We start from the raw sequence: 115,343 nt of genomic DNA, 5'->3' as shown, positions 1-115,343 counted from the left end.
CGACCTCCCAACGCTTCCCTACCTCCCAGGTTGTTTCCCTCAACAACCAGCCCTATTTGATCGACTGCGGCGAAGGCACTCAAATTCAACTCCGGAAATACAAAGCCAGAATCGGAAAGCTTAACCACATTTTCATTTCACACCTTCATGGCGATCACATTTTCGGGTTACCCGGTTTACTTTCCACCCTGTCGTTGCTCGGCCGGAAAAACGACTTGCACATCTATGCGCATTCACCTCTACAAGATATTCTCGATTGTCATACCGCTTTCTTCCGCAGCGAAATGGATTTCCGCGTTGTCTTTCATCCGCTCAACTTCAAGCGCCCGCAGGTAATTTTCGAGAACAAGAAAATAAAAGTCGAATCGTTCCCGCTGAAACACCGGGTTCCCTGTTGCGGATTCCGCTTTAGCGAACAACCGAAACTTCCGCATCTCCGGAAGGATAAGCTGGAGGAATTTGATATTCCGCTGAGAGAGCGGGTAAAGATTAAAGAAGGCAGCGATTTTATGCTTCCCGATGGACGGGTGATTCCGAATGCCGAGTTGACCCTGCCGGCCGAAAAACCGCGTTCCTACGCCTTTTGCACCGACACTATCTACCACGAACCAGCCCTGAAATCGATCAGCGGAGTCGATTTGCTTTACCACGAGGCCACCTTCGCCAACGATCTCGAAGATTGGGCTCACAAAACGTATCACTCCACGGCCGGCGAAGCAGCTACCATGGCCCAACAAGCCAACGCCAGGAAACTGATTCTTGGACACTTTTCCGCCCGCTACAACGACATTCAGCCTCTCCTAGATGACGCCCGAAGCATTTTCCCGGAGAGTTATCCCGCTGAAGACGGGGCAACATTTGAAATACTCTGAGCATTTTCTTTCGTCAGAAATCTCTATTTTTAGAACCTTTAAAAATAAAGCTCTGTCGAACAAGTCATAATGTTTCGCTCTTAGCGGCTCATTCTGACCTGTTGCAGAAAAACGATAATCAAATACAAACTTGCATGAAAAGAATTATTCTTTTGGCAGCTGTTTTGCTGGCCTCGGCTAATTTGTTCGCCCAGGACCGCGACAAAGGCAAAATGGTTGAAATCCCGCAAGGGAAAGGGTACTACTACCAAACCATCATGAAAGATGTAAACGCGGTAAACGACTCACTCGCTAAGGAACCGTCTTACTATCGTTTCCAGATGGACCAATCGGGAATGAAGCTTCCCAACAAAGTAGACCTTTACAAACGTTATTGGGCCAATCCGCCTATTTCGCAAGGGAACACCGGTACCTGCTGGGATTTCTCTACGCTTTCGTTTTACGAATCGGAAATTTACCGCATGACCGGCAAAAAAGTGAAGTTGTCGGAAATGTACATGGTTTATTGGGAATATGTTGCAAAAGCCCGCCGCTATGTCGAGAAACGGGGCAACTCTCTGTTCGACGAAGGTTCGGAAGGAAACGCCGATGCCCGTTTGGCCAAACAGTACGGTTTGATGCCTGAAGCAGCTTACACCGGCCTGATTGACGGTCACAAATTTCATTCGCACGCCAAAATGTTTGCCGAGATGAAAAACTACCTCGAATCGGTGAAAAAGAACAATGCCTGGAATGAGAAACAGGTGCTGGCAACCATCAAAGACATCATGAACCACTATATGGGCGTTCCTCCCACACATTTCATGGTCGATGGAAAAGATATGACCCCAATGGCATACATGAAGGACTACCTGAAATTCGATCCGAATGATTTCGTGGAAATTCTTTCATACAAGCAAAAGCCTTACTGGCAGAAAGTAGAATACGAAGTACCGGACAACTGGTGGCACAACAAAGATTACTACAATGTTCCGCTCGATGTCTTCATGAAAATCATCCACGACGCGATTCGCGAAGGTTATACCATGAGTATTGGCGGCGATGTTTCGGAGGCAGGATTCTCACGTGAAACACAATGTGCGATTGTACCCGATTTCGATATTCCGTCGGCATACATTAACGACGATGCCCGTGAATTCCGTTTTGCTAATGAAAGCACCACCGACGATCACGGTATGCACCTGGTAGGTTATCTCGCTAATTTTAATGGTGATGGCAAAGACTGGTACCTGATTAAAGATTCCAGCTCGGGCTCACGCAACAACGATCCGAATGCACCGGAATTTGGCTACTACTTCTTCAGCCAGGATTATGTGAAGCTGAAAATGATGGGCTTCACCATCAACCGTGCTGCGGTAAAAGATATTCTGAAGAAATTCGACGACAAAAAATAAAACAAGGAACGGGAGCTTTTTTAAGTTCCCGTTTTTCTTTTCCTGGAAAACAACTCCGGTTGGAACCTCCTCTGCTACCGGAAATCCCCAAACCAATTTGTAAAGCCCCGGATTTGTCCCGATTATGGCTAAACATTTTTGTTTGGCATTCAATTTAACTCAAAATAACCCTAAACACGTTTGCTCACCGCCCTCCTAAATAGAATAAAGCCGAAACACATTTGCTCAGTCTCATTCTGTTTAGAAATACTCCCAAACATTTTTGCTCAGCTTTCTCCTAAATAAAACGAAGTCGAAACACGTTTGCTCAGCAATATTCTATTTTGAAAGACGCCCAAACATTTTTGCTCAGCAATATTCTATTTAGAAAAACCCCAAAACATATTCGTTCAGGGTTAAATTCCACACGAAAAATCCTTAAACAGGAATACAAGGAAGAAAATCCGCTGTTTTATTCTCCAAAAAATTCTTTCCGGAAGTTTACCAGGTAAAGTCGTTCGGTTGGGCGTGTAAAAGCGGTATACATCCAACGCAGGTATTCACGGTCAATCATCTCCTCGGTCAGGTAGCCATGATCGACAAAAACAGCCTTCCACTGACCGCCCTGTGCTTTATGACAGGTCACCGCATAAGCAAACTTTACCTGCAGTGCATTGAAATACTCATTCTCCCGAATCTTTTCCCAGCGTTGCCGTTTATTCCGGATATCAAGATAATCTTCCGAAACCGCTTCAAACAAGCGCTTATTTTCGGCCGATGTGAAGGAGGCGCCATCGTGCATCAGCGTATCCAAAAAGATTTTACAATCGATCTCCACGTCTTTATAATCGATAAACCGTAAAGAGACATTCGCAAAGCGGAAACCGTACATTTCTTCATATTTTCGTATCCGGATGACTTCCGCAATGTCGCCATTGGCAATAAAATCCAGTTCTTCTATTTCCTTAGGCCAGTAATAATTATTCTTCACCACCATCAACAAGTCGCCGGTGGAGAGTTCTTCTTCGCGATAGAGAACGGTTCGGCGAATACCTTCATTAAACTTGTTAGCCCGTTTATTGGAGCGCGTAACAATCATGGTCTCCTCCATCCCGTATTTACTGTAACAGGAAGAAATTTCCTCGATCAACTCTTCTCCGCTCAAGCGGATAATATCATCAAACTCTTCTGTTTCAATCGGCCAGTAGCCAAACGAAGCTTCCTCTTCCAACATCGTTCTGATTTGCGTAGCGTTGTGCAGGATGCCGGAATTAGCCTCCTGTCTCACCACATCGGAAAGTTCGCTCATCAGCACTTCGAGGTTGTAATATTCGAGCTCTTGTGGATAGAGCGCCGGACTGATATCCAGTCCAACAGGAGGCAACTGAGCCACGTCGCCGACCAGGATTAGCCGGCAGTTTTTCCCGGTATAAACGTATTCGATCAAATCGTCGAGCAAATGCCCGGAACCAAAGATGGAACTCTCCTGCCCCAGGTTCGAAATCATGGATGCTTCGTCGACAATAAAAACGGTGTCCTTGTGCAGATTTCGATCCAGTGAAAACCGGCCGGTACCATCGGCTGTGGATTTTTGCCGATAAATTTTCTTGTGAATCGTTAATGCAGTTGTTTGAGCGTAATGCGACAGTACTTTGGCAGCCCTTCCGGTAGGGGCAAGCAAAACTGTCCGGATCTTCATTCCGGCCAAAACCTTCACCAAAGAACTCACTACGGAAGTCTTTCCAGTACCCGCATATCCCTTCAACAGGAAAACCAAATCGGCGTGGGGCGAGGTGATGTAACCAGCGAGTAAGTCAATCATTTCTTTCTGACTTTCAGTTGGTTCAAAACCCAATACTTCGTATATTGAATTCTTAACGTGGTTTTTTAACATATCACAGAAATTAAGCGAGTTCCGCAGCCCAAGATTTATTTTTTTTTTTAAATTTGCAGGCAAACCAACAAATTCATTCAGAAAAAAAATGAAGAAAATATTACTACAAGTTGTTCTTATCATCGCAGCAGTCGTGCTGACATATGAGATATACGACACTGTTCGGAGGCCGATCGATTTTCAGAAAGAGAAAAAAGTACGCTACGACGCGGTCGTGAATAAACTGAAAGATATTCGTAAGGCAGAGCTGGCTTACAAGGATGTGAATGGAAAATTCACTGGTAGTTGGGATACACTGCTCACCTTTGTAAAGACTGACTCGTTACCGTTGGTGCGTAAAATTGGTTCAGTGACTGACTCGATGATTGACGCTGGCTGGACAGAAGAGAAAGCGCTGAGAGAAGGTAAGATCATCCGTGACACGATCAAGGTTGCTGTATTGGACTCGGTTTTCGGCAAGAATTATCCGATCAACAAATTGCCGATCATCCCTTACTCCGGTGGCAAGAAATTTTTCCTGGGTGCTGCCCGTGTGAAGACTGGTTCAGGTGTTGACGTTGCTGTATTCGAAGCACGTGCACACAATAACATTATTCTAAGTCAGTTGGAAGATGAGTACGGACAGGAAATTATTAATCTGAATGAAAAAAGCAGGGTTGACGGAAAATATCCCGGCTTGAAAGTTGGTTCACTTACCGAAGCAAATAACAATGCAGGAAACTGGGAATAATGTTTAGCTAATGCGAGATATTCGTTTTATTGACAAAACATTTGATAGTACCCAATCTTTACTATATCATTTATCCATCCAGATTAGTCTGGATGGATTTTCTTTTTGTATACTCGATATTCCCAAGGGAAAATACGTCCTGCTGCGGAACCACCCTGTTTTTCTGAAAAGGCCCCGCCTGTTGCTCAACCGGCTGAGAGATGTAATTGATGAAGAGGAGCTTTTCAACCTCGAATACAAAAGCGTCGACATTATCTACTCCACACGGAAATCGACGCTGGTACCGGAAGCCATGTACTCTAGAGGAACAGCCGAAAAGTTTTTCGCTTTCAACCATCCGCTGGAAAAGAATTTCACCATCGAAAAAACGCACCTAACCAAAGCTGAAGCCTGGTCGCTTTATGAAATTCCGGTCAATTTCCGCGAGTTTCTTCTCGCCAAATTTCCAAAAGCAACGCTACGGCACCATATATACCCGATTGTTGAAAGCTCATTGAAACGCAACAAATCGCAGACGGAACGGGTAGAGGTACATTTAAATTTCTTCCGGCACAATTTTGATTTGATTGCCATCGAAGGCCCAAAACTCAAATTATACAACAACTTTACCTACCGGGACGAAAATGATGTGCTGTATTATGTGATGTACATTTTCGAGCAACTAAAACTCAATCCTGAAAAAGTAAATGTGATTATTTCAGGATCGATTTCCCGGATGGCACCACACTATTACCTCCTGAAAAAATACATCCGGAAAGTTTCGTTTGCCAAACTCGATAAAACGTACCAATACAGCTACACCTTTAACGAAATTCCCGAACACTACTACGCACCCCTGTTAAGTTTATATCGATGCGAATAATCGGCGGAGAATTCAAAGGAAGGCATTTTAGTCCGGGCAACAGCTTCAAAGCAAGACCCACGACCGACTTTGCCAGGGAAAATCTTTTCAATATTCTGATTCACCGGATTGATTTGGACGAAATATCCGTGCTCGACCTATTCGGGGGAACCGGAAGCATTACGCTGGAATTTGTTTCACGCGGATGCGAAAAGGTCACTTGTGTGGAAAAAAACTACCGCCACTTTTCGTTTATTCAGGAAACGATAAAAAAGCTCGGAGTTGAGAAAGCAGTTCACCTGATTAAAGGTGATGTTTTCCGATTTATCGAAAAAAGTGCAGGAAAATACGACTTGGTATTCGCCGATCCGCCGTATGACCTCCCCAATCTGGAAACCTTGCCAGAGCTTATCTTTCAACACAACTTGTTAAATCCGGGCGGCATTTTCATCCTCGAGCACGGAAAAACAAACAATTTTAGCTCGCACCCCCGTTTCAGCGAATTGCGCAAATACGGAAGTGTTCATTTTTCCATCTTCTCACAAGAAAAAGATTAAGTATATTCACGAAAGCGTTTCCGGTTTCGTTTACTGAAAAATTGGTAAAAAAATTGGGGTATAGATTTGCAGTTAAAGAAACAAGCTATATATTTGCATCGCCTTTAAAAATAAGGCAGGGCGCAAGGCCCGGTTCTTTCATATTTTGTGAACGTTTTCCTGAAAAACACATGGTCTGGTAGTTCAGTTGATTAGAATACATGCCTGTCACGCATGGGGTCGCGGGTTCGAGTCCCGTCCAGACCGCCAATAAAATATTAAGGAAAACGATTTTGGTCCGGTAGTTCAGTTGGTTAGAATACATGCCTGTCACGCATGGGGTCGCGGGTTCGAGTCCCGTCCGGACCGCCAATAAAATATTGAAGAACCATTTTGGTCTGGTAGTTCAGTTGGTTAGAATACATGCCTGTCACGCATGGGGTCGCGGGTTCGAGTCCCGTCCAGACCGCGAAAGCCTCGGAGTTATTCCGGGGCTTTTGTGTTTTAACAGGTCGATATATAAAATCAAAAATCTTTTGAGGGGAATAACGGAAAGCAGCTTACGCGAAGCATCAATCCTTTACGGAAATCAGATGTTCCTCGGTTAATATTTTCTCCCCTTTCCAGCGATAGGCCATCAATTTTCCGGTCGTTGCCACGCAACTATCCACGCAGCACAAATTCGACTGCGGTATAGCACAACATCCAGAGAGGCAGTAGTGCCCGAAAAATACAGGCGGTTGGTCTTCGGAATACGGTTCGAATCGCGGAACGATTTCCTGCGGAACGGAATAATCGGGTAACACAAACTTGTTTCCGAACGAAAGGCTTCGGAATGTTTTCCCGGAAGGTGATTCCCACCAGTTCATCCGGAAGGTTCTCCGCGTCATTCCCCTGGTGTCTTTTACAATCAAATCGGCCGGTGTGCGGTATTCCAGCCCTTTTAACAGGTGATATACCACTTCAGAAGCAGGATGTCCGTTCTCATGTATTTCGCGAAGAAAACGCTTCTTCAGTTTATCAGCAGGAAGGATTTCCTTCAGATAATCAATCTCTGCATCGTTCCAATAGGCGTGAGCCACGCGTATTTCGCCCAAATCGAGAAAAAGCGGCAGCGTTCGTAACCACCGGAGATAATCTTTCCAAAGCTCTTTTTCGTTTTTAAACTGGCTCAAGGTCTTGCTGATTTGGTTCCGGTTACCTGAAATGTGTCTGCCGAGGTAGGTTCCTCCCGAATCTTTGATGTGATATAAAATGGCAGCGTACTCATGGTTTCCCAGAATAGCATACGCGGTTCCGGCTTCCACCATTCCCCTCACAATTTCCAGGGTTTCCCTGATTTGGGGCCCCCGGTTAATGAAGTCACCTACAAAAACAGCTTTCCGCTTCTTATGCTGCCAAACCCCGTCTTTCAGTTCATAGTTGAGCTTTTTGAGCAGTTTCTTCAGCAATTCCGCGTGGCCATGCACATCGCCAATGATATCGTAGAATAGAGTATTTTCCTTCATGGGCAGTAAATTTAAAAATTATTGAAGTCGGAAATAAAAAAAGCAGCCCCGAAATACGAGGCTGCTTACATTTATTCTGTCATTTGATTTACTACCACCAAACGGTGTAAAAGACTATCAGAATGAGACTAATAATGATTGCCCCAATATTAAATCCTTTCGATGTTCTGAAATAATCTTTCTTCATGATCAAGCCATTCGGATCGTCTGCTTTTGATTCCAGCAGACTCACCACAATTAAAATAGTTGCCAGGATCAGGAAGACAATTCCCATCCGGTTCATGAAAGGCAGATTCGGCATCAAAGCCTTGAAGGCAAACCCCAGCGGGATGGTCAGGATGGCGGTAAGCAAAGCGCCGTTAGCATGCGCTTTCTTCCAGAACATTCCCAGTCCGAAAATGGCCAGAACTCCCGGCGTAATCATTCCGGTAAAATCCTGAATAAACTGGAATGCCTGGTCGAGTCCACCCAACAGTGGACGTGCAACGAAAACAGCAATCACCAACGCCGTGAACGAAGTCAGACGACCAATGGTTACCAGGTGCGTTTGCGAAGCTTCAGGCCGGATATGTTTTTTGTAAATATCCATCGTAAAAATCGTGGAAGTGGAATTCAGCATGGAAGCCAGCGACGAAACTATCGCAGCCGCCAATGCAGCGAAGGTCAATCCCTTCACCCCGGTGGGAATAAACGTATGCAACAACCACGGATAAGCTTTGTCAGATGGATCGATAACCACATCGGTATTGCGCGTGAGCACAAAAGCGGCAATACCCGGAAGAACCACGATAAGCGGTGTTAAAATCTTGAGGAAACCAGCGAAGATCATTCCTTTCTGAGCTTCATCGACACTCTTGGCTGCCAAACCACGCTGAATGATGTATTGGTTAAAACCGAAGTAAGCCAGGTTCGCTACCCACAATCCACCAACTAACACAGAAATTCCGGGTAGATCCTGAAATGCATCACGCGTACCACCGTTCGTTCCATTGGGAACCAGCAACTCACCTTTATGAATAATCATATTAAACTTTTCCGGTGCCTGCTTCATCAATTCAACAAAGCCATTGAGCGGTCCATTCACGCCAAACTTATCAGCCACAGCATCCAGTGCCAGCCAGGTAGTAATCAGACCACCGGCGACCAGGAAAACCACCTGAATAACATCCGTCCAGGCAACTGCTTTCAATCCACCATATATTGAATAAAGGGCAGCAAAGAGCGCCAGTGCAATAATACCGTAGAGTAACGGCACTCCCATAATCGTCTCCAAAGCCAACGCTCCAAGGTACATCACAGAAGTAAGGTTAACGAACACATACACCAGCAACCAGAAAATGGCCAACGCCAGTCGCACGCGTCCGTCGTAACGAACTTCGAGGAACTGCGGCATGGTGTAAATGCCCTTGTCGAGGAAGATAGGCAGGAAGTATTTACCGACGATGATCAGCGTAGCGGCGCCCATCCACTCGTAGGAGGCAATTCCCAGACCAATGGCAAAACCGGAACCGGACATACCGATGAATTGCTCAGCTGAAATATTGGCTGCAATCACCGATGCACCAATGGCCCACCAGGGTAATCCTTTACTTGCCAGGAAGTAGTCCTCAGCATTCTTTTTATGGCCTTTCTTTTCTCTCGAAACCCATAGCCCTACGCCCAAAATCACGACAGCATAGAGTATGAAAGCCATATAATCCCAAAATGTAAACATATGAATTGGATTTAGTATCGATTTATGATTTCTTATCTCTGTTTATAGTGAACGGTTGACAACGCCCGTAAACGCTCTGCACTTGTTTCCGCCGTAATATCGCGCTGCGGAGTCGCCAGCATTTCATAACCCACCATGAATTTCTTCACGGTAGCTGAGCGTAATAGCGGCGGGTAAAAATGCATATGGAAATGCCATTCCGGATGCGGTTCATCATCGGTCGGACTTTGATGAATACCTGCCGAATAAGGAAAGGAAACCTCAAACAGGTTATCGTACATCACCGTCAAACGTTTGTATATATCGGCCAAAGCCAGTTTCTCTTCGCCGGTAAACTGTCCCAGATGTTGGATAGCCCGTCTGCTGATAATCATACTTTCGAACGGCCACACTGCCCAATAGGGTACCAACGCAACGAAATGTTCATTCTCAACCAGAATGCGCTCTTTCTTCTCCAGTTCACTTTCCAGGTAATCGCCCAGCAATGTCCGCCGGTGATTATTGTAATACTGAAGCTGCGCCATCTGTTCTTTAGCGGGTTCATTCGGAATGGAACTTGACGACCAGATTTGTCCATGCGGATGCGGATTGGAACATCCCATCACACTTCCCTTGTTCTCAAAAATCTGCACATAGTTAACAAAATCCTTTGCCCCCAGCTCTTTATATTCACTTTGCCAAACATCGACCACTTTGGCAATTTCTTCTACCTCCATCTCGGGAATCGTCAAATCGTGCCGCGGGCTAAAACAGATTACTTTGCAGACTCCACGCTCACTTTCGGCCCGGAAGAGTTCTCCCTCTTCCACGAGTCCTTCCGACGTATCTTCCAGCAGTGCACTGAAATCGTTTCGGAATACATAAGTGGATTGATAATCCGGATTTTTTTCACCGCCGGCACGCTCGTTACCCGCACACAAATAACAGGTTGGATCATATGGCGGGCGGGTCTCTTCCTGAATCTTCTCAACCTGTCCCTGCCATGGCCTTTTCGCTCGATGCGGTGAAACCAAAACCCACTCACCCGTCAGCGCATTATATCGCCGGTGCGGGTGATCGGTCAAATTAAAATCAGACATAATTTGGTCTTTTACGATTAGCAAACCTTGTGACTTCCCTCTCCAACTTCGGCTACGTAGAATTCCGGCTTCAGCCCGGTGCGAGCTTCATAATTCCGGCCCACCTGTTCGATGAACATATCAACTGCTTCATCTTTCACCAGCGAAACGGTGCTACCACCAAATCCGCCGCCAGTCATGCGGGAACCAATCACACCATCAATTTTCCGGGCTTCTTCCACCATAGTATCCAACTCGTTGCCGGTTACTTCATAGTCATCCCGGAGCGAGTCGTGCGAGCCGTTCATCAACTGTCCGAACTTTTCCAGCTCTCCGGCTTTAAGTGCATCCACCGCATCGCGGGTACGCTTGATTTCGGAAACTACGTGGCGGGCACGTTTACGAACCGTTTTGTCTTCGATTTTATCCTGAAGTCCGAGAAAATCTTCCCAGGACAATTCTCCGAGTTGTTTAATGGATTTGAAAGGTTGAATCGCTTCTACGGCAGCCTTGCATTCTGCCACGCGCTGGTTGTACATACCTGAATCGAGCTTGTGCGGGCTATTGGTGTTGCCGATGACAATCTTTACTCCATCCAGTTTAACCGGAACCTGCTCGTAGTCCAGCGTATCGCAATTCAGAAAAAGAGCATGATCTTTATGAGCCATTCCGGAAGCAAACTGATCCATAATTCCACAATGAACACCGGCAAACTCGTGCTCGGCCATCTGTCCCATTTTCACCAGCTCAACCCGCTCCTCAGCGTATCCGTATATATCATTAATCGCCACTCCGGTTACCATTTCCAGGGCCGCAGACGACGAAAGTCCGGCACCATTAGGCACATTTCCCCAAAAAAGAAGGTCAGCTCCGATATCGGGAGTCTTTCCTTTTTTCACAAACTGGGCAATCACGCCCAACGGATAATTGAACCACTCGTTTCCAACTGGTTCAGTTAATTGATCAAAAGTAATATCCGCTTCGTTTTCCACATTCAACGAAGCAAAGTGAAAGTTTTTTTTGTCGTTTTTCCTGATAAGGCAATAGGTACCAAACGTAAGTGCACAGGGAAACACGAATCCGCCATTATAGTCGGTATGCTCTCCAATCAGGTTAACACGCCCCGGCGAGAAATACACAGATACTTCACCTTCACCGTATTTATTGACAAACTGCTGCTTTAATTCTTCAATATTCATTCGAGTTCGATTTCTTTAATTCATACTGGTAGGTACTGGTTGGTAAAAATATCCAATATTCCTCAATTGGCAAAATGTTTTCACCTGAGATTCCCTTCTGAAATATTTTACAAAGAATTCCGCCGAATGAGAGCCGACGGATTGCGCAGTTTTCCTGATGTCTTTCGTTCAACGAGTTCAGCCAACGTTTCCCCCATCAGTTTAAAATCGGTTGAAATGGTAGTAATTCCTCCGGCTACGACTTCTTTCAAAACCGTATCGTTAAACGAAACCAGTCCCAAGTCTTTTCCCAACGTAAGATTTTCCTCTGCAGCTTTTTTCACCATTCTTACCAGGTTCCGGTCCGACATGACGAAGTAAGCTTCACCTTTTTTCACTTTCCGGCTGCTGAGCGAGTAAATGACCTCGTGCTCAATCCCATTTTCTTCACAGAAACGTTTGAAGCCTTCGACTCGTCCTTCCGGCTCTTTTCCTCCCGGGAAATGCATCACCAGCTTGTCGTACTTCTCCAGCAAGTCTCTTCCGTCAGTCAGCGCATCGATAACATCCTGCTCAAAATCCTGGAAAATGACCGGATAGTCTTCTAAATCGGCTTTTTCACGGTCGAGAATATAAACCTTATCGTTTGGGAGATGACGGATCACCTGGCTGGTATTGTCGAAAGTAGCAGGCATAATTACATAGGCGCTGTATTTTCCAACGGCTTCGGTAACCAACTTTTCAAACAAATTGAAATTGAAGTGGTGAAAGTAAATATCAACACTGGTTTTATTGTCCAACTGGCTCGTAAACGCGTTGTACAAGTCTTCTTTGAACACATTCAGCTCATCGAACAGAACAAATATCCGCTTCTCATAATCAAGCACGGTGCTATCGATGTAGTAACCTTTTCCGGGTACGGAAGAAACCACTCCCCTCGCTTTCAACTCATTCAATGCCACCATCACGGTATCACGCGATAAGTCGAATGACTGACAAATCTCATTCAGTGATGGAATCTTGTCGCCTTTTTTCAGGTTCCCTTGCTCAATCGCTTTATAAACCGAACTGATGATTTGTCTGTATTTGGGAATTCCAGCTGTTTCGTCAATCTGAAATATGTGGTTCAATTTCACTTGATTCATGGAGTAAACTGATAAATTTATAAATTACAAAGTTGAAAAAAATCACCAAAAATACTACCAGTCCCTACTGGTATGTTTATTTTTATATAGAATTTCAAAAAATCCGGAATATCTATGGAACTAAGAAGAGAAGTATTTGGAACAACTCCCAAAGGAGAAAAAGTCTTTCTATACAAGTTAAGAAATGACAATGGTGTCACCGTTAAAATCACCAATTACGGCGGCATTATTACCTCAATTGAAACGCCCGACAAAACCGGCAAAACCGATAACATAGCGCTGGGCTTTTCGGAGTTGGAAGATTACGTCAGCGAGGAATACCTGGCCGGATGTCCATATTTTGGTTGCATTGCTGGTCGTTACGCCAACCGCATCGCCAACGGAAAATTCACCCTTGACGGACAGGAATACAAACTCGCGGTCAATAATGGCCCCAATCACCTGCACGGAGGATTAACCGGCTTCGATAAAGTACTGTGGGCTCCCCACAAAATCGAAAAACCAGACATGGTTGGCGTTGAATTGAAATACCGGAGCATTCACATGGAAGAAGGTTATCCGGGCAACCTGGATGTGACCGTTACCTATACGCTCAACCACAAAAACGAGCTCGGAATTGAGTACAAAGCTGAAACCGACCACACAACGGTCGTTAACCTCACCAATCATACCTACTTCAACCTAACGGGAAACCGTGAAAACATTCTGCACCACAGTCTGAAACTTTACTCGGACCGGTATACCGAAACTGATGCAACGCTTATTCCTACCGGGAAAATCAATAAAGTAGCAGGAACACCATTCGACTTTACCGAAGAACATGAATTGGGAGCGAAAATCAACGAGTTGAAAGACGGATACGATTTGAATTTTGTTTTGGGTGATGATATAGACAAGTTGAAAAAGGCAGCGGTCCTTTCAGAAGATTCATCAGGCAGAACAATTGAAGTTCTGACCACCGAACCTGGAATTCAGTTGTACACGGGGTACTACATTCCGGAGATGACAGGGAGTAACGGCAAACAATTGGGGCGTTACGCTGGTGTCGCGCTCGAAACGCAGCACTATCCCGACTCTCCCAATCACCCCGATTTTCCTTCGACGAGATTGCAACCCGGAGATCAGTTCCACTCAAAAACGGTTTACCGCTTCGGATTAAAATAGATAACACACTCATCAATAAATACCTGAACAGATTCTGTTCGGGTATTTTTATGCCTTTTTCAGGCTTTAAAACATTTTTCTGATTAACGGAAATTTCCATAGTTTTGAATCTTGCTTAACAAAAATCCTAAACTACGGTATTCGCCGACGGAAAAAGAGACATCTATGAAGACACTTATTGAGCTTTTTGAACAAAGCGTCGCTAAATTTCCTGACAATCCTCTTCTTTGGGAAAAAACAAAAGACCAATACGAACCATCCACTTATCGTGAAATTCACGAACAAGTCCATCAGTTTGGCGCTGGTTTGTTATCAGCCGGGCTGGAAATGGGAGACCGTGTTGGTTTGCTATCCGAAGGCCGCAACGCATGGTTAATTAGCGAATTGGGAATTTTATACTGCGAGGCTATTAATGTTCCTCTGTCGGTGAAACTTGAACCCTACGAACTTAAATTCAGGTTGGAACATTCCGGGGCAAAAATGCTCATCGTATCCGGACAGCAAGCCGAAAAGATTGAAAGTATCCGCAAGGAACTGCCCGAGCTCAAAAAAGTGATTTATATCGACAGAAAGGAAAATCCGGGAACGAATGACCTCAATTTCTCGGACCTGATTGAGCAAGGCAAGACCTTCCTGGCAGATCCCGAAAAGAAAGCCACTTTCGATGCCATCTGGCAAGGCATTCAACCCGACGATTTGGCTAACATCTCCTATACATCAGGAACCACAGCCGATCCGAAGGGAATTATGCTCTCGCACTTGAACTATGCCGCCAACGTGGCTCAGTCCAACTCTCTCATGGAGATCGACGAAAGCTTCCGGACGCTGGCAATTCTACCCTGGGATCACTCATTTGCCCATACTGCCTGCTTATACAGCTTCATGGTCAATGGTGCCAGCATTGGTTCGGTGCAAATTGGTCGTTCACCGATGGAAACATTGCGCAATGTCCCGAACAACATCAAAGAGCTGAAGCCAAACATTTTGATGAGTGTGCCGGCTCTTTCGAAGAACTTCCGGAAAAACATCGAGAAAAATATCCAGGCCAAAGGAAAAACCGCGGAGAGACTTTTCAAACAAGGACTAAAAGTCGGCTACGCCTATAACGGCAATGGTTGGAACAAGGGCAAAGGCTGGCGTGCGTTGATGAGGCCCGCGGTTGCTTTCTACGATAAAATTCTGTTCTCCAAAATCAGGGAAGCGTTTGGTGGCGAACTGAAATTCTTCGTGGGCGGAGGTGCCCTGCTCGACATCGAGCTGCAGCGCTTTTTTGCAGCCATCGGAGTTCCGGTTTGCCAGGGATATGGACTTTCCGAAGCATCGCCCGTCATTTCTTCCAACGCACTCCACGCCATCAAATTCGGTTCATCGGGACGTTTAGTGAAAGACCTTGATTTGAGAATTTGCGACGAGGACGGAAAAGATTTGCCAGTTGGCGAAAAAGGTGAAATCGTCATCAAAGGCGACAACGTGATGGTCGGTTACTGGAAAAACCCGAAAGCCACCGCCGAAACACTGAAAGATGGCTGGCTGCACACCGGCGATATGGGCTACATGGGCCCCGACGGATTTTTGTACGTTCTGGGTCGCTTCAAGAGCCTGCTGATTGGAAACGATGGCGAAAAATTCAGTCCGGAAGGCATCGAGGAAGCGTTGGTCGACCAGTCAGAGTTCATTGATCAGGCCATGCTCTACAATAACCAGAATCCTTATACTTCCGGAATGCTGGTTCCCAATATTGGAGCCATTAACCGGAAATTGCAGAAGATGGGCGTCGATCCGGGAACCGAAGAAGGCAACGAAAAATCGCTGGAAATTCTCAAACAAGAAGTCGATGCTTACCGCAAAGGCGGAAAATACGAGGGTATGTTTCCCGAGCGCTGGCTGCCTACGACCATTGTCGTACTTCCCGAAGCCTTTACGGAACAAAACCACCTGATGAACAGTACCATGAAAATGGTTCGTGGAAAAATTACCGAATACTTTGCCAAAGAACTGGAGTTTCTCTATACAGCCGAAGCCCGTAACATCACCAATCCGATGAACATGGAGGCTATCGCCAAATGGAACGAAACGCTCTAAACAGCTAATTTGTATCCGGAATATGTCAACGTATGAGTGAACTATTTCGGATATTTTTTGTAAAATGAACCGGAAACTGCGATTAGAATCATGATACGAAAAGCCGTTATACCTGCAGCCGGATTTGGAACACGCTTCCTCCCCATCACCAAAGCGCAGCCTAAAGAGATGATTCCCATAGTCGACACGCCGGTCATTCAATATGTGGTGGAAGAAGCCGTTGCCTCCGGAATAACCGACATTCTGATGATTATCGGTCGTGGGAAACGAGCTGTGGAGGAATATTTCGATCGCTCTTTTGAGCTGGAATACCTGCTGAAACAAAAGAGAAAATTCAGGGAACTGGACACCATTCGTCGCGTTACCGACATGGCCAATATTCATTTCGTGTGGCAGAAAGAAATGAACGGTTTGGGTGACGCCATTTTACATGCTCGTGATCATGTTGGTAACGAACCGTTTGCCGTATTGTTGGGCGACACCATTTTCAGAAGTGAAATTCCGGTTACCCGACAACTTGTTGAAGTGGCCGAAAAATACAACAGTTCGGTGGTTGGACTCGAGGAAGTCCCGAAAGACATGGTAAATCGCTACGGCATTTTCGACGGCACTCTTTTGTACGATAACATTCTTCAAGCCAAAAGACTGGTTGAAAAGCCGACTATTCACGAAGCTCCGTCGAACCTGTCCATTGCCAGCCGGTATGTCTTCACGCCGGAAATTTTCAGTTACCTGGAAAAAACGCCTCCCGGGAAAAACAACGAGATTCAAATCACCGATGCGATGCAGGCCCTTCTGCAAAACGAAAAAATATACGGTGTAAAGTTGAAAGGAAAACTCTTCGACATTGGTGACAAGCTGGAGTTTATAAAAACCAATATCCTGTTTGGAATGGAACGGGAAGACATCGGCGAAAGCCTGAAAAACTGGTTAAAAGAATTAGCCCAGAAACTCTAAAGACGCTTCCATTTTCCTGTAAAGAAAAAAGAGGACTCCATTTCTGAACTCCTCTCACTACTTCTATGAATCAATCTGTCATCTGTTTGCTAGTATCCAAAAACGTGAGGTAACCACAAGCTCAGTTCCGGAACATAAGTAACAAGTAATAACGTGATAATCATCACCACGAACATAGGTAACAGTGGTTTGATTACGTGTTGTATTTTCGTGTTCGCCACACTACAGCCGATAAACAGAACCGAGCCCACAGGCGGCGTACAAAGTCCTACCGAAAGGTTCATTACCATGATGATACCAAAATGAATCGGGTCCATTCCCAACTGCGAGGTAACCACCGGAAGGAAAATTGGCGTGAAAATCAGCACAGCCGGCGTCATATCCATGAACACACCCACGAACAACAGTATAAAGTTGATGATTAGCAAAACAATAACCGGATTGCCGGATACGCTCAACAATGCGTCACTCACTCCCTGAGGGATGTTCTGATACGACATTACCCACGAAAGTCCCATCGACGTTGCCACCAGCAAAAGCACAATGGCGGTAGTTCCAACCGATTTCAGAAGAATTCCGGGCAAATCGCTCAGCTTAATTTCCTTGTAAGCCATCGCCAGAACAAAACAGTACAAAACAGCCACAGCCGAAGCTTCCGTTGCGGTAAAAATTCCGGCGATAATTCCGCCAATCACTACTAACAGCAATAATAAACTGGGAATAGCCTGGATAAAAATCTTCACGCTCTGTCGAAGTGTATATTTCTCACAAAGCGGATATTTCTTCCTTACGGCGAAAACAGCACCAACAATCATCAGTGATAAGCCGGTAAGAATTCCGGGGATATATCCGGCAAGGAAAAGCGCCGCAATAGAGGCACCTCCCGAGGCCAGTGAGTATACAATCAATATATTGCTTGGCGGGATGCTCAATCCGGTCGTTGCACTGGTAATGTTAATGGCCGCGCTAAAATTTTTGTTATAGCCCGATTTCTCCATTTCAGGTCCCATGATACTGCCAATAGCCGAAGCCGAAGCAGCCGCAGAACCGGAAATGGCACCAAAAAGCATGTTGGCAAGTACGTTCACAAATGCCAGTCCGCCGGGAAGTCGTCCGACCAATACTTTCGCAAACGAGATCAACCGGATGGCGATTCCGCCCCGGTTCATGAGTTGCCCCGCTAATATGAAAAAGGGTATGGCGAGTAGCGCAAAACTATCAAGTCCGGTAGCCATCTGCTGAGCCAGCGTAGTAAATGCCGGCAACATTCCTACACTTAAAAGAAGCGTAAGCAAGGCTGCCAATCCAATGCTGAAGGCAATGGGCACACCAATGGCCAGAAAAATGATGAACGAAATAACCAGAACAAATATTCCTAATGTTTCCATGAATCAAATCTTTTCAGCGTTTGGATTTTTAGTCAACCGGGCAATCTCGTCGATACTATAATACATGATGAGAAAGCCGCTTAGCGGAACAACAAGGTATACATAGCCGAGAGGAATCTGCATGGCGGCAGATATTTGTCCGAGATAAAAACGGGTGTATACCAGCCATATTCCTCCAATTACCATCACCGCAAGAGCGAACAACATCACTAAAATATTGACCAGAATATCGAGGTATTTCCGACGCTCAGGTGACAATTTCTGCGATAGCAAATCGATAGCGAGGTGCTGTTTCATTCCTGCTGCCCAGGCTGCTCCCAGCAATCCTACCCAAATCAGGAGGAATCCGGCCAACTCATCAGTAAAAGAGCTTGGGTCCTGGAAGATATAGCGGCTGGCTACCTGCCAGAGCACATCAAGAACCAGCGCGCCCATCAGAATGACCACTGCCCGCTCCAGTATTTTATCTACAATGTTTCGGAGTTTCATTTAAAACACGTTTAGTCATGAATTATCGGTTGCCCGGAGAAATCAATTTTCCCCCTTGTCTCCTGGAAGAGCGAGTGTATCGACCGCCTGAATTCGTTTGATCAGCGAATACATGGTCGAATCGTCTTTATACTGCTCATACATTCCTTTCACCTTCTCTCTGAAAGGCTCCTTGTCAGGATGGATAATTTTCACTCCGGCTTTCTTCACAGCTGCCAGACTTTCTTTTTCCGATTCCGCCCATAGCTTACGCTGAACGGGAACCGATTCGTTAGCTGCTTCCTGAAGCCATTTCTGCTGCTGCGGGGTCAGCTTATTCCATACAATGGTACTGATGAGCAACACATCGGGAACCATCGTATGCTCATCCAACGAATAGTATTTACAAACTTCGTAGTGATGAGACAGATAGAAACTAGGCGGATTATTTTCCGCACCGTCAACTACACCGCCTTGCAAAGCTGTGTACAATTCTCCAAATGAAATTGGTGTAGGAGAACCTCCCAGCAGTTTCACCATTTCCACCGCCGTATTACTCTTCATCACCCTGATTTTTAATCCCTTCAAATCATCAGGAGTATAAATCGGAGTATCTTTTGTGTAGAAGGAGCGGCTTCCGGCATCGTAGTAACAGAGTCCGCGCAACCAGAATTTCTGAGCTTGCTTTAGCATTCCCTGTCCGATAGGGCCGTCAAGCACTTTGAAGGCGTGTGCTTTATCTTTAAAAATATAAGGAAGACTAAGTACCTGAAATTCCGGTGCAAAACCTTCGAGTGCGGCAGCCGAAACTTTTGTCATCGCCAGCGAACCGATTTGGAGCAGCTCCAGGCATTGACTCTCACCGCCCAGCTGACTGGAAGGATAAATTTCGAGTTTCATGGTACCACCGGACAACTTCTCCAGCCGCTTACCCATGTAAACCATGGCTTTATGCACCGAATTCGTCGGCGCCAGGCTGTGGCCCAGTTTCAGTACCGTCACTTTCTGATGTTGCTGGCAGGACGAAAAAATGAAAAATCCCATCAGCAGCAGAAAGGACATCATCGGTTTGGATTTTATCATGTTTTTTGGCTTTCAAAAAGAAAAAAGCTGGTTCCTCACCCTCTGATTTCTTCCAGTATTTCAAATACCTGCTTTACCTTATTCGTTAAATCCGAATAATTTCCTTTATGAATAATCTCTTTTGTTATCAACTGCGAGCCCATTCCCACGCAAGTGACACCGGCACCAAACCAGGCTTTCAGGCTTTCTTCTGTCGGCTCAACTCCACCTGTCGGCATTAGACTAGTCCACGGGCACGGGCCTTTTATCGCCTTCACAAACGATGGTCCGCCCACCTGTGCACCCGGGAAGATCTTACAGATTTCAGCTCCGTACTCTTCGGCCTGATTAATTTCGGTTAACGAACCGCAACCCGGCGACCAAAGAATTTTCCGGCGGTTACAAACCTTCGCCATATCCGGGTTCAGAATCGGAGAAACAATAAAGTTAGCTCCCAGTTGGATGTATAACGAAGCCGTACCCGCATCCACTACAGAGCCTACCCCAAGCATCATATCGGGCATCTCGGCAGCAGCCCAGTGATTCAGTTCTGCAAAAACTTCGTGTGCAAAATCACCGCGGTTGGTAAATTCAAAAACCCGTACGCCACCGTCATAACAAGCCTTCAATACATGTTTACACACGCCTGCATCCGAATGGAAGAAAACCGGAATAATTCCAGTTTCCTTCATCTTCAGTGCCACTTCAATCCTTGAAAATCTAGCCATTTCTATTTTTTAGTTTCCTTGTATTTCGAATTCCTACCGGGATACACGACCTGAAGCATCACCCGACATCAGCTTCATCACTTCCTCGACGGTCACCTGGTTGTAATCGCCATAAATCGTATGCTTCAGGCAAGAAGCAGCTACTGCGAAGTTCAATGCTTTTTGCTCGTCTTCCGGCCACGTCAGCAGACCATAAATCAATCCGCCCATGAACGAATCACCGCCGCCAACACGGTCGACAATGTGCGTAATCTGATAGGTAGGCGCTTCAAAAAGCTCTTTTCCGTTCCACAGTACGCCCGACCAACTATTGTGGTTAGCACTGACAGAGCCCCGAAGCGTTGTAATCACTTTCTTCACGCGCGGGAATTGTGCCATGATTTGCTTGGATACCGATTCGTAAGCAGCTCCGGAAACATGGCCTCCGGTTACGTCTACTCCTTCGGGTTTGATACCCAAAACCATTTCGGCATCCTCTTCATTTCCGAGAACAACATCGGTACCTGCCACTAAGTCCGGCATCACTTCTCCAGCTGTTTTTCCGTATTTCCAGAGATTTTTCCGGTAGTTCAAATCGCACGAAACGGTTACACCCATTTCGTTGGCTTTCGCAATTCCTTCGGCCAACACATCGGCAGCTCCCTGCGAAATAGCCGGTGTAATTCCGGTCCAGTGAAACCATTGCGCATCTTTCAGTACTTCCTTCCAGTCGATCATTCCCGGTTGAATTTCGGAAATGGCCGAATGTGCCCGGTCATAAACCACCTTCGACGCACGGCTGACGGCACCTGTTTCCAGGAAGTAAATTCCCAGACGCTCTCCGCCCCAAATCATCTTATCGACACCGACACCATATTTCTGCAAATCCATCAGGCACGATTTCCCGATATCATTTTTGGGCAACCGGCTGACAAAATCAACCGAGATGCCATAGTTTGCCAGCGAAACAGCTACGTTTGCCTCGCCCCCTCCAAAGGTGGCCGTAAACTCCTTCGCCTGGCTAAACCGCTGATATCCGGGAGTAGCCAATCTCAACATGATCTCACCAAAAGTGACCACTTTTTTATCCATCGTTAAGCAACTTTTATTCTTGTATTGGTTAATATTCTTTGGTTTGTTTCTTCTTTCTAAAAGCGGAAATAATTCTCCGCGTTGTTGAAACTGATGTTCTCAACCATCTGTCCCAGCAGTTCCATGTCAGCCGGCATTTCACCGTTTTCGACGTCATTCCCGAGGAGGTTGCACAAGATGCGACGGAAATATTCGTGACGGCTATACGACAAAAAGCTTCTGGAATCGGTCAGCATACCAACGAAACGGCTTAGCAATCCGAGATTCGACAGGGCATTCATTTGTTTGGTCATGCCGTCTTTTTGGTCAAGAAACCACCAGCCCGAACCAAACTGGAATTTTCCGGGTACGGAACCGTCCTGAAAGTTTCCGAGCATGGTAGCTATCACCTCGTTGTCGCTCGGGTTCAGGTTATACAGAATGGTTTGTGTCAGTTTTTCTTCATAATCGAGACGGTCGAAGAAACGCGACATAGCAGTAGCCTGCGAATAATCGCCAATGGAATCGAAGCCGGTATCCGGTCCCAACGTTTCGAACAAACGACGGTTATTGTTTCGCATGGCTCCCAGGTGGTACTGCTGCGTCCAGCCCCGCTTGTGATCCATAACGGAGAACTCATATAACATGGCCGAACGGAATTTCAGCAACTCTTCCTGATTAATCTTTCCACCTCCACGTACTTTGCTGAAAATTGCAGCAATTTCTGCGTTCGTGTACGGTTCAGCGTAGAGCGTTTCCAGTCCATGGTCAGACAAACGACATCCATTTTCATGAAAGAAAGCATGACGCTTATCCAGCGCTTCCATCAGCTGGTCGAAGGTTGAAATGTCCATTCCAGCAACAGCCGAAAGTTGATCGATATAAGCATTAAAAGCTTCTGTATTTTCGATTGCCATGGCCTTGTCAGGGCGCCATGCCGGCAACACATTCACTTCGAAACCATCTTCTTTAATTTGCCGGTGATATTCCAGCGAATCAACCGGATCGTCCGTTGTACAAATGGTATGCACATTGGCTTTCCTGATAATACCGCGACAGGAGAAGTCGGGCGTATTCAGTTTTTCATTCGCCTCTTCCCAAATTTCCTTCGCCGTTTTTTCATTCAGAATCTTATTGATTCCAAAAGGCTTTTTCAGTTCCAGATGAGTCCAGTGATACAACGGGTTCCGCAATGTATAGGGCACGGTTTCCGCCCACTTCATGAACTTTTCCTCATCCGTGGCATCACCGGTACAATAGCGTTCGTCCACGCCATTGGTGCGCATCGCTCTCCATTTGTAGTGATCGCCGTAAAGCCAAATCTCCGTCAGGTTACGGAATGATTTGTTCTCGGCAATTTCTTTCGGAGAGATGTGACAGTGATAGTCAAAGATGGGCATTTTAGCCGCATGTTCGTGGTATAATTGACGCGCCGTATCGGTTTCCAACAAAAAATCTTCTCCCAAAAAAGGTTTCATCTATCTATCCTTTTACAAATTAAACAGTCTCTTCAGGTGGCGGTCAAACAGGTTTTCCTCCACACAACTTCCAACCAGCTCTTTATTCCTTTCAATCAGCGAAGTATACGTTTCGCCATATTCAGCGGCAATCTTGTACCCAACATGAATTAACTGACGGAAACCAGGATTGTATTCCGGATGACCGGGAATATGACGTAACGCATTCGCATACTGCTCGCTCGTCCAGCTATCCACATCGGAAACCGATGGCAGCAGTTGATCGTCAATATCAATTACATCGGCATATGGCGCACACAGTTCGTCTTTCCGCTTCAGCGCCTTTTTATAAATATTCCTGGCCAGTTCCAGTGCTTCACCGCCAGCCAGCGCCAGGCCAATCACTTCCTCAAGCCAGGTAGTACCAGCCGTTTTTACGTGAAGACCTTTATCATATTTACGAATAATTTCGGCCATCACCGGATAAATGGAAAACTTATCCGATCCGGAATGCACGCTCAATTTCAACGTTTCCGGAAGACCGAACTCCTTCACGGAAAAGTCGATAACCAGAATGTCTTCTTCAAACTCGCGGGCAAACTGCTTCACATCGCCGACATAATCGACACCTTTATTAAAACGCCCGGTGAACTTCGGGGCAATCGTTTGCACGGGGATACCCTCGTCAGCAATCATTTTCAGGATGAAAAACATCTCGATAGGTGTCTGCGGAGCTTCCACCTCATCCATCGAAACTTCGGTAATGAAGTCGTGATCCTTTTTCCGTGCTTTGATGAACCGATAAATATTTCCTGCTTCAGCTATAGCTGCCAGGAAACGGTCGGCCATTTCCCTCAAAAACTCTTCGTCCACTTTGAACGGAGAATCAATGCCGGGAATTTGCCATTCACCTTTATACTTTTCGCAGGCATCCAGAAAATCATCCACATCATCAGCGGAAGAGGCCTTGCCAATAAAAGCAGCCACATCCAGTGTGAAAAAGTTGGACGATTCAAGAAATCCCTCAACGTTTCCCAGGCCAATATGGTCGGCATCGACAAAATAGGCTCCCTGATACCCCAAAGCTGCCACAGCTGCATCAGCTTCGTTCCGGGTATCTTCCGGTTTCGAATGAACGATGGTATGTTCGCGGTTGGACTTGTTCCAAACCGGACTGATATCGATGCCTGCTTTTTGAGCTTTCATGATGGCCCGAAGCTGTGCCTCACCTTCTCTGGCGAACCGATCACCGATACCAAAGCTATATTTTCCAAGTTTCATAATCAGCTTATTTTCAACAGAATTTACTCACACATGTTTTCCGTGTTCGTTCACGAAAGTAGTAACTTTTTCCTGAACACAAAACTTAAAAACCCAATAGATCGCTCTTTTATGTTTTAAAATAGTTTTTTGCCGTTATCGTACACGACAAATCTTTTTTTTCATAGATTTGTTTGTTGAACTGAACATTGAACCTTAAAAATTTTGCCTTATCAAACAGGAACGAAAAATAATCCGTATAAAAGACATCGCGGAAAAAGCAGGTGTATCGATCGGTACAGTTGACCGGGTGTTACACAACCGTGGTGAAGTTTCGGCCGCGACCAAAGAAAAAATACTGTCCATCATTAATGATCTGGACTACCGCCCCAATTTTTTGGCCAGTTCATTAGCTTCCAAAAAAGAAACCTCATTCGCCGTGCTGCTCCCCAAAGCACCAACCAAAGAATCCTATTGGACCCGTCCGCTTTCCGGAATTGACCGGGCAGCAGAAGAGCTGGCCCAATTTGGTGTAAAATTGGATTTATACCTGTTTGATACCGATGGTTCCGCTTCATTTAATGAAAAGACGGTCGATATTTTGGAGAATCCGCCGGCCGGTGTTTTACTGGCTCCTTGGATCAGCCGGGAGGCAAAATTATTCACCTCAACATTGGATGCATTAGACATTCCTTATGTTTATATCGATTCCAATCTGAAAGAGACGCATCCGATAAGTTACATCGGACAGAACTCTTTCCAGAGCGGATACCTGGCGGCTAAGCTATTAAATTACGGTTTGCCGGAAGGACGCGTGTTTCTGTTGATTCATATCGGTCGTGAACTGGATAATCAAAACCACCTCCATCAGCGCGAACAAGGATTCTTTGACTATTTCAAAGAGAAATCCATTCAGCAGAAAATCATTAAGATGGAAATTCAGGAAAGCGAAGCCGAACTGAAACAGCAGATAGCTACCAAAGGATTGGCTCCCGAAAAAATCGATTGTGTTTATGTAACCAATTCACGGGTTCACATTGTGGCTGAGTATTTTTCAAAACGGGGGCTTCATCCCCGAATTTTAGGCTACGACCTGATTCCGCCCAACGTGAAAATGCTGAAGAAAGACGCCATCGATTTTCTTATTTGCCAGAACCCGGAGGAACAGGGCTACAACGCACTGAATGCGCTGTTCGATCACGTGTTGAGAAAACAGCCGGTGGAGAAAGAGCATTTCACGTCCATCGATATTATTACAAGAGAAAATCTGGACTACTACAGTGCCAAATAATCTGAAATAGAAAAACTAAATCTACAAGATATTTGATCCATGAAAAACTTTACGTTCGACGACCTTAACGGGAAAGTATGTGTTGTAACTGGTGGAGCCGGAGTTATTGGAAAAGCAATTGTATCAGCCCTGGCAACTGTTGGGGCAAAGGTTGCGATTGTTTCACGTGGTGAAGAAAAAGGAAAACAGGTTGCTGAAGAGATTTCCCGGGAAACCGGAGGAACGGTCATCTGGATCAAAGGCGACGTGCTGGACAAAGCCCAGTTGGAACAAGCCCATCAAGCGATTTACGAGCAACTCGGCCCCATCGATATTCTCGTCAATAATGCAGGAGGAAACTCGCCGAAAGCGACGACCGGCGTAGAACAAATGCAGGAGTCCGATCTGGACGACCTTCAATCGACTTTCTACGGATTGGAAATGGAAGGATTCGACAATGTTTTCGACCTCAACTTCAAAGGGACAGTGTTACCAACCATGGTTTTTACCCGCGACATGTTGGATAAGAAAACCGGTGTAGTGCTGAACGTTTCTTCCATGAATGCCTACCATCCATTAACGAAGATACCGGCCTATTCGGCAGCTAAAGCTTCGATTAATAATTTCACCGAATGGCTGGCAGTGCACATGGCCAAAGTCGGTATCCGGGTTAATGCCGTTGCACCCGGCTTTTTTATCACTGAGCAAAACCGCTTCCTGGTGTTGGACGAAAAAACCGGCAATTACTCCAAGCGAGGACAGAAAATCGTTGACAACACTCCGATGGGTAAATTCGGTGAACCGGAAGATTTGCAAGGAACCGTTCTGATGCTTCTTTCTAACCTCTCATCATTTGTTACGGGTGTCGTTATCCCGGTTGACGGAGGTTTCAACGCCTACAGCGGAGTTTAAGAAAAATTGAACTCACCTATTCAGGAAAATCAGTAAAAAAGAAATAGTAAAATGGATCTTCAACTCAAACAAAATTGTCAATATTCGTTGTTGGTGCCCACCAGCATGGGCGTACGCATTACGCCGGTAAACGGACAGCCTGTCCACAGCAGTAATCTTTTCGAGATGCAGGCGACCAGTGCCGAAACCAATGTGGCCAGTATTGCTTCCTATCTTGGAATGCCGGTCAAAGTGCTGACCACTTTCGTGAAGGGAAGTCCGGTTGCGAAATTCATCAAAAGCAATCTGAAAAGCCGCCACATGGATTACGAAGGACCGGAAGTTCCGCAAGGCGATCCATGGGGTTACCGTCACCAGTTCAATATTGCCGACAGTGGCTTTGGCTCCCGCGGACCACGCGTTCAAAACGACCGTGCCGGTGAAGTTGGCCGGACTCTCAACGTAAAAGATTTTGATTTGGAACGTATTTTCGGTGAAGAAGGCGTCCAAATCGTTCACCTATCGGGATTGATAGCAGCCCTTTCGCCTGAAACAAGTACGTTTTGTCTTGAGATTGCCCGCACCGCAAAAAAACACGGAACCCGCATCTCCTTCGACCTGAACTACCGTGCTTCATTCTGGAAAGGCCGTGCCGAAGAGTTGCGCAAGAACTTTACCGAAATAGCATCAGTTGCCGATATCCTTATCGGGAATGAAGAAGATTTTCAGTTGTGTTTTGGGATTGAAGGTCCGGAAGCCGGTGGAAAAGGCATCGAAGCCGAGATTGAAGGTTTCAAAGGCCTCATCACGAACGTGAAGAAATCATTCCCTAATGCATCAGTATTTGCCACAACATTGCGCCAGGTCGTCAGTACGAACGAGCACTTGTGGGGAGCTGTCATGCTGGCCGGAGCAGAATGGCAAGTCATCGAGCCTCGAAAAATCAACGTACTCGACCGCATCGGTGGTGGTGACGGTTTTGTTGGTGGTTTGTTGTATGGTATCCTGAAAGGCTGGGAAGCTGAAAAATGGCCACAATTTGGTTGGGCTACCGGTGCGCTGGCCACTACGTTCCTGACAGATTATGCTCAACCCGCCGATGAGGAAATGGTTTGGAGCATCTGGGAAGGAAATGCAAGAGTAAAGAGATAAGATAAAAAAGGCGAAGGCACAGGCGAAGGCAAAAGAAAAGAATCATGGCAAATCGATTTTACCAAATATGAGATGAGCTATAGAGAAAAGAAATACAACGATTTCAGAGACATGCCCGTTTGGCAGAAAGCCTTTGCCTTGTTAGTCGAAGTTTACCAAACAATCAAACATTTCCCGGCAGATGAGCGATTTGCTTTGACAGATGATTTAAAACGGGCCGCCAATTCTGTGGTTCACAATTTAGCTGAAGGTTACGGACGTTACGAACCCAAAGATAAAACCCGTTTTTACAAGATTGCCAGAGGAAGTGCCTACGAATCGATGAGTCAGATTCTGGTAGCTGAATCTCAGCAATATCTGAATTCCGAAATATCAGAAAATTTGGTTAAACGTTACAAAGAAGCAATCGAAGAAATTAATGCTTTGATTTTTTCCTTGGAAAAATAATTTACTCCGGCCCGGCATTGCTTTTTCTTTTGCCTTTGCCTCCGCCTGAGCCTTAAACAAAAAACATGATTTACTACGAAACAGGATCGCCCGAACAGGAGTTAAGTGCAGTCGACCTGCAGGAAGGCCTGTTTACGGCCCTCGATAAACTGGGGGACGTCAGCAAAGTGCTGGCTATTCCGCCGGACTATACCCGATACCCTTCGCACGCCGGTGAGTTGACCGAATTTGCCTGGCAATATTATGGCGACAAACTCACTGATATACTTCCGGCTTTGGGAACACATAGTCCCATGACGGAAGAACAGATACATCACATGTTCGGGCAGACACCAATGAAACTATTTCGCGAGCACGACTGGCGGAACGACGTGGTTACCTTGGGCGAAGTCCCTGGTGAATATGTGAAAGAAGTTTCCAAAGGGGCCATCGACTATCCATGGCCGGTGCAAGTCAACAAACTATTGCGCGACGGCGGCCACGATTTGATTCTCTCCATCGGGCAGGTTGTTCCGCACGAAGTGGTGGGCATGGCCAACTACAATAAGAACATCTTCGTTGGAACAGGCGGTTCGGAAGGCATTAACAAAAGCCACTTCCTCGGTGCGGTGTACGGCATGGAAAAAATGATGGGCCGCTCCGACACGCCGGTACGCCGTGTGTTTAATTACGCCAGCGAAAAAGTCGCATCCGAATTGCCCATCCTTTACGTTCTGACTGTGGTGGAAGCCGGCGGTGATGGCAAATTGAAAGTTCGAGGCCTGTTTATCGGCGACGACTTTGAAGCATTCGACAAGGCGGCTGCCCTTTCGGTGAAGGTGAATTTTGAAATGGTGGAGAAGCCCATAAAAAAGGCGGTCGTTTATCTCGATCCCACCGAGTTCAAATCGACCTGGCTGGGTAACAAAGCCATTTACCGTACCCGGATGGCACTGGCCGACGATGCAGAGTTGATTATTCTGGCTCCGGCCTTGAAGGAGTTCGGTGAAGATCCGGAAATCGACAAACTGATCCGGAAATACGGCTATCACGGAACGCCACACACGTTGGAAATGGTGGAGAAAAACGCTGAACTGAAGAATAATCTGAGCGCTGCAGCGCACCTCATTCACGGTAGCTCAGAAGGACGCTTCACGATAACTTACTGCCCGGGCACTAATGAAGAAAACCTGACACAGGAAGAGATTGAAAGCGTAGGATTTCAATACAAAGCCCTCGACGAAGTGATGCAGGTTTATGATCCGCATCAGTTAAAAGACGGGTGGAACCAATTGCCTAACGGCGAAGAGATATTTTACGTCCCCAATCCGGCGCTGGGCCTGTGGGCTCACAAAGACCGGTTCAGGGATTAATCATAAATTGCCAGACTAAAATTTTTCATTTTCATGGAAGATATCAGGTGGGGAATCATTGGATGCGGAAAAGTGACGGAAGTAAAAAGCGGTCCGGCGCTACAAAAAATTGAACACTCGAAGTTGGTGGCGGTGATGCGCCGTTCGGCCGAAAAGGCGGAAGATTATGCGAAGCGACATAATGTGTCCAAGTGGTATAGCGATGCCGACCAACTCATCAACGATCCGGAAGTGAATGCCATTTATGTGGCGACACCGCCCGAAACACACGCCCGATACGCCATTCAGGCCATGAAAGCCGGCAAACCGGTGTACGTGGAGAAGCCCATGGCACTCAATCACCAGGAATGTGAAGAGATGAACCGTGTTTCGAAGGAAACCGGCATGCCACTGTTTGTAGCGTATTATCGTCGCCGTTTACCCGGATTTTTGAAAGTGAAAGAGTTGCTGGAAGCTAATGCGATTGGTAAAGTCCGGTTGGTCAACATTCGTTTTTACCGTCCGTTTTATGAAGATGAATATAAAGATGGCGTTCTGCCCTGGCGTGTCATCCCGGAGATGGCCGGCGGTGGTTTGTTCTTCGATTTAGCAGCGCATCAATTGGATATCCTCGACGACTGGTTTGGTCCCATCCGCGATGTGCGTGGACAAGCCCTCAACCAGGCCGGAGCGTACCCTGCTGAAGATATGGTGCTGGGCAACTGGTTGCACGAATCAGGCGTAGCCGGAAGCGGCACCTGGTGTTTCACCACTTCGGAACAGAAGAATCTCGATGAAATCGAGATCATCGGCAGTACCGGAAACATCCGGCTTTCGACGTTCGAGTTTACGCCTGTCATTCTCGAAACGGCAGCCGGGAAACAGGAATTCCCTTTCCCCGCTCCGGATCACGTTCAGCAAAACTTGCTGCAAACCATTGTCGATGAACTTCGCGGTAATGGAAAAGCAGCATCCACAGGCGAAAGTGCTGCCCGCACCAGCCGTGTAATGGACGAAATGGTCAGTAACTTTTATTCCGGAAAATAGCCAGCGAACCCGTAACCCGATTAACCTGTTATTCACACGAAAGTGTAGCAAAGATGAAAATTATTATCGACGACAAAATACCCTACATCAAAGGGGCTCTGGAACCGTTTGCAGAAGTGGTTAACCTACCGGGAAGCCAGACAACATCCGAAGTGGTGAAAGATGCCGATGCGCTGATTACCCGCACGCGGACCAAATGTAACCGGCAACTGCTGGAAGGTTCCAACGTAAAATTCATTGCCACCGCCACCATCGGTTTCGATCACATCGATACCGAATACTGCCGCGAGGCCGGGATTGAATGGACCAATGCACCGGGATGCAACTCGGGTTCCGTGGAACAATACATTGCATCAGCACTGGCAGTGCTCAGTGAAAAACATCATTTCGCGCTCAGCGGAAAAACCATCGGCATTGTTGGCGTCGGAAATGTCGGTAAGAAAGTAGCCCGGATTGCCAAAGCTTACGGCATGAAAGTTCTGCTGAACGACCCGCCCCGCGAACGGGCTGAAGGAAAAGGAGCATTTGTTTCGCTGTCTGAGATTCTGGAGCAAAGCGATATTATCACACTGCATGTACCGCTGAACATGACCGGTGAAGACAAAACCTTCCACCTGGCCAATGACGCCTTCTTCGCGAAAGCGGGAAAAAAACCGTTCGTTATTAACTCGTGCCGTGGCGAAGTGGTGGAGACCGAAGCGCTGAAAAACGCATTAAACACCAATCAAATTGCCGGTGCCGTAATCGATTGCTGGGAAAACGAACCCGATATCGATCGCGAATTGCTGGAGATGGTCGACATCGCCACACCACACATTGCCGGCTACTCCAAAGACGGGAAAGCCAATGGAACATCGATGAGTGTACAGGCCATCAGTCGGTTTTTCGGACTGGGCATCGACAACTGGACCTGCAAAAATGTGGAACTTCCGGCCTCGACAGAAATTACCATAGACGAAATAGAAAAAAGCACCGAAGAAATTTTAAAAGAAGCAGTTCTGGAAACGTATGACATCCGGGAAGATGATGAACGGTTACGGCTTTCGCCGGAAAGCTTCGAGAAACAACGGGGCGATTACCCGGTGCGGCGCGAATTCCCGGTGTACCATATAACGCTTCTTAACAGTTCGCCGGAAACAATGAAACAACTTAAAACGTTCGGTTTTAAAACGACATAAATAAAAAGTAAAAACCCATGGTGTGAAATTATCTGTAATGAAGAAAAATCAAATATTTTAACCCTTAATCCCTAAAGGGAAACTTTGATTTTTCAGGATTCACCCTTTAGCGCTGGGGTAAAAAAGACTGAAAAATCTTCGTGAGACTAAATTTCACACAACGGAAAAGCACATTAATCGTATTCAAAACATAAAAACAAATGAAGCAAAAAGCAGACATTGGCCTCATCGGCCTCGCAGTAATGGGCGAAAACCTCGTGCTCAATATGGAAAGCAAAGGTTTTACTGTTGCTGTATATAACCGTACCACCGAAAAAGTAGATAAATTCATCAACGGTCGCGGCGCCGGGAAAAATTTCATCGGTTGCCACACCATCGAAGAGTTGACAGCCAACCTGGAGCGCCCACGCAAAGTGATGATGCTGGTGAAAGCCGGGCAACCGGTGGACGATCTGATTGAAAAAATCATCCCGCACCTCGAGGAAGGCGATATCATCATCGATGGTGGTAACTCGCACTTCCCGGATACGATTCGTCGTACCGAATACGTCGAAAGAAAAGGACTGCGCTACATCGGAACCGGTGTTTCGGGTGGTGAAGAAGGCGCCCTGCACGGCCCGTCGATGATGCCAGGTGGAACTCCCGAGGCATGGCCGTTTGTGAAAGATATTTTCCAGTCGATTGCTGCCAAAGTAGAAGACGGAACGCCATGCTGCGACTGGGTAGGCGAAAACGGTGCCGGTCACTTCGTGAAAATGGTACACAACGGTATCGAGTATGGTGACATGCAGATCATCACCGAAGCCTACCAGATTATGAAGGACCTGCTGGGCATGAACTACGACGAAATGCACGACGTATTTGCCGAGTGGAACAAAGGCGATCTGGACAGCTACCTCATCGAAATTACCCGTGATATTCTCGGCTACCGCGATGAAAACGGTGAGCCACTGGTAGAAAAAATTCTCGATACCGCCGGACAGAAAGGTACCGGAAAATGGACCGGTATTTCAGCGCTCGATTTGGGCATTCCGCTGACGCTGATTGGCGAGGCAGTATTTGCCCGCTGCCTCTCTGCGCAAAAAGATTTGCGTGTAACAGCATCAAAAGCGCTCAGCGGACCGAAAGCTAACTTTGACGGCGACCGCGAGCAGTTCCTGAAAGATCTGAAAGATGCCCTGTACGGCGCAAAAATCATCTCCTATGCGCAAGGTTACGACCTGATGCGCGAGGCAGCAAAAGAACACAACTGGAACCTCAACTACGGAGGTATTGCCCTGATGTGGCGCGGCGGATGTATCATCCGTTCGAAGTTCCTCGGCGACATCAAGAAAGCCTACGACAAGAACGGTGATTTGGAGAACCTCCTGCTCGACGACTTCTTCAAAGGGAAAATTGAAGCCGCCCAGGAAGGATGGCGCCGTGTGGTAGCAACCGCTGTGATGAACGGCGTACCGGCTCCGGCTATGACCACCGCCCTGAACTATTTCGACGGTTTCCGAAGCGAGCGTTTGCCCGCCAACCTCTTGCAGGCACAGCGCGACTATTTCGGAGCGCATACCTACGAGCGGGTTGACAAACCGCGTGGCGAGTTTTTCCACACCAACTGGACCGGCCACGGTGGCGATACCGCCTCGTCGAGTTACAACGTGTAACGAACAGTTTTCAGATAAGTCCATCCCGGGAAGAGCTTTCTTTCCGGGATTTTTTTGTAGGAAGATGTTAGATTATTAGATGAGCGACATTAGAAAGGTATAAGGTTTCAGCATCTGTAAGGATGTCATCGCTCTGAGGGATGACATCCTTACAGCCCACGGTGGGACTCAACCAGCATCTGATGAAGCGCATGGCTTCCCGGGAGGTATCCGTTGCAGCGTGACGAACATCTTCCCGGAACGGAGGCACCTCGTTGCAGCGAGAAAAACATCTCCCCGAAACTGACGCAACCCGTTGCAGCGTGACAAGTATCTCCCCGGAACTGAGGCACCCTATTGCAGCGTCATGAGCATCATCCCGAAACTGACACACTTCATGCAGCATGCATGAACATCTCCCCGAAACTGAGGCGGCTCTTTGCACTGTGCGCAAACAGTCTGGACCGATATAAGTGCATCATCAGATTCAAATGAAGCGCCTGAGTTTGGAGAAGTAATTCATCAGCATGTGATGAAGTGCTCCCGGTTGCTGAAGGTGCCTCATCACAACCCGATGAACGACTCTTAATCATTCAGAGTGCTCCGCCAGATGCCAGTGAAGCCATCCAAGTGGTAAAAATGCCTCGTCAGATGCAAACGGGATGGAATGAATACCTGATGACACATCTTCACATGCCAATGGAATAAACTGAATGCTTCGGGGCGATTCGTTGACTGCGGTTCATGTGATGCGGGAGAAAATTTCTAATTTGGCAAAATGAAAGCGACTGACTGGAGCGATACCATCTGTAAAACAAACGGAATTCACATTCACTACACGAGAACCGGCGGGAAAAAGCCCTCTTTGATTTTGCTTCACGGATTAATGACGAACGGGCTCTGCTGGACAAATTTGGCCCGTGCCTTTGAAAACGATTATGATGTCATCATGCCGGATGCCCGGGGGCACGGAGAATCGAGCACTCCTGACTTTGGCTACCGGTACGAAGACCATGCAAACGATGTTGTCGGTTTAATAAAGGCACTGAACCTTTCCCCCCCGGTTTTGCTCGGACATTCCATGGGAGGGATGACAGCAACCGTAGTCGCCAGCCAAGATCCCAAGCTACTCAGAGGTCTCATCCTGGCCGATCCGACTTTCCTGAGTCCAAAAGTTCAGCGCGAAGTTCGCGATAGCGATGTGGCAGACCGGCATCGACAAGTTCTGAACATGCCTTTGGAAGAAGTTATTGCGGAAGCGCGTGGCAGACACCCGAACCGAACATCCGAAACCCTTGAGCTATTTGCCCGGGCAAGACTTCAAACCAGTATGGCTGCCTTCGACGTTCTTGCGCCACCCAATCCCGATTATACGCAACTGGTGAAAGCAATTGACGTTCCAAGCCTCCTCGTTTTTGGAGATAGAGGTGTGGTTTCGCCAGTTGTTGCCGAAGAGCTGCAGGGTCAGAATTCGAAAATCCAGATCGAACAAATCTATAAAGCCGGCCACACACTTCACATGGACCAGCCAGAACGCTTTGTAAGTGTCGTTAAGTCATTCTTGCGTTCAATGGACACAATATGAACCGCATATACAGATAGAATTCACCAATGACCAGGGAGAGATTGTTGGATTAGCCACAAATGGCATAATTTACTGATAAGGGACACAGCAAATTTGCCGCTATTTATTAAAATCGTTATTAAAACTGAATACATGGACCACGACAAGAACATCAATCTTTTGGAAGTAAGAATTCAGAAACTCATTGAAACAATGCGCCCGCCGGTTCACATGAGAGACGAATTGGACATTGGATACTCCTTCCGGAATAACACGCTTGAGCTTTTTGAAATCAGACCGCGCTGGGACAAAAAGGATGAAAAAATCAACTCCCCATTTGCAAAAACGAAATTTATTAAGAGTCGCGGAATCTGGCAGATATATTGGCTGCGGGCAAATGGGAAATGGGTATCCTACGACCCAAATCCGGAGGTAAATGATATCGTTGGATTCTTTGAGATTGTTAAAGACGACAAACACAGCTGCTTTTTCGGCTAGTCACCCTCTCTCAACTTTTCCAACGTTCCGATTTTCCAAAAGCATTATCTTAGCGGTGAAAAACTTGTCATTATGGAATGGACCTGGCTCTTTGTAGGATGTATGGCGATTGCCATCCTTTATTTGCGTTTCGCTCCGCGACCGTTGCCGCCCAAAACACGGGTCGACCGGTTTATGAACTTCGTGCTGCGCTGGTTCCATTCGCTTACCTGGTTCTTTTTCGCCCTGTTTTGTCTGGTGCGCATGGCAGCACTCCCGTCGCTTTATGAATTGGGATTCATCTTCGCCATTGTGGGCGGGTTGATATATTTCCTATTTTTAGGAGTATTTCTGTTCAGCCGCTTTTCCAGGCGGCGGTAGCAGGAGTCGATTCACAACCCGATAAACCAATTTTTATGAGCCAGTTGATGCTTCTGGCGATTGTCATTTCGGCGGTTGCCTTGCTGTTGTTACTTGTCCTCCGATTCAAAATCAATGCCTTCATCGCGCTCATCGTTACGAGCATGTATGTCGGTCTGGCCACCGGCATGAAACCCGACAAGGTGCTGGAGAGCATCCAGAACGGGATGGGCGGAACACTTGGTTTTGTAGCAACAGTTGTCGGCCTCGGCGCCATTTTCGGAGCCTTGCTCGAGCACAGCGGAGGAGCCCGTTCACTGGCCCATTACCTGGTCGGGAAATTTGGATACGAACGCGCTTCGTGGGCCATGGTGCTCACCGGCTTCATCGTGGCCATCCCGGTTTTCTTCGATGTCGGGTTCATCATTCTGGTCCCCATCGTGTACGCGCTTTCGCGGGATACCGGGCGACCCGTGTTGTATTACGGCATTCCTCTTTTGGCAGGTCTGGCCGTTACGCACAGCTTTATTCCTCCTACTCCAGGACCGGTGGCTGTAGCCGAAATTGTCGGCGCCAATCTGGGTTGGGTCATCCTGCTTGGTTTCATTGTTGGGTTACCTACCGCTATTATTGCCGGACCGGTGTTTGGGAAATACATCAGCAAACGAATTACTGCCTCTCCACCTGCATTTCTGCAGGAAGATGAAAAGCATACTGATACCAGTCAGTTACCTAATTTTAGCATCATTGCTGCACTGATTGGCGTTCCACTGCTACTCATTCTGGTCAATACCATTTCCGGCGTTTTGGTCAGCAAAAAAATCATCGCCGCCAGCACAACAACGGACATTATCAGTTTCCTGGGACATCCTTTCACGGCATTAACCCTGGCAACATTGCTGTCACTCTATTTTCTGGGGACGAAAAGAGGCGTATCCGGAAAAGAGTTGCTCGACATCAGCACCAAAGCGCTCGGCCCCGCTGGCATCATCATCCTGATCACTGGAGCCGGTGGCGTATTCAAACAGGTGCTCATAGACTCCGGCATTGGAAAAATGCTGGCCCATTCCATCGCCAACTCGGCACTTCCGCCATTGCTGTTGGCCTGGTTGCTGGCAGCAGTCGTCCGTGTTACACAAGGAAGTTCAACCGTTGCCATGATCACAGCCGCCGGCATCATGGCGCCGGTGCTGGAAGTGTTCGACCTTTCCGCTCCACACCGGGCACTCATTGTGCTGTCCATTGCAGCGGGAGCCACCATCCTTTCCCATGTCAACGACAGTGGATTCTGGTTAGTGGGAAAATACTTTGGCATTAGTGAAAAACAAACACTCCAGTCGTGGACAGTAATGGAAACCATCATCTCGGTTTCGGGATTAATTCTGAGCCTTGGATTGAGTTTCTTTGTGTAGGTAAAAAAATTCTTAAGGATGGATAATTATCCGAATAATCGCTTAAATGATTCCATTCTTTTTATGACCTTTGTCATTCCACAGTAAAATACGTCCCACAAACACCACGCAACATGTACAAAATTCAGACACTGAACAAGATTGACCAGGAAGGATTAAAACTCTTTCCGGCAAACGCTTACGAAGTAGGCGGAGAAGTAGCAGAACCGGATGGCATCGTGCTTCGCAGTTTTAAGATGCACGATATGGAACTTCCATCATCCCTGAAAGCTGTTGCCCGGGCCGGAGCCGGAGTGAATAACATCCCGATTGATAAATGCACCGACAAAGGCATTGTTGTATTCAATACCCCCGGTGCCAACGCCAACGCGGTAAAAGAGCTGGTAATTGCCGGTATGTTGCTTTCGTCCCGGAACATTGCCGGTGGCATTGAGTGGGCCAAGACCTTGAAAGGAGAAGGTGATAGTGTAGCTCCTTTGATCGAAAAGGGGAAATCGAATTTCGCCGGTAACGAAATCAAAGGAAAGACACTCGCTATCATCGGATTGGGAGCAATTGGTGTTATGGTAGCCAATGCTGCCGAAGCACTGGACATGAACGTGATTGGTTTCGACCCATATATCTCTGTCGAGCATGCCTGGGAACTGAACCAGAACATCGCACGTGCCGAAAGTATCGAAGCGCTGCTGGCACAGGCCGATTACGTAACGCTGCAGATTCCGTTGATGGACAAAACCAAGAACTTCATTGATGCCGAAAAAATCGCCATGATGAAGGACGGTGTACGCATCCTGAACTTCGCCCGTGGCGGACTGGTTTCCAACGCCGATCTGAAACCGGCACTCGAAAGCGGAAAAGTAGGTTGGTATGTAACCGACTTCCCGGATGCCGACGTTCTGAACATGAAGAATGTAATTGCCATTCCTCACCTGGGTGCTTCTACGCAGGAATCGGAAACCAACTGCGCGGTAATGGCCGTGCGTGAAGTTCGCGATTACCTCGAAAACGGAAATATTCGCAACTCGGTGAACTTCCCCGATGTAGCCATGAACCGCAACGGTGGCGCCCGCATTCTCATCGCCAACAAGAACGTTCCGAATATGGTGAGCCAGATCTCAACATTGCTGGCAGGTTACGGCGTGAACATTGCCGATATGATGAACCGCAACCGCAACGGCATTGCCTACAACATCATCGATATCGACCGGAATGAGCTGGATCCTGAAGTGAGTGACAAACTTCGCGAGATTGAAGGCATCTTCCTGGTTCGCGTTCTTCCCGGACAGAAATAACAATCTTTAATGTTTAGATAAAAAAACACTCCAAACCTTACTGGTTCTGGGGTGTTTCTTTTTATACAAACTCGGAGGAAAATCAGTTTGTATAAGGCAAATAATGAAAGTGTATTTTTTACACCTATTATTGCCGTTTTACTAATCAAAAATTTCTATTTTTACGTCGAAAATATTTTAATCACAACCAGATGAAGAACAATTTAACCAATAAAGCAGCAGACAACATTCGGATTTTATCGGCCGCCATGGTCGACAAAGCAAATTCAGGTCACCCGGGCGGTGCCATGGGCGGAGCTGATTATGCGAATATTTTGTATTCTGAATTCTTAAAATACAATCCGGACGACATGAGCTGGCCGTTCCGCGATCGTTTCTTCCTCGATCCCGGTCACATGTCTCCCATGCTTTATTCCGTTCTGGCCCTCTCGGGAAAATTCTCCATGGAAGATCTGAAGAACTTCCGTCAGTGGGGTTCAGTTACTCCGGGTCACCCGGAACTGGATACCGAGCGGGGTGTGGAAAACACTTCCGGACCGCTGGGACAGGGACACACCATGGCCGTTGGAGCTGCTATTGCCGAGCGATTCCTCTCCGCAAGGTTTGGCGAATGGATGTCACATAAAACTTTTTCTTTCATCTCTGATGGTGGTATCCAGGAAGAAGTTTCGCAGGGAGCAGGTCGTCTGGCCGGTTTCCTCGGATTGAGCAACCTGATTATGTTCTACGATTCGAACGATATTCAGCTCTCTTCCGAAACTGATGAAGTAACAACTGAAGATACAGCAAAAAAATACGAAGCCTGGGGATGGAAAGTACTGACCATCGAAGGCAACGACACAGAAGCCATCCGCGGTGCATTGAAAATTGCCACCGAAGAAAAAGAAAAGCCCACGCTCATCATTGGTAAAACCATTATGGGTAAAGGTGCTGTAACCGATGGCGGCGATAGTTTCGAGCGCAAAGTTTCTACTCACGGGCAACCGCTTTCGGCAGCCGGTGCTTCGCTCGACAAAACCATCGAAAACCTGGGTGGCGATCCGAAGGAGCCATTCCAAATTTTCCCCGAAGTAGAAGAGCTTTACAAAAAGCGTCAGGACGAATTGCGCCAATGGGTAAAAGAGTTCGAAGCAGAAAAAGAAAAATGGGAAAAAGCAAATCCGGAATTAGCTGAAAAACTGGAAAACTTCCTTTCCGGTGACATTCCTGAATTTGATTTTGCCGCGCTGGAACAAAAAGCCAACACAGCAACCCGTGCTGCGTCAGGTACTGTTTTGGCCGCTTTCGCTGATCAGGTTGAAAACATGATTGTGGCTTCGGCTGACTTGTCGAACTCCGACAAAACCGATGGCTTCCTGAAAAAGACCCATCCGTTTGCCAAGAACGACTTCACCGGAGCGTTCCTGCAGGCAGGTGTATCAGAGTTGACCATGGCTTGTGTAATGAACGGTCTGGCACTTCACGGTGGTGTGATTCCGGTGTGCGGAACCTTCTTCGTGTTCTCCGACTACATGAAGCCCGCCGTTCGTTTGGCTGCGCTGATGGAACTTCCGGTAAAATATGTCTGGACACACGATGCTTTCCGTGTGGGAGAAGATGGTCCTACTCACCAACCGGTTGAACAGGAAGCGCAAATTCGTCTGCTCGAGCAGTTGAAAAATCACCATGGCGAAAACTCCATGCTGGTTCTCCGTCCCGCAGACGGTACCGAAACAACCGTAGCTTGGAAGATGGCCATTGAAAATACCGAAACACCTACTGCATTGATTTTGTCTCGCCAAAATATCAAAGATCTGCCGGCCAACAGCGACCGTTACACAGACGCGCTGCAGGCTGAAAAAGGTGCATACATTGTTGAGAACGACGCCAACCCCGATGTCATCCTGCTGGCTTCAGGTTCCGAAGTAGCTACACTGGTCGACGGCGCTGCGTTGCTGCGTGAGCGCGATGGTTTGAAAGTTCGTGTGGTTTCCGTACCTTCCGAAGGTCTTTTCCGCAACCAGGAGAAAGCTTACCAGGAAGAAGTACTTCCGGTTGATGTACCGAAATTCGGTATGACCGCCGGTTTGCCGGTTACCCTGAAAGGACTGGTTGGAGACGCCGGTGCAGTTTGGGGGCTCAACTCGTTTGGATTCTCGGCACCTTACACCGTACTCGACGAAGAGTTAGGCTTCAACGGTGAAAACGTATACAAACAGGTAAAAACATTCCTGGAAAAATAACTTGCACTTGTTACCAATGAAAATCCCCGGTCGTTTGGCCGGGGATTTTTTATTTCAGGAAATTATTGTATCATCCTTATTCCATTCCAAATACCGATTTCAGCCAGGCCGCAGCCATCAAATGACAACCAGCGACCGACGGATGAACGCCGTCAGCCGTCCAGTACTTCGGCCCCACCCGCTTCGATGCTTCATCGAAAACCGATTGATACGGAATGAAAATCGCGTCGAACTCTTTAGCCAGTTTGCGGGCTACTTTCCGGTACGCATCGAAAGCCGGGAACCAGCTATCGTCAACGGCACTGCCGCCCAAAACAGCGAAAGGCTCACCAATCACCAGTTTTACATCCGGTAGCGCAGCTTTGGTTCGCTTCAGCAATGCACGGTAATCATTCTCGTAAGTTTCAATGGTGCCGTCGTATTTTCCGTCGTGCATGTGCCAGTAATCGTTCACACCGATGAGAATAGAAAGTAACCTCGGATTCAGTTCCAGGCAATCTTTTTCCCATCGGTCAGCTAGTTGAAACACTTTGTTCCCGCTAATTCCCCGATTGTAAATAGTCAGGTGTTTTTCGGCAAAATGGTCCAGCAGGGTGGATGCGGCCAGGAAAACATATCCCGGACCAAATCCCAACGGATCATTCGGGCGTTGATCTTTTTTGTCCCTCCAGAAATCCGTAATCGAATCACCTTGAAAGACGATCACATCATTCTTCTTCAGAAAAACTTCCGATAAAATCTCAGTTTCGACCTGCGCATCTGCAGATTTGACGGTTGCCCCTATAATTCCCGGAATGGCTGCCAGTGCTCCTGCACTCAAAGCCGTTTGCTTTAAAAATCCCCGGCGATCAGTTCGTTTCATACGTTGTATTTTTGTCGTTAAGTTATATCGAATAGTAACAGGAATTCACCTTTCAGAACGTTTAGCAACATAATCCAACACAAATTTCAGCCGCTCCTCAACCGCCACTTTCGGAAGTTCAACCAGACGATAGTCGTTTTCCCGGTAGGCTTTTACAACACATTCGTGAATGTGGCAAGCCTCGTCAAAGGTCTCTTTCCGAACGGTATCCGTCTGATAAATCTCCTCCCAGGGAGGCGTTATAAAAACGGTTGTAGCATACCGATGGTTTTTAATGGCAAACATCAACGCGTCGGAAACCGGCTTTCCTTTGTAATACGAAAAAGCTGCCTGATCCGGCAATCCCCTGTCGGCAAAAGCAATCTCTCCTTCCGGCGTTTCTTCCAGGAACTGAATGCGTGCCTCCATCACGCGGCGTTCGAATTCCCTGGAATTCCGCCAGGGCAATATCTCTCCATTGTGCTTTTGCTCTTCTTCAATCAATGCCCGCGCTGTTTCGTGCCCAATCCGGTAACCTCTTTCTACCAGCTTTTCTGCCAATAAGGTTTTTCCAAATCCGGGACCACCTGTCAAAACATAAACCATTTCGTCTGATTTCTACTCCTAATTTAGAAATAATATGCTTCCGCTTAACAAATTAGCCCTTTATCGGGCACAACTAGATTAACTTATCATTAATTGTCATACATAAACAATTGACATACAGAAAAATACAATCGTTCAAAAAATTTTAATGACGAACCAATAACATAAATTCATACTTTAGCGGCTGAATCCGTGTACGAACACGGATTTTTTAAAACGACATTCCGTGTACGAACACGAAACCAATAAATCAAGAAGAAAATGAAGACACTGAACCGCAGTAATGTAACCAATCTTCCAGCTTATCCCGAAAGGATCTTACAATTTGGAGAAGGCAATTTCCTTCGCTCCTTCACCGATTGGATGGTGAACCGGATGAACAAAACCGTCGGTTTCAACTCCGGAGTGACAGTTGTTCAACCCATCGAGCGCGGCATGATTGACATGCTGAACGCCCAGGATGGTCTGTATCATGTCTGCCTGAAAGGAATGAAAAACGGTCAACCGGTAAAAGAAGGCGAGCTAATTGACTGCATCAACCGGGGCATCAATCCATATACTGATTTCGATGTCTACCGGGAAGTGATTGACAATCCCGAACTCCGTTTCGTTATTTCCAACACAACCGAGGCGGGCATTGTATTCGATAAAAACGACCGGGCAGACATGCAGCCACAGCAATCTTTCCCGGGAAAAATGACAGCGCTGCTCTACCAGCGTTTTAAAACATTCGAAGGTGATCCCTCCAAAGGATTGATCATCATTGCCTGTGAATTAATCGACCGGAATGCCGATTTCCTGAAAAAATATGTACTACAGCACGCCGAAAACTGGAAACTCGAAACCGAATTCATCGATTGGGTGGAAACTTCATGCGCTTTTTGCAATTCACTGGTCGACCGCATCGTTCCCGGATTTCCGAAGGAAAACATCAAGGAAATTCAGCAAGAACTGGGCTATGAAGATAATTTGGTAACCGAAGCCGAATATTTTCACCTGTGGGTCATAGAGGGACCGGAATGGGTGCAAAAAGAATTTCCGGCACAGGAAGCTGGTCTCGAAGTGAAATTTGTGAAAGACATGACCCGCTACCGTGAACAAAAAGTCCGTGTGCTGAACGGCTGTCACACCGGAAGTTTCGCAACGTCGTTACTGTATGGACTGCCAACCGTTCGCGAAAGCATCGAGAACCTCGAAATCGGACGATTCATGAAAGAAATGGTCTACGAGGAGATTCTCACCGGTATTCCGGGAAACCGTAATGAACTGGAAGCTTTCGCCACCAAAATTCTGGAACGTTTCTACAATCCGTATATCCGCCACGAATGGAAGAGCATTGCGCTCAACGCCATGTCGAAATTGGAAACCCGTAATCTGCCTTCACTGCTCGACTACTTCGAAAAAGAGGGCCGTTTGCCGCAAAAACTGGTTTTCTCGCTGGCAGCCTCCATCGCTTATTACAAAGGCAGTGTCGATGGTGTTGCCTATACGCTGAACGACGACCAATGGATTCTGGATTTCTATCGCGAAGTATGGGAAGCATACGACGGCACTCCGGAAGGAATGCACCAGCTAACGAGCAAAGTGCTCAATCTAAAACAACTCTGGAAACAGGATTTGAACCAGGTTTCCGGCCTCACCGAAGCCGTGGCTGGTTACCTCTATTTGATTGAGGAGGCCGGCATGAAGCAGGCGGTGAAATCGGTTTTAGGAAAGAAAAATCCAAAAAAGAAAGTTGCGTAAGCATACATCTGAATTTTATTGTGATGAATGAAAGGTCGGGAGCAATTCCGGCTTTAGCCAAAAGAGAGATGGAAAAATTTATTCGCATATCGCCCAAAGACAATGTTGTTGTTTGCCTGAATCCGTTGACCGCCGGTGAGCAACTGGACATTGACGGCCAGCTGATAACTGCTTTGCAGGAAATTCCGGCTGGTCACAAAATCGCTATCCGGAAAATTGAACCCAACGAATGGATTCTGAAGTATGGCGAACCCATTGGCCATGCCACGACTGCGATTGAAGCCGGCGAACATATTCACTCGCACAACCTGAAAACCAATCTTTCGGGAAACCTGGAATATCAGTACCATCCCAACTTCAGGAAAGTTGCTGAAAGTGATGCGTCCCGCACGTTTAAAGGCTACCTGCGGAAAAACGGAAAAGCCGGTATCCGGAATGAACTCTGGATCATCCCGACGGTTGGCTGTGTGAACGGGCAGGCTCAGCAGATTCTGGACATCTTCAAATCGGAAGTACAGCCGGATGATATCGATGCGGTTCAGGTTTTCAAGCACAACTACGGTTGCTCGCAGTTGGGCGATGATCATGCCAATACAAGGAAAGTATTGGGGAATATGGCCAAACACCCGAATGCCGGTGGTGTACTGGTTCTCAGCCTGGGTTGTGAAAATTTGCAAATGGAAGATTTCCGCGACTCGCTGGGCGATTTCGATGAAGAGCGTGTTCGTTTCCTGAAAGCACAGGCGGTCGAGGATGAAATCGAAGAAGGGGTAAAAATACTGAAGGAGCTCTATGAAATCATCCGTCATGATCAACGAGAAGAAGTTCCCGTTTCTGAACTAAACATCGGCCTGAAATGCGGCGGCTCCGATGGTTTTTCCGGCATCACCGCGAATCCGTTGTTGGGCGCTTTCTCCGATTTCCTGACCGCTTCCGGCGGAACTACTATTCTCACGGAAGTACCGGAAATGTTTGGTGCTGAGAAGCAACTCATGGAACGCACTGAAAGCGAGGCCATCTTCGATAAAACCGTCAGTTTAATCAACGATTTCAAAGATTACTTCACATCGCATAATCAGCCTGTTTATGAAAATCCTTCTCCCGGGAATAAAGCCGGCGGGATTACAACACTGGAAGAAAAATCGCTGGGGTGTACCCAAAAAGGTGGGAATGCAACCATTGTAGACGTGTTGAAATACGGCGAACCGTTGAGCAAGAAAGGCCTCAACCTGTTATCCGCGCCTGGGAACGATTTGGTAGCAACGTCGGCACTCGGTTTCAGCGGATGCCAGATGGTGTTGTTTACCACCGGACGCGGAACTCCTTTCGGGAGTTTCATTCCGACCATGAAAATCTCGACCAACACACCCATTTACGAGAAAAAGAAGCATTGGATCGACTTCAATGCAGGTGAGCTGGTCAACGGGAAACCAATGGACGAACTCCTGGAAGATTTTGTACAATATATCATCAACGTGGCCAGCGGCGAGAAGCTAAATCATGAAAAAAGCGGTTTCCGCGAAATGGCCATATTCAAATCAGGCGTAACATTGTAAGTACACCGTATCTGAAGAGCAAAAGAAAGGCTGTCCTCAATTCGAAGACAGCCTTTTCGTTTATATCTGAATAAAGATTATTCTTTCAACTTGTCAGCCATGGCATTGGCCAGCTCGATGCACATCTGGAATTTATCAGCTTTCAACGCGCCTTTCTCTTCCACCGGATCGTAAACCAAATCCCACTTGATGTTCTCAGCAAATTTCATGAGGTTTTTCACGCCGCCGCCATTCCACGAAAAGGAACCAAAAACACCCAGCAGGTGCTCTTTGATGCCCATGTGCTCAATTTTGGAAACCAGCGCCTCCACTGACGGAAACATCTCGTTGTTGTAGGCAGCGCTACCAACGATGAATCCTTTGTATTTGAAAATATCGCTGATAATGTAAGACTGGTGCGTTTTGGAAGCATCATAAACACGAATGTTTTTCACACCGCGTTCGGCCAGTTGCCGGGCAATCACATCCGCCATTTTCTCGGTATTTCCGTACATACTTCCGTACACAATCACTACACCTTCCTCGGTTTCGTAGCGGCTCCACTTATCGTATCGCGAAAGCACAAAATCAGTGTGTGAACGCCAAATCGGACCGTGCAGGGCGGCAATCATTTTAATGTCCAGGCCACTCAGCTTTTTCATGGCACGTTGCGTATGCGGACTATACTTTCCAACAATGTTGGTAAAGTAGCGCATCATCTCCTCTTCGTAAAAACTAAGATTCAGTTCGTCATCGAAAATACCGCCGTCCAACGTACCAAAGGTTCCGAAAGCATCAGCCGAGAAAAGAACACCGTTTGTCTTTTCGAAACTAACCATCGTTTCGGGCCAGTGTACCATCGGGATAGTGTAAAACTCGAGTGTATTTTTTCCTAACGGAAGTTCATCACCATCGCCAACTTCCAGCGTGTTTTCCTTAATCTGGTAAAAGTTTTCCAGCATCGGGAAGGTCTTCTTGTTCCCGACAAGGGTAATGTCCGGATATTCGGCCACGATGCTGCGAATCGCGCCGGAATGATCGGGCTCCATGTGGTTAATCACCAAATAATCAACCTTCCGGTCGCCCAGTATATTTTTAATATTCGAAAGATACTCGTCGATAAACGCACGCTCCACCGTGTCCATCAAGGCTACTTTCTCATCAACAATTAAATACGAGTTGTAAGCCATTCCGTGTGGCAGCGGCCAGTAATTCTCAAAAAGATGGGTTTTTCGGTCGTTTACTCCTACATAAAAAATTTCATCTGCAAGTTTTACCTGATGCATAAAATTGTCCTCCAAACAGTTAACGATTTTTTGGTTTTGTAATTCAGGCACGAAAATATAAAATATTTAGGTGTAAACCGTTGAATAATTGTCAATAAAACATAAATAGATGAGCAAGATACTCCATCTGGTGAGTTAAACTGAATTTACTATTTTTACGACCAAGAAAGACTAAGTATGGGAATTGAGCGCAGAAACAGGCTAATGGTTTTCCCAAAAGTGGGAAAATGGGTCATTATATTGGTAGCCATCGGTTTTATTGTGGTTGGCATTCGTGCTTTCCAGTTGTATGGATACATTTTCGAGAATAATGTAAAACACTCGGGTTTTGTATACATTCCCGATGGTGCAACTTATGACCAGGTGATCGATTCGCTGAAGGCGGGTGATTTCTTGGCCAACTACAAATCCATCAAATGGGTAGCCAACAAGAAAAAGTATCCGGATTTAATCAAACCCGGTGCCTACAAACTGGAAAAAGGTTGGAGCAACAACAAACTGGTTGACGTGTTACGCTCAGGAGCTCAAACGCCTATCAAAGTGACATTCAACAATATCCGTTTCCGGAAAGATTTGGCGGGCCGACTGGCTCACTACATGGAAGCAGATTCGACTGCTTTTTTAAAAATGCTAACCGACACCGCCGAAGCAAAGAAATACGGCTTTACTTACGCTGCTTTCCCGGCCATGTTTATTCCCAATACCTACGAATTGTACTGGACAACAACACCCGCGGAATTTGTGGATCGCATGCATCAGGAATATGATCGTTTTTGGACAGACGAGCGGAAAAAGAAAGCTGAAGCGGCAGGAATGACTCCTGTTCAGGCAACAACGCTGGCGTCAATCGTCCAGGAAGAAACCGTGAAACCGGATGAGATGCATAAAATTGCCGGTGTTTACATCAACCGGTTGAAACGTGGCTGGCGGTTGCAGGCCGATCCAACTGTAAAATTTGCTGTTGGTGATTTTAGCATCAAACGCGTTCTCAATCAACACCTCGAAATTGATTCGCCTTACAATACATACAAATACAAAGGATTACCTCCCGGCCCCATCAATTTCCCGAATCCGAAAAGCATTGAGGCGGTACTGAACTACGAGAAAAGTAAATATCTCTATTTCTGTGCGAAGGAAGATTTTTCGGGGTACCACAATTTCTCAAGAACCTTGCGGGAACACAACCGGAATGCGGCCCGTTACCAACGGGCATTGAACAAAAACCGCATTTTTAAATAATCCGGGAAAGTAGTTTATCAGATGACGTTCACCTCGCGTTCGAGTTGAATCGCAAATTTATTTTCAACATCGATCCGGATCTGTTCCGACAGTTCGAAGATTTCCTGTCCGGTGGCACCACCATGATTGACCAGCACCAGTGCCTGGCGGTCGTGCACGCCAGCCTGGCCAACGCGTTTTCCTTTCCAGCCTGCCTTTTCAATCAACCAGGCGGCAGCGATTTTCACCTTTCCAACACCAGCCGGATATAGCGGGATTTCGGGATATTTTGCTTTTAATGCATTGGCTGTTTCTTCCTCGACCACAGGATTCTTGAAAAAACTACCGGCATTTCCAATAATTTCCGGGTCGGGTAATTTCCGTTCCCGGATAGCGATAACCGCTCGTCGAATAGTCGAGTGAGACACGTTTCCCAGACGCTCCGCTTCGGCTACCACATCGCCATAATCCAGTTTGAATTCCGGTTTTTTATTCAGTTCGAACACCACCGAAGTGACCACAAAGCGTCCCTTCCATTCCTGTTTGAATATACTATTCCGGTAGGAAAACTGACACATTTCGCGGGTAAAACTCTTTTGTTGCAATGTCTGCATATCCACTCCGCGAACCTCCAGGATGACCGAACCGACTTCAACACCGTACGCTCCAATGTTCTGGACAGGAGCCGCTCCAACTTTCCCCGGAATCAGCGAAAGATTTTCAACTCCTCCCCAACGGTTGCCCACACAAAATGCAACGAACTCGTCCCAATCGATGCCCGCACCAGCTTCCACCCAAACCGATTCTTTATCTTCTTTCAAAATCTCAATACCCGAAACGTCTGCTGACAAAACCAGCTCATCCACGTCGTGCAGAAATAACATGTTACTTCCTCCCCCCACGATCAAATATTCCATATCACGGTATTCCGGATTCGATTGATAAAACTTGATCAGGCCTTGAGCATCAGAAAATGAGAGAAAAGATTTAGCTTTAACGTCGATTCCAAATGTGTTCCTGGTCAGCAAGGAATAATCGTGGTAGAGGATGAACATACCTTAAATTTTTGATGGCAAAGATAATAGAAGCAGTGATATTTACGTTTCCTTTTTAACTGCGTATCGTTACAACTAGAATTTGACAACTGTGCGAAAAATACTACTGGCAGCAACCAATGATCTCGTAAGCGATCACCGAGTACATAAAGTTGCCTCATCGCTGCAAAAGATGGGCTTCGAAGTAACCCTTTTGGGACGGCGCTTAAAAAAAAGCGGTTCCCTGTCGAGACCCTACCAGACACGAAGGTTTCGGTTACTCTTCAACAAAGGTCCGGTATTTTATGTCTCCTTCAATTTACGGCTATTTTTCCATGTTCTTTTCGGAAAATATGACGTTTTAGTTGCGAATGATCTGGATACCCTTCCTGGAATAACAGCAGCAGCGAGCTTACGTAAGTTGCCGGTTATTTACGACAGCCACGAATTGTTTACTGAAGTTCCGGAAGTTATCAAACGCCCGTTGGTAAAAAGGATGTGGCAAAGGCTCGAGAAGCTTTCCCTCTCTCATGTGCATTCGGCGTACACCGTTAGTGAATCTATTTCGGAGTGCCTTTCTTCGGTTTACCGGAGAGAGTTTACCGTTATCCGGAATATGCCACGATTTTCGCCGGTGACTTTTATTCCGGGCGACCGACAAATGGATTTCGGCGACCAACAAATCATTCTTTACCAGGGAGCGTTGAATATGGGGCGCGGCCTGGAGATGATGATTCAGGCGATGAAATACATTCCCAAAAGCATTCTGCTGCTGGCCGGCGACGGAGATAAGAAGGATGAACTTCAGGAACTGGTCATTCGGGAAGACCTGGGAGGAAAAGTCGTTTTTCTCGGAAGATTATCCCTTTCCGAGCTCCACTTCCTGACACCACAAGCCGATTTAGGCATTTCTTTGGAAGAAGATTTGGGATTGAGCTATCACTTTGCGTTACCCAATAAGTTGTTCGATTATATTCATGCAGGAATTCCGGTGCTTGTGTCCGATTTACCGGAAATGCGAAGCTTAGTCGAGAATTACAAAGTCGGTGAAATACTGGAAGAGCGAACCCCCGAAGCTGTCGCCCAACAAATCAACAAATTGTTCTCAGCCAAAGAGTACAGAAAGATATGGGAGGAAAATGCTTCGCTGGCAGCCCGTGAACTGTGTTGGGAAAACGAGGAAAAGAAACTGGCAGCCATTTATGCGCCCTTCCTGGAGGAATCAGGACAGCTCGTCGTTGAGTAACGATTCAAAATCAATAATTTCCTCTTCTTCTCCTACTTCACGAACACCACCGTTCTCGCAGGCTACTTTCCTGGCCGGAAACTTCCGGATTAACGGGTAATCGTGCGTGGCGATAACAACGGTTTTCCCCTCTTTATTAATCGCCCTTAAAACATTCAGAAGCGACTCCGACGTTTCCGGATCCAGGTTTCCGGTAGGCTCATCGGCCAGAATAATCTCCGGATTATTCAGCAAAGCCCGCGCAATGACAATACGTTGCTGCTCACCTCCCGACAACTGGTGCGGCATCTTCGAGCCCGAATGCGGCATGTCGACAATCTCGAGCACTTCGCGAATGCGGTCTCTGATAGCGCGCTCCTGTTTCCAACCGGTTGCCTTCAATACAAATTCCAGATTCTTATAAACACTCCGATCGATCAGCAATTGGAAATCCTGAAAAACGATTCCTAATTTCCTTCGCAGTAGCGGAATATGCTTCCGTTTGATGGCTTGCAGCTTGTAACCAGCCACTTCTCCTTCGCCTTCAATCAGGGGCAATTCGACATAGAAGGTTTTCAGAAGGCTGGATTTACCACTTCCCACTTTCCCGATAATGTACAGGAATTCGCCCTTTTCTACCTGAAGACTAACGTCTTTCAGAATCAGATTCTCTCGTTGATAAATATCTGCACCTTTTAGTTCAATGATTGCTTCCACCAGTAATCGAAAGTTTAAGTGAAAATTATATTTTTGTAAGAGGCCGCTTCAGACAAAACTAAGTTTTTTTTGCGGAACAATTGTGTGGATTCTCTTCTTTAAACCAAAACGAACAGTGTTTAACCTGATTACACCCTGTAAAATCAGATTAGAAAAAAAATCACATGAAATTCATAGCTAGATCGTTTTTTACGCTTGGATTGATACTGCTTGTTACCTTGGCAACTTATGCGCAACCGGTAACCAGTCCAACCGGTATTGACGAAACTTACCGTACAGCACTGGAGCTTTTCCAGACACGAAAATTCAGCTCGGCTTACCACGAGTTCAATAAAATCATCAAACAGAGCGAGCCTTCGTCAGGGATGTTTGCCGAAGCGACCTACTACAAAGCTGTTTGTGCTTTGGAAATGGGAAACAGGAATGGGAAAGAAGAGTTGGAAGACTTCATTGACAAGTATCCCAATTCGCCACAAATTTCCATGGCGCATTTTCGACTGGCCAATGTGGAGTTTGCCAACAAGCGCTACCGGCAAGCCATGCGCGACTATGAAAAGGTGGACGCATACCTGTTGCCCAGAGCAGAAAGCGACGAATATAAATTCAAATTGGGGTATTGTTACCTGGACAACGGAGAGAACGAAAAGGCCAAAACCTATTTCTACGATTTGAAAAACAAACGGGGCAAGTTTTCCCGTGCAGCCGCATATTACTGGGCGCACATCAACTACCTTGAAGGAAACTACGAAACGGCGCTGTTAGAATTCCAGAAACTGAAGGACGATCCGCAGTACTCGGGAATTGTACCTTTCTATACGGCACAAATCTATTTCATGCAAAAGAAATATGACGAGGTGATCAAAATGGCTCCGCCATTATTGAAAGCTGCATCGCCCGAACGAAAAATCGATATCTCCAAAATCATCGGAGACTCCTGGTTTCAAAAGGACCAATACAGCAAAGCTCTTCCGTATTTGAATGATTACATGAAGAACACGGAAAAACCGACCACGGATGATTATTACATCATCGGGATGTGTCAATACGAGACCGGCGATTACAAACAAGCCATCGCCAATATCGAACGGGCCACACGCGATAAAGATGCTGTAGCACAAAATGCCTATTATCATTTGGCAGGAGCCTACCTGAAAGATGGTCAGAAGCAAAAAGCGATGATGGCGTTCTCCAATGCATCGGAAATGAGTTTCGACCCGAAAATCAAGGAAGATGCTTTGTTCCAGTATGCCAAAATCACTTACGAGCTGGATTATTCCCCCTTTAACGAAGCCATCAAGGCATTCGACAAATACATCACACTGTATCCCAATTCGGAGCGAAACGATGTAGCTTATGACTATCTCGTGAAGGTTTTCATGACGACCCGTAACTACAAGGATGCGCTGGCGTCGCTGGATAAAATCAAAGTGAAAAGTCCGGCCATTAAAAAAGCATATCAGCGGGTAGCCTACTATCGTGCACTGGAATTTTTCCGCGATACGAAGCTAAAGCAGGCTATTGAATTATTCAATAAGTCACTACAGTATAGCCAATACAACGACGAATTGAAAGCGCTGTCTTATTACTGGAAAGGGGAAGCGGAATATCGCCTGAACGATAAGGAAGCCGCAATACTCGATTACCGCCGCTTCCAGACAACAGCCGGTTCATACCGAATGAAGAAGGAATATGCACTTTCGAACTACAATATCGGTTATGCCTATTTCGATCAGGAAAAATATGGTCAGGCTGCCAGTTGGTTCCGGAAATTCCTCACCTTCCCGCACGACAAAGATCCGAAGCAGGTAGCCGATGCATACAACCGGTTAGGCGATTGTGCTTATGTACAGCGCAATTTCCAGGATGCGATTGCTCAGTATCAGAAGGCGTACCACATGAACACCTACGATGCAGACTATGCACTGTTTCAAACGGCTTTCTGCTATGGTCTTCTGCATAAGCAACAGCAAAAAATCAACGACCTGAATAAGTTGCAGGTTCAGTTCCCCGATTCGCGCTATCGCGATGATGCCATTTTCGAAACCGGTCGTGCCTGGGAACGGGCCCATAACGATGACAACGCGAAGAAGAGCTTCAAGAATTTGCTGGTCAATTACCCAAACAGCCCATATCAGCCGAAAGCGCTGCTACAATTGGGACTTATCAGTTTCAACGAAAACGATTACAACAACTCTCTTTCCTACTACAAACAGGTAGTTGAGAAATACGCGAATACCCCGGAAGCCAAAGCTGCATTAACCGGAATCCGGAACAATTATGTGGAGATGAACCAGGTGGAAGATTACTTCACATATGCTCAAAGTTTGGGAAAAACAGCTACTCCTTCTCAATCGGAACAGGATTCGTTGCTGTACACTTCGGCTGAAAATCTCTACATGAAGCAAAGTCCCAAAGCAATGGATGCGCTGACCAGTTATCTCAGTCGCTTCCCCGACGGAGCGTTTGCCATCAATGCACATTTTTACCGCGGAGAGCTGTACTACAATCAACAAAACCTTCAGCAGGCTGCTGTCGATTATGATTATGTGCTGAGTCGTGGTGATAACATTTTCTCTGAGCCGGCATTGTTGAAAGCATCTGAGATCGCCTACCGGGAAAAAGACTACAACAAGGCGCTTGCGCTATACACGCGCCTCGAAAAACAGTCGAACAATTCGAAAGATAATCTGACTGCCCTCACGGGAATACTGCGCAGCAATTACGAACTGAAAAATTATCAGGCGGTAACCGAAGCAGGCTGGCAAATCCGGAATACGGAAAAAGTACCGGAAGAAATTTCGCGTGAAGCGGAATACAAAGCAGCCAAGACTTATCTGACACTCAACGAGCCAACTAAAGCGTATACGCTATTCCGCAAGTTATCGAAGGATACCAAAACGGCCGAAGGTGCCGAGGCGAAATACCAGGTGTGTAAGTACTATTACGACCACAACCAATTGAAAGCAGCCGAGAATGAGGTGATGAGTTTCATCGATAAGAATACGCCACACCAATATTGGCTGGCCAAAAGCTTCATTCTGCTGGCTCATGTTTATGAAAAAGAGGGTGACCTGTTCCAGGCAACACATACGCTCCAGAGTATCATCGATAATTACGGAGAGCCCGACGATGGAATCATCAAGGAGTCGGAACTTTATCTGAAAGATTTGGAAGCAAAACAGAAAGCACAATCCGCGGCACAAAGTCAGCAGGATTCTGTCGCAACTTCCTCTACTGATTCCATTCGTTCCAACCAATAATCCGAAAGCATCATGAAACATAGAAATATTTCACTCAGCATATTCTTAACCCTGGCGACTGGACTGGGAAGTACAGCTGCAGCATTGGCCCAAAAGCAGGACACGACCATCAACAAGCAGGTGGAAGTGGTGAAAGCATATCGCCCGAGCGTATCGGATGCATACAAAATCAGTCCGATGCCGGAAATTGACGATACAACGCGTTTCACGCCGCAGTTCGACTACCACATTGACGCCGAACCGATCATGACCGGATTCAAAACGGTTCCCGTATCGGCTGCAACGATCAACCTACACGAATCGACAGAGAACGGTTATGGTTATCTGAAACTGGGGCTGGGAACTTACAATACTCCTTACGGGGAATTCTTTTTCAACCAGCCCAAAGGCAAGAACTCTATTTTCGGCGTTCACTACCGGCACCTCTCTTCCGCGGGAAGTGTCAAACTGAATAGCACCGGGAAAAAGGTCGATGCGCCATACAGCCACAACAACCTCGAAGTTTTCGGTAAATACTTTTTCAGGAAATCGGTGTTTTCGGTTAACCTAAATTACGACCGGAACGTAGTGAAGTTTTACGGTTACCCGGATTCCATTCCGGCCTACGTGAAAAATAATGGTTACCGCTATTTCAACGACAAGCAGCGCCTGCAAAACTGGCGGGTCAATGTAGGCTTGAAAAGCAGTGAGAACTCCCGCAGTGAGTTGCAATACAACGCAGGTTTGCATTATTCCAATTTCAATGCAAAAACCGGACAAACCGAGAACAACGCCGGAATGATTGCTGAGTTTGACAACGATTTCGGGAACCTGCATGGTTTGCTGCAATCTTCACTCGATTATTATTCAACCGACAGCATTGACAATTTCGATAATCCGCTCTCAAATAAACGCAACAGCATCTGGTTTAAGTTGAATCCATCAGTGTTGCTGAGCGGCGATGCATGGAAAATCCGCGCCGGTCTGAATACCTGGTCGGTATCAGACGACGACCGGAATGCTATATTCAAGGTGTATCCCAAACTCGATTTGGAACTAACGCCTGTGGAAAATATCATGACGCTGTATGCCGGCGCCGATGGCTACCTGCAGAACAACAACTATTCCGCGATAGCTAAAGAAAATCCCTGGGCTAACCCACGGCACGATATCCGGAACACCGATTACAAATACATTGTCTTCGGCGGTTTCAAAGGAAAAATCAGCCCGCAAATCAGTTACAAAGCCGGTGTGAAATACAGCAAAGCGCACAATATGCATTTCTTTGTCTCGAATGCAGTCCCCAGGGTACTCAATCCAATGTACCCAATTTCCACGAACGAGTGGTTGTATCAGAATGACTTTGATGTTGAATATGATAACGCCGGCATCCTCAATCTGAATGCCGAAATTTCCTATTTCAGCGGAAGCGATTACTACCTGCAAATCAAGGCGAATTATTACAACTACTCGCTCGACAGTTTGGATGTCGCTTCGTACAAACCCAATTTCGATGCGACGGTTTCGTCGGGAGTAAGGTTTACCCAGCGGCTAACCGGTTTTATCGACGTGAATATCACCGGAAACCGGAAGGCTGTTGTTCTGTATCAAAACGATCCACTCAGTTCAGCGAGGCCTTCTCCCTACCGGGACATCGTTTCTCTCGATCCAATTGTGAATATGAATATCGGTGCAGAATATGAACTGCCATACCATCTGAAGCTTTTCAGCCACCTCGACAATGTATTCAACCAACACTATGACAGGTGGTTGGGATACACGTCTCAGGGAATGCGATTTATGATAGGCGCAAGCTGGTCATTCTAAGCAAATTAAGATATTTTAGTCCTGTTTTACCCCGAAGCTTTTTCGGGGTTTATTTTTATCTGATAATCTGACACTTAACACACATTAATTTGTTGATAAAAACCCGATTCTGAGGGGCCAAAACATCAGGTTAACCGGGATTATTTTGCTATATTTGCCTACCATGAAAAAAGACCTGAAAATGCGGAACTTAACCTGTCTTTTCACTGGCAGCTGCTAAAGTATTGTCCGCAAACCACTTTTGCTCTTTGGTTATCAGGTCGGGGTTGGAATGCTAAGGATTCCGGCGAGATTGAGAATTTAAATAATTCATAGAATGAGTGAATTTGAAAATAACGGATTGAACAACAACTCCGATTATTCAGCCGACAGTATTCAGGTACTGGAAGGTTTAGAGGCTGTACGTAAGCGTCCCGCGATGTACATCGGTGATGTAAACGTTAAAGGTTTGCACCATTTGGTATACGAGGTAGTTGACAACTCCATCGACGAAGCGCTGGCAGGCTACTGTAAGAACATCGAAGTTATCATCAACGAAGATAACTCCATCTCAGTAAAAGACGACGGACGTGGTATCCCAACGGAGCGCCACTCCAAGGAAAATAAATCGGCTCTGGAAGTGGTAATGACCGTCCTCCACGCCGGTGGTAAGTTTAACAAAGACTCATATAAGGTTTCCGGTGGTTTGCACGGTGTTGGTGTTTCGTGTGTTAACGCACTTTCATCTCACCTTCGTGCGGAAATTCACCGCGATGGAAAAATCTGGGAGCAGGAGTACCAGCGAGGCGTTCCTATCAGTGAAACCAAAATTATTGGTGAAACAGACAAAAGCGGAACCATTGTTACCTTCCGTCCAGATGATTCTATCTTCAGCACTACCATCTACAAATACGACATTCTCTCAGCTCGTCTGCGGGAACTGGCTTTCCTGAACAGCGGTATCCGACTGGTCATTATCGATAAGCGCGAGCAGGACGAAAACAGTGAATTCAAAAGAGAAGAATTTTACTCTGAAGCAGGTTTGTCCGAATTTGTCGATTACCTGGATGGCACCCGCGAGCGTCTGATTGATGAAACTATTCATATTACGACCGAGAAAAATAGTGTTCCGGTAGAAATCGCGATGACTTACAACTCATCGTTTACCGAGAACATTCACTCATATGTTAATAACATTAACACCATTGAAGGAGGTACACACCTCACCGGTTTCCGGCGTGGTTTAACCCGTACCCTGAAGAATTATGCGGAAACCAGCGGCATGCTGGCCAAGCTTAAATTCGATATCAGTGGTGACGACTTCCGCGAAGGATTGACGGCCGTTGTTTCGGTAAAAGTAGCTGAACCCCAGTTTGAGGGACAGACCAAAACAAAGCTCGGTAACTCCGAAATCAGTGCATCGGTTGACCAGGCGGTAAGTGAAATGCTTTCGTACTACCTGGAAGAGCATCCGAAAGATGCTAAAACCATCGTAAACAAAGTTATTCTTGCAGCTCAGGCACGTCACGCTGCCCGCAAAGCGAGGGAACTGGTTCAACGTAAAACGGTATTATCAGGTGGCGGCCTTCCGGGAAAACTGGCCGATTGCTCGGAAAAAGATCCGGAACAATGCGAAGTTTTCCTCGTCGAGGGTGATTCGGCAGGTGGAACTGCCAAACAAGGCCGTGACCGTCGTTTTCAAGCGATTCTCCCGTTAAGGGGAAAAATCCTGAACGTGGAAAAAGCCATGTCGCACAAGGTTTTCGAAAGTGAAGAAATTCGCAACATATACACTGCTTTAGGTATCACGGTAGGAACCGAAGAGGACCAGAAAGCATTGAACATCGAAAAGCTGCGGTATCACAAGATAGTAATCATGACCGATGCCGACGTCGACGGTTCTCACATCGCGACGCTTATCATGACTTTCTTCTTCCGCTACATGCAAGATTTGATTCGTAACGGAAATATATACATTGCCACACCACCACTCTACTTGGTGCGCAAAGGCAAGAAAGAAACCTACTGCTGGACGGAACAACAACGCATCGCCCTTATCAACGAATGGGGAGGCGGAAGCGAAAGCAACCTGCACATACAGCGATACAAAGGTTTGGGTGAGATGAACGCCGAACAGCTTTGGGAAACGACCATGAACCCGGAACAACGTACGCTACGGCAGGTAACGATTGAAAACGCCGCCGAAGCCGACCACATCTTCTCCATGCTTATGGGTGACGATGTGCCGCCCCGGAAGAAGTTCATTGAGGACAACGCTACATACGCGAATATCGATGTATAAAGCCTGAAGGCTGGCCTAGGGCCAGCCTTTTTTAATGTATAACAATAAAATTTCTGAGTCGTGAATATCTGTGTTTTCTGCTCGTCGAGTAATGCCATTGCCGATGTTTATTTTGAAGAAGCCCGATTGCTGGGAACATTAATCGGTGACAACCGCCACAACATTGTTTACGGTGGTTCGAATGTTGGGTTGATGCACGCTTGCGCTGAAGCTGCTCGCGAGGCAGGAGCTGTTTCGCTGGGAATCATTCCTCAATCCATTCACGACCGCAATCTGGCTTCGGAGCACGACGATGAATTGATTGTGACACCGAACATGCGGGAACGCAAATACCTGATGCGGAAACGTTCGGATGCATTCATTGCCCTTCCGGGAGGATTTGGAACACTGGAAGAGATTCTCGAGGTGATTACGCTCAAGCAGCTTCACTACCACAACAAACCCATCGTATTTATCAATACCAACGGATTTTATGATGCGCTTCTTCAACAATTTCAGCGCTCATACGATGAAATATTTGCCCGCGAAGAATATAAGAAAATGTACTACGTAGCGAAAGATGCCAGCGATGCGATGGAGTATGTCGAAAATTACCAACCGGAAGAACTGGAAAGCAAGTGGTTCAATGTTCCGGGTAAGAAATAAAGACGAACAGAAATCAATCTAACGGGATGGTAAAATAGAAAACAGAACCTTTGCCAAATTCCGACTCAACCCCCATTTCACCTCCCAGCAGTTCGACCAATCCTTTGCAGATAGATAAGCCTAATCCTGCTCCGCCAAAACTCCGATTATAGGCGGGTTCAGCCTGACGGAAACGCTCGAAGATAAGCTGTTGATTTTTCTTCTCGATACCAATACCGGTGTCTTCCACCCGAAAAATTACGAAATTACCTTTCAACAGGTATTTCACTGCAATGTGCCCTTCCGAAGTAAACTTGAAGGCATTTGAAAGGAGATTACTCAAAATCTGTCTTACCCTGACAACGTCCGAATTTAATTTTAGCGAATCCGGAAGGTGGGACTGAAAACTCATCTCCACTTTACCGTCCTTCTCTTCAGTGGTCATTTTCTGATACAGGCGAATCAAATCGATGAGCGATTCATTCACTGAAAAAGGCGCTTTGGCTAACGCCAGTTGTTCGGCCTCAATCTTCGAGAAATCGATGATATCATCAATCAGGTGTAACAGCGTATCACCACTCTTTTGTATGTATTTGATGTACAATTCCTGTTCAGCAGGCGTGATATCCGAATCTCCGAGTAACTCCGAAAAGCCGAAGATTGCATTCATGGGGGTTCGTATCTCGTGCGACATATTCGCCAAAAAGGCCGATTTCAATTGATCAGCTTCTTTTGCCTTATGCAGCGCGCTTTTCAGCTGCCGTTCACGGTTTCGTTCATCAGTGATATTACGGTAAATATGAAGCATTTGGTTCTTTCCTTCGTTGCTGCTCAGTAAGGTTACAATGGCTGAAACCAGCAACTTCTTACCTGTTCTGGTATACCGTTCAAGCTCACGTTCAACGCTGGTATGAGTACCATCTGTTCCAATATACTTCACCGAAATCGATTCGGAATTATCCTTACAGATTAGAGAGCTCAACGACATCCCCACCACTTCTGCCTGTGAATATTCAAAAAGCTCTTCAAATGCATGATTCGCCATCTCCACCTGGTCCTCATCAACAACCACGACCATCGCAATCGGAGCGACATTAAAAAGATGTTTGAGCGCCTTCTGGTTGAAAATCAACTCATCTTCGATTTGCAAACGAGTAGCCATCATTTGATTGGCTGATTCACCCAGAGAGCGGATTTCCTTAAAATGAATTTTTTCCGTTGGAATAAAACGCCCTTTGGGATGTTTGAAATAGGTGATAAACCAATTGATATCGGTATAAAACCGCCGGAAATAATAATTCAGGAAAAGGAAAAAGATAAGTGAGAAAAGGGCAAGAACAACCAGCGTAGTTACAATAGCTTTATAATATCGCCGTTTTAACTGTTGGCCCTCGCCCTCGGCCTTCTTCCGGGCATCCGACAAATAGGCAACCCCGCCAACAATCCAATTCCACTCGGGAACCGAACGGACATACACCATAATGCTGTCAGAAGTGTGGCTGACATGATTATACCAGTGACAACGGAAAAAGCCCCCCTGCTGATTTTGCTTAACCAAATTTAGCTCTTGCTGAAACACCGTGGTTTTGCTTTGAGGAGCATTCGTCAACAAGTTCATGTTACCGCTGTATGGAACTCCGTCCATAATAACAGGTGTTCCGTCAAATTTATTGATGAAGATGACATCGCCCGTATTTTTCCACTGCTCTGTCAGCTTATGGACAATGCTTTGCTGAATCTCTGACTTAAAATCAACAGGATAAACACGATGACCGATATACCAACCCAAATCATCAACCCGTTTTACATAGGTTATTTTCTCCAGCTCTTGATTGTTCGGACTGTAATATTCCAGAAAGCCGCTGTCTTTTTTCTGAAGCAGCTTCAGTTCTTTTCGTACGACATAATTTCCCAACGAATCCTGAAAGCTGTTCAAACGAATACCCTGACTCACTCCCTTTCCGGGAAAAATCACACTTCTTCCATCAAGCGTGTTGACGAAGAGCTTTCCTTTCATCCCAGGTCCAATATAAGCTGATAATGAAGTGAGAATCATTTCGCGAACACGTTGCTCCGGATAAACATTTCGGTATTTAGTCCACATCGACTCGGTCATGCTTGAAGCCGATTCCACACTTCGGGAAAGAGAAGATTTCAGATTATCGATGTATTCTTCCCGGCGGTACGTAATATATCTTATCTCGCCGTCAACCCGTGATTCGAGATTGGATTCTTCCTGATTAAAAATCTGATTAATCCGATGCTCCCGGTTTACCCGGAAACTATGCCATTCTGAGAAATTGTAAACGATGAAAACCAATAGGAAGGTAACCAGGAAAGTAATGAAGAAGGCACGTCCAAAGAACCCGGGCATCGACACCGATTTAAAAAACTTCAGACGTTCCCACATTTTTTCTTTCATCGAAAATTCAGGATAAAAGGGTTAATCGATTGCTATTGTTCCATCAAAAACAAAAGTGGCGGGACCTTTTAACCAAATCTCGGTAAACTGATTTCCTGAACGTTTGAAAGAAACTTCCAGTTGTCCGCCTTTTGCTTCTACCGGAAAATATCCTTCCTCTTTCCCTGTTCTGATGGCTGCGCACAAAGCCGATGCTGTAATACCCGTTCCACAAGCCAGGGTTTCGTCCTCTACGCCACGTTCGTAGGTATATACTTTAATTCCGTTATCACGAAGTTGAACAAAATTGACATTGGTACCTTCCGCTGCAAAGCGTTCTGAGTTTCTCACCTGCCTGCCTTCCTTCACTACATCAATCGAGTCGATGTCATCGGCAAACCGAACGTAATGGGGTGAACCTGTATCCAGGAAGAAAAAGTCTCCACCGTTTTCAACCGCAGGAACATTCTGCATTTTCAGGTTAACCAGACCATTCGCGTCAATAACCGCTTCGTGTATACCATCAACGGCCAGAAAGGTTGTATTATTGTCTATAACGCCCAGTTTTCGGGCGAAAGCCACGATACACCGACCTCCGTTTCCACACATGCTGGCTTCTCGTCCATCCGCATTGAAGTACCGCATAACGAAATCATGTTCGGGATGCGACTGAAGCAACATCAACCCGTCTGCTCCGACACCAAATCGTCGATCACAAATAGAAGCAATCAACTCCACATTGTCTCCATCAAAGTGTTCATCGCGGTTATCGACGATCACAAAGTCGTTTCCGGCTCCCTGGTATTTGTAAAACTTTGTCTCCATGACTTCTAACATCTCCAAAAGTTAGTTAAAATATGTTAATCAGGACGATACAACGGCTACCTAAATTGTTTGTTTCAATAAATTTGCTCTGCAATGGTACACAAATTGCCGGCAAAATCTGCAGAAAATTTAGTTAATATCTAAAAATACGGAGTATGAATAAGTTTAAGAAAGTAACAACAAATCTACTCATTGCTTTTGCGGGTGCAGTTATCGCGGTAGCTGTTTATTCTGCAACAATTGGAAAAACAAAAGTAGTAACCGTTGAGGAACCATCTCAACCGGTTCAATTAACCAGTCTACCGAGTGCTCCTCAGGGCGGAGTGCCCGATTTGACTTACGCCGCAGAAAAATCGGTACATGCGGTCGTGCACATTCAAACAATGATTAAAAACCAGGCGTACGGAGGCGGTAGTGGAAACCCCTTCTTCGATTTCTTCTTCGGCGACAGGGGAGGACAGTATCAGCAACAGCAACCCCAGTATACCCGCGCGTCAGGTTCAGGTGTGATTATCAGTCCCGATGGTTACATCGTTACGAACAATCATGTAATCGACGATGCATCCAACATTGAGGTCATTCTCAACGACGATCAAAAATATCCCGCCAAGGTTGTCGGACGCGATCCAAACACGGATATCGCCCTGGTAAAAATCGATGCGAAAAATCTTCCGTACCTGACCTGGGGTAACTCGGATGCGCTGAAATTAGGCGAATGGGTACTGGCTGTAGGAAACCCGTTCAATCTGACTTCAACCGTTACTGCAGGTATCGTGAGTGCCAAGGGACGTGCCATCGGTATCAACGCAGGTAAAATGCCGCTGGAATCGTTTATTCAGACCGATGCAGCTGTAAATCCGGGCAACAGCGGAGGCGCCCTGGTTAATACACGCGGCGAACTGGTAGGTATCAACACCGCCATTGCGTCTCGTACCGGGTCTTACTCAGGTTATTCATTTGCTGTTCCGGCAGCCATCGCCCAAAAAGTAGTTAGTGACCTGAAGGAATATGGCGAAGTTCAGCGTGCCATGCTGGGTGTAACCATTCAGAAGGTGACCTCGCAAGTAGCCAAAGAACATGACATCGACAAAATTGAAGGTATTTACGTCAACAGCGTTACGGATGACGGTGCCGCCAAACACGCAGGAATAAAAGCCGGCGATGTAATTCTGAAGATTGATAATACAACCGTAAATACCAACCCGGAACTGATGGAACAGCTTGGTAAACGTCGTCCCGGCGACAAGGTGACATTAACCATCAAAAGGGACGGTAAACTGAAACAATACGAGGTAACCCTTCGTAACACACGAGGAGACACAAGCATTCTAAAAGAGTCCTTCTCAGTCCTTGGAGCAAAATTCGGTGCCGTATCCGATCAGGATATGCAACGCCTGCAACTCAACAGTGGAATTCAGGTAGATGAACTGTCCAAAGGCAAACTAAAAGATTTAGGTGTAAAAGAAGGATTTATCATTACTGAGATAAACAAAAAGCCTGTTTCCTCGGTTGATGATGTAAAACGTGCCCTTAACCAAACAGAGGAAGGCCGTCCGATTCTAATCGAAGGAGTCTATCCGAATGGACAATGGGCCTACTATGTTTTTAGAGTAGAATAAGTTGAATTGTCGAAGTCCGCTTCATTCTGATGACTGATAATTTGCATGACAATTCATTCTTTCGTAAATTTGCGGACTTTTAATCGGAGAGCATGAGACAACTTAAGATTACAAAATCTATTACGAACCGCGAGAGTGCTTCTCTCGACAAGTATCTTCAGGAAATTGGTAAAGAAGAACTCATTACCGTTGAGGAAGAAGTCGAACTGGCGCAACGCATTAAAAAAGGCGACCAGGCAGCACTCGAGAAACTGACACGAGCCAATCTTCGTTTCGTAGTTTCCGTGGCAAAGCAATATCAAAACCAGGGATTAAGTTTACCTGACTTGATTAACGAAGGTAACCTGGGATTGATAAAAGCCGCAGAAAAATTCGACGAAACACGAGGATTCAAGTTCATCTCGTATGCGGTGTGGTGGATTCGTCAGTCTATTCTCCAGGCTCTGGCCGAACAATCGAGAATTGTCCGTTTACCCTTGAACCAGGTTGGTTCGCTGAACAAAATCAACAAGGCATTCTCGAAGTTTGAACAGGAACATCAGCGCAAACCCTCACCTGAGGAGTTGGCAAAAGAGCTCGATCTTCCGGCTGATAAGGTAGCCGACACACTGCGTGTTTCCGGCCGCCACGTTTCAGTTGACGCTCCGTTCGTTGACGGTGAAGACAATAGTCTGCTCGACGTTTTGGTGAACAACGATTCGCCCAACGCCGACCGCTCACTCATCGACGAATCGCTGGCAAGGGAAATTGACCGTTCTCTGGCAACTCTCACCGAAAGGGAAGCCGATATCATTCGTATGTTCTTCGGAATTGGTTGTCAGGAAATGACCCTCGAAGAGATAGGAGAGCGTTTCGGTTTGACACGCGAGCGTGTTCGCCAGATCAAGGAGAAAGCAATCCGCCGCCTGAGACACACCTCTCGCAGCAAGTTGTTAAAAACCTACCTTGGATAAGGCAATCCGAAAGCACATTCAAGACAACAATCTTATACAGATAAGATTAGCCCCGCCAAATGAGCGGGGCTTTTTTATATCTGAATGTTAACTTTTCAGATCTTATACTGGAATTGTTATCGCTTGCTTTTCTCGCCCGAACGCTCTTTCAGCAATCCCTGAAGGCGGTACATCTCATCACGCAACTGGGCAGCTTCGATGAAGTCCAGCTCTTTGGCTGCTTTCTCCATTTCTTTCTTCGTATTGGCGATAGCTTTTTCCAGGGCATCCACCGTCATGTACTGCACAACCGGATCGGCAGCCACATCGGCTGGAGGCGGCCCTGCGTAAGCTTTCGGTGAACCAGTCGTTTCTTTCTCTTTCCGGTACTCGTACCCGATAATTTCGCGGGTCGCTTTGATGATCTGCTGCGGCGTAATATTGTTCTCTTCGTTGTAAGCCATCTGCTTCGCACGGCGGCGGTTGGTCGAATCAATGGTTTTTTGCATTGATTGCGTAATCTTATCGGCGTACATAATGACCAGGCCATTCAGGTTCCGGGCTGCCCGACCAGCCGTCTGTGTCAGCGAACGCTCCGAACGCAGGAATCCTTCTTTGTCCGCATCCAGAATCGCCACCAGGGAAACCTCCGGCAAATCCAGTCCTTCACGAAGCAGGTTAATTCCGACCAGCACATCAAATTCTCCCTTCCGGAGATCTTCCATAATCTGAACACGCTCCAACGTGTCCACATCAGAGTGAATGTACCGGGTTTGAATATCCATCCGGGTGAAATAGCTGGTGAGCTCTTCCGCCATTCGCTTGGTTAGTGTCGTCACCAGTATCCGCTCGTTCCGCTGCACCCGCTGATGAATCTCTTCCATCAAATCGTCAATCTGATTGGTGCTGGGACGCACTTCAATTTTCGGGTCGAGCAAACCGGTTGGACGAATAATTTGCTCTACTACAACGCCTTCACTTTTCTCCAGCTCGTACTCAGCCGGCGTTGCACTGACATATACGATCTGATTGATAACATCTTCAAACTCTTCAAACTTCAACGGTCGGTTATCAATCGCTGCCGGCAGGCGAAAACCGTACTCCACCAAATTTACCTTTCGTGCCCGGTCGCCTCCGTACATCGCCCTTATTTGAGGAATCGTCACGTGACTCTCATCGATAACCATCAAAAAATCATCCGGAAAATAGTCAAGCAAGCAGAACGGACGGGTTCCCGCCTTACGACCATCAAAATAACGGGAATAGTTCTCAATGCCCGGACAATATCCCAATTCCCGAATCATCTCCAGGTCATAATTCACCCGGTCATCAATCCGTTTGGCTTCCGCCCGTTTTCCGTCGTTTTCAAAAAATTCGATCTGCTTTACCAAATCATCCTGAATCTGCCGGATGGCTGACTGCGTCCGCTCTTTCGTGGTAACGAAAATGGTAGCCGGATAAATGATAACACTATCGTGATCATCTATCGCCTGTCCGGTTTCCGGATCGAACGAAATCAGCTCTTCAATCTCGTCTCCCCAGAAGACAATCCGGTAAGCATAATCGGCGTAAGCCGGATACACATCCACCGTATCACCTTTCACCCGAAAAGTTCCCCGGTTAAAACTCACCTCGTTGCGTGAGTACATCGCATCGACGAGCTGACGCAGGAAAGCATTCCGGCTAACGGTATCTCCCACTTTCAACGTCGACACATTCTGATGAAAATCTTCCGGGTTACCGATACCATACAGGCACGAAACCGATGAAACGACAATCACATCGCGACGCCCCGAAAGCAAGGCTGAAGTCGCACTTAACCGCAACTTCTCAATCTCGTCGTTAATCGACAAATCCTTTTCAATATATGTATCCGTTACCGGAAGATAAGCTTCGGGCTGGTAGTAATCATAGTACGAAACAAAATATTCTACCGCATTATCCGGGAAGAATTGCTTCATCTCGCCATACAACTGCGCTGCCAGTGTTTTGTTATGACTCAGAATGAGTGTCGGCCGCTCCACCTTCTCAATTACATTCGCCATCGTGAAGGTTTTCCCCGAGCCGGTCACCCCCAACAAGGTCTGGTGTTTGGCTCCCTCGTTGATCCCCTGGGCCAATTGATTAATCGCTTCCGGTTGGTCGCCGGTAGGTTGATATTCTGAAACAATTTTAAACTTCATAGCAAACGGTTATTCGTTTAAACCGAACACGTCACCAATAACAACGGGCACATCGTTTTCCCTGTTTGTCAACTGGTTTTCCGCCTTCACTGATTGAGCTTCGAACAAGAGAAAACGACCTTCCGCCTTCACCGAACAAGCTTCCGCCTGTTAAGGTAAGGCTTCGAACTGCGCCGAATGAGCTTCCGCCTTCGCAGATTGAGCTTCGAACAAGAAAGAAAGACCTTCCGCCTCCACCGGTCGAGCTTCCGCCAGTTAAGGTAAGGCTTCGAACTGCGCCGAATGAGCTTCCGTCTGTGACAAATTAGTTTCCGCCTCCGCAGATTGAGCTTCGAACAAGAAAGAATGACCTTCCGCCTCCGCCGGTCGAACTTCCGCCTGTTAAGGTAATGCTTCGAACTGTTGAGGTTGGATTTCGAACTTACAAAAACATGCTTACCGGTGCAGTATAAAGTATACCGGGAAATGATCGCTGATTCCCCCGTAATAGTTGGGCCCGCCATATGTGCGGTTCGGTGCCATCACCCCATTTTTATTGTGGTATTCCATCCATTTTTCATGAAATACCCTCCCTGATGCCGGAACTGTCGTCCAACCACTTTTTGCCGTCAGCAAATCATGTGACACGACCAGGTTGTCGAGCATGTTCCAGTTGCCACGGAAGTAATAGGTTCCCTTTCCCTTCATCGAAGCCTGGTAAAGCAAACTGTGCAAAGTGCCGTCCGTACCCGGAATCGCCTGCAATACCTTGAAAAGACTCTTGTTTTCCGGTTCGTCATTCATATCACCCATGATAATGATCTTGGCATCGGGATTCAATCGGGTAATCGAATCTACCTGGGCACGGAGCACCGAAGCGACAAACACCCTTTTGGGCTGCGATTTTTCAAGACCACCCAGACGCGAAGGCCAGTGATTGACGAATACGTGGATGGTATCATTTTTTCCGGAAAGCAACTTAGCGTAGAGAATATCACGCGTATGATAATCCGGATCGTCTTTAAAATGAATGCCAATGACCGTATGCGTTATCTCTTTGAAGATATCGGGGCGATAAAGCAGCGCCACGTCGATACCGCGGTAATCCGGGCTCTCTTCATGTATAATCTGGTAATGTACAGGTGCCATACGCTTCGTACGAACCAAATCGTTCAACACCGATTGATTCTCGATTTCAGCCATTCCAATCAATCCCGGCTTTCCAACCGTGTCCACATCCATCAACACGTGGGCGATGTCTTTTAGCTTTTTGGTATATCGCTCGGTGTTCCATTTTTTAGGAGATTCAGGACTGAACTCAAAATCACGTTCGCCTTGATTGTTAATGGTATCGAACAAGTTTTCCACATTGTAAAAAACAACCGAGGTAGCTTTCACTTTCGGCTCACTCTTTCTCGGCGTACTACACGAATTGATGAGCAGCAGGCTTCCTGCCAGCACCATCGATAGAAAAAAACGGTTATACTTCACGGCCAATGGTAACTTCATAGTATTTGGTAACATCAGTTGTAATCATACCGGCAGCTTCCGCTGCCTGCAAGCCCAGCTTTCCATCTTCGAAAACCTGACAATCGGTTGGTTTAATACGTATTAAACTGGCTGCTATCAAAAAAGTTTCGGGATCGGGTTTATGTTTCTTTACGTCTTCTGCTGACACCAGGTGTTCGAAACAATCTTTTACACCAGCCTTTTCCAGCGCCATCCATGCCAGTCTTTTATAACCACCGGTTCCACATGCCATGGGCAGTTTTCCGTGGTATTTATGAATGAGTTCAACAACCGGCTCTACTGGCTTTACTTTATGAATGTTTTCCTCATAACGCAACTCCTTGATTCGGGTAAACTCTTCCGGGTCAAAATTCTTGTTGAACTTCTCCTTTAGGAACTGGCAGGTTTCCAGCGCCGGCATTCCTGTTACCGATTCAAACAACGGAATCGAGAAATCAATGCCATACTCTTTCGCGGTGTCTCTCCATGCAATATAATGCACCGGCATTGTATCGCAAATCGTCCCGTCGATATCAAAAATAAGTCCGCGAGCACGCGGATCAACTTCTAACTTGTGATTCATAAAGAAATTAAAATAGACGTAAAAATAACGAATCCTTTGCTATCTGCCTATTACGTAGCAATTAGTTTAAGAAAACTTAAAATGGCTGACTTAACTGATGAAAATTCCCTATTTTTCGCCAATACAATCAATGAAAAACCTCATGAGTAATAATCCGTTTTACTTATACACCATCATCCCGCAGTGGGGAATTTTTCTGGGAATTGGGCTGGTCATTTTTGGCTATGTAGAAAAGAAAGGAAAACTCAATTTAACCGGATGGTTCACGATGGTAGCGACAGGACTTTTCGCCCTCGGTGTGAATCTTTTTGCCGACTTGAATCCTCATCCGTTACCTGACGGGAGTATGCCGATGGATTTCCAGGTAATATCGCTCGGCTGGCAGGCCGGAATTGGAGGAGTACTGGCTCTGTTTACCATTCTTCTGCGGCAGCGAAAAAGCAAAAGATACGCTATACTTGCCATTTTGACTGTCGCCTATTCTGTTGCCATCTTCTTTCAATACAATTATTTCATCAGAAGCGGAAAGGAAAAACCGGCGGTAACCCAGGAAGCACCGATGAAAGACTCCACCAAGTAAATCATCATGATTGCCCAAACACCTGAACCGCCCTATTATGCTGTGATTTTCACTTCGGTAAGAACAGAAGGAGACGACGGCTATGCTGCCGCCGCTGAAAGAATGGTCGAGCTGGCCAGACAGCAGGACGGATTTTTGGGCGTTGAAAGTGCGCGTGAGGAATTAGGTATCACGGTATCTTATTGGCGCGATTTGGAATCAATCAAGCGATGGAAAGAAAATGCAGAACACGCAGCAGTCAGAGAAAAAGGAAGGCGCGACTGGTACCGGAGTTTTAAAACCCGGATTGCCAAAGTGGAACGCGACTACGGATTTGAAAAATAGCAACCCACAATAAAAAAAGAGGAAGGCCAAAAGCCCTCCTCTTTTCATATGATAGTAACTCAAATTTCTAAGCCAGTTTACTCAATGCATTTTTGATGCGGGAAATCGCCTCACGCAACTCAGCTTCCGAAGCTGCATATGAAACCCGCAGACAGTTCGGGTCACCGAAAGCGGCACCTGTCACCACACCAACATGCGCTTCGTTCAACAAATACATGCTCAAATCGGTCGCATCCTTAATTTCAGTATCTCCCACCTTCTTACCAAAGTAGTAAGTCACATCGGGAAATACGTAGAATGCTCCTTCCGGCTTACTGGTTTTCAGTCCCGGAATTTCCGCCATCAGCTCCATCACCATGTCGCGGCGCTTTTTAAACTCAGCAACCATTTCGTACACCTCAGCATTATCGGAATTAATGGCCGCGGCCGAAGCCATCTGAGCCACCGAGTTCGGGCCAGATGTATATTGTCCCTGCAACTTGCTACAACCTTTGGCAATCCATGTTGGAGCAGCGATGTAACCAATCCGGTAGCCGGTCATGGCATAAGCTTTCGAAACTCCGTTCACAACGATTACCTGGTCCTTGATCTCATCAAACTGAGCGATGGATTCATGCTTTCCGCCGTAAGTGATGTATTCATAAATTTCGTCGGAAATAACAATGATATTGGGGTGTTTGGCAAAAATATCGGCGAAAGCTTTCAACTCGTCACGGGTATACAATTTCCCGGTAGGATTACTCGGGCTACTAAACAGAAATGCCCGGGTTTTTGGGGTAATGGCCGCCTCGAGCTGTTCCGGGGTAATTTTAAAACCGGAGTCAACCGAAGTTTCAATCACCACGTTTTTACCTCCCGAAAGCTTAACCAGCTCAACATAAGTAACCCAGTAAGGAGCCGGTACAATTACCTCATCGCCCTCTTCAACCACCACTTGCAGCACATTGGCAAGTGAATGCTTGGCACCATTGGAAACCACAATCTGGTCGGGAGTATAATCCAGACCGTTGTCGCGTTTCAACTTATTGACGATGGCATTCCGCAGCACCGGATATCCGGGAACGGGAGAATAATGTGAAAAATTATCATCCACTGCTTTCTTGGCAGCTTCCTTGATGAACTCGGGCGTGTCGAAATCGGGTTCGCCCACTCCCAAACTAATTACGTCAATTCCCTGTTCTTTCAATTCACGGCTTTTTTGGGCCATGGCCAGGGTTTGTGAAACGGATAGACGTGCAATCCTGTCGGCAACTTTTTCCATAATAGTCTGAATCAGAAAATTTGTTCATTTACCGGCCAAACTATGTTCCGGTGAATTTTCGGTAAATTTCTTTATAATTGTTATAGTTTCCGAGGACAAAATAGAAAATTTTACTGGACCTCGACTCTTATAAATGGACAATTGACAAAAAAGTTCATCATATTTTAACAGATTAACAGTTTTTGTCACGAAAAATTTAAAATTTTCTCAAAATGGACGGCAATATCAACAGTTTTTATGAAATTCTAAAAATTACATTACCGGCCCTGGTTGTATTCCTCACTGCCTATTTTTTATTCCGCGATATGCTGGAAAATAGTCAGCGGCAAAGGGAATTTGAATTCAGGGTCGAGAACCAGGGACAAGTCACGCCGGTCAGGCTTCAGGCCTACGAACGGCTAACGCTCTTCCTGGAAAGAATTTCGCCGCAATCGCTTCTCAACCGCACCTTAGCTGCTGACACTTCGGCCGTTCAGTTTCATTACGAGTTACTCAAACAAATCAGGCAGGAATACGAGCACAATCTTTCACAACAAATCTATGTATCGGTTACGGCGTGGGAAGCGTTGAGAGGAGCCAAAGAGTCTTTGGTCATGCTGATCAATAAGGCTGCTGATGAAGTGAAAAAAGATGAGCCGGCCATCTCGCTCAGCAACAAAATTTTCCAGATGTACATGGAGCAGGATGATCAACCGGTGGCCATCGCACTAGCAGAATTGAAGAAAGAGGTTCGGATGTTCTTTTGATGGGAGATGAGAAATAACCTGCAGAAAATCTGGTCAATCGTTATTTTTTCACATTTTTTATGAGGATAATCTAAACAATTTCCCCCTACTATCGTGTTATCAACACAGAAACCACCGAACCATAAATCATGAAAACAGTAACGGTCAACCGAAAAGAACTTTTCGATACCCGGACACCTATCCTCAACACAGGAACTGCCGAAGAAATGCGGCAACGGATATTGACCTATTTTCACCAGACATTCGACATTGATGAACACCTTTTCGAGGTATTTGCTGATGAATCGGCCATGTACGAGCGGGCTGATCCACTGCGTCATCCGTTGATCTTCTATTTTGGTCACACGGCTGTATTTTTCATCAATAAGCTCATTCTTTCTAAAATTATCGACGAGCGCATCAACCCAAAATTCGAATCGATGTTTGCTGTTGGCGTCGATGAAATGTCGTGGGATGATTTGGATATGAACCATTACAACTGGCCTCCGGTTGACGAAGTTCGCGCTTACCGGAAGCAGGTTCGCAACCGCGTCGAACAAGTGATCAAAGAACTCCCACTCACGATGCCCATCGACTGGAAAAGTCCGTTTTGGGTCATCATGATGGGCATCGAGCACGCACGCATTCATCTGGAGACCTCATCGGTACTTATCCGTCAGCTTCCGCTGAAATACCTTCAACCAGTCGAAGGCTGGAACCTGTGCACCGAAAATGGTGATGCTCCGGCCAATTCACTGCTTCCGGTAGAAGGCGGAACGGTAAAAATGGGGAAAGATCGCCGGCATCCCTTGTACGGCTGGGATAACGAATACGGTCAGCACCAAGTCGAACTGAAACCGTTCAAAGCATCGAAGTTTCTCTGTTCAAACGGCGAGTTTCTCGAGTTCATAGAAGCAGGCGGCTACCGCGAAGAAAAATACTGGACCGAAGAAGGTTGGGCCTGGAAGAGTTACAAAGAAGCCGAACATCCTTTATTCTGGAGAAAAGACGGCAATGACTGGAAACTCCGGCTGGTATACAATGAAATCGACATGCCATGGTCCTGGCCGGTAGAGGTCAACTACCTTGAAGCGAAAGCCTTTTGCAACTGGAAATCGGAAGTAACCGGCCGTTCCATCCGATTGGCCACTGAAGAAGAGTGGTACCGTTTGCACGATTTGGCACAAATCCCCGACCAGCCATACTGGGACAAAGCGCCCGGCAACATCAACATGGAACGCTATCAAAGTCCCTGTCCCGTTGATGAGTTTGGATTCGGCGACTTCTACGATGTAATCGGCAACGTCTGGCAATGGACCGAAACGCCCATCACCGGTTTTGGCGGATTCAAAGTCCATCCTTTCTATGATGATTTTTCAACGCCAACGTTCGATCTAAAACACAATCTCATCAAAGGCGGCGCCTGGATTTCCACCGGGAACGAAGCCACCCGCGATGCACGATATGCCTTCCGCAGGCACTTCTATCAACATGCGGGTTTCCGTTATGTGGAATCGGAAAATCCGGTCGTCATTCAACGTGATGTCTACGAAACCGATCCGGAAGTCGTCCGTTACAGCCATGCCCAATACGGTCCGGGCTTGCATGGATTTCCGAACTACCATAAGGCCATTGCCGAAAGATGCATTAAAAAAATGCAGGGTAACACCGGACGGGCACTCGATTTGGGTTGCAAAACCGGGCGCTCGACCTGGGAATTGGCCCGCAAATTCGACGAAGTAACCGGTTTGGATTTCACGGCAAGGAATATCCGTCTGGCTATCGAACTTCAGGAAAACGGGAATATGCAGTATATCTTCCCGGAAGAAGGCGAGTTGGTTTCCTACCATCAAATCAATCTGAAGGATTTGGATATGGAAGCATTAACCGGGAAAGTTGCCTTTTACCAGGCCGATGCTTCGAACCTGAAAGACCTGTACACAGGTTACGATTTGATTTTAGTGAACGACATCCTGGACGAAATGTACAATCCAGCCAGGTTCCTGAGCCAGGTACACGACAGGCTGAATGCCGGAGGTCTGCTGGTCATTGCATCATCCTATAACTGGGACGAAGAGCGGACCGACAAAAACAACTGGCTGGGTGGCTACCGCGAAGACGGCGAACCGGTTTGGACCCGCGATGCCTTAACGCAGCTACTCTCTGAACATTTCGAACCAATCGGTGATGACGAACATCTTCAGTCGGTATTGCCTTATTCCAAACGGAAATACGAAGTGAAAGATGTGGAAGTTTCCTTCTGGACGAAACGTTAAACTTTGAATTAAATAAACGCATAGTCCCTTGTCATTCAACATGGCAAGGGATTTTTTATTTGCTTTTTCGCCATCTGACGCTTCAGGAAAATATATTTCAGTTCACTCCGTCAAATTGACGGTTCGGTCCATTTTCTCCCGTTCACTCTTCCCTTCGCCGTAATTTTGCAGCAAATCAAAATGTGAAATAGCAATGAGAACCTCAGCGAAAGGATTTCTGACGACAGGTTTATTGATGGCAATAATCCTGTTTTTCAGCGCATGCCAGGAAAAAAAGAAAGAGCAAGCAACCATGCAAACGGTAAAAATAGATACGGTAATGCAGGGCCAGCAAGTACAATCCGTTCAATATCCCGGAAAAATCAAACCGGCCACCGAAGTTAATTTGGCTTTCCGCGTTGCCGGACCGATTCTTCGTTTTCCGGTTCAGGAAGGTCAGTTTGTGAAGAAAGGTCAGCTGATTGCCCAAATCGATCCGCGCGATTACAAAATTCAGCTGGCGGCCAGCCAGGCCAAGTACGACCAGGTTAAAGCGCAGGCCGACCGGGTGAAGGAGTTGTACAAACGCAACAGTGTAACGCCGAACGACTACGACAAAGCGATTTCCGGCTTAAAACAAATCACAGCAAAACTAAATGCCGATCGCAATGCATTGAACGACACGCGGCTCGTTGCTCCTTTCGATGGGTATGTACAGAAGAAATTCTACGATAATCACGAAACAGTCGATGCCGGCTACCCGATTGTTTCCTTCCTCAACACCTCACATTTTGAAGTAGATGCAGATATTCCGGCAACCGACTATATCCGGCAGAATCAATTTGCCGGCTTCTCCTGTACGGTGGATGTATATCCCAATCAGCCCATTCCGCTGAAATTGCTGGAGATTGTCCCCAAATCGAATATGAACCAGTTGTACCAGGCCCGCTTCCGTTTGGAACCGCCCAAAGACCTTCACGTTGCGGCAGGAATGAATGTCAATATAACCATCAATTACCTGACAGGAAACCAGGATTTGGTATTCATTCCGGTAACCGCCGTGTTCGACCGGAATGGAAAATCGATGGTCTGGATTTATTCGCCGAAAACAAATCAGATCGAACCCCGCGAGGTAACCACACAGTCTGTTCGCAGCAATGGAACGATGGAGATCTCTTCCGGATTAAAAGCGGGTGAATTAATTGTCACAGCTGGCGTGCATTCGCTGAAAGAGGGACAGAAAGTAAAACCATTGGCACCGGTTAGCAAAACAAATGTAGGAGGGCTGTTATAATGAATTTGACTGAAAGCGCATTTAAAAATAAGCCACTGGTTTATTTTCTGCTTTTCGTCCTGATTGCCGGAGGGGCTTACTCATTTTTCAAGATGAGCAAGCTGGAAGACCCGGAAATCAAAGTAAAGCAGGCCCTGGTGGTAACCGTTTACCCGGGAGCATCGGCCCATGAAGTTGAACTTCAGGTAACCGATAAACTGGAGAAAGCCATTCGCTCGATGGGAGACATCAAAAGCATCGACTCCCGGTCGCTGGACAACTACTCCGAGATAAAAGTCGATCTGAAAAGCACGACAAAAGCAAATGAGCTGGAAGAAAAATGGGACATCCTTCGCCGTAAGGTACACGATGTCCAGGCTTCTTTGCCAAGTGAAGCGCAGCAATCCATCGTTGTCGACGACTTCGGCGACGTGTATGGCATGTTCTACGCCATGACTGCCGATGGCTACAGCTACGAGAAAATGTCAGACTACGCCGATCTCGTGAAACGCGAGGTACAGAATATTCCGGGTGTCAGCCGGGTACAGATTTACGGAGAACGGAATCCTTGCATCAACGTGGAATTCAAAGAAAACCGAATGGCCAACCTGGGCGTTCATCCTGCTGAGATTCTAAACACGTTGAACAGTCAGAATAAAACCGTTTATGCCGGCGAGTTCAATGCCGGTAGCAAACGTCTCCGGGTGGCGGTGAACGACACCTACAAAAGCATCGACGATATTAAAAACCTGCTGATTCAGGGGCACGAATCCGACCAAATCCGGTTGAAAGATGTGGCTACGGTGACCCGTGGGTACCAGGAACCCTACCGTCAACTAATGCGTTACGACGGACAGAAAGCGCTGGGAATCGCCTTTTCGATGGAAAAAGGCGGAAATATCATCAATCTTGGAAAAAAAATCGATGCCAAGCTGGCCGAACTGCAGCAATCGCGCATTCCGGCCGGCATCAGCTTTCACAAAGTTTTCTTCCAGCCCGATAAGGTAGAAGATGCCATCAAAGGCTTCATGGTCAACCTGCTCGAATCGGTACTGATTGTAATTGTCATCCTGATGATTACCATGGGCCTGCGAAGCGGTATCCTCATCGGTAGCGGTCTTATCATTACCATCCTGGGGTCGTTCCTGTTCCTCAACTTCTTCAACGGAACGTTGCAGCGTGTGTCTCTGGCATCGCTGATTGTTGCCATGGGAATGCTGGTCGACAATGCGATTGTGATAGTAGATGGAATCCTCGTAGACCTGCAAAACGGCGTCAAAAAGTCGAAGGCCTTGCGAAATACGGCGAAGAAAACAGCATTGCCCCTGCTGGGAGCCACACTGATTGCCATCATTGCGTTTTTACCCATCTTCCTTTCGCCCGATACCTCTGGTGAATATGTTCGCGACCTGTTCATCGTACTGGCCGTATCGTTGCTGCTGAGTTGGGTTCTCGCACTAACACATATCCCGATCATCGCTGATAAGCGGTTCAAGAAGTCGAAAATTAAAAGCAACGGCAAAGGTGCACACGAAGGCAAGATATATGACTTTTTCAGGAAGACGTTGAACTTCCTCCTGTATCACCGTGCACTGACCATTGGAGCAACTGTTGTTTTACTGCTCATCACCGGATTTTCGTATCGGTACGTCAAACAGGGATTCTTCCCCGATTTGAGCTACAATCAGCTTTACATCGAGTATCGCGCTCATGGTGGCACCCGCATCGAGCAGGTGAACAGTGACCTGAAAAGCATGGAAGAGTACCTGATGAAACAACCAGAGGTAACGCATGTAACCACCAGTCTGGGTGGAACACCAGCCCGTTATAACCTGGTGCGCTCCATCGCTCAGCCATCGCAGAATTACGGAGAGCTCATCGTCGATTTCACCAGCCCTGATGTGCTGAAAGAGAAAATGGATACGTTGCAGAAATATCTGACAGCCCATTATCCGCAGGCATACGTCCGTATGAAGCGGTACAACCTGATGTACAAGGAATTTCCGATCGAGGCGCTGTTCACCGGTCCGGACCCGGCTGTATTGAAAAAGCTGGCGAAGAAGGCGGAAGACATCATGAAAGCAGAACCAACGGCTACACTGGTAACCAATAATTGGGAGCCGGAGACACCATACCTGAAGGTGGACTATTACCAGCCGCTGGCCCGTCAGGCAGGTTTGTCCCGAAGCGATGTCAGTCTGGCACTGCTGGCTGCAACCGATGGTTTGCCGGTTGGAAAGTATCACGAAGGAACGCACACGCTTCCCATCTACCTGAAAAGCACCAACGCTGAAGGAAAACCGGTTCAGAAACTGGACAATATTCCGGTATGGAGTCTGACTCCTACGACCGGGAATATCAGTCCGCAGGAGCTACGAGGCTTGTTGACCGGTCAGACGACGAAAGCCGACCTGCTGGAGAAAGCACTGGGTAGCAAGCCGCTCAATCAGGCGACCAAAGGCATTTCGCCACAATGGGAAGAACCGGTTGTCCGGAGACACAACGGTGAGCGGGCTATCAAGGCACAATGCAATAACGTCCCCGGGCATTCGCCGGAAGAGGTGCGCCAGAATATCAAAAACAAAATCGAAGCTATCAAACTGCCCGAAGGTTACCATCTGGAATGGCAGGGCGAATATGAAGCCAGCAGCGAATCGCAGAAGTATCTGTTCATGCATTTGCCCATGGCAATTATCCTGATGATTGGTATCCTGATTGCCCTGTTCAGGGATTTCAAAAAACCAGCTATCATCCTGCTCAGTCTGCCGTTGGCTACCATTGGGATTGTTTCTGGTATGCTCCTTTCGGGAAAAGAGTTCGGCTTTGTCGCCATCGTCGGTGCACTGGGATTAATTGGTATGATGATTAAAAACGGAGTGGTGCTCATTGAGGAGATAGGCCTGCAAATCGAATCGGGGAAAGACCGCTACCAGGCGATCATCGATTCATCGGCTTCCAGGCTTCGTCCGGTAATGATGGCCTCCTTAACCACCATTCTGGGTATGATTCCGCTGCTACCTGATGATATGTTCGGCTCGCTGGCGGTCACCATCATGGCCGGCTTGCTGGTCGGAACGCTCATCACACTGATTTTTATACCGGTGCTTTATTCACTTTTCTTTCACATCCATCATCCTAAACGGGAAGCATCTAAAAAGTAATCAACCATGATACAACGAATTCATATATTCATTCTCATATTCCTTGCATCTGCAACGGTTGCTCATGCCCAGCTATCCCTCAACCGGGACAAATGCCGCGAGATGGCGCTGGAGTATAGCAAACAGATTAGCAAGGCCAACACACAGAAAGAGAAAGCCACGTATGACAAGAAGGCTTACCGGGCCAATTATTTCCCGAAATTATCGGCTACCGGAACGTTTCTCTATACGCCAAAGACCATCGATTACACGATCGATGGAGGCTACCTGCCGACCTACAAGCCGGATGCCAGCGGGCAGTTACAGCCCAACGTAATGGTCAATCCGTCCACAGGGCAACCGGTCATCGGTTCCGATGGAAATCCGGTATTTAACATGTATGCCTTCATGCCCGACGTCAACCTGGAAATCGGGCTCAAAGGTGTGGCATTGGCCGGAGTGAAACTCGAACAACCCATTTACATGGGCGGAAAAATCCGCAAGGCCAACGAAATGGCCGGAGTGGCAGAAGAGATAGCCAACGCCAATATCCGGTTGCAGCAATCAAACGTCATCTACGAAAGTGACCAGGCTTACTGGACTTACCTTACGCTGAAAGATAAAGTGAAGGCAGCCAAAGAGTACAAAAAGATGCTCGACGAACTGGTCAATATTTTGCAAAACAGTTACGATACCGGCATGAGTTCGCGCAACGACTTGCTGAAAGCAGAAGTAAAACGAAACGAAGCGGTATTGATGGTTCAGAAAGCGGAGAACGGGCGAGAACTGGCGCGCATGAATCTGTGTCGCATCATCGGGTTACCGCTGAATACATCAGTGACAGCAGCCGACAGTCTGACCATTGGGGTTATTCCCTCGACCAACCCGGAAGATGAGAATCCACAAAACCGCCCCGACTGGCAAATCGTGAAGAAGCAGGTCGAACTGAAACAGCAACAAGTCGGACTGACACGTGCTGATTTTCTTCCACAGCTGGGAGCATCGGCCGGCTACAATTACCTGGAAGGGCCTAAGATAAACGGTTCAACCTATTCCGGCACCGCTTTCACGGCCATGGCTTCGCTCAAGATCCCTATTTTCAACTGGGGTGAAGGACGCAATAAAATCAAAGCGGCAGAGGCAGAACAAGAAATGCAAAAAACCGATCTGCAGGACGTCACTGAAAAGATGACACTCCAGATTGCCAAAGCCCGGTTCAGCCTGAAAGATGCTTTGACACGGCTAAACCTCACCGAAAAAGCTTTGGAACAGGCCAAAGAGAACCTGAAGGAGAGTAAGGATAATTACGAAGTGGGCATGGAAACACTGGCCAATTACCTGGAAGGTCAGGCGCAGTGGGAAAAGGCCTTAAGCGATAACATCGATGCCAAATCGAATGTAAAACTGAGTGTTACACAGTACCTGAAGACCATTGGTAAACTGGTCCCTGTAAATGATACAGCCAAAAAGTAAGAATAGATTTTTGTAACCTGAGATGAGAAATTGATAGACTGGAGGGAATCGTATCCATTAATGTTAGTGATGTAAAGAATTATGCTATATTTCGGGATAGGAGATAAAAAGGAAGGCATCATGTCGAACAAATTTCGCTTCACACTAATCCGTCTGGGCATCGTGTCCCTGCTGGCCCTCCTTACCCTTCAGTTTGTCAATTTCATTTTAACCCCCACGCAAAACCCGCTTAACGACTCGTACCCATACATCCTGGCTATCATTGGGTTCAACTTATTGAGTGAAGGCAACATCCAGATCAACCGATATCTGGACAAGAAAACGCCCTGGTTCTTCCGGGTGATGCCCCGGGTGCTGAAACAGGTTTCGCTAAGCTTATTGTGGACGGCCATAGTTGGTTTTGCGTTGTTTAGGGCCATCCCGAATAACACTTGCAATCCCGAAGTGCACTTCCGCGGGATTATTCTGACCTATGTTTTCGGAGCCATTTTCGTACTCATTTTCAACAGTATCTTATTCCTACGGAGTTTTTTCTCCAACTGGCGGAATTCGTTGATCGAGAACGAAAAGCTAAAGCAGGAAAAACTGAAATCGGAATACCGGGTCCTTCAAAACCAGATGAACCCACACTTCCTGTTTAACAGCCTGAGTGTCCTGATTTCAGAGATTCACTATAACCCGGATAAAGCGCAGGAATTTGCCCGAAAAATGGCCGATGTATACCGATATGTCCTGCAACGCCGCGACGACGAAACGGTTTCACTGGAAAAGGAACTTCAGTTTACCGAAAAATTCATTTTCCTGCATAAAATAAGGTTGGGAGAAGCTATTTCACTGGACAATCAGGTGGAACCGGAACTGTTAAAATTGCGTATTCCTCCATTGACTTTACAGATTCTGGTGGAAAACGCCATCAAACATAACCGGGCGACGGAAAAAGAGCCGCTGCACATTTGGCTGAAAACAGATGCTGAAACGATGACGCTGGAAGTCCGTAACAACCGACAGGAAAAAACAACGACATTCAGCTCGGGTACCGGCCTGAATAACTTGTCGGACCGTTACCGACTGTTATCCGGAAAAACCATAAAAATCACGGAAACGGAAACAGAATTCACTGTTCAAATCCCGCTTCTCGATTAAATTTGCAAGGTCATGAATGTGTTGATTATTGAAGATGAATTACCCACGCAGCGGATGATGACTGATTTGATCAGCAACATCCGGCCCGACTGGCATATTGTTGCCTGTTTGGACAGCGTGCGCGATTCTGTCGATTGGCTCAAAACACATCCCAATCCCGATCTTATTTTTTCCGACATTCAACTTTCCGACGGTATCTGTTTCGAGATATTCGATGCTGTTCAGCCACAGTCCTTCGTCATTTTCGTCACCTCTTACGACGAATACGCCATTCAGGCGTTCCGGGTCAACAGCGTTGACTACCTGCTGAAACCCATTGAGCCGGCCATGCTCGGAAAGAGCATCGAGAAACTGGATGCCATGCAAAAACAGGTAAAAGCAACCGAGCTACTGGGCTCCGACTACAAAGAACTGGCGGAAGCACTACTCAGCGGACAGAAGAAATACCGTACCCGGATGGCAATTCCCACTGCCGACGGATTTGTAAAAATTAATGTGAACGACATTGCCTTTTTCTACAGCTCGCAAAAAACTACGACGGCCACCACTTTTCAGGAAGTTAATCATGTGGTCGACCATCCGCTGGACAAACTGGAAAAGCAACTCGACCCCGAGCAATTTTTCCGGGCCAACCGGCAGTTCATCATCAACATCGATGCGGTGAGCCGGGTGAACAACTGGTTTAACGGCAAACTCGTCGTGAAGACCAAACCTGAGTCGGAAGAGAAAATCATTGTCAGCCGCGAGCGTGCCCGCTTCTTCCGGAATTGGCTGGATAGATAAAATCGTGATTGAACCTTTGAGACAGAAGATTCCACCTCAGAGGTAGGATGTTGCACCCCGGAACAGGAAAAGTCTACCTTAAACATAGAAAAGCCTACCCCAAAGGTAGGAAGTTGGACCCCTAAGGGTAGAAGATTCTATCTCAGGGGTAGGATGTCGTACCCCGGAACAGGAAAAGTCTACCTTAAACATAGAAAAGCCTACCCCAAAGGTAGGAAGTTGAACCCCTAAGGGTAGGAAATTCTATCTCAGGGGTAGGATGCCGCACCCCGAAACAGGAAAAGTCTACCTTAAACATAGAAAAGCCTACCCCAAAGGTAGGAAGTCGGCCCCCTAAGGGTAGAAGATTCTATCTCCGGGGTAGGATGTTGCACCCTGAAAGAAGACGCTAAAAACACAAAAACGCGCCAAACAGGCAGAACCTGCGGCGCGTTTTCAATTTGACCCAAACTATAATAAAAAAAACTGTTTCTTACTGTGCAATGGCGTAATCTACCACTACATTATTCACCAATAACTTGTTCCCAACATACTTTGGCGTTCCGTTTGCCGGAACCAATACCAGCATCGCTACGTCATTCGGTTCCAGTGTAAACTCGGTTTCTCCGGTTACATTTTTTCGAATAAAACTATGTGTTAACGCATTGTACAAATCAACAGGAGCCGAACCGCAATCAATTTTGATGGCTTCTGCCTCCTTGTAAGGATTGCTGTACAGGTAAGTAGGATACGCTTTATCACGATAGAAATCGCAGGCAAGCAGATTGAGCTGAAGAACTCCTTTCACATTGGTGGTATCGATGATGCTACCGAAAACCCCCGCCTGAGCACTTCCATAAACGCTGAACTGGCTCACCCAGGGATTCTTACCTTTCACCCAATTGGGGCCGTCACCCTGCGCTACCGGAGCTTTGATATCGGCAAACTGCTCATAAGCTGATTTTTTAGTCAGGCCTTCGTAAGCAATCACTCCTTTGGTGACCGACTTCAACTGTGGAATCGTCTGGTGATCATCCGGAATTTCATATGGATAAAACAGGTGAGCTGCATTGGCTGCATTCAGCATCCACTTGCCAACAACTTTCGACCAGGAAGGATCATAACGAACCATTGGTACCAAAGCCCAGGCTACATCAAAGGTGTTCATCAGGAAAGCATATCCGCCGTTGTCGTAAGTACTGCCAACCAGTCCCGAAACGTCGAAACCATTCCAGTTATCAGCTAAAACGCCCCAACCTCTCCGGCATTTAGCATCGCCGTTAAAGGTCCATTTCATGATTTTGGTGAAATCATAATGAGTGCCTTCTTCGGCATTCAAACGGGCAGCCACATAAGCTCCGAAAGGCATCAGTATCTCATAGAACGTATTGTCCTTTTGACTGAGCAATGCATCCAAAGCCGATTTAGCGCCTTCGAGGTAACGCTTATCACCGAACTTCTTATACGCCGCATATAATACGTATGCGTGTCCAGCTGCTGCATCCTGCTGAGGGCAAATCTGGCTGTCCTTCGGTTCCAGTTTTCCGTAGTTAAAAAACGAATGATGATAGTTACCATTCAACACGGAATCGGCAGCCAAAAATTTATCGGCAATAGACCGAAGCAGCGGAGTAGCATTTTCCTCATTCGGATAGAAATTCATGATTCCGTAGTAGATGACATTCGGAAAAACATCGTACCACCAGTCGCGGCCGTAACCACCTCCTAACAAAGCCACATCGGGACAGGTATTGTTCATCATAATATCCCATCCGGTATCCTTGTTGAAATAATTCCGAAGCATGTTCACATAATCCTTGCCATCCTGATTTGATTTATCAATGCCCATCAGGGTAGCTCCGAGTACTGCCCCCATCGTCGTGAGTGACTCATGGAAAATTCCGTTGTGATGATCCGGTCCCTGGCGAACGTCGCCAATGGCTGTATAAATTCCGAATGTTTTCTGCGGAAAGTTTTTCTGCGAATTATCCGTCCAGATGAGCGGCCAGTAATCACCGGTTTGAGTAGAATCAAAAACCAGTTTGTCAAACCCTCTGGCTTTCGCTTTCCAGTCAAGCATTTTATAAGGAGAAGGCAAATCGGGCATTTGACCGATCCGCTCCAGCATTTTTTGCTGCACCTTATCCTGATGACGCAACTCAGGCTTAGGAGCACATGATGCCAACATCAGAATAATGGCTGCCAACAATGATATTTTCTTCATGGTTTAGTATTTTGATTTGATGATATTCTGTGCAACGAAAATGGACAATAACTGCAACAAACCGATAATCACCAGCGCATATTTCAACGCAAAATCTTCACCGATGTAGGTTGCCATCAGAATGAAAAGTCCACATCCAATCAAACGTCCAACATACAATCCCAACTCGTGATTCAGAATATACGTAAATTGGTTTCGCTTTTCAATAGCTGCGACCGTATCGATCACCTTTAACTGAATCGGGAAATATGCCACATCCAACAATGGGCGGGCCATTACCAGACACAACATGAAAAGTATCACGCCCAGCGAGGAATAAAGTCCTGCATTAATGAAACTTCCGGTAGCAAATAACAGCAACCCAAACGAAAAGATGTAAATACGGTGCTTCGGTTTCGCCATTCGTCCGATGAGATAGAGGACAATAGCAGAAAAAATGGCTCCAATAGCCTGAACGGTTCCCAGTACGTCTTCGTTCCCAACCAGCTTCATGATTAACATGGCCGGAGCCGTAACGATGTATCCCTGCGCCAGTCCTTTCAGTGATGCCAGTCCGAGCATTTTTCGCCAAAGAACGTGAAACCGGAAATAGAGAAAACGTTCTTGCTTTGGGTTAACAAAATTACCCCGGTGAACCACAATGGAAGAGATAATGGTTAACAGGAAGACCGACGCCGTAACGATTCGGTACGCCATGTTGGTATTCCCTCCAAACCAGTGATGCTCATCGGTGGCCCCGATAAATACACCAACCACATAAGGCACAATCACCCCGGTCAGCGTGTAGAAGAATGATTCCAGTCCGTAATAGTAGTTACGGTTATTATCGTCGGTTGTCTCCAGCGCCAGAAAATCGCGGTTGGCCCAAAAGAAACCGTAGGATAGTCCCATGATCAATCCGGCAACACCAATGCCGGTAGCATCCAGCTCATGGAGCATCATCATGGCCGACATGGAAACGCCACTCAGCAGCATTCCGAACGAGTATAGCCAGGCGATTTTTATCTTCCGGAGAAGAAATCCGTTGATAGCAAAAGTTAACGGAATACCGGAATAAAGTGCCAACTGAAAGATAACTACCAGCTTGGCTTCGTGCGAATTTCGCATGATATAGGCACCGATAAACATCTCGATAATCGGCAGTACCAGCGAATAAATTAAATTCGTAATCAGTAATATCCGCATGCCCTTGGGATAGGTATTAAACACGCGGTATTCGTTAACCAGTTTATTCAGCATAATTCCTCAGTTGAGATCATTCGTTTTCTAATGCAGTGACTCCAAAATCTCTTTGACAGAGAAGTTTGCACCGCAAATCACTTCATCGGCCGCACCGTAATACATGGTAATTTCATCACCATCCACCAGATGGCCGTTGGTAAAAATGACATTGCCGAAAAATCCGGTCTTTTCATATTCTTCTGCCGGCATCATGATGGGCTGCTCTTCGGAACGGGCCAGCACTTTCGACGGATCGTCAATATCCATCAACAAAGCACCCAGGCAATACTGGTTGTCCTCGTTGGCTCCATGATAGATTTCCAGCCAGCCTTCGTCCGTGCGAATGGGAGCGGCACCTGCACCAATGCGCACACTGTCCCACTTTCCTTTCCGTGTTTGTGCAATACACTGATGATTTCCCCAGTGATCACCATCCGGCGAACTGGCTAACCAGATATAGTTTCCTCCTAATTCAGGACTGCTGGGACGATGAAACGCATAATAACGACCGTTAATCTTTTCTTCGAAAATGGCACTGTCCTTATTGTGCGCGGGAAATATCATCCCGTGATGTTCGAATTCTTTCCAGTTTTTGGTAGTCCGGAGCCCTACTCCTACGCCCAAATGCGAAACGGCAGTGTAAGTCAAATGGTAGGTGTCGTCTATTTGCGATACCCGACAGTCTTCAATTCCGTAAGATTCGTGAATTCCCTTTCCTGTGAGCAACGGATATCCTTCTGGTTCATGAAAATGGACGCCATCGTCACTGCAAACCAGACGCAAGTGCGAAATCGTTGTCAGATAATCTTGTCCCTGATAGCTGATAACCCGGGGATCGGATAAATCGAGCTCCGGATCATCATTTTTAAACTCTTTAATCTCCAGTTCGCCGTTCTCCTTGTATAGAGGGAAAGAAGTGAATCCTTCTTTCTGCTCGGGACGTTCGGCTACCCGAAGCAACATCCATATCTTTCCATCGTACCGGAACACTCCCGGATTGAGCAAGCATTCAATTTTCAATCCTTCCCTGCTCGGTTTCAGATCGCCGGGGCGTAAGATCGGGTTCCCGGCGAATCTCTTTGCCATATCCATAACTAGCTTTTTGTCTTTTTCTTAGCGGAATTTGAAAACAAGGATGCCCCGAATATCCGACATAAACTATGGGGCATCCTGTTTCCTATCTATTATCTGTTAAGCATCAATAACCCGGGTTCTGGGTAATAGTACCACCTGATTTATCAATTTCACGCTGTGGAATTGGATAGAGATAGTTATTATCCTGGAAGTTTTGACCCTGTGCATCCAGTACATCTTTGGCAATTCCCCAACGTTTCAAGTCATTGAAGCGCTGTGATTCAAAGCCAAGCTCCACACGACGTTCATGGCGCAACCAACCCATAATCTGAGCCTTATCCGTTGAATTTACATCACGGTCAGGCAAGGTTCCTGCCGGAGGTGTAGTTCCATCGATGGCAACGGTATTCCGTGCCCGGGCCCTGACCTCGTTGATGATACCGATGGCTTCGGTGTAGTTACCCAGGTTGATATCGGCTTCCGCTTTCCAAAGCATGACATCAGCATAGCGGATGTAAATCTTGTTACTGGGTGAGTCATCATTTCCCTTATTATCGGTATTCGTCTCACCAAGAATTTTATAAACAGCTTGATTGTCTACGTCGACCGTATAGAGCAGACGCGGATCGTTCGGCTCGAATTCATCGATGAAATTCTGTTCGGGAGCTACGAAGCCCCATCCCAGCAATGCACACAAACCATTGCCTGATCTCGGAACTGTATTACTTTCATGGTCGTAAGCAAAGATCACCTCGTTGTCAGTGAACTCTTTCTCCACCTGGAAGTTGTCGAAGTAATTATCATCGAGCGAATAGAAACCAAGACCATCCAGCTGGTTGACGTAATCCAGCACTTTCTGCCAGTTTTCGCTATAAAGCTCTACTTTTGCCTGCATAGCAATGGCAGCACCTTTCGATGCACGCCAGGGCTGAGTATTATCTGAATATTTGCTGTTAGGCAACAGGGTAACTGCCTGCGCCAGGTCGGCACGGATTTGATCCATCACCTGAGCTTTCGGTGCACGAGTAGCTACATCATAAGCTTCAGAGAAACTTTCCAATGGTTTTACCAAAAGCGGAACATCACCGAAATTATTGACCAAATCGAAATAGTAAAAAGCTCTCAGGAAGTAAACCTCACCCAGCAAACGGTTTCTCAGATTGCTGTCCATGGTCAGCTTACCCATCAACTCGTCATTGGTCAGATAACTGATGGCCAGGTTCGAACGGGAAATGCCATCGTAGTCATAAGCCCACTGTCCGTTAAAACCAGCATTGTCAGAAGTAAAATTGAAATGATCAATTTCGTCCATCCAGGCCTGGTCACCATCCGGATTCCATTTCTTCTGCATGTCATCCGAAGCGATATCGCTCAGGATAAAATCGTTGCGAAGAACGGTTCCGTCGTCCCAGCCCCATTCCCCGATAATATTCAGGGTACTGGAAAGCAATTGGTACGAAGTAAAGACTGAATATTCCACCGCACTTTCGGTTGGTGAGGTATCTACCTGGTCGGGTGTCAGCAACCCGATGGGTTCCTTGTAGAGGTATTTGTCGCAACCGGTGAACAACAGTAAAGTTGATGCAACCAGTATCATATATATTTTTCTCATTTTACTGAATTTTATTAGCTGGGACATTAAAATTTCACATCAACACCAAGAATGAAAGCTCTTGATTGCGGGTAAGTTCCCATATCAATCAAATCGGTCGATTCCGGATCGAGACCGGTGTAATCGGTAATGGTGAATACGTTCTGAGCAGAGACGTAAGCACGAAGATTTTTGAAGGTTTTCGAACGCTGCATCAACTGTTTGAATGTATACCCCAGTTCCACGTTTTTCAGACGGAAGTAAGAGGCATCCTCAACGAATACACTGGAAATTTTGCTACTACCGTTATCCGTAAAGCTTACACGTGGAATGGTATTGCTGGTACCTTCGCCGTGCCATGCACTCAGTACGCGGGTTGTGTAGTTGAACGGACGAGTATCGTAGTCCACAATCTTCTTACCGTCGTTGTAACGGTCAACGCCATGCACGCCCTGGAACAACAGTGACAAATCAAAGCCTTTGTATTCGCCTGTCAGGTTCATTCCGTATGTCAGTTTCGGAATGGAATTTCCGATGAACGTCCGGTCTTTATCATTGATAATGCCATCGCCATTTAAATCCTTGAACCGGATATCACCCGGCTGTGCTGAAGGATTAGCTGTTCCGTAAAGTTGATCCTGAATTTCCTGTGTGTTCTGATAGATTCCCTCCATCACGTAACCGTAATAGGAATTCAACGGCTGACCAACAACGGTACGCGCTACACCTTTACTGGCTGCGTTGATAATCATCGGCAGGTTCGGGTGCAGTTTGGTTACCTCATTTTTGAGGGTCGCCACATTCAGGTTAATGTTGTATTTGAACTGATGTTCGCTGTTGCGAAGTGTCAAAGCAAACTCAAAACCTTTGTTGGTAACGGCACCTGCATTAACATAAGTTGGAGATACATCACCTGCAATTGACGGCAATGTAATCGGCAACAAAATATCGGTTGTATTCTTGATAAAGTAATCGGCTGTAAAATAAATTTTGTTCGACAGAAGCCCCAAATCCAGACCGTAGTTATACTGCGTGGTAGTTTCCCACTTCAGGTCGGGGTTTCCGTAACGGGAAATCAGGTAACTGTCACCGCTTTTCCGCAACAGCGTCAGGTAAGCATAGTTATCGATTTCCTGGTTACCCAGCTGTCCAACACTGGCTCTCAGTTTCAAATCCGACAACCAGGTGATATCCTTCATGAAATTCTCATTCGACAATTTCCATCCGGCTGAAACGGATGGGAAATATCCCCAACGGTTGTTTTCCGCAAAGCGTGAAGAAGCATCCGCACGGAAGTTGGCGGTTACCATATACTTGCTGTCATAGGAATACGTTGCCGAACCGAATAACGAGAACAGTGCCCACTCAGCAGCAGAACCTCCGTTCCATACATCATACTGCGAACCTCCAAAATCAAGGTAACGGAAGTTTTTACCGGTATAATCGTAACGAGCGCGTGACCCGCTGATAGAGGAAGAATGGTTGGTAATGAATTCACTACCGACCAACGCGTTGATAGAACTTTTACCCAGGTCTTTCACGTAATTCAACGTATTGTCCCAGGTGAACGTAATTTCCTCACCGCGATCTTCATTCAATGTGCTCGGGCGGTTTTGACGTCCCAATCCCTGATCCAGTGAACTACCACTGCCGTCGTCATCACCAAAGTTCTGATGGAATGCCTTGTTGTGAGAGAAGGTCAGATCAACACCCAAATTCGTTTTGAATTTCAGCGATTTGTCACCGAGGAAAGCATATTCTGCATACAGGTTACCAAATGTTTTGTAGTAACTCCGTACATCGTCGGTGAAGTAAGCCAACGCAATCGGGTTCTGCGACCATTCGTACTTATTGCTCTCAAACGAATCCTTGTTCTTGTAGAACGGCAGGTCTGTAAATGGATCTTGCGCCGACCAGGTTGGATCGCTCGGATCTTTGTAAATCGGGATAATGGGAGGACGAAGCATCGCGTGCCGAATGATCCCCGGCTCGTCACCTTTTGATGACAAGGCATCCTGAATAACATACGAAAGCAACAGGTTACTTCCGACTTTCAACCGCTCGGTCAGATTAGCGGTAATATTCGAACGAAAGTTAATGCGCTGATACTTATCATTGTTATACACCACAATCCCATCATTTCCGTAGTAGTTGGCAGACAACAGGTACTGCACTTTCTGATTACCACCGGTAGCTGTCACCTGTGCATTCTGAGAATGTCCCAGTTCGAACAGGGCATCCAGCCAGTTGGTATTGGCAAAATCGCTGCGGCCTTTATCGGCAGTATATGGATTGGTTCCTGAATAACCAGCGTTATTCCAGGCTTCTTCTACTACATTCATGTACTGCGTTGCGTTCAGCATATGGGGAAGGTGAGCCACCTTCTGAATTCCTGTGTAGTAACTGACATCCAGCGTGCTTTTCCCTTCTACACCTTCTTTGGTCGTTATCACAATAACACCACCTGCTGCACGAGCACCATAAATAGCAGCGGCCGAAGCATCCTTCAATACCGTCATCGATTTAATATCCGATGGATTGAGGAAACTGATATCCCGTGAAGGAACACCATCGATGACATAGAGCGGATTATTGTTTCCGATGGTTCCCTCTCCACGGATACGGATATTCACCGCATCACCGGGAGCACCGGTACTGGAAGTAACCTGAACACCGGCAACTTGTCCTTGCAGGGCCTGTGCCAGATCGCCTACTTTCCGTTTATCGACATCGGCAATATTGACAGGAGCAACAGCACCGGTAAGGGTTGCTTTTTTCTGAGCAGAATATCCAACAATCACCACTTCGTCGATCTGCTTCTTCTCCTCTTTCATCGTAACGTTGAGAACTGTCTTTCCGTTAAGCGGAACAGTCTGTTTCTGGTATCCCACAAAGGAGAAATCGAGGGATACGTTGGTATTTTCGACCTGAAGGGTATACTTACCATTCATATCGGTAATGCTACCATTGGTTGTTCCTGAAACCACTACGGTTACTCCGGGAAGCGTCGTTCCGCTTTCATCTGTAACCGTACCGGTCACATTGACCTGGCCAAAGACGGCACCTGTCATAAAAAGAAATACAAGCCCGAGTATTTCCCTTCTAAATCTTGTGATAAAAAAGATTTTCATAGAAGTTAGCTTTAAAAATTTAATTGATTGAGCATCATTAATTACATCCAATTATTTATAGTCGGGATCCATATCAGGAGTGCGTAGTCCTGCGACTTCGTCAGCCATCAGGATGAACACATTCCAACTGAGTCCCCTTGTTGAAAGCCACCATTCATCGGTACTTTTCCAATGAGTCGGAATAAATTCCTTGCTAAAGGGCCATTTCGGGTTCAAATTGATTTCCGCCCAGGCCCGGTTTTCCATCATTTCTTTTGCCTTAGGCCAGCCGTGTTTCAAGCCTACCACATAGGCACAGTACTCTGCCCGCATCCAGCTTCCGCCGTTGTAATAAAAACCATCGCGGGAGTGGTCTGCATAGTTGGCCTTTCCGAATTCGCCGAAAGGCTGGTAATCGGAAGTCATATAGGAATAACCTTTTGCATCGTTTGTGAGGCGCACCAGAATCGGTGCGGTCGTGCCCATCTCCGGATGCGGAGAATTGGGAACTTTGTTCAGATACGGCATCTCATTCAACTGGTTGTTCACCATCTCATCCGTTAACATCGGGTGATTGAACAGCCAGAGCGATAGAAACTCAGGAACCAAATCCGTCAGCGAAATCAAATCGGGATATTCGCGGTCGAACAGCAGATGTTTTCGTTTCGGATCGTAGAATTTCCGGTATTCCGATTCCGCTTTGTTCATATATTCATCTGAAATATCATATCCCAAAGCCTTAATCGTGTGCAAAGCAACAGCGAACATCCCTTGGTTCACGGCCAATCGAGTTGTTTTTGGAACATAGTCGCACACATCAATCTGGCTCATCGAGAAATGTGATTCACAAATACCGTCATGGTTCTCGTCAAACGAATTAAGTACAAACGACACGGCTTTGTCAATTTTATCTTTCGGAAGTTGAACTCCGTACCGCCGTTGGTTGACCAAAGCCCAAACCAACCACTCGATAGTCGCTTCGTTGTCCTTGGCTTCCACCGAGCCCATGTAGGGCGTAATGATAGTTCCGATAGCACCATCGGGAGTTTGCGTTTTAGCCCACTGATTCCAGATCGCCAGGTTCAGTTTTTTATTGTAAGTCGCTACCGTCGTCCAGAACGAATCCCGGTTATACATGTCGGGCGAGTAATTCATATTTGGCACACTGAACGGAGTAAAATCATGCACGGAAGTAATCCAGTTCAGCATGTTGGCATTCGCATACAGCATCTTTTCAATCAGTGAGCCTTTGAAGCCTTTTCCTTCCGCCAGTCGTGACTGCGAATCAATCATAAAATCGCGATGAGATTTCCACGGTTCCACAAAAATGTAAGTGGTTTTCGTTTCCTTTTTCCCCAGCGGTAAAATGTTATAGGGCTGAATGGCCGGATGATTTTCGGCAATCGCCAGCTCCTTGATTTGCATCGTTCCGGCTTTTCCGGAAGTATTTCCGATAAACATCGAAACACTGTCGCCTTCGATGTACGGAACCAGAATGCTTCCCTTGAACTCCGTCCACTCGTCCGTTTTCGACGGAAATGCATCGATGTACTTAACTCCGTGTTCGAGCTCTGGTCCTTGCTGACCATTTTTCACCCGGTACAGTTTGAGCGCCACCGGCAAGTTCCCTTTCACCTTGAAGGAGATGGTATACACTTTTTGGCCGGTAACTGGCGTCATCATCTGGATACCGTCCTTCCCACCAGCCTGGCAATTCAGTACAATCAAACTATCCTTCCGGGAAATCGAAAGCTTACCCTCCCGACTGTATTTCTGCGGAAGCGGTAAGACGGTTTCGGTTCCGACATTCAGATTGAACATCTCACCAAAAGTCAAACGTACATAGTCTTTCCCCTGAGCCCGTTCTTCAGGTGTAGCTGTGGCAAACAGTCTTGGATCGGGAAGCTGGCGCATCCCAACGAAACCGCCTCCGCGTCCACTGAACCGGCGTCGTGTTGTACGTGTAAACTGATTTTTATATCCTGCATCGGTCAGAAAACCGACGGTCATATTATCCGCGGTGACAAATCCGGCCGATGGAAAAAGTTCGTGAATGAATCCACCCGGAAAGTTATCCTGCTCGAACGTCACATATTTTTTCGGCTGTTGTGCCGGAACATTGTTTTCCAGAAGGGTATAATACATTGAAAGCATGCTGGGCTGGAAGAGCTCAACTGTTTTCTTTACGATGTGCGGATTCACAATTTGGTACGTGACTTTGACAGTCAGTTTCGAATCGAGCGCTTTCATATAAGTTTCCTTCTGCAGCTCAATGATCGTGTCGTTTCCGGTCCAGAAAGTACCGCGCCAATTATAAAGTGTGGTATCGGAAGTCAAATCCAGATTAGACAGATGCAATGTAAAAGCACCGGAATCCTCCAGCAACTTTTGATTGCCATCGTACAGTGCGACGCCATAGCCTGATTCAGGAGAACCATCGACCTTCAATTTCAGATTTTGCCCCGATACAGATGCTGTCATCATCAATAGGAACAACAAGAAAAGCACGGTCACACCGGACCTGGATTTTGTTTGGAACATTGGTTTAATTTTACAGTTGCTTCAGGTTGATTCGAGGTGTGGATTATTGGTACCTCAAAGTTCAGATAAGAACACACGAAATGCTGTACACTATTTCGTCAAAAGTGTACACAAAACAAAAAACACTCACATTTACAGATCATTACAACAGAATACTAATTCTTATTTCCTATATTTTAGTTGATACTGCTTGGGAGGCAGGCCAAACATTTTTTGAAATTCGCGATAGAAATAAGAACGGTTGTTGAATCCCGACTGATAAAAAACCTCGGTTACCGTTTGTGAAGAAGTTTTGAGAAGTTGCGCTGCATGTTTCAAACGCATCGACCGAATCATATCACCGGGTGACATACCGGAGACCTGCTTCAATTTCCGGTAAAACTGCGAGCTGCTCATGCCCATTTCATTTTCAAGAAAAGTAGCCTGTAATTTTTCGTCGTCGATGTGCTGCCGAATAATTTCCATTACTTTATCGATAAACTGCTGGTCTTCTTCCGCAACCGACAACTGAATATGATTTTCCAATCCGTTGCCTTGCTGAAAATAACGGGCAATTCGATCCCGTTCTTCCAGCAGTTTCTCAATTCGTACTTCCAGGTGTTGGGGATGAAATGGCTTCGGAATGTACGAATTGGCACCGCTCTCCAAGCCTTCGATACGTTGTGCTACTGAACTTTTGGCTGTCAGCAGAATAATGGGAATATGGCAGGTCTTCAGATCTGTTTTCAGCTGTTTGCAGAGCTCTGTTCCATCCATCTCCGGCATCATCACGTCGCTGATAATCAAGTCCGGCATCTCTGTTTCCATCACTTTCAACGCTTCCACACCGTTATAGGCAGTCAGCAACCGGTACTTATCCTTCAGCATTCCATCCAGCAACTGGTGAATATCCGGTTCATCCTCCACAATCAAAAGTGTCTTCTGCTTTTTCTCCAGCGTTTCCAGGGTGCGCACCTTTTCCTGTCCGTCATCAGGCTGCGACTTAGACTCAGTCAGAATGTGATGCAGTTGCCGCGACAAAACGACTTCATCGACCGGCTCCTGCTCGTCGGTCCTTTCGCTTTTTAGTTGACAACACGGCATCAACACAGAAAAAGTCGTCAGCTTGTTTTCCACACTTTCCACATCAATGGTACCGCCCATGGCCGTTACCAAACTACGGGTATAAGCCAGACCAATCCCGGTTCGGAATTTATCCGGATCGGAAGTGACTCCTTCATCCGTAATGAAAAAGCGCTCAAACAGGCGGGGAATTTTTTCCTTTGGAATTCCTTTTCCCGAGTTCATGACCTCGATGCGTACCTGCTTGTCCGACTCAGCAATCTTCAGCTTGATATTTCCGCCCTGCGGTGTATACTTAAAGGCATTCGACAACAGGTTGAAAATGATTTTTTCAATCTTATCCTGATCATACCAGCCGGGAATTTCCGGTGGCGATTCAATCTTGTAATCAATTTTGTTCCGAATGGCCCAGTCATCAAACAGTTCGGCTATCTGCTCCACCAGGTTCACCAAATTGAAATACATGGTCTGCATTTCCAGATGACCATTCTCCGCTTTGCGAAATTCCAGCAGCTGCTGGATAAGGAACAACAGCCGGTTTGTATTCCGCTGAATCATATGCACGAACTTCTGTCCTTCATGATCGATGCCGGGGTCGTCCGCCAGCTTTTGCGACGGTCCAACAATCAATGTCAGCGGTGTTTGCAGCTCGTGGGCAATATTCGTGAAGAAGGTCAGCTTGTTCTGGTGCAGTGCCTCTTCCCGCTTCCGAAGCTCGATATTCTGTTTCAGCAATTGCTGCTTTTTCCAGTAATTTTGTACGAACAGCAGGAAAAATAAAGTCAGCAGTACGTATATGCCAATAGCCCAGGCGGACTCCCAGAAAATTGGTTTGATACGAAAATCGACCGCATGAACCGGCGGACTCCAGATGCCATCGCTGTTCGACCACTTCAGCCACAGCGTATAGTTTCCCGGCGGAACGTTGGTGAACGAAATCACACGCCGGTTCTGAATGTTGTTCCATTGCTTGTCGAAATTCTCCAGATAGTAAGCATACTGGCACTTTTCACTGTTGATAAAACTTAGCGCTGCCAAAGTGATATCGAAGAAGTTTTGATCATATTTCAGGTTAACATGAGGAGGATTTCTCGACTGGGGCGTCACTACGAACGAATGATAATAGGGTTTATCGTCATTCTGTCCCTTGATATCACTAATCGCAATATTCGGTATATAAGTGTATTCCCCAATTTCGGATGAGCGGAAATAGTTAAAGCCGCTGTTACCGCCCATAAAAATATATCCGGTTTGGTCATCCCGAAAGAATGCGCCATCGGCAAACTCGTTGTTCTGCAAACCGTCCTCCTCAGTGAAATTACGAAAGCGATGGTTTTCGACGTTAAACTGAGAAAGTCCCAGGTTAGTGCTCACCCACAAGTTTCCGGCATGATCGCAAACCATACCGTGAATGGTATTATTGGGCAACCCATCGTTCGTGGTAAAACTGTGAAAAGCGGGATGATCAGTTAATTTATCCGTTTCAAGGTAATTTAATCCCAGGCTGGTGCCAATCCACAACCGCTTTTGGGCATCCTTGTACAGGCAAAGAATATCGTCGTTGCTCAGGCTTAGCGAATCGCCCGGCGCCTTTCTGAAAACCCTGAATGATTCCGTTTTCTTATTAAATAAATTCAATCCCCCCAACCGCGTGCCAATCCACAGTTCACGATCATTTTCCGGAATAATGGAGAAGATAATATTACTGCTTAGTTTTCCGGCCAGATTCTCATTGGCTACGTATTGCTTAAAATCGGTTACCCGCAACTTACGTCCGTTTCTTTCCAGCCGTAGCCGTAGCATTCCATAACCATTCGTTCCCAACCAAATAACTCCCTGTTGATCCTGATAAATGGCATACACCGAACGAAAAGCTGTACAGTTTTCGGTGCCCTCAATATCCTCCCAATCAATCAGACGGTTGTACCGGAAATCATAAACCGAAAGTCCGTCACCGTCCGTCCCGATAAACATCAGGCTATCTCTACCGCAGAAAAGCGAAAAGACCGAATTGTTGAGCGGCGAATTAGCAGAATAGTAATTCTCTTCAGGAATTTTCTCCTCAGAGCCGTTTAAGTAAAAATGTGCCGGAAACCGGAAGAGCCCCTGTCCTTTGGTCCCAACCCACAAAGCGCTATCGGGAGCCAGGGAGAATGCCCGTACGTTACCGCCCCGTAAGGCCGGGATTTGCGCCTGCGTAACTGAATGAAACAACTTGTGGCGTGGAAACAGCTTGTAAATACCGTCTCCATCGGTTCCAATCCAGACCACACCTTCATTTCCTTCAAAAACAGTTGATAATTTCCGGCTGTTGATGTGACTGAGCCATGAATTCCGTTCCACCATACCACCCGGTTTCAGGATGAAATGCTTTTTCGAATCAGCAATCAAAACACCGCTGCGGGTTTTCCCGATGAGCTTCTGAATACCACTGAAACCGGTCATTTCAATTTTGCTATCGGTAAAAGAATAGGTCGCCAACTGCCCGTCGGTTGTCAACAGCAGAATCTTATCCTTCGATTCATTCAAAAAATCGCGAACATGCTGAGCAATTCTTTTCAATCCAACGACCGTCACTGCACCGTCACTGCCACGATGCAGACGAACTTCCAGTAAATCGCCATTAGCGTATTGAATCAGTAGCGTGTTTACCGGAGAAAAACGAATCTCCCGCACGGCCTGTACCGGCAAATCGCCGGATGAAAGTCGCCGGATGGAGTCGTTGGCGTAATACCCCAATCCCCACTCCTTCGCTTCAAAGAAAATGTTTCGTTGTTGGTCAACCGCCAGATGGAACTCCGACTCGGTGAGAGGTGCTTTGTCTTCACGACCGAAAAAGTATCGCTTGATTTGCCGGGTATTGGGATTTAACCGATTAATGCCGTGCATGGTCAGTACCCAGAGATAGCCATCCTTCCCCTCTTCAATCTTCAAAATTACCTGGTTACTTAAACTGTTGGGATTATCCGGCTCGGGCCGAAAGATTTGGATGGCATGCCCGTCATAACGATCCAAACCGTCCCACGTACCAATCCACAATACATGGTTCGAATCCTGAAAAATGTCATTCACCGAACTGTTCGACAATCCGTTGGAGTTAGTCAGTGTACGGATTTCGAACTGACGCTCGCTGGCCATCGAACGGCCGAAGAAATTCAGAAAAAGAAAGACGATGAAAAAGCAAGTAACTTTACGGCTCATTATTCCCCTTAATACAAAAGCACATCCCGAAGATACGTTTATTTTCAGTGTTAAAGGGGACAAAAAGTGACCTTCCGGTCCTCTCAAATCGCCATATACCTTAATGTTGATCATACACTTTCCTTCGAAAGACAAGCAATTTACCGACATTATCATTATTTTCGGAAAGCCAGATCAAATCACACAATATCAACTAACACATATAAACGATGAAAAAACTAACAACGCTACTTTTACTGGTATTCTTTAGCACACAACTCTTCGCGCAAAAAACGGAAACAGTGGCAGCCACTCCTCCGATGGGCTGGAACAGCTGGAACAAATTTGGCTGTAACGTCAGTGAGAAACTCATCAAAGAGATGGCCGACGCCATGGTGAACAGCGGCATGGCCGATGCCGGCTACCAGTATATTGTCATCGACGACTGCTGGCAGGTAGGCCGCGATAGCGCCGGCAACATCATTCCCGATCCGAAACGTTTCCCTGACGGGATGAAAGCCCTGGCCGATTACATCCATACCAGGGGACTAAAATTCGGAATTTACTCCTGTGCCGGCTCCATGACCTGCCAGAAACGTCCCGGAAGCCGCGGCTACCAGTTTCAGGATGCCCGTCAGTATGCAGCCTGGGGAGTCGATTACCTGAAGTACGACTGGTGTTACAACGAAGGACAAAATGCCGAAGCCGCTTACAAAACCATGAGCGATGCGCTAAAAGCTACCGGCCGCCCCATCGTATTCAGCATTTGCGAGTGGGGGTCCAACAAGCCGTGGGAATGGGGCAAAGGCATTGGCAACCTGTGGCGCACCACCGGCGACATTTTCGATTCATTCAAAGGAACCCTCAACTGGGGCGGCAAAGGAGTACTGGACATTATCGACCTCAATGCCGACCTATGGAAGTATGCGGGTCCCGGCCACTGGAACGACCCCGATATGCTGGAAGTAGGCAACGGTGGTATGACTGACGAAGAGTACAAAACACACTTCAGTATGTGGTGTATGTTAGCCGCTCCATTAATGGCCGGCAACGATCTCCGCAGCATGGATGACGAAACGAAGAAGATACTCACCAATGAGGAGGTTATTCAGGTTGACCAGGATGCGCTGGGAGAACAGGGATTCCGCTTCATCGACTATGGCGACCAGGAAATTTGGGTAAAGTTCCTTCAAAACGACGAGCTGGCCGTTTGTTTTCTCAACCGCGCCGACACCCCCTGGAACGTCAATTATGATTGGGCAAAAGTCGGCATCGGTCACGCGAAACACTATGTCTCCTTCAGCGATAAAAAATATGACCTGCGCGACCTGTGGCAACACAAAGCTATCGGCAACACAGGCAAAAACCTCACCGCCGACGTCCCCGCTCACGGTGTGTTAATGCTGCGGTTAACACCGGAAAAGAAATAAAAAGAAGACTTTATATATGGAATGAAAAATGCCTCAGTGATGGGGCATTTTTTGTTTTGAATTGCCCATGGCTTCAGCCAGTTCTATTTCATACATTCCTACCCCTCATATTTCCATAATTGCCTCTCTGATTCTCTCAATCAGTATGGTTGTTCCGGAAAAGACTCCCGGAAAATGATTGAGCCAGTTTGGATAGCCGTCAAAGCTAATCCCGAAACAGTCAAGCTGGTTGCGTTTTACATCAACACAACAACAAAAGCACTCAAGCCAGTTGTGGTGTACATCAACACAACAACAAAAGCACTCAAGCCAGTTGTGGTGTACATCAACGCTACATGAAAACCGCTCAAGCCAGGCTAAAATTCCCTCAACACGCTAATTATAATGGTCAAGCCGGGTTAGCATGTCGTCAACACAGATATCAAATGCGTCAAGCCCGGATAAACAATCGAATTCAATAGTGTTGAGCATTTTTACGGTAGTGTTGAGTGCTCTGTAATCAGGCTTGAGCGGTTTTCATGTAGCGTTGACGGGATTTGAAGTAGCCTTGACAGTTTTTATACCTGTGTTGAGCATTTTCACGGTAGTGTTGAGCGCTCTGTCATATGGCTTGAGCAGTTTTCATGTAGCGTTGACGGGATTTGAAGTAGCCTTGACAGTTTTTTCACCAGCGTTGAGCATTTTCACGGTAGTGTTGAGCACTTTGCCAACAGGCTTGAGAGCTTTTCATGTAGCGTTGACGGGATTTGAAGTAGCCTTGACAGCTTTTGCGCCAGCGTTAAGCATTTTCACGGTAGTGTTGAGCGCTCTGTCATATGGCTTGAGGAATGACCTCCAATTCAATACCTCGTTCAGGAATAATCTCTCTTTTAATCAGCATCTACCTGGATGTTCATAATTCCCAATGGCTTCAGCCTTGGGTTAGAATACCCACTCTGCGATGGGCTTTAGCCCAATCAACTCTTCCCCTATTTTCCTAATCATTCATAAAAAAAACCTCTTAACTTTAATCGGCACCATTGACTGCCAACGCTCATTCAGAAACATCAAATCTATATTCGATATGAAAACAAAAACTTCATTGTTACTGATTGCCCTGTTGCTGGGCACCTCGCTCGTTAGTTTCGGACAGATGAAAGCGGTAATTGTTGGACAGGAAATGCCTGAATTCAAAGCTGCCATATACCAGGGCGGCGAGTTCGACCTCAACAATTACAAAGGCAAGAATGTGATGCTGATATTCAATCGCGGCCTGGTTGTTCCCAACCACTGGTGCAACATCTGCCAATACAACTACATGGAGATGATTGACTTTGACAAACTCAACCAGCTGGAAGAAAAGCACAACCTGAAAGTGGCTTTTGTGCTTCCCTACAGTAAGGACACCGTTGCCCAGTGGATTGCCACCATCCCTCAACAGATGAAAGTAGTGGAACAGTGGAAATACCCTGCCGACACAACCAAACTTTCGGAAGGACGGAAACGCTGGATGCATACAGCCCGTAAAATGTTTCCGAAAGACCACACCATCAAACCTGAAGACGTGAAAACGCCGCTCACCATCATCGCCGACGCCGACCACAAACTCACCGATTCGCTTGGACTTTACGACCCAAAATTTGACGGTGGCAATGCTCCGCAAGCTATTCCCTGCGTATTCATTATCGACAAAAACGGCGTGGTGCAATTCAAATATCTTAGTCAAAATACCATCGACCGACCGAGTTACAGTTACCTGGAAAAGGTACTCGACGACATGATTGACAACCAATAGCAAAATATCACCTGGCTGCGTCCTCAAAGGCAGCCAGGTTTTTTCTGTTCTCATAGAATCGTTTCAGGAAAGAACTTTTTTGCGAAAGCAGAAGGAAAGCCTTAATTTTAAAGAGATTCAAGCCTTCCATTCCTGTCGGAACCATAAAAACCCGCTACAATGAGTAAAGAGAAAACCAAAAAGAAGCACCACAAATCACCGGATCACATCGAACCCGAAAAAAAGGACAAGCGCCGCTTAGGAAAAAAGATTTACAACAAGGAGCTGCGCAAGATGCAAATCGAGCTGGTGAAGTTGCAGGAATGGATCAGACAGGAACAACTAAAAGTGGTTGTTATTTTCGAAGGCCGTGACGCTGCCGGAAAAGGTGGCGTTATCAAACGCATCATGGAACCACTTAATCCCCGTATCTGCCGCGTTGTAGCACTCGGCACACCCACCGAACGCCAACGGACGCAATGGTATTTCCAGCGCTATGTTACGCAACTGCCAGCAGGCGGCGAGATGGTTCTCTTCGACCGTAGCTGGTACAACCGTGCCGGCGTAGAGCATGTAATGAGTTTTTGTACTGACGAGGAATACGACGAATTTATGCGGAGTTGTCCCGAATTCGAGCGCATGCTGGTTCGCTCCGGCATTATCCTTATCAAATACTGGTTTTCGGTTTCCGACGAAGAACAGGAGCTGCGTTTTCAAGCCCGGCTCGATGATCCGACCAAGCGCTGGAAACTCAGCCCCATGGATTTGGCTTCACGCGAAAAATGGGTAGAGTACTCCCGGGCGAAAGACGAAATGTTCCGGTACACCGACATCAAACAAGCCCCTTGGTATGTCGTTCCGGCAGATAACAAGCGAAGAGCCCGGCTCAATTGCATTCATCACCTGCTGAGCAAAGTTCCGTACAAGGATTTGACGCCCGAACCGATGGAACTACCACCACGCATTGAAAAGGACAACTACGTACGTCCTCCTATTACTGACCAGACTTTCGTTCCCGAGGTTTACTAAGGCCGGTTGTATGAAACTATCCCAAATTAGAAAAACCAAGTTTCTTTACCCTGACTCCCTAAAGGGAAAACTTGATTTTTCAGTATTCACCCTTTAGGGATGGGGTGAAAAATACTGAAAATCTTCCCTCATTTGAGTTTCATACAACCAATTTAGGTGCTTTCACTTTAGCTCAAAGCTAATGCAATGGAAACTCCGATAAAAGTCCCGATAACATAACCAAGAATCCCCACGAGAATCCCCGGGGTAATTAATTTCTTTTGTCCGAGCGAAGCAGCCATCGGTGCGGCTACAGACGGCCCCATCACGTTAGCAGCTGATGATATCATGACTTCATAGATATCGAGCTTGAAAATTTTTGCCAGTGCCACCAAAAAGATGAGGTGGAAGAACAGGATAATGAGGTAAAATCCGAGTATGGCCGGACCGATGTGCAAAATGTCAGCCATGTTGGTTGCTGCACCAATGGCAGCCAGAAAGATGTACATCATCCACAGTCCCACCGAAAAGGCAGTATCTTCGAGCGGTTTGAGACGTTTGGGAAAGAGATTCGCTACCAGCACCGAAATGAGCGTAATAATGAGAATACTCAAATCCATTTGCGTGTGAAGAACCGATTGCAGCCAATCGCCTAACCAGGCACCTGATGCCGCAATAGCGACTGCAATGACCAGCGTCAGTCCCATGCGCTCCATGGTAATGGGTTGGGACTTTTCGTGCTCCTGTACTACTGCCTCTATCTTGTTTTCAGCTTTGGGCTTGGCAAAAAAGCGCGCCAGGAACTTAATCCCGGGAAGCATAAAAAGCAAAAGAATAAACAGGCTGGCTGCAAAGTTATCAACAGCGATGGTCGCAGAGAACAGCGGATGGGTAGTGATTTGCAGAGCTTCTCCGGTAGCAACGAAGTTCATACTTCCGCCAATCAGCGTCGAGGCGATGACACCGGCCATTTTTCCGGAGTCCGGCCCCAAATGGATTAACGAGAAAGCTAAAAAGCTCCCCAACACCACGCCAATGGCTCCAATAATGTAAGCAATCAATAACTTACCGCCTTCGCGAATGGTACGCATGATGTTCGATCCCATCAGCATCATCGGGATGGAAATCGGCACAAAATAAGTAAAGATCAGGTCGTAAACAGGTACGTGCACTCTCGTACTCGATGCCGGCGGAACGACATTTAACATCGACAAGAGAGACATCAGCAAAACAGTAACCAGAATTCCGGAAACTTTACCAAACCACTTTTTATGTTCCGACCACATCCCTAAGGCTGCAGCCCCGGTTATAAGGGAAAATAAAACCAGATGATCTCCGGGGGCTATTAACGACATAATTTATCAGTTTTAGATTACAAGAGAGCAAATATACTTTTAATAGAACGATTCTAAAGAATTTCTTTTCGTAAACCCTTCAAGTGACGTTTCGGTTTATTGGATCATAAAAATCTAACGAGGAAAATACTTCCTGCCAAAGAGTTCATTTAAATTCCTCACTTGGCTTGCCGGTTTTCTATGTTCTTTCTCAAAAAACAATTAGTTTTACCGGTAACGCAAACGGGCACTGTTTTTTGCTAAATAGAATTCTCGACGAAACTCGAAGTAAACCAATAATATTCACACTATGAAAAAGTTAACATTGCTGCTTTGCCTGATTTGGGTCGGACAGGTACACGCTCAAACTGTCATCACCAATATCCCCGGCCGCAACACATTTACCCTTAATGGGAAATGGCATTACATCATCGATCCGTACGAGACCGGATATTACGATTATCGCTACAAACCTTACGATGCGAATCCGCATCCAACCGGAGGTTTTTTTCTCGACCAACAGCAAACGAATAAAACACAGCTAATAGAATATAATTTCGACAAAAGTCCGACCCTTTGGGTTCCGGGCGACTGGAATTCACAGGATGAGAAATTGCTTTACTATGAAGGTTCTATCTGGTATCGCCGGCTGTTCGACTACAAGAAGAGTAATCCCAACGACCGCGTCTTCATTCATTTCGGAGCAGTCAATTACGAATCCGATGTTTACCTCAACGGGAAGAAATTAGGCAAGCACATTGGTGGCTTCACTCCGTTCAATTACGAAATCACTGATTTGCTGAAAAAGGACGGAAAGAACTCGCTGGTACTTAAAGTCGATAACAAGCGTCACAAAGAAGGCGTTCCCACCCTGAACACCGACTGGTGGAACTATGGCGGCATTACCCGCGATGTAGACGTGGTTGAAGTTCCGCAAACCTTTATTTCCGATTACTACATTCAGCTCAAAAAAGGTTCTCAAAAAAATGTGGCTGGCTATGTGCAGCTAAACGGTCCGAATGCTGCCAATCAAACGGTTCAGGTCAGCATCCCCGAACTGAAAATCAATAAAACCTTCACGACCGACGAAAACGGGAAAGCTGCAGTTGATTTTCAGTTGAAGAAAGCGGAGCTCTGGTCACCGAAGAACCCAAAACTCTATAAAGTTACTGTTTCCAATGCAGGTCAAAGTGTTTCCGAGCCCATCGGTTTCCGAAGCATCGAAACCAAAGGAACGGATATCCTGCTCAACGGAAAATCAATTTTCCTTCGAGGGATTTCCATTCATGAGGAGATGCCCATGAGAGGAGGAAGAGCCTATTCCGAATCGGATGCACAAACGTTACTCAACTGGGCGAAAGAACTCGGCTGTAACTATGTTCGTCTGGCACACTATCCACATGCTGAAAATATGATCCGGCTGGCCGATAAGATGGGCATTCTCGTTTGGGAAGAAAATCCGGTGTACTGGACCATTGACTGGAACAATCCGGACACATATAAAAACGCTGAACACCAACTAACTGATTTAATTACACGCGACAAAAACCGGGCTTCCGTTATTTTCTGGTCGATGGCCAACGAAACGCCGGTCAGCGATGCACGAACCAACTTCCTGCACAAGCTGGTGCAACATGCCCGAAGCATGGATAATACCCGGTTAATATCCGCAGCTCTGGAAGTTCACGGGGACAGCAATCCGTACGACCGAATTGTGGAGGATCCTTTCGCTCAATATGTCGACGTTGTCAACTTCAACGAATATGTAGGCTGGTATGACGGTCTGCCTCAAAAATGCGACAGCATCAACTGGATCATCAAATACAACAAGCCGGTAATGATTAGTGAATTCGGAGGTGGCGCATTGCAGGGATTGCACGGCGACTCGCTCACCCGCTGGTCGGAAGAGTACCAGGAAAGTATCTACAAACATACACTTCCCATGTTGATGAAAATACCACAGTTCCGGGGTGTCACTCCGTGGATTTTGTGTGATTTCCGCTCACCAAAACGTGTGCTACCGGTTATTCAGGACGGATGGAACCGTAAAGGTCTGATTGGCCAAAACGGCACCAAGAAGAAAGCCTTCTTCGTCCTTCAGAAATTCTATAAAAAGATGGAAGAGAAGAACAAATAACAGCTCTCGAAAAAGGTAAAATAAAAACAGGCTGCTTTCCGGATAACCGGGGCAGCCTGTTCTGTTATGGCATTAAAATATCATTCAAATCAAAAACATGCCTATTGAATCATATCGTCAAACATTTTCCTTACCCTTGAACTGTTCCAATCGGCGGCTCCTTTTTTCCGTAACACCAATTTATCATCGGGCGATATAATATACGACGCCGGAATACTACGTGTCTGGAAGACGCCCGGAACCTGCCCGGGAACGATATATACCGGAAAGGTATAGCCATTATCGCTGATAAACTGTTTGACTTTAGCCGGAGACTCATGCGTAGCTATAACGAAAGCCACTTTATCTCCATAATCGTCGTATAACTTCTGGATGGTGGGCAATTCCGCCACACACGGAGGACACCAGGTTGCCCATTGATTAAAAAACACCGGTTTGCCTTTAAACTCAGCAAAACTGTGTTCCCTACCATTCAGGTCATATAGTCCGAACTGGTAATCTTCATTCGTTAACTTGATGCTGTGGTCATCTTTCCCCGGCGCCATCAGCGTGGTGCGAATCAGCAACGATGCTACCGGCTTCCGCGTAGGCGGAAATACCAGTCCAATCAGAATCACCAGGATAACAACATCGAATATTTTTCCCAGGAGCGATTGCTTCTTAAACTGCTCCCACTGTCTTTTCAGATACTTCTTCATGAGGGTAAAATAACGAATTTTCCGTATCCGGGAAAGTGACTTCCTTCACACAAGCCACTGCTGCATTACCTTGAATTTTGGCCATTCCCCGAAATTCCTATCTTTGATCCTGAACCAAATCAACCACTTCCTTTGGAAAATATCGGACAATTCATCATCAAATTCAGCAACATTGCCTGGGGCACACCTCTGCTCATTCTTTTACTCGGCGGTGGAAGCTGGTTTCTCATCTATTCACGTTTTATCCCTTTTCGTTATCTGCGTCATGCTGTCAACATTTTGACAGGGCGCTACGATAACCCCGACGAACCGGGACAATTAAACCACTATCAGGCCTTGTCTACGGCACTTGCATCCACCATTGGAATGGGAAATATTAGTGGTGTGGCGGTGGCCATCGTTACCGGAGGACCGGGCGCTATTTTCTGGATGTGGGTTTCCGCCCTGATTGGCGTCGCCACCAAGTTTTTCACCAATACGCTGGCGATTATGTACCGTGGCCGGGATGACCGGGGACAAATACAGGGAGGCCCCATGTATTTTATTACGGAAGGTTTGGGAAAAAATTGGAAACCGCTCGCCGTGTTTTACAGTGTGGTTTGCCTGATTGGGGTAAGTCCTTTGTTCCAGACGAACCAGCTAACCCAGGTTATCCGCGATGTCATTTTGATTCCCAATGGCGTGAAAACCGGATTCCTCACCAACCTCGGTACAGGATTGGTTATTGCCGGAATTGTAGCGCTGGTTGTTATTGGTGGTGTCAAACGAATCGGACGGGCAGCGGGCCGGTTGGTGCCACTCATGGTGGTTGTCTATCTGGTCGCCGTTTTCTACATTCTTTTCAGTCATCCGGGGAATATTCTGTCCGGCTTTCAACTAATCATTTCCGATGCCTTTTCGGGGAAAGCTGTTGCCGGAGGAGCGATGGGAGCTGTTTTGATAACCGGTGTGCGACGGGCCGCATTCTCCAACGAAGCCGGACTGGGAACGGCACCGCTGGCTCACGGAGCCGCCAAAACGAGCGAACCTGTGAGGGAAGGCCTCGTAGCTATGCTTGGACCAATTATCGATACCATAGTGGTTTGTAGTCTGACAGCGCTAACCATTATCGTAACCGGAATGTGGCAACACCCCGATGTGAACGGAATTACGCTAACCGCTGAAGCGTTCGAGAAAGGGATTCCGGTTTATGGCCCCTATATACTGATTGTCAGCATCCTGATTTTTGCAATCACCAGTCTGTTTGCGTTCCCGTATTACGGAGGAAAATGCGTCACTTATCTGTTCGGTACGCGTTGGGTAAAAGTCTATCACGTGATTTACACTGCTTCCATCCTGGTCGGGGCTACTTCCACTTTGACCGTTATCATTAGTCTCATTGACGGAGCGTTCGCGCTAATGGCTATTCCCACGATGGTGTCTGCCCTTTTGCTTTCGCCGAAAGTGATGAAAGAAGCCAAGCGTTATTTCGCCCGCTTAAAGGAAGAAACGGCTTAGCAACTATTCGCTCAACCAAACTTTCAGGGTATCGATGGCTTGCTGACGCAAATTGTCAGGCAAATTCATGATGCGGGTACGGTGACTGCCTTCCGGTTTCACGATTTTCATCACGCCCTTGTTTTTCCCTGCTTCAGCAGCCGAAGCCGACCATGGATCCCAGCCGCCGTAAATCAGCAAGACATGTTTTGCGTCGGAGCGAAGATATTTATCTACCTTCTCACTCATTGCCGATGAAAACGGAAACCGAGCCTCTTTGGGCAACCAAATCCGGCTAAGATAACCTTCCGTGCTTTTGATAGTCATCAAATCGGCAAAAGGCTTCATATCATATGCATAATATCCTAACTGACGCGCAGCCTGCACGAAGAAAGGAAGAAATCCTTTGCTGCCTTCCATGCTGAAATATTCGGGTGAGCTAACCTGAACAAAGTGATCGAAAATTTCCTGGTCAGGAGCATCCGGAGCGGGAATTTCATCAATGTCGTGTCCCCATTGCCAGAACGAAAACGAGTATTCCAGTACGCAGTAATCATAAACTGCCTCCAAGGGAATTCGGAACGTATATTTTTTCTCATCACAAAGTGTCTGGAACATGGGAAACAACTGGTCCCGCCGCTCCAGTACCTGGCGCTGGAAAGCCGCGACTTTCTCCCGTCCTTCTTTCGTTCCCGTGATGTGCTCGATAAAAGCCGGCTCACGGCGCTCTTCCCGGGAGAAGTTCAACGGAGCCACATAAGGAACCGAAATATCAACATCTTTCGGGTAAAGTGCCCGATGATACAAACACGTCTCACCGCCTTTACTAATTCCGGTACTTATCCATTTTTCATGATAAATCTTTTTGAACATCTGCACCAGGTGATGATCGTCGGCTGCAGCATTTTCTACCGTAAGGTATTTCCATTTGGTATCAATCGAATCGGGAACCGACTGACCGAAAAACCTGTGCTCCACAAAAATCTGGTTGGCATCGAGGACCAAACTCAGTTCGTTTAAATACTTTGGAGTGGCAGCATAATCGCCGGCATAGCCTTCCGTGATAAAAACCACCGGCTTATCGTAACCGAGATGAGATACAATCACTCGTTGCGTAAAAAAGCCTTTATCGGGATGCTGGTGATCGAGTGGCTGCGCCACCATAACCACCCACGCTTGCTTGAAGAACTCATTGCTCTCCATCGGCTTCACCGAATAGACATCGGGAAGCGCTTTCAGTCGTTGTTCGAGTGTTAATGTTTGTGCCTGTACCGCCTGAAAAACGAGCAGTAAACTGAGAAGTAAGAGCGAACGTAAACGAATCATATCAACCAAATTGGGAGGTTAGAAACCTGTTTATCTAATTAAAAATCCTTCTTTCAACGGGTCATCCGGATCAATCAAAAAGCGATGCTGTCCTGTAAAAAATGCTGTTCCGGCTACTTTGGGAATAACGGCAGAATAAGGCCCGAACGAAGTGATATCCGCTATTTCCACATCCATCGTTGTATCAATCAAGCTTTCGATAACCAGCTTTTTTCCCGTTTCCAAACCATCTTTCACGGCATGAAGTGCTGCCCGGGCGCTCACGCCTGAACCGGTAGCCGAACGATCGACTTCGCCATTGGCAAAAACGCAAACATTCCGGCTGTGATGTTTTCCATCTTTCGGTTTCCCCGTGAATATGGTTCCGTACAAAAAGCTGAGATCTGCCTCAAACGGATGGAGAATGTCAAAATTCCGGACCACCGCTTTTTTTATCTTTCTGCCGAGATCAATTATCCGGCTAATTTGCTGCGGTACCAACTCCAGGCCAATCTCATTGGCATCGACAAATGCATAAAATGTTCCGCCGTAAGCCACATCGAACCGGATATTACCTAAACCCGGAACATCCAATGTTTTATCCTGCAGCAAGACAAACGATGGAACGTTGTGAAACGATGATTTCACGACTGTGTTGCCCTTCATTTCCGCGAAGGCGTCAATCCGTCCGGGCGGTGCATCGATGCGAATCAACCCGTCTTTCGGATACTGAACCAAACCGGTTTCGAGGGCAAATTTCACCAACGCAATAATAGCATGGCCGCACATGGTGGAATATCCTTCGTTGTGCATAAAGAATACACCGAAATGACCGTCAGGCGTTACCGGGGCCGTCAAAACAGCTCCGTACATATCGGCATGCCCGCGTGGTTCCCACATCAAGGCCTTCCGGATATGATCCAAATGTTTTCGGAAATAACGACGTTTTTCCAGGACGGTTTGTCCGGGAATTTCAGGAAGCCCATCGACAATAATTCGCAAAGGTTCTCCTCCTGTATGCATATCAATGGTATCGACCTGCAACCAGTTCTCAGGCGGCTGCCACCGCACGTTACTCAGCCCTTCATTCATCCGGTAAACAATAAGTAGTCAGTATCACATGCAAGATGTCGAAAGATACAATGCTAACGTGAAGTTTGCAATCAAATTGTCACAAAGGGAGACGAAATTTTCTTCCCCAAAAAAACTAACCGACCACTTCCGAATGTTCTGTCCGGCGGATAATTTCATCCTGCAGATCTTTTCCCAGGTCGTTGAAATAATCGCTGTATCCGGCTACCCGAACAATCAAATCACGGTAGTCTTCCGGAGTTTCCTGTGCTTTACGTAGCGTGCCTGCTGACACCACGTTGAATTGTATGTGATGACCGTCGAGACGGAAATAAGCACGAACCAACGCGGCAACCTTCGCGATAGCGGTTTCATCAGCGAAGAAATCGGGCGAGAACTTCTGGTTCAGCAATGTACCTCCCGTTCGCAGATGATCAATTTTTGCCACCGATTTCACCACAGCTGTCGGACCATGAATATCAGCTCCCTGTACCGGCGATATTCCCTCAGAAAGGGGCAATCCGGCTTGTCTCCCATCCGGCATCGCTCCCATCACACTTCCAAAGTACACATGACTGGTGGTGGGCAACAAATTAATTCGATGAACGCCTCCACGGGTATTGGGTTTACCGTCAACTGTTTCAAAGAATCGTTCGAACACCTGCATGGCCTGTTCGTCTGCCGCATCGTCATCATTCCCGAACTTCGGCGTTTCATAAAGTAAACGGTAGCGCAAATCTTCGTATCCCTCGAAGTTACGTCTCATTGCTTCCACCAACTGCTCAATGGCAATATCCTTTTTCTCAAAAACATGTGTTCGAAGCGCAGTCAATGAATCGGTGATGGAACCCAGACCAACTCCCTGAATGTAACTGGTATTGTAACGGGCACCGCCAGCCACGTAATCGATACCTCTCGCGACACAATCATCGATGATGAGAGACAAAAAAGGCACCGGCATGTGAATGGTATAAATACGTTCAATCGTATTATTTCCCCTGATTTTTAAATCGATAAAATAAGTGAGCTGTCGCTGAAATGCTTCCAACAAGTCTTCATAAGCACTAAACTGGCCGGGGTCGCCGGTCTGCAGTCCCAGTTGCCTTCCCGAATGGGGATCACGACCGTTATGCAATGTCAGTTCCAATATTTTGGGAAGGTTGAAATACCCGGTCAGAAAATAAGCCTCTGTTCCAAATGCTCCTGTTTCAACGCAACCGCTCGCGCCACCATTCCGCGCATCGACAAGCGATTTCCCTTGCCGAACCAATTCCTGAACAATCGCATCGGTATTAAAAAGCGAAGGCTGACCAAAACCGGTTTTCACAATTTTGACGGATCTTCGCAAAAATCTTTCCGGATTCTTTTTACTGACCTGCACCATGGAACTTGGCTGAAGAATCCGCATCTCTTCAATCACATCGAGCAGCAAATAAGAAAGTTCGTTCACCGCATCCGAACCATCGGGCTTCACTCCTCCCAGGTTAATCAAAGCAAAATCGGCGTAGGTGTTGCTTTCCAAAGCTGTAACCCCCACCTTGGGCGGCGACGGGTGATTATTAAACTTTACCCAGAAAGACTGCAATATTTCAGTGGCTTTCTCTTTTGTAAGCGTTCCTTCGTCAATTTCCTTCCGGAAGAAAGGATACAAATGCTGATCGAGGCGACCGGGATTGAACGAGTCCCACGGATTCAACTCCGTAATCACTCCCACATGCACAAACCAATAATGTTGCAACGCTTCATGAAAGGTTTGCGGCGCATGAGCCGGAACCCGACGGCAAATCTCAGCCATTTGATGCAATTCAGATTTCCGGACTAAATCTGTTTCCATCTGAGTCATTCGGTCAAGCTTTACTGCATACCGTTCGGCAAAATCAATCAAAGCCCGGGCAGCAATTTCCATGGCACGCAGCTCCTCACGCTTATCATAAGCAGCCGGATCGTTCATAAAATCCAGTTCTTTCTTAGCCAGATAGATATCATCGATGATTTCAAGCATCCCCTTGCGGAAGATCTTCCCACCGGCAACCGTATGCCCCGGAGCCCGTTGCTCCTGAAACTCCGTAAATATACCAGCATCGTATGCAGCCAGCCATTCCGGAGTCATGTTACCAAAGATTCGCTCCCGGTTGGTTTTCCCGCTCCAAAACGGAATCACTTTTTCGGAATAAACCTTTCGAAACTCTTCGTCGACATGAAAAGAGACCTTCTCCCGCGAATGCAGGATTTCCAGGTCCTTCATCGAATGCAAATTGATTTCGGGATAAGTTGGAGTAGCTTTCGGAGCCGGTCCCCGTTCACCCACAATTAATTCGTCGGGATTGACACAAATAAATTTGTTGGACAAAATATAGCGGAAAGCCATCGCTCGCATCAGCGGCGAAGAAACACCATGGGCTGCGTCGCTCTTATAAAATTCGGTAATCAGCAAAGCCCGTTCTGCCGAAAGGCAATTGGGCGCGTCAAGCGATGCCTGGCGAAGTCGTTTGATTCGTTCGTTCATTTTTGAATAGAAACTCTTGTTGTTGATTTAATTCCAACACCTCTTATCCTCCAACTGACACTTTTGCCCCCATAATCCGAAATACCTCTGCCAAATCATATAACTCCTCCTTCTTCACGGTCGGAATTCCATTCATCCGGTTTTCCATCTGCAGTGCCTGATATTTATGACTCCCGGTTGCATGATACGGCAAAAAGTCGATACCCTCTATTTTGTCCAACCGGGGCGCCACTAATTCTTTCAGCTTATCAACTTGTTCCGGATGATTATTTATTCCGGGAATCACCGGAACCCGAATCTGCACCTTCTTCCCGGCTTCCAACAACCGATCAAGGTTTCGAAGAATAGGATCCAGCGGCACATTGGTGTAGTGCATATGCAAAGTCGGATCGGGATGTTTGATATCGAAATAATACAAATCGGTCAACGGCATGGAATCATCCAATACCTTTTCCGATGCCACTCCGGAAGTATCCAAAACCGTATGGATTCCAGCTTCACGGCAAAGCTTCATTACCTCGAACAGAAACTCGGGTTGATACAACGGTTCTCCTCCGGAGAAGGTCACGCCACCATCCGATTCATTCATAAAAACTTCGTCACGCTGAATTTCCAGGAACAGTTCGGCTGAGTCGATTTCGTAGCCGGATTTTTTTGATTGCTGAAAGATTTTTCCGCTCACGGCTACATGTTTTTGCCAGGTGGAACAAACCAGCGATTGACTCTCCGGATTATGGCACCACCAGCAACGAAGCGGACATCCCTGCAGAAAAACGGTCGTTCGAATGCCGGGACCATCGTGCACAGCAAAGCGCTTGATATCGAAAATAATGCCTTTCAAGGTCTTTAGTTTGGTTGTGGTTAGTTCCTCTCAAGATATCATTTTTTTTGCGCATTCCGACATAAGTTTCCTCAGAATGAGTGCACTTTATATTCATTCCAGTTGGATGATTACTCCAACGATTTTGTAAATCTCGAATTCACAAACAGGATATCTCCGGGATTTTCATACCCCTGGAATAAATCGTCATCGTGTTTAATTTGCGACGATTCAAAGCCAATCATTGTTAACCCGGCATCGTGCGACCTATCGACTACCAGCTTTCGAAGTCCGGTATCTTTATCATGCGGAATAATTTCAATGTTAAACGGGGAAATAGGCAAACGACCTTCTTTCAATAATTTTTCGAGGGTATTCCGGACTTCCATCATTTCATCTTTCGGACTAATGGTAAATATCTTGATGGGCGATTTACTCCACGATGGATGGCTGGTGATAATGTAACTCAGCAGAATCATCAGGTTGGCATTCTCCACATCGGTCGTCTGTATCCAGACATGAATTCCCCCTTTGTAGTTCGGCGGCATGTGATTCGTCGTCAGCACAAGAATATCGAACCCACCGGCTCTGACAAGGTTAAAATTGTCACGGATGAGCTTCAACTGGGCCGGGTCTTTCCGGTCATATTCAAATATAAATGTATTATTCTCCATTCCGGAAACGCCCGGGAGTTGAACCACCTGTGCCACTGCCGAAGTGTAGGAAGGTGACACCATGGTATACAGATAAACCAGGTTGGGAATTTGCGTCGTCATCTGAATCAACTCTTCCTGCTTTTTCTGTGCTTCCGCCGTTGTTTCTTTGGAGTAATATCCGTCAACCAGATGAATGTAGGTGCCAAAGCCAAACCGATAGGAAATCCAGCTAACCAACTCGAATGTCCTTAACTGCGTAAATGAAGTGCGCGAAACACTAATCACCGACGGACGCCACAGTTCCGTTCGTACCGGCCGCCGCGACTTTTGCAGAAAAACCTGCAACCTTCTGTTCAACTGAAAGAATGCATTCCGGAAGAGGAAGGCCATTCCCCGGCGCTTTCGCTGATATCGCTGTATCGCCTGGTACAATATAAAAATGACCAAAATAGCCACAAACGCATAAACAGAACTCATTTTGAACATCAGCCAGAGGCTCATCAAAAATCCTAGTAACGAGATGTACCAACGCGAGCGGAACGTGGGACGATACGACGGATCGGCACCGAAATGGTTCAGGAACGAAATCAGGTTAAGCGAACCATATGTTACCATGAAGAACATTGAAATAATCTGTGCAACGATATTCACATTACCCAGCGCAACAAAAACCAAAGCAATAACAACCGTCACGATCGAAGCATTGGCCGGTTCGTGCCGGGCATCGTTTCGCGAAAGAAAACGGTTAATCTTCCCGGAAGGGAAAGAGTGGTCCTGTGCAATTGCCTGCAATGTTCTGGGCGCCACAAGCACAGAGCCGAGAGCTGAAGACAGTGTCGACGCTGCCAGTCCGATGGGCACAACCAATGCACCTCCCAGGGCAATTTTCCCCATCACCAGCTGATCGTTCAATAGTAAATCAGGGCTGGCTGACACGTACAATTTCCAGGCAATGAACACATATACAATCATGCCCAAAACCGTCGCCGTCAGTGTTCCTATCGGGATAGACTTTTTGGGATTTCGCAAATCACCCGAGAGTCCAACTCCCGCCGTCATTCCGGTAAATGCCGGAAAAATAATAGCAAAGACGATGTAGAACTGGTTGACGTTCTTAATCGACATTGGAATCTGATGAAAAACACCGGTGGAAAAATATTCCGTTTTCCCGGCAAAGAAGAGCCCTATTGCGATAAAAAGAATGGCTGCCACCACATAGAGCGCTTTCATACCAATATTGGCACCTCTTTTGATAATCGCA

Annotated in this window: 85 protein-coding genes and 3 tRNA genes (2 of these 88 cut by a window edge); 50 read left to right on the top strand and 38 right to left on the bottom strand. The window is 46.7% G+C overall.

Annotated elements, in window-relative coordinates; all coding sequences use genetic code 11:
* On the top strand, positions 1-872 hold the 3' portion of the coding sequence (locus GJU87_RS00650; protein WP_153637751.1) for a ribonuclease Z. Its footprint begins 46 nt before the window's first position; 872 of the gene's 918 nt are visible here — the last part of the coding sequence; its start codon lies beyond the left edge, outside the window; its stop codon occupies positions 870-872.
* A gap of 134 nt (positions 873-1,006) precedes the next feature.
* Complete coding sequence (locus GJU87_RS00645; protein WP_153637750.1) at positions 1,007-2,266, top strand: C1 family peptidase; 1,260 nt, start codon at positions 1,007-1,009, stop codon at positions 2,264-2,266.
* Between the two features lie 451 nt (positions 2,267-2,717).
* On the opposite strand, the gene GJU87_RS00640 is transcribed toward GJU87_RS00645, so the two are convergent.
* The gene (locus GJU87_RS00640; RefSeq protein ID WP_153637749.1) at positions 2,718-4,139 is read right to left on the bottom strand and encodes an ATP-dependent RecD-like DNA helicase; all 1,422 of its coding nucleotides are present in this window, start codon (positions 4,137-4,139) and stop codon (positions 2,718-2,720) included.
* Positions 4,140-4,227: 88 nt separating this feature from the next.
* Here GJU87_RS00640 and GJU87_RS00635 point away from each other — a divergent pair, with 88 nt between their 5' ends.
* The 6 genes from GJU87_RS00635 to GJU87_RS00610 all read left to right on the top strand — a co-directional run bounded on the left by GJU87_RS00635 (position 4,228) and on the right by GJU87_RS00610 (position 6,715).
* Positions 4,228-4,869, top strand: a complete 642-nt coding sequence (locus GJU87_RS00635) for a hypothetical protein (RefSeq protein WP_153637748.1) — start codon at positions 4,228-4,230, stop codon at positions 4,867-4,869.
* Between the two features lie 10 nt (positions 4,870-4,879).
* Complete coding sequence (locus tag GJU87_RS00630) at positions 4,880-5,731, top strand: DUF3822 family protein (RefSeq protein WP_153637747.1); 852 nt, start codon at positions 4,880-4,882, stop codon at positions 5,729-5,731.
* A complete protein-coding gene (locus tag GJU87_RS00625) occupies positions 5,722-6,267 on the top strand; it encodes an RsmD family RNA methyltransferase (RefSeq protein ID WP_153637746.1) in 546 nt (181 codons plus the stop codon). Before GJU87_RS00630 ends, GJU87_RS00625 begins: the two co-directional genes overlap by 10 nt.
* A 172-nt stretch (positions 6,268-6,439) precedes the next feature.
* Positions 6,440-6,516 (top strand) — tRNA-Asp (locus GJU87_RS00620).
* A 25-nt stretch (positions 6,517-6,541) separates the two neighbouring features.
* A tRNA-Asp gene (locus GJU87_RS00615) sits at positions 6,542-6,618 on the top strand.
* A gap of 23 nt (positions 6,619-6,641) precedes the next feature.
* Positions 6,642-6,715: transfer RNA gene (locus tag GJU87_RS00610), tRNA-Asp, on the top strand.
* Between the two features lie 103 nt (positions 6,716-6,818).
* Here the strand turns inward: GJU87_RS00610 and GJU87_RS00605 are convergent.
* The 5 genes from GJU87_RS00605 to GJU87_RS00585 all read right to left on the bottom strand — a co-directional run bounded on the left by GJU87_RS00605 (position 6,819) and on the right by GJU87_RS00585 (position 12,849).
* Positions 6,819-7,754: a metallophosphoesterase gene (locus tag GJU87_RS00605; RefSeq protein WP_153637745.1), complete on the bottom strand. Its 936-nt coding sequence runs from the start codon at positions 7,752-7,754 to the stop codon at positions 6,819-6,821.
* 91 nt (positions 7,755-7,845) lie between these two features.
* On the bottom strand, positions 7,846-9,468 hold the full coding sequence (locus GJU87_RS00600; RefSeq protein ID WP_153637744.1) for a sodium/sugar symporter: 1,623 nt from the start codon (positions 9,466-9,468) through the stop codon (positions 7,846-7,848).
* A 32-nt stretch (positions 9,469-9,500) separates the two neighbouring features.
* Entirely contained in the window at positions 9,501-10,547 is a 1,047-nt protein-coding gene (locus tag GJU87_RS00595; RefSeq protein ID WP_153637743.1) for a UDP-glucose--hexose-1-phosphate uridylyltransferase, read from the bottom strand.
* A gap of 17 nt (positions 10,548-10,564) precedes the next feature.
* Complete coding sequence (locus tag GJU87_RS00590; protein WP_153637742.1) at positions 10,565-11,725, bottom strand: galactokinase; 1,161 nt, start codon at positions 11,723-11,725, stop codon at positions 10,565-10,567.
* A gap of 107 nt (positions 11,726-11,832) precedes the next feature.
* Complete coding sequence (locus GJU87_RS00585; RefSeq protein WP_153637741.1) at positions 11,833-12,849, bottom strand: GntR family transcriptional regulator; 1,017 nt, start codon at positions 12,847-12,849, stop codon at positions 11,833-11,835.
* Positions 12,850-12,963: 114 nt separating this feature from the next.
* Between GJU87_RS00585 and GJU87_RS00580 the strand changes: the two genes are divergently transcribed.
* The 3 genes from GJU87_RS00580 to galU all read left to right on the top strand — a co-directional run bounded on the left by GJU87_RS00580 (position 12,964) and on the right by galU (position 17,052).
* Positions 12,964-14,013: an aldose epimerase family protein gene (locus tag GJU87_RS00580; protein WP_153637740.1), complete on the top strand. Its 1,050-nt coding sequence runs from the start codon at positions 12,964-12,966 to the stop codon at positions 14,011-14,013.
* 165 nt (positions 14,014-14,178) lie between these two features.
* The gene (locus GJU87_RS00575) at positions 14,179-16,095 is read left to right on the top strand and encodes a long-chain fatty acid--CoA ligase (RefSeq protein WP_153637739.1); all 1,917 of its coding nucleotides are present in this window, start codon (positions 14,179-14,181) and stop codon (positions 16,093-16,095) included.
* Between the two features lie 90 nt (positions 16,096-16,185).
* Positions 16,186-17,052: a UTP--glucose-1-phosphate uridylyltransferase GalU gene (gene galU, locus GJU87_RS00570; protein ID WP_153637738.1), complete on the top strand. Its 867-nt coding sequence runs from the start codon at positions 16,186-16,188 to the stop codon at positions 17,050-17,052.
* An 89-nt stretch (positions 17,053-17,141) separates the two neighbouring features.
* On the opposite strand, the gene GJU87_RS00565 is transcribed toward galU, so the two are convergent.
* Genes GJU87_RS00565 through GJU87_RS00535 form a run of 7 tightly spaced genes read right to left on the bottom strand, consistent with a single transcriptional unit; the run spans position 17,142 to position 24,486 of the window.
* Complete coding sequence (locus GJU87_RS00565) at positions 17,142-18,440, bottom strand: TRAP transporter large permease (RefSeq protein ID WP_153637737.1); 1,299 nt, start codon at positions 18,438-18,440, stop codon at positions 17,142-17,144.
* A 3-nt stretch (positions 18,441-18,443) separates the two neighbouring features.
* Positions 18,444-18,929 (bottom strand): TRAP transporter small permease, encoded by a 486-nt coding sequence (locus tag GJU87_RS00560; protein ID WP_153637736.1) that lies wholly within the window; start codon positions 18,927-18,929, stop codon positions 18,444-18,446.
* A 42-nt stretch (positions 18,930-18,971) separates the two neighbouring features.
* Positions 18,972-19,991 carry a TRAP transporter substrate-binding protein gene (locus tag GJU87_RS00555; protein ID WP_228491791.1) on the bottom strand — a complete coding sequence of 340 codons (1,020 nt, stop codon included), beginning with the start codon at positions 19,989-19,991 and terminating at the stop codon, positions 18,972-18,974.
* 35 nt (positions 19,992-20,026) lie between these two features.
* Positions 20,027-20,698, bottom strand: a complete 672-nt coding sequence (locus GJU87_RS00550) for a bifunctional 4-hydroxy-2-oxoglutarate aldolase/2-dehydro-3-deoxy-phosphogluconate aldolase (protein ID WP_153637735.1) — start codon at positions 20,696-20,698, stop codon at positions 20,027-20,029.
* Positions 20,699-20,731: 33 nt separating this feature from the next.
* On the bottom strand, positions 20,732-21,769 hold the full coding sequence (locus GJU87_RS00545; RefSeq protein ID WP_153637734.1) for a sugar kinase: 1,038 nt from the start codon (positions 21,767-21,769) through the stop codon (positions 20,732-20,734).
* A gap of 56 nt (positions 21,770-21,825) precedes the next feature.
* A complete protein-coding gene (uxaC, locus tag GJU87_RS00540; protein ID WP_153637733.1) occupies positions 21,826-23,226 on the bottom strand; it encodes a glucuronate isomerase in 1,401 nt (466 codons plus the stop codon).
* 12 nt (positions 23,227-23,238) lie between these two features.
* Complete coding sequence (locus GJU87_RS00535; RefSeq protein ID WP_153637732.1) at positions 23,239-24,486, bottom strand: tagaturonate epimerase family protein; 1,248 nt, start codon at positions 24,484-24,486, stop codon at positions 23,239-23,241.
* A 211-nt stretch (positions 24,487-24,697) separates the two neighbouring features.
* On the opposite strand from GJU87_RS00535, the gene GJU87_RS00530 reads away from it, so the two are divergent.
* The 14 genes from GJU87_RS00530 to GJU87_RS00465 all read left to right on the top strand — a co-directional run bounded on the left by GJU87_RS00530 (position 24,698) and on the right by GJU87_RS00465 (position 40,742).
* Positions 24,698-25,756: a substrate-binding domain-containing protein gene (locus GJU87_RS00530; protein WP_308788951.1), complete on the top strand. Its 1,059-nt coding sequence runs from the start codon at positions 24,698-24,700 to the stop codon at positions 25,754-25,756.
* Positions 25,757-25,795: 39 nt separating this feature from the next.
* Positions 25,796-26,647, top strand: a complete 852-nt coding sequence (locus GJU87_RS00525) for an SDR family oxidoreductase (protein ID WP_153637730.1) — start codon at positions 25,796-25,798, stop codon at positions 26,645-26,647.
* A 51-nt stretch (positions 26,648-26,698) separates the two neighbouring features.
* Positions 26,699-27,778, top strand: coding sequence for a sugar kinase (locus GJU87_RS00520; RefSeq protein ID WP_153637729.1), 1,080 nt, complete (start codon positions 26,699-26,701; stop codon positions 27,776-27,778).
* A 72-nt stretch (positions 27,779-27,850) separates the two neighbouring features.
* Positions 27,851-28,225 carry a four helix bundle protein gene (locus GJU87_RS00515; RefSeq protein ID WP_153637728.1) on the top strand — a complete coding sequence of 125 codons (375 nt, stop codon included), beginning with the start codon at positions 27,851-27,853 and terminating at the stop codon, positions 28,223-28,225.
* A gap of 65 nt (positions 28,226-28,290) precedes the next feature.
* The gene (locus GJU87_RS00510) at positions 28,291-29,577 is read left to right on the top strand and encodes a lactate racemase domain-containing protein (RefSeq protein ID WP_153637727.1); all 1,287 of its coding nucleotides are present in this window, start codon (positions 28,291-28,293) and stop codon (positions 29,575-29,577) included.
* A 33-nt stretch (positions 29,578-29,610) separates the two neighbouring features.
* The gene (locus GJU87_RS00505; protein WP_153637726.1) at positions 29,611-30,603 is read left to right on the top strand and encodes a Gfo/Idh/MocA family protein; all 993 of its coding nucleotides are present in this window, start codon (positions 29,611-29,613) and stop codon (positions 30,601-30,603) included.
* 53 nt (positions 30,604-30,656) lie between these two features.
* Positions 30,657-31,781: a 4-phosphoerythronate dehydrogenase PdxB gene (pdxB, locus tag GJU87_RS00500; RefSeq protein WP_153637725.1), complete on the top strand. Its 1,125-nt coding sequence runs from the start codon at positions 30,657-30,659 to the stop codon at positions 31,779-31,781.
* Between the two features lie 200 nt (positions 31,782-31,981).
* A complete protein-coding gene (gnd, locus tag GJU87_RS00495; protein WP_153637724.1) occupies positions 31,982-33,436 on the top strand; it encodes a decarboxylating NADP(+)-dependent phosphogluconate dehydrogenase in 1,455 nt (484 codons plus the stop codon).
* A 757-nt stretch (positions 33,437-34,193) separates the two neighbouring features.
* Positions 34,194-35,000: an alpha/beta fold hydrolase gene (locus GJU87_RS00490; protein ID WP_153637723.1), complete on the top strand. Its 807-nt coding sequence runs from the start codon at positions 34,194-34,196 to the stop codon at positions 34,998-35,000.
* A gap of 132 nt (positions 35,001-35,132) precedes the next feature.
* The gene (locus tag GJU87_RS00485; RefSeq protein ID WP_153637722.1) at positions 35,133-35,477 is read left to right on the top strand and encodes a DUF3024 domain-containing protein; all 345 of its coding nucleotides are present in this window, start codon (positions 35,133-35,135) and stop codon (positions 35,475-35,477) included.
* Positions 35,478-35,549: 72 nt separating this feature from the next.
* Positions 35,550-35,837: a hypothetical protein gene (locus GJU87_RS00480; protein ID WP_153637721.1), complete on the top strand. Its 288-nt coding sequence runs from the start codon at positions 35,550-35,552 to the stop codon at positions 35,835-35,837.
* A gap of 35 nt (positions 35,838-35,872) precedes the next feature.
* Positions 35,873-37,228: a gluconate:H+ symporter gene (locus GJU87_RS00475; protein WP_153637720.1), complete on the top strand. Its 1,356-nt coding sequence runs from the start codon at positions 35,873-35,875 to the stop codon at positions 37,226-37,228.
* 113 nt (positions 37,229-37,341) lie between these two features.
* The gene (locus GJU87_RS00470) at positions 37,342-38,520 is read left to right on the top strand and encodes a phosphoglycerate dehydrogenase (protein WP_153637719.1); all 1,179 of its coding nucleotides are present in this window, start codon (positions 37,342-37,344) and stop codon (positions 38,518-38,520) included.
* A 191-nt stretch (positions 38,521-38,711) separates the two neighbouring features.
* Entirely contained in the window at positions 38,712-40,742 is a 2,031-nt protein-coding gene (locus GJU87_RS00465; RefSeq protein ID WP_153637718.1) for a transketolase, read from the top strand.
* A gap of 76 nt (positions 40,743-40,818) precedes the next feature.
* Here GJU87_RS00465 and GJU87_RS00460 read toward each other — a convergent pair whose 3' ends face one another.
* Both GJU87_RS00460 and GJU87_RS00455 read right to left on the bottom strand, forming a co-directional pair.
* Positions 40,819-41,604, bottom strand: a complete 786-nt coding sequence (locus tag GJU87_RS00460) for an SGNH/GDSL hydrolase family protein (RefSeq protein WP_153637717.1) — start codon at positions 41,602-41,604, stop codon at positions 40,819-40,821.
* 45 nt (positions 41,605-41,649) lie between these two features.
* Complete coding sequence (locus GJU87_RS00455) at positions 41,650-42,189, bottom strand: AAA family ATPase (protein ID WP_153637716.1); 540 nt, start codon at positions 42,187-42,189, stop codon at positions 41,650-41,652.
* Between the two features lie 261 nt (positions 42,190-42,450).
* On the opposite strand from GJU87_RS00455, the gene GJU87_RS00450 reads away from it, so the two are divergent.
* Positions 42,451-43,932, top strand: a complete 1,482-nt coding sequence (locus tag GJU87_RS00450; protein WP_153637715.1) for a tagaturonate reductase — start codon at positions 42,451-42,453, stop codon at positions 43,930-43,932.
* 23 nt (positions 43,933-43,955) lie between these two features.
* Positions 43,956-45,488 (top strand): UxaA family hydrolase, encoded by a 1,533-nt coding sequence (locus GJU87_RS00445; protein WP_228491790.1) that lies wholly within the window; start codon positions 43,956-43,958, stop codon positions 45,486-45,488.
* A gap of 77 nt (positions 45,489-45,565) precedes the next feature.
* Here the strand turns inward: GJU87_RS00445 and GJU87_RS00440 are convergent, their stop codons facing one another.
* Positions 45,566-46,768: an FprA family A-type flavoprotein gene (locus GJU87_RS00440; protein WP_228491789.1), complete on the bottom strand. Its 1,203-nt coding sequence runs from the start codon at positions 46,766-46,768 to the stop codon at positions 45,566-45,568.
* A 162-nt stretch (positions 46,769-46,930) separates the two neighbouring features.
* Between GJU87_RS00440 and mltG the strand changes: the two genes are divergently transcribed.
* Positions 46,931-47,992 (top strand): endolytic transglycosylase MltG, encoded by a 1,062-nt coding sequence (mltG, locus tag GJU87_RS00435; protein WP_153637714.1) that lies wholly within the window; start codon positions 46,931-46,933, stop codon positions 47,990-47,992.
* Positions 47,993-48,009: 17 nt separating this feature from the next.
* On the opposite strand, the gene murB is transcribed toward mltG, so the two are convergent.
* On the bottom strand, positions 48,010-49,026 hold the full coding sequence (gene murB / locus GJU87_RS00430; protein WP_153637713.1) for a UDP-N-acetylmuramate dehydrogenase: 1,017 nt from the start codon (positions 49,024-49,026) through the stop codon (positions 48,010-48,012).
* A 91-nt stretch (positions 49,027-49,117) separates the two neighbouring features.
* Between murB and GJU87_RS00425 the strand changes: the two genes are divergently transcribed.
* Positions 49,118-50,251, top strand: a complete 1,134-nt coding sequence (locus tag GJU87_RS00425) for a glycosyltransferase family 4 protein (protein WP_153637712.1) — start codon at positions 49,118-49,120, stop codon at positions 50,249-50,251.
* On the opposite strand, the gene GJU87_RS00420 is transcribed toward GJU87_RS00425, so the two are convergent.
* Positions 50,228-50,947, bottom strand: coding sequence for a cell division ATP-binding protein FtsE (locus GJU87_RS00420; RefSeq protein WP_228491788.1), 720 nt, complete (start codon positions 50,945-50,947; stop codon positions 50,228-50,230). The two genes, GJU87_RS00425 and GJU87_RS00420, sit on opposite strands and share 24 nt — an antisense overlap.
* 164 nt (positions 50,948-51,111) lie before the next feature.
* On the opposite strand from GJU87_RS00420, the gene GJU87_RS00415 reads away from it, so the two are divergent.
* The 4 genes from GJU87_RS00415 to GJU87_RS00400 all read left to right on the top strand — a co-directional run bounded on the left by GJU87_RS00415 (position 51,112) and on the right by GJU87_RS00400 (position 58,939).
* Positions 51,112-54,207, top strand: a complete 3,096-nt coding sequence (locus tag GJU87_RS00415) for a tetratricopeptide repeat protein (RefSeq protein ID WP_153637710.1) — start codon at positions 51,112-51,114, stop codon at positions 54,205-54,207.
* Between the two features lie 12 nt (positions 54,208-54,219).
* Positions 54,220-56,013 carry a hypothetical protein gene (locus GJU87_RS00410; protein WP_153637709.1) on the top strand — a complete coding sequence of 598 codons (1,794 nt, stop codon included), beginning with the start codon at positions 54,220-54,222 and terminating at the stop codon, positions 56,011-56,013.
* A 316-nt stretch (positions 56,014-56,329) separates the two neighbouring features.
* The gene (gene gyrB, locus GJU87_RS00405) at positions 56,330-58,294 is read left to right on the top strand and encodes a DNA topoisomerase (ATP-hydrolyzing) subunit B (protein ID WP_153637708.1); all 1,965 of its coding nucleotides are present in this window, start codon (positions 56,330-56,332) and stop codon (positions 58,292-58,294) included.
* A 60-nt stretch (positions 58,295-58,354) separates the two neighbouring features.
* Positions 58,355-58,939 carry a TIGR00730 family Rossman fold protein gene (locus tag GJU87_RS00400; RefSeq protein WP_153637707.1) on the top strand — a complete coding sequence of 195 codons (585 nt, stop codon included), beginning with the start codon at positions 58,355-58,357 and terminating at the stop codon, positions 58,937-58,939.
* A 13-nt stretch (positions 58,940-58,952) separates the two neighbouring features.
* Here GJU87_RS00400 and GJU87_RS00395 read toward each other — a convergent pair whose 3' ends face one another.
* Complete coding sequence (locus GJU87_RS00395; RefSeq protein WP_153637706.1) at positions 58,953-61,340, bottom strand: cache domain-containing protein; 2,388 nt, start codon at positions 61,338-61,340, stop codon at positions 58,953-58,955.
* 21 nt (positions 61,341-61,361) lie between these two features.
* A complete protein-coding gene (gene dapF / locus GJU87_RS00390) occupies positions 61,362-62,144 on the bottom strand; it encodes a diaminopimelate epimerase (protein ID WP_153637705.1) in 783 nt (260 codons plus the stop codon).
* Positions 62,145-62,299: 155 nt separating this feature from the next.
* Here dapF and GJU87_RS00385 point away from each other — a divergent pair, with 155 nt between their 5' ends.
* Together GJU87_RS00385 and GJU87_RS00380 are read left to right on the top strand one after the other, a co-directional pair.
* A complete protein-coding gene (locus GJU87_RS00385; protein ID WP_153637704.1) occupies positions 62,300-63,763 on the top strand; it encodes a Do family serine endopeptidase in 1,464 nt (487 codons plus the stop codon).
* 92 nt (positions 63,764-63,855) lie between these two features.
* On the top strand, positions 63,856-64,716 hold the full coding sequence (locus GJU87_RS00380) for an RNA polymerase sigma factor RpoD/SigA (RefSeq protein ID WP_106542986.1): 861 nt from the start codon (positions 63,856-63,858) through the stop codon (positions 64,714-64,716).
* Positions 64,717-64,832: 116 nt separating this feature from the next.
* Here the strand turns inward: GJU87_RS00380 and uvrB are convergent, their stop codons facing one another.
* The 3 genes from uvrB to GJU87_RS00365 all read right to left on the bottom strand — a co-directional run bounded on the left by uvrB (position 64,833) and on the right by GJU87_RS00365 (position 68,949).
* A complete protein-coding gene (gene uvrB / locus GJU87_RS00375) occupies positions 64,833-66,878 on the bottom strand; it encodes an excinuclease ABC subunit UvrB (RefSeq protein WP_153637703.1) in 2,046 nt (681 codons plus the stop codon).
* A 435-nt stretch (positions 66,879-67,313) separates the two neighbouring features.
* The gene (locus GJU87_RS00370) at positions 67,314-68,366 is read right to left on the bottom strand and encodes a hypothetical protein (protein ID WP_153637702.1); all 1,053 of its coding nucleotides are present in this window, start codon (positions 68,364-68,366) and stop codon (positions 67,314-67,316) included.
* Positions 68,338-68,949, bottom strand: coding sequence for an HAD family phosphatase (locus GJU87_RS00365; RefSeq protein WP_153637701.1), 612 nt, complete (start codon positions 68,947-68,949; stop codon positions 68,338-68,340). The genes GJU87_RS00370 and GJU87_RS00365 overlap by 29 nt, the downstream gene beginning before the upstream one ends.
* Before the next feature lie 97 nt (positions 68,950-69,046).
* Between GJU87_RS00365 and GJU87_RS00360 the strand changes: the two genes are divergently transcribed.
* A complete protein-coding gene (locus GJU87_RS00360) occupies positions 69,047-69,529 on the top strand; it encodes a hypothetical protein (protein WP_153637700.1) in 483 nt (160 codons plus the stop codon).
* A gap of 6 nt (positions 69,530-69,535) precedes the next feature.
* Positions 69,536-69,853, top strand: a complete 318-nt coding sequence (locus GJU87_RS00355) for an antibiotic biosynthesis monooxygenase (protein WP_228491787.1) — start codon at positions 69,536-69,538, stop codon at positions 69,851-69,853.
* Between the two features lie 67 nt (positions 69,854-69,920).
* On the opposite strand, the gene GJU87_RS00350 is transcribed toward GJU87_RS00355, so the two are convergent.
* A complete protein-coding gene (locus GJU87_RS00350; RefSeq protein WP_153637698.1) occupies positions 69,921-71,114 on the bottom strand; it encodes a pyridoxal phosphate-dependent aminotransferase in 1,194 nt (397 codons plus the stop codon).
* Between the two features lie 212 nt (positions 71,115-71,326).
* Here GJU87_RS00350 and GJU87_RS00345 point away from each other — a divergent pair, with 212 nt between their 5' ends.
* The 7 genes from GJU87_RS00345 (at position 71,327) to GJU87_RS00315 (ending at position 81,906) form a co-directional block, all read left to right on the top strand.
* Positions 71,327-71,860, top strand: a complete 534-nt coding sequence (locus tag GJU87_RS00345; protein ID WP_153637697.1) for a hypothetical protein — start codon at positions 71,327-71,329, stop codon at positions 71,858-71,860.
* A 128-nt stretch (positions 71,861-71,988) separates the two neighbouring features.
* Entirely contained in the window at positions 71,989-74,115 is a 2,127-nt protein-coding gene (ovoA, locus tag GJU87_RS00340; protein WP_153637696.1) for a 5-histidylcysteine sulfoxide synthase, read from the top strand.
* 193 nt (positions 74,116-74,308) lie between these two features.
* Positions 74,309-75,388: an efflux RND transporter periplasmic adaptor subunit gene (locus GJU87_RS00335; RefSeq protein WP_153637695.1), complete on the top strand. Its 1,080-nt coding sequence runs from the start codon at positions 74,309-74,311 to the stop codon at positions 75,386-75,388.
* Positions 75,388-78,528 (top strand): efflux RND transporter permease subunit, encoded by a 3,141-nt coding sequence (locus tag GJU87_RS00330; RefSeq protein WP_153637694.1) that lies wholly within the window; start codon positions 75,388-75,390, stop codon positions 78,526-78,528. Before GJU87_RS00335 ends, GJU87_RS00330 begins: the two co-directional genes overlap by 1 nt.
* A gap of 6 nt (positions 78,529-78,534) precedes the next feature.
* Complete coding sequence (locus GJU87_RS00325) at positions 78,535-79,980, top strand: TolC family protein (RefSeq protein WP_153637693.1); 1,446 nt, start codon at positions 78,535-78,537, stop codon at positions 79,978-79,980.
* Between the two features lie 120 nt (positions 79,981-80,100).
* A complete protein-coding gene (locus tag GJU87_RS00320; protein ID WP_194831401.1) occupies positions 80,101-81,123 on the top strand; it encodes a sensor histidine kinase in 1,023 nt (340 codons plus the stop codon).
* A 12-nt stretch (positions 81,124-81,135) separates the two neighbouring features.
* Positions 81,136-81,906, top strand: coding sequence for a LytTR family DNA-binding domain-containing protein (locus GJU87_RS00315; RefSeq protein WP_153637691.1), 771 nt, complete (start codon positions 81,136-81,138; stop codon positions 81,904-81,906).
* A 472-nt stretch (positions 81,907-82,378) separates the two neighbouring features.
* Here the strand turns inward: GJU87_RS00315 and GJU87_RS00310 are convergent, their stop codons facing one another.
* The 7 genes from GJU87_RS00310 to GJU87_RS00280 form a co-directional block, all read right to left on the bottom strand.
* Positions 82,379-84,109: a hypothetical protein gene (locus tag GJU87_RS00310; RefSeq protein ID WP_228491786.1), complete on the bottom strand. Its 1,731-nt coding sequence runs from the start codon at positions 84,107-84,109 to the stop codon at positions 82,379-82,381.
* Between the two features lie 3 nt (positions 84,110-84,112).
* Positions 84,113-85,348, bottom strand: a complete 1,236-nt coding sequence (locus tag GJU87_RS00305) for an MFS transporter (protein WP_153637690.1) — start codon at positions 85,346-85,348, stop codon at positions 84,113-84,115.
* Positions 85,349-85,375: 27 nt separating this feature from the next.
* Positions 85,376-86,416, bottom strand: coding sequence for a glycoside hydrolase family 130 protein (locus GJU87_RS00300; protein ID WP_228491785.1), 1,041 nt, complete (start codon positions 86,414-86,416; stop codon positions 85,376-85,378).
* A gap of 112 nt (positions 86,417-86,528) precedes the next feature.
* Positions 86,529-88,016, bottom strand: a complete 1,488-nt coding sequence (locus GJU87_RS00295) for a RagB/SusD family nutrient uptake outer membrane protein (RefSeq protein ID WP_153637688.1) — start codon at positions 88,014-88,016, stop codon at positions 86,529-86,531.
* A 26-nt stretch (positions 88,017-88,042) separates the two neighbouring features.
* A complete protein-coding gene (locus GJU87_RS00290) occupies positions 88,043-91,126 on the bottom strand; it encodes a TonB-dependent receptor (protein WP_153637687.1) in 3,084 nt (1,027 codons plus the stop codon).
* Between the two features lie 51 nt (positions 91,127-91,177).
* Positions 91,178-93,646, bottom strand: a complete 2,469-nt coding sequence (locus GJU87_RS00285) for a hypothetical protein (protein WP_153637686.1) — start codon at positions 93,644-93,646, stop codon at positions 91,178-91,180.
* Between the two features lie 162 nt (positions 93,647-93,808).
* Positions 93,809-97,909, bottom strand: a complete 4,101-nt coding sequence (locus tag GJU87_RS00280) for a hybrid sensor histidine kinase/response regulator transcription factor (protein WP_194831400.1) — start codon at positions 97,907-97,909, stop codon at positions 93,809-93,811.
* Between the two features lie 209 nt (positions 97,910-98,118).
* On the opposite strand from GJU87_RS00280, the gene GJU87_RS00275 reads away from it, so the two are divergent.
* From GJU87_RS00275 to ppk2, 4 genes are all read left to right on the top strand, one after another.
* Positions 98,119-99,318, top strand: a complete 1,200-nt coding sequence (locus tag GJU87_RS00275; RefSeq protein WP_153637684.1) for a glycoside hydrolase family 27 protein — start codon at positions 98,119-98,121, stop codon at positions 99,316-99,318.
* 174 nt (positions 99,319-99,492) lie between these two features.
* Positions 99,493-99,657, top strand: coding sequence for a hypothetical protein (locus tag GJU87_RS00270; protein ID WP_153637683.1), 165 nt, complete (start codon positions 99,493-99,495; stop codon positions 99,655-99,657).
* 724 nt (positions 99,658-100,381) lie between these two features.
* Positions 100,382-101,092, top strand: coding sequence for a redoxin domain-containing protein (locus tag GJU87_RS00265; protein WP_194831399.1), 711 nt, complete (start codon positions 100,382-100,384; stop codon positions 101,090-101,092).
* A gap of 159 nt (positions 101,093-101,251) precedes the next feature.
* Positions 101,252-102,100 (top strand): polyphosphate kinase 2, encoded by an 849-nt coding sequence (gene ppk2 / locus GJU87_RS00260; protein ID WP_153637681.1) that lies wholly within the window; start codon positions 101,252-101,254, stop codon positions 102,098-102,100.
* Between the two features lie 167 nt (positions 102,101-102,267).
* On the opposite strand, the gene GJU87_RS00255 is transcribed toward ppk2, so the two are convergent.
* Positions 102,268-103,434: a DUF819 domain-containing protein gene (locus GJU87_RS00255; RefSeq protein WP_153637680.1), complete on the bottom strand. Its 1,167-nt coding sequence runs from the start codon at positions 103,432-103,434 to the stop codon at positions 102,268-102,270.
* Positions 103,435-103,723: 289 nt separating this feature from the next.
* Between GJU87_RS00255 and GJU87_RS00250 the strand changes: the two genes are divergently transcribed.
* On the top strand, positions 103,724-105,550 hold the full coding sequence (locus GJU87_RS00250; RefSeq protein WP_153637679.1) for a glycoside hydrolase family 2 protein: 1,827 nt from the start codon (positions 103,724-103,726) through the stop codon (positions 105,548-105,550).
* Positions 105,551-105,651: 101 nt separating this feature from the next.
* On the opposite strand, the gene GJU87_RS00245 is transcribed toward GJU87_RS00250, so the two are convergent.
* Complete coding sequence (locus GJU87_RS00245) at positions 105,652-106,248, bottom strand: TlpA disulfide reductase family protein (protein ID WP_153637678.1); 597 nt, start codon at positions 106,246-106,248, stop codon at positions 105,652-105,654.
* A gap of 132 nt (positions 106,249-106,380) precedes the next feature.
* Between GJU87_RS00245 and GJU87_RS00240 the strand changes: the two genes are divergently transcribed.
* A complete protein-coding gene (locus GJU87_RS00240) occupies positions 106,381-107,745 on the top strand; it encodes a sodium:alanine symporter family protein (protein WP_153637677.1) in 1,365 nt (454 codons plus the stop codon).
* A gap of 3 nt (positions 107,746-107,748) precedes the next feature.
* Here the strand turns inward: GJU87_RS00240 and GJU87_RS00235 are convergent, their stop codons facing one another.
* From GJU87_RS00235 to GJU87_RS00215, 5 genes are all read right to left on the bottom strand, one after another.
* Positions 107,749-109,050 (bottom strand): S28 family serine protease, encoded by a 1,302-nt coding sequence (locus tag GJU87_RS00235; protein ID WP_153637676.1) that lies wholly within the window; start codon positions 109,048-109,050, stop codon positions 107,749-107,751.
* A gap of 30 nt (positions 109,051-109,080) precedes the next feature.
* Positions 109,081-110,121, bottom strand: coding sequence for a proline racemase family protein (locus GJU87_RS00230; protein WP_153637675.1), 1,041 nt, complete (start codon positions 110,119-110,121; stop codon positions 109,081-109,083).
* 115 nt (positions 110,122-110,236) lie between these two features.
* The gene (hypD, locus tag GJU87_RS00225) at positions 110,237-112,606 is read right to left on the bottom strand and encodes a trans-4-hydroxy-L-proline dehydratase (protein WP_153637674.1); all 2,370 of its coding nucleotides are present in this window, start codon (positions 112,604-112,606) and stop codon (positions 110,237-110,239) included.
* Between the two features lie 43 nt (positions 112,607-112,649).
* Complete coding sequence (locus GJU87_RS00220) at positions 112,650-113,447, bottom strand: glycyl-radical enzyme activating protein (RefSeq protein ID WP_153637673.1); 798 nt, start codon at positions 113,445-113,447, stop codon at positions 112,650-112,652.
* A gap of 110 nt (positions 113,448-113,557) precedes the next feature.
* On the bottom strand, positions 113,558-115,343 hold the 3' portion of the coding sequence (locus GJU87_RS00215) for an amino acid permease (protein WP_153637672.1). Its footprint extends 449 nt past the window's final position; the window shows 1,786 of its 2,235 coding nt (coding positions 450-2,235); its start codon lies beyond the right edge, outside the window; it ends in the stop codon at positions 113,558-113,560.

Source organism: Prolixibacter sp. NT017 (assembly GCF_009617875.1).
In the GTDB taxonomy this organism is placed as follows: Bacteria; Bacteroidota; Bacteroidia; order Bacteroidales; family Prolixibacteraceae; genus Prolixibacter.
The sequence above is the reverse complement of the archived record's forward strand: the minus strand, read 5'-3'. Positions and strand labels throughout refer to the sequence as shown.

Excerpts from the sequence above, each read along its gene's own strand:
- GJU87_RS00595 (WP_153637743.1), bottom strand. The coding sequence starts at position 10,547 with ATGTCTGATTTTAATTTGACCGATCACCCGCACCGGCGATATAATGCG.
- GJU87_RS00235 (WP_153637676.1), bottom strand. The coding sequence starts at position 109,050 with ATGATTCGTTTACGTTCGCTCTTACTTCTCAGTTTACTGCTCGTTTTT.
- GJU87_RS00510 (WP_153637727.1), top strand. The coding sequence starts at position 28,291 with ATGATTTACTACGAAACAGGATCGCCCGAACAGGAGTTAAGTGCAGTC.
- ppk2 (WP_153637681.1), top strand. The coding sequence starts at position 101,252 with ATGAGTAAAGAGAAAACCAAAAAGAAGCACCACAAATCACCGGATCAC.
- GJU87_RS00590 (WP_153637742.1), bottom strand. The coding sequence starts at position 11,725 with ATGAATATTGAAGAATTAAAGCAGCAGTTTGTCAATAAATACGGTGAA.
- GJU87_RS00310 (WP_228491786.1), bottom strand. The coding sequence starts at position 84,109 with ATGAAGAAAATATCATTGTTGGCAGCCATTATTCTGATGTTGGCATCA.
- GJU87_RS00515 (WP_153637728.1), top strand. The coding sequence starts at position 27,851 with ATGAGCTATAGAGAAAAGAAATACAACGATTTCAGAGACATGCCCGTT.
- GJU87_RS00535 (WP_153637732.1), bottom strand. The coding sequence starts at position 24,486 with ATGAAACTTGGAAAATATAGCTTTGGTATCGGTGATCGGTTCGCCAGA.
- GJU87_RS00270 (WP_153637683.1), top strand. The coding sequence starts at position 99,493 with ATGATTGAGCCAGTTTGGATAGCCGTCAAAGCTAATCCCGAAACAGTC.
- GJU87_RS00230 (WP_153637675.1), bottom strand. The coding sequence starts at position 110,121 with ATGAATGAAGGGCTGAGTAACGTGCGGTGGCAGCCGCCTGAGAACTGG.
- GJU87_RS00545 (WP_153637734.1), bottom strand. The coding sequence starts at position 21,769 with ATGGATAAAAAAGTGGTCACTTTTGGTGAGATCATGTTGAGATTGGCT.
- GJU87_RS00640 (WP_153637749.1), bottom strand. The coding sequence starts at position 4,139 with ATGTTAAAAAACCACGTTAAGAATTCAATATACGAAGTATTGGGTTTT.
- GJU87_RS00380 (WP_106542986.1), top strand. The coding sequence starts at position 63,856 with ATGAGACAACTTAAGATTACAAAATCTATTACGAACCGCGAGAGTGCT.
- ovoA (WP_153637696.1), top strand. The coding sequence starts at position 71,989 with ATGAAAACAGTAACGGTCAACCGAAAAGAACTTTTCGATACCCGGACA.
- GJU87_RS00345 (WP_153637697.1), top strand. The coding sequence starts at position 71,327 with ATGGACGGCAATATCAACAGTTTTTATGAAATTCTAAAAATTACATTA.
- GJU87_RS00475 (WP_153637720.1), top strand. The coding sequence starts at position 35,873 with ATGAGCCAGTTGATGCTTCTGGCGATTGTCATTTCGGCGGTTGCCTTG.
- GJU87_RS00635 (WP_153637748.1), top strand. The coding sequence starts at position 4,228 with ATGAAGAAAATATTACTACAAGTTGTTCTTATCATCGCAGCAGTCGTG.
- GJU87_RS00330 (WP_153637694.1), top strand. The coding sequence starts at position 75,388 with ATGAATTTGACTGAAAGCGCATTTAAAAATAAGCCACTGGTTTATTTT.
- GJU87_RS00285 (WP_153637686.1), bottom strand. The coding sequence starts at position 93,646 with ATGTTCCAAACAAAATCCAGGTCCGGTGTGACCGTGCTTTTCTTGTTG.
- murB (WP_153637713.1), bottom strand. The coding sequence starts at position 49,026 with ATGTTCATCCTCTACCACGATTATTCCTTGCTGACCAGGAACACATTT.
- GJU87_RS00255 (WP_153637680.1), bottom strand. The coding sequence starts at position 103,434 with ATGTCGTTAATAGCCCCCGGAGATCATCTGGTTTTATTTTCCCTTATA.
- GJU87_RS00295 (WP_153637688.1), bottom strand. The coding sequence starts at position 88,016 with ATGAGAAAAATATATATGATACTGGTTGCATCAACTTTACTGTTGTTC.
- GJU87_RS00455 (WP_153637716.1), bottom strand. The coding sequence starts at position 42,189 with ATGGTTTATGTTTTGACAGGTGGTCCCGGATTTGGAAAAACCTTATTG.
- GJU87_RS00645 (WP_153637750.1), top strand. The coding sequence starts at position 1,007 with ATGAAAAGAATTATTCTTTTGGCAGCTGTTTTGCTGGCCTCGGCTAAT.
- dapF (WP_153637705.1), bottom strand. The coding sequence starts at position 62,144 with ATGGAGACAAAGTTTTACAAATACCAGGGAGCCGGAAACGACTTTGTG.
- GJU87_RS00575 (WP_153637739.1), top strand. The coding sequence starts at position 14,179 with ATGAAGACACTTATTGAGCTTTTTGAACAAAGCGTCGCTAAATTTCCT.
- GJU87_RS00365 (WP_153637701.1), bottom strand. The coding sequence starts at position 68,949 with ATGAATCACAAGTTAGAAGTTGATCCGCGTGCTCGCGGACTTATTTTT.
- GJU87_RS00350 (WP_153637698.1), bottom strand. The coding sequence starts at position 71,114 with ATGGAAAAAGTTGCCGACAGGATTGCACGTCTATCCGTTTCACAAACC.
- GJU87_RS00320 (WP_194831401.1), top strand. The coding sequence starts at position 80,101 with ATGTCGAACAAATTTCGCTTCACACTAATCCGTCTGGGCATCGTGTCC.
- GJU87_RS00585 (WP_153637741.1), bottom strand. The coding sequence starts at position 12,849 with ATGAATCAAGTGAAATTGAACCACATATTTCAGATTGACGAAACAGCT.
- hypD (WP_153637674.1), bottom strand. The coding sequence starts at position 112,606 with ATGAACGAACGAATCAAACGACTTCGCCAGGCATCGCTTGACGCGCCC.
- GJU87_RS00485 (WP_153637722.1), top strand. The coding sequence starts at position 35,133 with ATGGACCACGACAAGAACATCAATCTTTTGGAAGTAAGAATTCAGAAA.
- mltG (WP_153637714.1), top strand. The coding sequence starts at position 46,931 with ATGGGAATTGAGCGCAGAAACAGGCTAATGGTTTTCCCAAAAGTGGGA.
- GJU87_RS00245 (WP_153637678.1), bottom strand. The coding sequence starts at position 106,248 with ATGAAGAAGTATCTGAAAAGACAGTGGGAGCAGTTTAAGAAGCAATCG.
- GJU87_RS00520 (WP_153637729.1), top strand. The coding sequence starts at position 26,699 with ATGGATCTTCAACTCAAACAAAATTGTCAATATTCGTTGTTGGTGCCC.
- gyrB (WP_153637708.1), top strand. The coding sequence starts at position 56,330 with ATGAGTGAATTTGAAAATAACGGATTGAACAACAACTCCGATTATTCA.
- GJU87_RS00505 (WP_153637726.1), top strand. The coding sequence starts at position 29,611 with ATGGAAGATATCAGGTGGGGAATCATTGGATGCGGAAAAGTGACGGAA.
- GJU87_RS00300 (WP_228491785.1), bottom strand. The coding sequence starts at position 86,416 with ATGGCAAAGAGATTCGCCGGGAACCCGATCTTACGCCCCGGCGATCTG.
- GJU87_RS00490 (WP_153637723.1), top strand. The coding sequence starts at position 34,194 with ATGAAAGCGACTGACTGGAGCGATACCATCTGTAAAACAAACGGAATT.
- GJU87_RS00445 (WP_228491790.1), top strand. The coding sequence starts at position 43,956 with ATGAATGAAAGGTCGGGAGCAATTCCGGCTTTAGCCAAAAGAGAGATG.
- GJU87_RS00550 (WP_153637735.1), bottom strand. The coding sequence starts at position 20,698 with ATGGCTAGATTTTCAAGGATTGAAGTGGCACTGAAGATGAAGGAAACT.
- GJU87_RS00395 (WP_153637706.1), bottom strand. The coding sequence starts at position 61,340 with ATGAAAGAAAAAATGTGGGAACGTCTGAAGTTTTTTAAATCGGTGTCG.
- GJU87_RS00410 (WP_153637709.1), top strand. The coding sequence starts at position 54,220 with ATGAAACATAGAAATATTTCACTCAGCATATTCTTAACCCTGGCGACT.
- GJU87_RS00605 (WP_153637745.1), bottom strand. The coding sequence starts at position 7,754 with ATGAAGGAAAATACTCTATTCTACGATATCATTGGCGATGTGCATGGC.
- GJU87_RS00275 (WP_153637684.1), top strand. The coding sequence starts at position 98,119 with ATGAAAAAACTAACAACGCTACTTTTACTGGTATTCTTTAGCACACAA.
- GJU87_RS00335 (WP_153637695.1), top strand. The coding sequence starts at position 74,309 with ATGAGAACCTCAGCGAAAGGATTTCTGACGACAGGTTTATTGATGGCA.
- GJU87_RS00305 (WP_153637690.1), bottom strand. The coding sequence starts at position 85,348 with ATGCTGAATAAACTGGTTAACGAATACCGCGTGTTTAATACCTATCCC.
- uxaC (WP_153637733.1), bottom strand. The coding sequence starts at position 23,226 with ATGAAACCTTTTTTGGGAGAAGATTTTTTGTTGGAAACCGATACGGCG.
- GJU87_RS00385 (WP_153637704.1), top strand. The coding sequence starts at position 62,300 with ATGAATAAGTTTAAGAAAGTAACAACAAATCTACTCATTGCTTTTGCG.
- GJU87_RS00250 (WP_153637679.1), top strand. The coding sequence starts at position 103,724 with ATGAAAAAGTTAACATTGCTGCTTTGCCTGATTTGGGTCGGACAGGTA.
- pdxB (WP_153637725.1), top strand. The coding sequence starts at position 30,657 with ATGAAAATTATTATCGACGACAAAATACCCTACATCAAAGGGGCTCTG.
- galU (WP_153637738.1), top strand. The coding sequence starts at position 16,186 with ATGATACGAAAAGCCGTTATACCTGCAGCCGGATTTGGAACACGCTTC.
- GJU87_RS00290 (WP_153637687.1), bottom strand. The coding sequence starts at position 91,126 with ATGAAAATCTTTTTTATCACAAGATTTAGAAGGGAAATACTCGGGCTT.
- GJU87_RS00480 (WP_153637721.1), top strand. The coding sequence starts at position 35,550 with ATGGAATGGACCTGGCTCTTTGTAGGATGTATGGCGATTGCCATCCTT.
- GJU87_RS00465 (WP_153637718.1), top strand. The coding sequence starts at position 38,712 with ATGAAGAACAATTTAACCAATAAAGCAGCAGACAACATTCGGATTTTA.
- GJU87_RS00265 (WP_194831399.1), top strand. The coding sequence starts at position 100,382 with ATGAAAACAAAAACTTCATTGTTACTGATTGCCCTGTTGCTGGGCACC.
- GJU87_RS00630 (WP_153637747.1), top strand. The coding sequence starts at position 4,880 with ATGCGAGATATTCGTTTTATTGACAAAACATTTGATAGTACCCAATCT.
- GJU87_RS00370 (WP_153637702.1), bottom strand. The coding sequence starts at position 68,366 with ATGAAGTTACCATTGGCCGTGAAGTATAACCGTTTTTTTCTATCGATG.
- GJU87_RS00580 (WP_153637740.1), top strand. The coding sequence starts at position 12,964 with ATGGAACTAAGAAGAGAAGTATTTGGAACAACTCCCAAAGGAGAAAAA.
- GJU87_RS00355 (WP_228491787.1), top strand. The coding sequence starts at position 69,536 with ATGATTGCCCAAACACCTGAACCGCCCTATTATGCTGTGATTTTCACT.
- GJU87_RS00525 (WP_153637730.1), top strand. The coding sequence starts at position 25,796 with ATGAAAAACTTTACGTTCGACGACCTTAACGGGAAAGTATGTGTTGTA.
- GJU87_RS00325 (WP_153637693.1), top strand. The coding sequence starts at position 78,535 with ATGATACAACGAATTCATATATTCATTCTCATATTCCTTGCATCTGCA.
- GJU87_RS00470 (WP_153637719.1), top strand. The coding sequence starts at position 37,342 with ATGTACAAAATTCAGACACTGAACAAGATTGACCAGGAAGGATTAAAA.
- GJU87_RS00625 (WP_153637746.1), top strand. The coding sequence starts at position 5,722 with ATGCGAATAATCGGCGGAGAATTCAAAGGAAGGCATTTTAGTCCGGGC.
- uvrB (WP_153637703.1), bottom strand. The coding sequence starts at position 66,878 with ATGAAGTTTAAAATTGTTTCAGAATATCAACCTACCGGCGACCAACCG.
- GJU87_RS00560 (WP_153637736.1), bottom strand. The coding sequence starts at position 18,929 with ATGAAACTCCGAAACATTGTAGATAAAATACTGGAGCGGGCAGTGGTC.
- gnd (WP_153637724.1), top strand. The coding sequence starts at position 31,982 with ATGAAGCAAAAAGCAGACATTGGCCTCATCGGCCTCGCAGTAATGGGC.
- GJU87_RS00600 (WP_153637744.1), bottom strand. The coding sequence starts at position 9,468 with ATGTTTACATTTTGGGATTATATGGCTTTCATACTCTATGCTGTCGTG.
- GJU87_RS00450 (WP_153637715.1), top strand. The coding sequence starts at position 42,451 with ATGAAGACACTGAACCGCAGTAATGTAACCAATCTTCCAGCTTATCCC.
- GJU87_RS00555 (WP_228491791.1), bottom strand. The coding sequence starts at position 19,991 with ATGATAAAATCCAAACCGATGATGTCCTTTCTGCTGCTGATGGGATTT.
- GJU87_RS00415 (WP_153637710.1), top strand. The coding sequence starts at position 51,112 with ATGAAATTCATAGCTAGATCGTTTTTTACGCTTGGATTGATACTGCTT.
- GJU87_RS00280 (WP_194831400.1), bottom strand. The coding sequence starts at position 97,909 with ATGAGCCGTAAAGTTACTTGCTTTTTCATCGTCTTTCTTTTTCTGAAT.
- GJU87_RS00315 (WP_153637691.1), top strand. The coding sequence starts at position 81,136 with ATGAATGTGTTGATTATTGAAGATGAATTACCCACGCAGCGGATGATG.
- GJU87_RS00565 (WP_153637737.1), bottom strand. The coding sequence starts at position 18,440 with ATGGAAACATTAGGAATATTTGTTCTGGTTATTTCGTTCATCATTTTT.
- GJU87_RS00460 (WP_153637717.1), bottom strand. The coding sequence starts at position 41,604 with ATGAAACGAACTGATCGCCGGGGATTTTTAAAGCAAACGGCTTTGAGT.
- GJU87_RS00360 (WP_153637700.1), top strand. The coding sequence starts at position 69,047 with ATGAAAATTCCCTATTTTTCGCCAATACAATCAATGAAAAACCTCATG.